The sequence below is a fragment of the Brevibacterium paucivorans genome (assembly GCF_016907735.1).
Taxonomy (GTDB): Bacteria; Actinomycetota; Actinomycetes; order Actinomycetales; family Brevibacteriaceae; genus Brevibacterium; species Brevibacterium paucivorans.
In genome coordinates, this window is the sequence record NZ_JAFBCP010000001.1 from 860466 (window position 1) to 975808 (window position 115343).

General features: G+C 57.1%; 115 protein-coding genes, 4 tRNA genes and 1 pseudogene (2 of these 120 cut by a window edge). 52 read left to right on the top strand and 68 right to left on the bottom strand.

The genetic code is table 11. From position 1 onward, the window contains the following. Together pepN and JOE56_RS04025 are read left to right on the top strand one after the other, a co-directional pair. Nucleotides 1–456, top strand: the final stretch of a protein-coding gene (pepN, locus tag JOE56_RS04020) for an aminopeptidase N (protein WP_204514940.1). The gene continues 2169 nt to the left of window position 1, outside the view; 456 of the gene's 2625 nt are visible here — the last part of the coding sequence; its start codon lies beyond the left edge, outside the window; it ends in the stop codon at nt 454–456. A 73-nt stretch (nt 457–529) separates the two neighbouring features. Next, entirely contained in the window at nt 530–1519 is a 990-nt protein-coding gene (locus JOE56_RS04025; protein WP_239530359.1) for a bile acid:sodium symporter family protein, read from the top strand. On the opposite strand, the pseudogene JOE56_RS04030 reads toward JOE56_RS04025, so the two are convergent. The 13 genes and pseudogenes from JOE56_RS04030 to JOE56_RS04090 form a co-directional block, all read right to left on the bottom strand. Next, a pseudogene (locus tag JOE56_RS04030) lies at nt 1516–2423 on the bottom strand (IS481 family transposase). The gene JOE56_RS04025 and the pseudogene JOE56_RS04030 sit on opposite strands and share 4 nt — an antisense overlap. Next, nucleotides 2420–3172 carry an ABC transporter permease gene (locus JOE56_RS04035; RefSeq protein ID WP_204514941.1) on the bottom strand — a complete coding sequence of 251 codons (753 nt, stop codon included), beginning with the start codon at nt 3170–3172 and terminating at the stop codon, nt 2420–2422. Before JOE56_RS04035 ends, JOE56_RS04030 begins: the two are co-directional and overlap by 4 nt. Then, nucleotides 3169–4086, bottom strand: coding sequence for an ABC transporter ATP-binding protein (locus JOE56_RS04040; RefSeq protein ID WP_338028618.1), 918 nt, complete (start codon nt 4084–4086; stop codon nt 3169–3171). Before JOE56_RS04040 ends, JOE56_RS04035 begins: the two co-directional genes overlap by 4 nt. 8 nt (nt 4087–4094) lie before the next feature. Next, on the bottom strand, nt 4095–4343 hold the full coding sequence (locus JOE56_RS04045) for an AbrB/MazE/SpoVT family DNA-binding domain-containing protein (RefSeq protein ID WP_094451986.1): 249 nt from the start codon (nt 4341–4343) through the stop codon (nt 4095–4097). A 96-nt stretch (nt 4344–4439) separates the two neighbouring features. Beyond that, nucleotides 4440–5330 carry a siderophore-interacting protein gene (locus tag JOE56_RS04050; RefSeq protein WP_204514943.1) on the bottom strand — a complete coding sequence of 297 codons (891 nt, stop codon included), beginning with the start codon at nt 5328–5330 and terminating at the stop codon, nt 4440–4442. Nucleotides 5331–5332: 2 nt separating this feature from the next. Continuing rightward, entirely contained in the window at nt 5333–7441 is a 2109-nt protein-coding gene (locus JOE56_RS04055) for an iron ABC transporter permease (protein WP_239530360.1), read from the bottom strand. A 28-nt stretch (nt 7442–7469) separates the two neighbouring features. After that, a complete protein-coding gene (locus JOE56_RS04060; RefSeq protein WP_204514944.1) occupies nt 7470–8444 on the bottom strand; it encodes an ABC transporter substrate-binding protein in 975 nt (324 codons plus the stop codon). Nucleotides 8445–8495: 51 nt separating this feature from the next. Then, nucleotides 8496–9251 carry an ATP-binding cassette domain-containing protein gene (locus tag JOE56_RS04065; protein ID WP_204514945.1) on the bottom strand — a complete coding sequence of 252 codons (756 nt, stop codon included), beginning with the start codon at nt 9249–9251 and terminating at the stop codon, nt 8496–8498. Nucleotides 9252–9461: 210 nt separating this feature from the next. Next, complete coding sequence (gene gabT / locus JOE56_RS04070; protein WP_204514946.1) at nt 9462–10826, bottom strand: 4-aminobutyrate--2-oxoglutarate transaminase; 1365 nt, start codon at nt 10824–10826, stop codon at nt 9462–9464. 43 nt (nt 10827–10869) lie between these two features. Next, complete coding sequence (gene ygfZ / locus JOE56_RS04075) at nt 10870–11904, bottom strand: CAF17-like 4Fe-4S cluster assembly/insertion protein YgfZ (protein ID WP_204514947.1); 1035 nt, start codon at nt 11902–11904, stop codon at nt 10870–10872. Nucleotides 11905–11909: 5 nt separating this feature from the next. Next, nucleotides 11910–12626 (bottom strand): hypothetical protein, encoded by a 717-nt coding sequence (locus JOE56_RS04080; protein ID WP_204514948.1) that lies wholly within the window; start codon nt 12624–12626, stop codon nt 11910–11912. Between the two features lie 5 nt (nt 12627–12631). Next, entirely contained in the window at nt 12632–13234 is a 603-nt protein-coding gene (locus JOE56_RS04085; protein ID WP_102239026.1) for a heme-binding beta-barrel domain-containing protein, read from the bottom strand. A gap of 193 nt (nt 13235–13427) precedes the next feature. Continuing rightward, nucleotides 13428–14234 (bottom strand): ammonia permease, encoded by an 807-nt coding sequence (locus JOE56_RS04090; protein WP_204514949.1) that lies wholly within the window; start codon nt 14232–14234, stop codon nt 13428–13430. A gap of 104 nt (nt 14235–14338) precedes the next feature. On the opposite strand from JOE56_RS04090, the gene JOE56_RS04095 reads away from it, so the two are divergent. The 7 genes from JOE56_RS04095 (at nt 14339) to pstB (ending at nt 21377) form a co-directional block, all read left to right on the top strand. After that, on the top strand, nt 14339–15064 hold the full coding sequence (locus tag JOE56_RS04095) for a response regulator transcription factor (protein ID WP_338028619.1): 726 nt from the start codon (nt 14339–14341) through the stop codon (nt 15062–15064). 12 nt (nt 15065–15076) lie between these two features. Continuing rightward, nucleotides 15077–15994, top strand: coding sequence for a mycothiol synthase (mshD, locus tag JOE56_RS04100; protein ID WP_204514950.1), 918 nt, complete (start codon nt 15077–15079; stop codon nt 15992–15994). Continuing rightward, on the top strand, nt 15991–16965 hold the full coding sequence (locus JOE56_RS04105) for an NUDIX hydrolase (protein WP_102239022.1): 975 nt from the start codon (nt 15991–15993) through the stop codon (nt 16963–16965). Before mshD ends, JOE56_RS04105 begins: the two co-directional genes overlap by 4 nt. 203 nt (nt 16966–17168) lie before the next feature. Beyond that, complete coding sequence (locus JOE56_RS04110) at nt 17169–18260, top strand: substrate-binding domain-containing protein (protein ID WP_204514951.1); 1092 nt, start codon at nt 17169–17171, stop codon at nt 18258–18260. Between the two features lie 141 nt (nt 18261–18401). Then, the gene (gene pstC, locus JOE56_RS04115; RefSeq protein ID WP_204514952.1) at nt 18402–19379 is read left to right on the top strand and encodes a phosphate ABC transporter permease subunit PstC; all 978 of its coding nucleotides are present in this window, start codon (nt 18402–18404) and stop codon (nt 19377–19379) included. Continuing rightward, nucleotides 19379–20572 carry a phosphate ABC transporter permease PstA gene (gene pstA / locus JOE56_RS04120; RefSeq protein ID WP_204514953.1) on the top strand — a complete coding sequence of 398 codons (1194 nt, stop codon included), beginning with the start codon at nt 19379–19381 and terminating at the stop codon, nt 20570–20572. Before pstC ends, pstA begins: the two co-directional genes overlap by 1 nt. A 25-nt stretch (nt 20573–20597) precedes the next feature. Continuing rightward, a complete protein-coding gene (gene pstB, locus JOE56_RS04125) occupies nt 20598–21377 on the top strand; it encodes a phosphate ABC transporter ATP-binding protein PstB (RefSeq protein ID WP_102239019.1) in 780 nt (259 codons plus the stop codon). Between the two features lie 108 nt (nt 21378–21485). On the opposite strand, the gene JOE56_RS04130 is transcribed toward pstB, so the two are convergent. The 7 genes from JOE56_RS04130 to JOE56_RS04160 form a co-directional block, all read right to left on the bottom strand. Then, nucleotides 21486–22106: a DNA-3-methyladenine glycosylase I gene (locus JOE56_RS04130; RefSeq protein ID WP_204514954.1), complete on the bottom strand. Its 621-nt coding sequence runs from the start codon at nt 22104–22106 to the stop codon at nt 21486–21488. Then, nucleotides 22103–22597 (bottom strand): methylated-DNA--[protein]-cysteine S-methyltransferase, encoded by a 495-nt coding sequence (locus JOE56_RS04135; RefSeq protein ID WP_204514955.1) that lies wholly within the window; start codon nt 22595–22597, stop codon nt 22103–22105. The genes JOE56_RS04130 and JOE56_RS04135 overlap by 4 nt, the downstream gene beginning before the upstream one ends. A gap of 95 nt (nt 22598–22692) precedes the next feature. Beyond that, nucleotides 22693–24858: an HNH endonuclease signature motif containing protein gene (locus JOE56_RS04140; protein ID WP_204514956.1), complete on the bottom strand. Its 2166-nt coding sequence runs from the start codon at nt 24856–24858 to the stop codon at nt 22693–22695. An 868-nt stretch (nt 24859–25726) separates the two neighbouring features. Next, on the bottom strand, nt 25727–26467 hold the full coding sequence (locus tag JOE56_RS04145; protein WP_204514957.1) for a 3-hydroxyacyl-CoA dehydrogenase: 741 nt from the start codon (nt 26465–26467) through the stop codon (nt 25727–25729). Nucleotides 26468–26534: 67 nt separating this feature from the next. After that, the gene (locus JOE56_RS04150; protein ID WP_204514958.1) at nt 26535–27689 is read right to left on the bottom strand and encodes an acyl-CoA dehydrogenase family protein; all 1155 of its coding nucleotides are present in this window, start codon (nt 27687–27689) and stop codon (nt 26535–26537) included. A 155-nt stretch (nt 27690–27844) separates the two neighbouring features. Continuing rightward, complete coding sequence (locus tag JOE56_RS04155; protein ID WP_204514959.1) at nt 27845–29374, bottom strand: class I adenylate-forming enzyme family protein; 1530 nt, start codon at nt 29372–29374, stop codon at nt 27845–27847. A gap of 44 nt (nt 29375–29418) precedes the next feature. Next, nucleotides 29419–30249 carry a CoA transferase gene (locus tag JOE56_RS04160; protein WP_204514960.1) on the bottom strand — a complete coding sequence of 277 codons (831 nt, stop codon included), beginning with the start codon at nt 30247–30249 and terminating at the stop codon, nt 29419–29421. A 100-nt stretch (nt 30250–30349) separates the two neighbouring features. On the opposite strand from JOE56_RS04160, the gene JOE56_RS04165 reads away from it, so the two are divergent. Continuing rightward, on the top strand, nt 30350–30955 hold the full coding sequence (locus JOE56_RS04165; protein WP_204514961.1) for a TetR/AcrR family transcriptional regulator: 606 nt from the start codon (nt 30350–30352) through the stop codon (nt 30953–30955). Nucleotides 30956–31037: 82 nt separating this feature from the next. Here JOE56_RS04165 and JOE56_RS04170 read toward each other — a convergent pair. The 4 genes from JOE56_RS04170 to JOE56_RS04185 all read right to left on the bottom strand — a co-directional run bounded on the left by JOE56_RS04170 (nt 31038) and on the right by JOE56_RS04185 (nt 33942). Next, nucleotides 31038–31110 (bottom strand) — tRNA-Lys (locus JOE56_RS04170). Nucleotides 31111–31271: 161 nt separating this feature from the next. Then, nucleotides 31272–31694, bottom strand: coding sequence for a DUF2871 domain-containing protein (locus JOE56_RS04175; protein WP_204514962.1), 423 nt, complete (start codon nt 31692–31694; stop codon nt 31272–31274). A 107-nt stretch (nt 31695–31801) separates the two neighbouring features. Further along, nucleotides 31802–32947 carry a winged helix DNA-binding domain-containing protein gene (locus JOE56_RS04180; RefSeq protein ID WP_204514963.1) on the bottom strand — a complete coding sequence of 382 codons (1146 nt, stop codon included), beginning with the start codon at nt 32945–32947 and terminating at the stop codon, nt 31802–31804. Nucleotides 32948–32982: 35 nt separating this feature from the next. Further along, a complete protein-coding gene (locus JOE56_RS04185; RefSeq protein ID WP_204514964.1) occupies nt 32983–33942 on the bottom strand; it encodes a hypothetical protein in 960 nt (319 codons plus the stop codon). 237 nt (nt 33943–34179) lie between these two features. On the opposite strand from JOE56_RS04185, the gene JOE56_RS04190 reads away from it, so the two are divergent. The 3 genes from JOE56_RS04190 to JOE56_RS04200 all read left to right on the top strand — a co-directional run bounded on the left by JOE56_RS04190 (nt 34180) and on the right by JOE56_RS04200 (nt 36637). Beyond that, a complete protein-coding gene (locus JOE56_RS04190; protein ID WP_204514965.1) occupies nt 34180–34752 on the top strand; it encodes a hypothetical protein in 573 nt (190 codons plus the stop codon). A gap of 190 nt (nt 34753–34942) precedes the next feature. After that, complete coding sequence (locus JOE56_RS04195) at nt 34943–35563, top strand: DUF47 domain-containing protein (RefSeq protein WP_102239005.1); 621 nt, start codon at nt 34943–34945, stop codon at nt 35561–35563. Between the two features lie 75 nt (nt 35564–35638). Further along, nucleotides 35639–36637, top strand: coding sequence for an inorganic phosphate transporter (locus tag JOE56_RS04200; protein ID WP_204514966.1), 999 nt, complete (start codon nt 35639–35641; stop codon nt 36635–36637). A gap of 1 nt (nt 36638) precedes the next feature. Here the strand turns inward: JOE56_RS04200 and JOE56_RS04205 are convergent, their stop codons facing one another. Then, entirely contained in the window at nt 36639–37295 is a 657-nt protein-coding gene (locus tag JOE56_RS04205; RefSeq protein WP_204514967.1) for a YitT family protein, read from the bottom strand. Nucleotides 37296–37377: 82 nt separating this feature from the next. On the opposite strand from JOE56_RS04205, the gene JOE56_RS04210 reads away from it, so the two are divergent. The 10 genes from JOE56_RS04210 to JOE56_RS04255 all read left to right on the top strand — a co-directional run bounded on the left by JOE56_RS04210 (nt 37378) and on the right by JOE56_RS04255 (nt 48307). Then, nucleotides 37378–38181: a (Fe-S)-binding protein gene (locus JOE56_RS04210; protein ID WP_204514968.1), complete on the top strand. Its 804-nt coding sequence runs from the start codon at nt 37378–37380 to the stop codon at nt 38179–38181. Further along, on the top strand, nt 38178–39683 hold the full coding sequence (locus JOE56_RS04215; protein ID WP_204514969.1) for a LutB/LldF family L-lactate oxidation iron-sulfur protein: 1506 nt from the start codon (nt 38178–38180) through the stop codon (nt 39681–39683). The genes JOE56_RS04210 and JOE56_RS04215 overlap by 4 nt, the downstream gene beginning before the upstream one ends. Continuing rightward, a complete protein-coding gene (locus tag JOE56_RS04220; protein WP_204514970.1) occupies nt 39680–40330 on the top strand; it encodes a LutC/YkgG family protein in 651 nt (216 codons plus the stop codon). The genes JOE56_RS04215 and JOE56_RS04220 overlap by 4 nt, the downstream gene beginning before the upstream one ends. Nucleotides 40331–40465: 135 nt before the next feature. Then, a complete protein-coding gene (locus tag JOE56_RS04225) occupies nt 40466–41284 on the top strand; it encodes an ABC transporter substrate-binding protein (protein WP_204514971.1) in 819 nt (272 codons plus the stop codon). A 95-nt stretch (nt 41285–41379) separates the two neighbouring features. Then, the gene (locus tag JOE56_RS04230; RefSeq protein WP_102238999.1) at nt 41380–42174 is read left to right on the top strand and encodes an amino acid ABC transporter permease; all 795 of its coding nucleotides are present in this window, start codon (nt 41380–41382) and stop codon (nt 42172–42174) included. Beyond that, nucleotides 42171–43001: an amino acid ABC transporter ATP-binding protein gene (locus JOE56_RS04235; RefSeq protein ID WP_239270906.1), complete on the top strand. Its 831-nt coding sequence runs from the start codon at nt 42171–42173 to the stop codon at nt 42999–43001. Before JOE56_RS04230 ends, JOE56_RS04235 begins: the two co-directional genes overlap by 4 nt. 110 nt (nt 43002–43111) lie before the next feature. Beyond that, nucleotides 43112–43912 (top strand): sulfite exporter TauE/SafE family protein, encoded by an 801-nt coding sequence (locus tag JOE56_RS04240; RefSeq protein ID WP_204514972.1) that lies wholly within the window; start codon nt 43112–43114, stop codon nt 43910–43912. Between the two features lie 82 nt (nt 43913–43994). Beyond that, on the top strand, nt 43995–45305 hold the full coding sequence (locus tag JOE56_RS04245; protein WP_204514973.1) for an MFS transporter: 1311 nt from the start codon (nt 43995–43997) through the stop codon (nt 45303–45305). A 41-nt stretch (nt 45306–45346) separates the two neighbouring features. Then, complete coding sequence (locus JOE56_RS04250; protein WP_204514974.1) at nt 45347–46981, top strand: amidohydrolase; 1635 nt, start codon at nt 45347–45349, stop codon at nt 46979–46981. A 93-nt stretch (nt 46982–47074) separates the two neighbouring features. Then, nucleotides 47075–48307 carry an allantoate amidohydrolase gene (locus JOE56_RS04255; RefSeq protein ID WP_204516062.1) on the top strand — a complete coding sequence of 411 codons (1233 nt, stop codon included), beginning with the start codon at nt 47075–47077 and terminating at the stop codon, nt 48305–48307. Here the strand turns inward: JOE56_RS04255 and JOE56_RS04260 are convergent. Beyond that, entirely contained in the window at nt 48304–49656 is a 1353-nt protein-coding gene (locus JOE56_RS04260; RefSeq protein ID WP_239530362.1) for an aspartate aminotransferase family protein, read from the bottom strand. The genes JOE56_RS04255 and JOE56_RS04260 overlap by 4 nt on opposite strands. 115 nt (nt 49657–49771) lie before the next feature. Here JOE56_RS04260 and JOE56_RS04265 point away from each other — a divergent pair, with 115 nt between their 5' ends. Continuing rightward, on the top strand, nt 49772–50425 hold the full coding sequence (locus JOE56_RS04265) for a YigZ family protein (protein WP_204514976.1): 654 nt from the start codon (nt 49772–49774) through the stop codon (nt 50423–50425). Between the two features lie 26 nt (nt 50426–50451). Here JOE56_RS04265 and ybaK read toward each other — a convergent pair whose 3' ends face one another. Both ybaK and JOE56_RS04275 read right to left on the bottom strand, forming a co-directional pair. Beyond that, nucleotides 50452–50952 carry a Cys-tRNA(Pro) deacylase gene (ybaK, locus tag JOE56_RS04270; protein ID WP_102238992.1) on the bottom strand — a complete coding sequence of 167 codons (501 nt, stop codon included), beginning with the start codon at nt 50950–50952 and terminating at the stop codon, nt 50452–50454. Between the two features lie 172 nt (nt 50953–51124). Continuing rightward, on the bottom strand, nt 51125–51475 hold the full coding sequence (locus JOE56_RS04275; RefSeq protein ID WP_102238991.1) for a metallopeptidase family protein: 351 nt from the start codon (nt 51473–51475) through the stop codon (nt 51125–51127). Between the two features lie 185 nt (nt 51476–51660). Here JOE56_RS04275 and JOE56_RS04280 point away from each other — a divergent pair. The 6 genes from JOE56_RS04280 to JOE56_RS04305 all read left to right on the top strand — a co-directional run bounded on the left by JOE56_RS04280 (nt 51661) and on the right by JOE56_RS04305 (nt 55892). After that, nucleotides 51661–51733 (top strand) — tRNA-Glu (locus tag JOE56_RS04280). Between the two features lie 27 nt (nt 51734–51760). Further along, nucleotides 51761–51834: transfer RNA gene (locus JOE56_RS04285), tRNA-Asp, on the top strand. Nucleotides 51835–51895: 61 nt separating this feature from the next. Beyond that, nucleotides 51896–51971, top strand: a tRNA-Phe gene (locus JOE56_RS04290). A gap of 151 nt (nt 51972–52122) precedes the next feature. Then, nucleotides 52123–52545: a cupin domain-containing protein gene (locus tag JOE56_RS04295; protein ID WP_204514977.1), complete on the top strand. Its 423-nt coding sequence runs from the start codon at nt 52123–52125 to the stop codon at nt 52543–52545. Between the two features lie 127 nt (nt 52546–52672). Continuing rightward, on the top strand, nt 52673–54010 hold the full coding sequence (locus JOE56_RS04300) for an MFS transporter (protein ID WP_338028621.1): 1338 nt from the start codon (nt 52673–52675) through the stop codon (nt 54008–54010). A 154-nt stretch (nt 54011–54164) separates the two neighbouring features. Next, nucleotides 54165–55892 (top strand): AMP-binding protein, encoded by a 1728-nt coding sequence (locus JOE56_RS04305; protein ID WP_204514979.1) that lies wholly within the window; start codon nt 54165–54167, stop codon nt 55890–55892. A gap of 43 nt (nt 55893–55935) precedes the next feature. Here the strand turns inward: JOE56_RS04305 and JOE56_RS04310 are convergent, their stop codons facing one another. From JOE56_RS04310 to JOE56_RS04385, 16 genes are all read right to left on the bottom strand, one after another. After that, complete coding sequence (locus JOE56_RS04310; RefSeq protein ID WP_204514980.1) at nt 55936–56775, bottom strand: lytic transglycosylase domain-containing protein; 840 nt, start codon at nt 56773–56775, stop codon at nt 55936–55938. Next, the gene (locus tag JOE56_RS04315; RefSeq protein ID WP_204514981.1) at nt 56775–59360 is read right to left on the bottom strand and encodes a hypothetical protein; all 2586 of its coding nucleotides are present in this window, start codon (nt 59358–59360) and stop codon (nt 56775–56777) included. Before JOE56_RS04315 ends, JOE56_RS04310 begins: the two co-directional genes overlap by 1 nt. Nucleotides 59361–59545: 185 nt before the next feature. Further along, nucleotides 59546–59962: a DUF779 domain-containing protein gene (locus tag JOE56_RS04320; protein WP_204514982.1), complete on the bottom strand. Its 417-nt coding sequence runs from the start codon at nt 59960–59962 to the stop codon at nt 59546–59548. Beyond that, entirely contained in the window at nt 59962–61485 is a 1524-nt protein-coding gene (exaC, locus tag JOE56_RS04325; RefSeq protein WP_204514983.1) for an acetaldehyde dehydrogenase ExaC, read from the bottom strand. The genes JOE56_RS04320 and exaC overlap by 1 nt, the downstream gene beginning before the upstream one ends. A gap of 133 nt (nt 61486–61618) precedes the next feature. After that, the gene (locus JOE56_RS04330) at nt 61619–62140 is read right to left on the bottom strand and encodes a hypothetical protein (RefSeq protein WP_204514984.1); all 522 of its coding nucleotides are present in this window, start codon (nt 62138–62140) and stop codon (nt 61619–61621) included. An 88-nt stretch (nt 62141–62228) separates the two neighbouring features. After that, on the bottom strand, nt 62229–62876 hold the full coding sequence (locus tag JOE56_RS11220; protein WP_204514985.1) for a prepilin peptidase: 648 nt from the start codon (nt 62874–62876) through the stop codon (nt 62229–62231). Beyond that, on the bottom strand, nt 62873–63283 hold the full coding sequence (locus JOE56_RS04340; protein WP_204514986.1) for a hypothetical protein: 411 nt from the start codon (nt 63281–63283) through the stop codon (nt 62873–62875). Before JOE56_RS04340 ends, JOE56_RS11220 begins: the two co-directional genes overlap by 4 nt. Then, on the bottom strand, nt 63283–64515 hold the full coding sequence (locus JOE56_RS04345) for a hypothetical protein (RefSeq protein WP_204514987.1): 1233 nt from the start codon (nt 64513–64515) through the stop codon (nt 63283–63285). Before JOE56_RS04345 ends, JOE56_RS04340 begins: the two co-directional genes overlap by 1 nt. Nucleotides 64516–64554: 39 nt before the next feature. Continuing rightward, entirely contained in the window at nt 64555–64911 is a 357-nt protein-coding gene (locus JOE56_RS04350) for a DUF192 domain-containing protein (RefSeq protein ID WP_204514988.1), read from the bottom strand. A gap of 7 nt (nt 64912–64918) precedes the next feature. After that, on the bottom strand, nt 64919–66727 hold the full coding sequence (locus tag JOE56_RS04355; protein ID WP_204514989.1) for an OmpA family protein: 1809 nt from the start codon (nt 66725–66727) through the stop codon (nt 64919–64921). 100 nt (nt 66728–66827) lie between these two features. After that, nucleotides 66828–67373, bottom strand: coding sequence for a hypothetical protein (locus JOE56_RS04360; protein ID WP_204514990.1), 546 nt, complete (start codon nt 67371–67373; stop codon nt 66828–66830). 4 nt (nt 67374–67377) lie between these two features. Beyond that, nucleotides 67378–69156, bottom strand: coding sequence for an OmpA family protein (locus JOE56_RS04365; protein ID WP_239530363.1), 1779 nt, complete (start codon nt 69154–69156; stop codon nt 67378–67380). Nucleotides 69157–69219: 63 nt separating this feature from the next. Then, the gene (locus JOE56_RS04370; RefSeq protein WP_204514992.1) at nt 69220–69765 is read right to left on the bottom strand and encodes a hypothetical protein; all 546 of its coding nucleotides are present in this window, start codon (nt 69763–69765) and stop codon (nt 69220–69222) included. Between the two features lie 94 nt (nt 69766–69859). Then, nucleotides 69860–70243, bottom strand: coding sequence for a hypothetical protein (locus tag JOE56_RS04375; RefSeq protein WP_204514993.1), 384 nt, complete (start codon nt 70241–70243; stop codon nt 69860–69862). A 66-nt stretch (nt 70244–70309) separates the two neighbouring features. Beyond that, complete coding sequence (locus tag JOE56_RS04380; RefSeq protein ID WP_204514994.1) at nt 70310–71740, bottom strand: hypothetical protein; 1431 nt, start codon at nt 71738–71740, stop codon at nt 70310–70312. A gap of 121 nt (nt 71741–71861) precedes the next feature. Further along, complete coding sequence (locus tag JOE56_RS04385) at nt 71862–73691, bottom strand: OmpA family protein (RefSeq protein WP_239530364.1); 1830 nt, start codon at nt 73689–73691, stop codon at nt 71862–71864. Between the two features lie 204 nt (nt 73692–73895). Here JOE56_RS04385 and JOE56_RS04390 point away from each other — a divergent pair, with 204 nt between their 5' ends. The 11 genes from JOE56_RS04390 (at nt 73896) to JOE56_RS04440 (ending at nt 83475) form a co-directional block, all read left to right on the top strand. Continuing rightward, a complete protein-coding gene (locus JOE56_RS04390; protein WP_204514995.1) occupies nt 73896–74630 on the top strand; it encodes a hypothetical protein in 735 nt (244 codons plus the stop codon). Next, nucleotides 74627–75406 carry a Flp pilus assembly protein CpaB gene (gene cpaB / locus JOE56_RS04395; protein WP_204514996.1) on the top strand — a complete coding sequence of 260 codons (780 nt, stop codon included), beginning with the start codon at nt 74627–74629 and terminating at the stop codon, nt 75404–75406. Before JOE56_RS04390 ends, cpaB begins: the two co-directional genes overlap by 4 nt. Beyond that, nucleotides 75406–76953 (top strand): CpaE/TadZ family protein, encoded by a 1548-nt coding sequence (locus JOE56_RS04400; protein WP_204514997.1) that lies wholly within the window; start codon nt 75406–75408, stop codon nt 76951–76953. The genes cpaB and JOE56_RS04400 overlap by 1 nt, the downstream gene beginning before the upstream one ends. A gap of 1 nt (nt 76954) precedes the next feature. Then, complete coding sequence (locus JOE56_RS04405) at nt 76955–77347, top strand: TadE/TadG family type IV pilus assembly protein (protein WP_204514998.1); 393 nt, start codon at nt 76955–76957, stop codon at nt 77345–77347. Between the two features lie 5 nt (nt 77348–77352). Beyond that, on the top strand, nt 77353–78717 hold the full coding sequence (locus JOE56_RS04410) for a TadA family conjugal transfer-associated ATPase (RefSeq protein WP_204514999.1): 1365 nt from the start codon (nt 77353–77355) through the stop codon (nt 78715–78717). Next, nucleotides 78714–79643, top strand: a complete 930-nt coding sequence (locus JOE56_RS04415; protein WP_239530365.1) for a type II secretion system F family protein — start codon at nt 78714–78716, stop codon at nt 79641–79643. The genes JOE56_RS04410 and JOE56_RS04415 overlap by 4 nt, the downstream gene beginning before the upstream one ends. Continuing rightward, a complete protein-coding gene (locus tag JOE56_RS04420) occupies nt 79640–80551 on the top strand; it encodes a type II secretion system F family protein (protein ID WP_239530366.1) in 912 nt (303 codons plus the stop codon). The genes JOE56_RS04415 and JOE56_RS04420 overlap by 4 nt, the downstream gene beginning before the upstream one ends. Then, a complete protein-coding gene (locus JOE56_RS04425) occupies nt 80538–81758 on the top strand; it encodes a sensor histidine kinase (protein WP_204515000.1) in 1221 nt (406 codons plus the stop codon). The genes JOE56_RS04420 and JOE56_RS04425 overlap by 14 nt, the downstream gene beginning before the upstream one ends. After that, on the top strand, nt 81736–82389 hold the full coding sequence (locus JOE56_RS04430) for a LuxR C-terminal-related transcriptional regulator (protein ID WP_204515001.1): 654 nt from the start codon (nt 81736–81738) through the stop codon (nt 82387–82389). Before JOE56_RS04425 ends, JOE56_RS04430 begins: the two co-directional genes overlap by 23 nt. A gap of 140 nt (nt 82390–82529) precedes the next feature. Next, a complete protein-coding gene (locus JOE56_RS04435) occupies nt 82530–82766 on the top strand; it encodes a hypothetical protein (protein ID WP_204515002.1) in 237 nt (78 codons plus the stop codon). Nucleotides 82767–82785: 19 nt separating this feature from the next. Next, nucleotides 82786–83475, top strand: coding sequence for a Tad domain-containing protein (locus JOE56_RS04440; protein ID WP_204515003.1), 690 nt, complete (start codon nt 82786–82788; stop codon nt 83473–83475). 65 nt (nt 83476–83540) lie between these two features. On the opposite strand, the gene JOE56_RS04445 is transcribed toward JOE56_RS04440, so the two are convergent. After that, nucleotides 83541–83882 carry a hypothetical protein gene (locus JOE56_RS04445; RefSeq protein WP_204515004.1) on the bottom strand — a complete coding sequence of 114 codons (342 nt, stop codon included), beginning with the start codon at nt 83880–83882 and terminating at the stop codon, nt 83541–83543. A gap of 21 nt (nt 83883–83903) precedes the next feature. Continuing rightward, on the bottom strand, nt 83904–84719 hold the full coding sequence (locus JOE56_RS04450) for a DUF8083 family protein (RefSeq protein ID WP_239530367.1): 816 nt from the start codon (nt 84717–84719) through the stop codon (nt 83904–83906). A gap of 198 nt (nt 84720–84917) precedes the next feature. Between JOE56_RS04450 and JOE56_RS04455 the strand changes: the two genes are divergently transcribed. After that, nucleotides 84918–85154 (top strand): DUF3073 family protein, encoded by a 237-nt coding sequence (locus tag JOE56_RS04455; protein WP_204515005.1) that lies wholly within the window; start codon nt 84918–84920, stop codon nt 85152–85154. Nucleotides 85155–85222: 68 nt separating this feature from the next. On the opposite strand, the gene purM is transcribed toward JOE56_RS04455, so the two are convergent. The 6 genes from purM to JOE56_RS04485 all read right to left on the bottom strand — a co-directional run bounded on the left by purM (nt 85223) and on the right by JOE56_RS04485 (nt 91191). Beyond that, the gene (gene purM / locus JOE56_RS04460) at nt 85223–86311 is read right to left on the bottom strand and encodes a phosphoribosylformylglycinamidine cyclo-ligase (protein WP_204515006.1); all 1089 of its coding nucleotides are present in this window, start codon (nt 86309–86311) and stop codon (nt 85223–85225) included. A 13-nt stretch (nt 86312–86324) separates the two neighbouring features. Beyond that, nucleotides 86325–87788 (bottom strand): amidophosphoribosyltransferase, encoded by a 1464-nt coding sequence (gene purF, locus JOE56_RS04465; protein WP_204515007.1) that lies wholly within the window; start codon nt 87786–87788, stop codon nt 86325–86327. Nucleotides 87789–87792: 4 nt separating this feature from the next. Beyond that, nucleotides 87793–88203 carry a hypothetical protein gene (locus JOE56_RS04470; RefSeq protein WP_204515008.1) on the bottom strand — a complete coding sequence of 137 codons (411 nt, stop codon included), beginning with the start codon at nt 88201–88203 and terminating at the stop codon, nt 87793–87795. A gap of 90 nt (nt 88204–88293) precedes the next feature. Beyond that, nucleotides 88294–89727, bottom strand: a complete 1434-nt coding sequence (locus tag JOE56_RS04475; protein ID WP_204515009.1) for an aldehyde dehydrogenase family protein — start codon at nt 89725–89727, stop codon at nt 88294–88296. Nucleotides 89728–89791: 64 nt separating this feature from the next. After that, on the bottom strand, nt 89792–90154 hold the full coding sequence (locus tag JOE56_RS04480) for a sterol carrier family protein (RefSeq protein WP_204515010.1): 363 nt from the start codon (nt 90152–90154) through the stop codon (nt 89792–89794). Continuing rightward, on the bottom strand, nt 90151–91191 hold the full coding sequence (locus JOE56_RS04485) for an asparaginase (RefSeq protein WP_204515011.1): 1041 nt from the start codon (nt 91189–91191) through the stop codon (nt 90151–90153). The genes JOE56_RS04480 and JOE56_RS04485 overlap by 4 nt, the downstream gene beginning before the upstream one ends. Before the next feature lie 63 nt (nt 91192–91254). Between JOE56_RS04485 and purD the strand changes: the two genes are divergently transcribed. After that, nucleotides 91255–93516, top strand: a complete 2262-nt coding sequence (gene purD / locus JOE56_RS04490) for a phosphoribosylamine--glycine ligase (RefSeq protein ID WP_239530368.1) — start codon at nt 91255–91257, stop codon at nt 93514–93516. An 80-nt stretch (nt 93517–93596) separates the two neighbouring features. Here purD and JOE56_RS04495 read toward each other — a convergent pair whose 3' ends face one another. Both JOE56_RS04495 and JOE56_RS04500 read right to left on the bottom strand, forming a co-directional pair. Beyond that, entirely contained in the window at nt 93597–94199 is a 603-nt protein-coding gene (locus JOE56_RS04495; RefSeq protein ID WP_204515013.1) for a hypothetical protein, read from the bottom strand. An 89-nt stretch (nt 94200–94288) separates the two neighbouring features. After that, entirely contained in the window at nt 94289–94759 is a 471-nt protein-coding gene (locus tag JOE56_RS04500; protein ID WP_102238953.1) for a hypothetical protein, read from the bottom strand. 145 nt (nt 94760–94904) lie between these two features. Between JOE56_RS04500 and JOE56_RS04505 the strand changes: the two genes are divergently transcribed. Together JOE56_RS04505 and JOE56_RS04510 are read left to right on the top strand one after the other, a co-directional pair. Next, on the top strand, nt 94905–95612 hold the full coding sequence (locus JOE56_RS04505) for an NlpC/P60 family protein (RefSeq protein ID WP_204515014.1): 708 nt from the start codon (nt 94905–94907) through the stop codon (nt 95610–95612). Between the two features lie 70 nt (nt 95613–95682). Further along, entirely contained in the window at nt 95683–96669 is a 987-nt protein-coding gene (locus tag JOE56_RS04510; protein ID WP_204515015.1) for an HNH/ENDO VII family nuclease, read from the top strand. Nucleotides 96670–96750: 81 nt separating this feature from the next. Here JOE56_RS04510 and JOE56_RS04515 read toward each other — a convergent pair whose 3' ends face one another. Next, on the bottom strand, nt 96751–97278 hold the full coding sequence (locus JOE56_RS04515) for a hypothetical protein (protein ID WP_204515016.1): 528 nt from the start codon (nt 97276–97278) through the stop codon (nt 96751–96753). A gap of 144 nt (nt 97279–97422) precedes the next feature. Between JOE56_RS04515 and purS the strand changes: the two genes are divergently transcribed. From purS to JOE56_RS04530, 3 genes are all read left to right on the top strand, one after another. Further along, nucleotides 97423–97680 (top strand): phosphoribosylformylglycinamidine synthase subunit PurS, encoded by a 258-nt coding sequence (purS, locus tag JOE56_RS04520; protein WP_204515017.1) that lies wholly within the window; start codon nt 97423–97425, stop codon nt 97678–97680. After that, nucleotides 97677–98435 (top strand): phosphoribosylformylglycinamidine synthase subunit PurQ, encoded by a 759-nt coding sequence (gene purQ, locus JOE56_RS04525; RefSeq protein WP_204515018.1) that lies wholly within the window; start codon nt 97677–97679, stop codon nt 98433–98435. Before purS ends, purQ begins: the two co-directional genes overlap by 4 nt. Nucleotides 98436–98499: 64 nt before the next feature. Beyond that, entirely contained in the window at nt 98500–99600 is a 1101-nt protein-coding gene (locus tag JOE56_RS04530) for a DUF6882 domain-containing protein (RefSeq protein WP_204515019.1), read from the top strand. 69 nt (nt 99601–99669) lie between these two features. On the opposite strand, the gene JOE56_RS04535 is transcribed toward JOE56_RS04530, so the two are convergent. The 3 genes from JOE56_RS04535 to trhO all read right to left on the bottom strand — a co-directional run bounded on the left by JOE56_RS04535 (nt 99670) and on the right by trhO (nt 101251). Then, nucleotides 99670–99981, bottom strand: a complete 312-nt coding sequence (locus JOE56_RS04535; protein ID WP_204515020.1) for a hypothetical protein — start codon at nt 99979–99981, stop codon at nt 99670–99672. 182 nt (nt 99982–100163) lie between these two features. Then, complete coding sequence (locus JOE56_RS11435; RefSeq protein ID WP_275577205.1) at nt 100164–100292, bottom strand: hypothetical protein; 129 nt, start codon at nt 100290–100292, stop codon at nt 100164–100166. A gap of 50 nt (nt 100293–100342) precedes the next feature. Next, a complete protein-coding gene (trhO, locus tag JOE56_RS04540) occupies nt 100343–101251 on the bottom strand; it encodes an oxygen-dependent tRNA uridine(34) hydroxylase TrhO (protein WP_204515021.1) in 909 nt (302 codons plus the stop codon). 135 nt (nt 101252–101386) lie between these two features. Between trhO and JOE56_RS04545 the strand changes: the two genes are divergently transcribed. From JOE56_RS04545 to purL, 4 genes are all read left to right on the top strand, one after another. Then, on the top strand, nt 101387–101962 hold the full coding sequence (locus JOE56_RS04545; RefSeq protein WP_204515022.1) for a hypothetical protein: 576 nt from the start codon (nt 101387–101389) through the stop codon (nt 101960–101962). Nucleotides 101963–102062: 100 nt separating this feature from the next. Next, nucleotides 102063–102629 (top strand): hypothetical protein, encoded by a 567-nt coding sequence (locus tag JOE56_RS04550; protein WP_239530369.1) that lies wholly within the window; start codon nt 102063–102065, stop codon nt 102627–102629. 2 nt (nt 102630–102631) lie between these two features. Beyond that, nucleotides 102632–103423, top strand: a complete 792-nt coding sequence (locus tag JOE56_RS04555) for a thioesterase family protein (RefSeq protein ID WP_338028622.1) — start codon at nt 102632–102634, stop codon at nt 103421–103423. Nucleotides 103424–103570: 147 nt separating this feature from the next. After that, nucleotides 103571–105883, top strand: coding sequence for a phosphoribosylformylglycinamidine synthase subunit PurL (gene purL / locus JOE56_RS04560; RefSeq protein WP_204515025.1), 2313 nt, complete (start codon nt 103571–103573; stop codon nt 105881–105883). A 41-nt stretch (nt 105884–105924) separates the two neighbouring features. Here purL and JOE56_RS04565 read toward each other — a convergent pair whose 3' ends face one another. The 10 genes from JOE56_RS04565 to JOE56_RS04610 all read right to left on the bottom strand — a co-directional run. Then, the gene (locus tag JOE56_RS04565; RefSeq protein WP_204515026.1) at nt 105925–106584 is read right to left on the bottom strand and encodes a hypothetical protein; all 660 of its coding nucleotides are present in this window, start codon (nt 106582–106584) and stop codon (nt 105925–105927) included. Further along, nucleotides 106584–108788 carry a S9 family peptidase gene (locus JOE56_RS04570; RefSeq protein WP_204515027.1) on the bottom strand — a complete coding sequence of 735 codons (2205 nt, stop codon included), beginning with the start codon at nt 108786–108788 and terminating at the stop codon, nt 106584–106586. Before JOE56_RS04570 ends, JOE56_RS04565 begins: the two co-directional genes overlap by 1 nt. A 63-nt stretch (nt 108789–108851) precedes the next feature. Then, complete coding sequence (locus tag JOE56_RS04575; protein ID WP_204515028.1) at nt 108852–109481, bottom strand: PaaI family thioesterase; 630 nt, start codon at nt 109479–109481, stop codon at nt 108852–108854. An 87-nt stretch (nt 109482–109568) separates the two neighbouring features. Beyond that, on the bottom strand, nt 109569–110855 hold the full coding sequence (locus JOE56_RS04580) for an adenylosuccinate synthase (RefSeq protein WP_204515029.1): 1287 nt from the start codon (nt 110853–110855) through the stop codon (nt 109569–109571). 59 nt (nt 110856–110914) lie between these two features. Continuing rightward, nucleotides 110915–111376, bottom strand: a complete 462-nt coding sequence (locus tag JOE56_RS04585; RefSeq protein ID WP_204515030.1) for a DUF3151 domain-containing protein — start codon at nt 111374–111376, stop codon at nt 110915–110917. A 9-nt stretch (nt 111377–111385) separates the two neighbouring features. After that, complete coding sequence (locus JOE56_RS04590; RefSeq protein ID WP_204515031.1) at nt 111386–112207, bottom strand: PI-PLC domain-containing protein; 822 nt, start codon at nt 112205–112207, stop codon at nt 111386–111388. A gap of 57 nt (nt 112208–112264) precedes the next feature. Further along, complete coding sequence (locus JOE56_RS04595; RefSeq protein WP_204515032.1) at nt 112265–113341, bottom strand: glycosyltransferase; 1077 nt, start codon at nt 113339–113341, stop codon at nt 112265–112267. A gap of 19 nt (nt 113342–113360) precedes the next feature. Continuing rightward, nucleotides 113361–114164 carry an ABC transporter ATP-binding protein gene (locus JOE56_RS04600; RefSeq protein WP_204515033.1) on the bottom strand — a complete coding sequence of 268 codons (804 nt, stop codon included), beginning with the start codon at nt 114162–114164 and terminating at the stop codon, nt 113361–113363. Further along, a complete protein-coding gene (locus tag JOE56_RS04605) occupies nt 114148–114996 on the bottom strand; it encodes an ABC transporter permease (protein WP_204515034.1) in 849 nt (282 codons plus the stop codon). Before JOE56_RS04605 ends, JOE56_RS04600 begins: the two co-directional genes overlap by 17 nt. Nucleotides 114997–115054: 58 nt before the next feature. Next, nucleotides 115055–115343 carry the end of an FAD-dependent oxidoreductase gene (locus JOE56_RS04610; RefSeq protein WP_204515035.1) on the bottom strand. Its footprint extends 977 nt past the window's final position, so the window shows 289 of its 1266 coding nt (coding positions 978–1266); its start codon lies off the right edge, out of view; the stop codon is at nt 115055–115057.

The window sequence follows — 115343 nt, forward strand, 5'->3', positions numbered from 1 at the left end:
GATGAAGAAGATATTGCCGCCCAGGAGTCCCGCGACCGCACTGATTCCGGTGTGATGCAGGCTCGGACAGCGCGTGCGGCCCGGTCGCTCCCGGTGGCAAAAATGCGTGCCTTTGAGGCGGTCACGTCTGACACGTCGCTGTCAAACAGTTCGCTTTCGGCCACGGTCGCTGGGTTCACGTCCCCTGTGGCCACCCCGATTCTTGAACCGTTTGTGGACCAGTACTTTGAGCAGCTTGAGTCGTTCTGGACTACCCGGTCGAACGAAATCGCCAAGCGATTGGTGCTGGGACTGTACCCGTCGTGGTCGACGCGGCGTGAGCACGTAGCGCAGTGTACTGATGCGTGGCTGAGCGAGCACGGCACTGCTCCGGCTGCTCTGCGCAGGCTCGTCACTGAACTGGGTGATGACACGCACCGAGCGATCCGCGTGCAGGGAGCCCAAGCGTCGCTCTGACGTGTTGAACCTAGAGCGCCCACAGTGCGGACGCTTCTGTGACATACGCGACACTACGCTTTACTAAGCATTCATGAGCACCTCAAGCATGAATCCTCAGGAGCAGCGTAGTGCCCGCGTTGCCGTCACGGTTTTTCCGGCCCTGGTTGTAGTGGCTGGCGTCTTCGGGTTTTTGTTGCCCGAGGTCGTTACTCCGCTGGCCCCTTCCGTCACCTGGCTCCTGGGTGGGGTCATGTTCTTCATGGGGCTGACGCTCACCGTTCCGGACTTCACCCAGATCGTGAAGAAGCCATGGATTGCGATTGTGGGTGTCGTAGCTCAGTACCTGTTCATGCCACTGGCTGGCTGGCTCGTTGCGGTGCTTTTGGGGTTGCCTCCTGAGCTTGCTGCGGGTGTCATCTTGGTGGGGTGTGCTCCGGGTGGTACGGCGTCGAATGTGGTCACGTATTTGGCTCGCGGTGACGTCGCACTTTCGGTGTCGGTCACCACTTTGTCCACGTTGATTGCGCCTTTGGCAACACCTGCTCTTACGCTCATGTTTGCGGGTCAGTACATGGACGTGAGTTTTGCGACCATGATGATGTCGATCGTCAAGACCGTGCTTGTTCCTGTCATCGCAGGTGTTGTCATCCGTGTCCTTGCGGACAAGTTCATTCAGAAGATCAGCCCTGTTCTGCCGTGGCTTTCGGCCTTGACAATTGCACTCATCGTGGCAGTTGTTGTGGGCGGTTCGGCCGACAAACTGGTAAGCGCAGGAGCGACCGTTTTGCTGGCTGTTGTGTTGCACAACTCGATTGGACTGGCCGTTGGTTTCGCCACGGGTGTGGCAGTTGGCTTGTCGTCGACTCAGCGTCGCGCGCTCACCTTTGAGGTGGGGCTCCAGAACTCTGGGTTGGCAGCGACCTTGGCGACGACGTACATTTCGCCTTTGGCCGCTCTGCCTGGCGCGGTGTTCAGCGTGTGGCACAACGTATCTGGTGCGATACTGGCTGCGATCTTCGCCCGCCAGCCCGTCGAAGTCACCCCACGCGAAACGAAGTCAGAAATTACGTCTGAGGCCTAGATGTACTGACCGGGGACGTTGGTCAATCGGGAGATGGGCGGCTGGTAGTCGCAGGCCGTGTGCGGCCGGTGGTGGTTGTAGTGGTGGAGCCAGTCAGTGAGTGCGTCGCGACGCTCCTGCTCACTGGTGTAGCAGCGAGCGTAAGCCCATCCGTCGGCCATTGTGCGATGGAAGCGTTCGACCTTGCCGTTGGTTTGCGGCCGGTAGGGGCGGGTCCACTTCGGGGTGATGGACAGCGCCTCGCAGGTGTCGCGCCACAGGTGCGAGCGGTAGGCACCGCCATTGTCTGATAAGACTCGTTCGACAGTGACGCCACGATCGGTGAACCACTCGACCGCACGGTGTGGATGAAGGCGTACCCGAGCTTGGGATCGCGCCACTTGTTCTTCGGCTTGTCGGGGGTGGCGGAACGGTTCTTCTCTCCTTGGCGGCAGCCCACGTAGCGCCAGCCACCGCCATCGGGGATGTTCCCGAACTTCTTCACGTCTACATGGACGAGGGAGCCAGGGTAGCGGTGTTCGTACCGGCGAACTAGCTAGCCAGTGGCGCGGTCGAGGTAAGCAAGTCGGTTCAATCGAGCCGAGCGCAGGATGCGGTGCACGGTCGATGGAGCGACACCGACGCGCACGGCGAGCTGAACCGGTCCTTCTCGCAGTCTCATTCGCAGGCTGATACAGCGCTTCGTGACCGCGAGCGATGTCTTGGTCGGTGAGTTCTTCGGGCGCGAGGACCTGTCCTGCATGGACTCGCCGGACACATAGCGGTCGCCCCAACGCTTCACGGTGGGCCACGACACCTGGAACCGGGCTGCGATCTCGCTGATCGGCCATCCTTCGTCGACGACGAGGCGGGCGACCTTGAGTCGGTGGCGAGGTGTGAGAGCGGCGTTCGCGTGCGTCGTCATCGGACCGGCTCCCACTGGAAGCGCCACCGGCCAACGAGAGCAGCGACGGCGAGTACAACGCACAGAAGAAACACCGGCATGATCATGGCGGCTAGTGGGTCGCCGTCCCACGCCTGTTGAGCGGCTTCGACGAACCAACGGACGGGTGAATACTTAACGATCTGCTGAATCGCCGACGGCATCGCCGCCAATGGCGTAAAGGCTCCGGATGTGAGCATGAGCAGGATCATGAGCACGTTCCCTATGCCCGTAGCGGCAGTGGCGGACGGATAGAGCGCAGCAAGCGCGCAACCCACTGCGAGGAAGGTGCTGAGCCCGATGAGGCACACAGCCAGGACACCTGGAACGTGGCTAGGCATGGGCACCCCGAAAACCCCGATCCCAATCGCCAAAGCGGTGAGCATGCCCGCAATACCTACGACGAAGTGCACGGTGAGGCTCGCTACGATGAAGGTGGAACGACGCAGCGGCGTAAGACTCAGGCGTCGGAGTGCGCCCGTGTCACGAAGGGTCAGCATCGCCACGGGCACCTGGAGGACCCCGGTCATGGCGAGAACAAGAGAGGCGAAGGCGGGCAGGGTCGCATCGAGGAATCCCCGTCCACCGAACTCCGGTCGCGGATCGTTACCGAAGATCATACCCAGGGCCAGCACCAAAACCGGCGCGAAACCGAAAGAGAAGAACAGGCCTACAGGGTCGCGGCGCTGGGAGCGCCATAGGGCTTTGAGAAGGGCTCGATATGCGTTCATGCCGCCTGCTCCTCGGTGGTGATGTGTCGACCGGTGAGGGCCAGGAAGACGTCTTCAAGGCCGGGGGTCGTCGTGCTCATGCTCGTTACGGTGATGCGGTGTGCCGCCAGTGCAGCAAGGACGCCCTGCAGCCCGTCCGCAGTGCCGCGGATGGTCAGTTCCCGTCCCTCTGTTCGAGCGCTGGTCACGCCAGGAACTCCGTTGAGGTCGAACTCTGCGCTAGGCGACGCCGACAGGATGAGCTTCGCCGTGGTTTCGCCGGCGTGTTGCTGGATGAGGGAAGCCACTGTGTCCAAAGCAACCAACCGGCCGTGGTCGATGATGGCTACACGGTCGCATAGCCGTTCGGCCTCCTCCATGTAGTGGGTTGTGAGAACGACCGTTGCACCGCTATCGCGGACGTGCTCGACGGTGTCCCACATGTTTCGACGTGACTGAGGATCGAGAGCGGTGGTGAGCTCGTCCAAGAAAGCGAGCTGGGGACGGTTGATCAAGGCGAGGGCGACGAACACTCGTTGACGCTCCCCACCCGAGAGCCTGTCAACGCGGGCGTTGGCCTTGTCCTTGATCCCCAGATCCGTCAACAGTTCGCGCCAAGGCCGCGGACGCTCGTAAAAGGCGGAGTAGAGCTCGAGGGCGTCCTGCACAGTGAGGCGAGGTGGCAGGGCCGCGCTTTGCAGCTGGACCCCAATTTGCTGAGCCAACGAGTGCTGGTCCTTGATGGGGTCGCAGCCGAGCACCTCGACGCGCCCAGACGAGGGGCGGTCCAGTCCTTCCAGGCAGTTCAACAGGGTCGTCTTACCAGCACCATTCGGGCCCACGACCCCGAAGATCTCTCCTTCGCGGACCTTGAAGGAGACGTCTTCGAGGGCAGTGAAGCTGCCGAAGTTGCGGCTGACAGCCGCACAGCTCACGACATTCTTCATCCCTCATCACCCTCTGAGTCCACGGGGGTCTGATGGCCAGGCATCGCCTGCATGACGATCTGATCGAGCGTCTCCTGGCGCATCAAAGCGATCCCTTGGTTCGCGTCAGCGAGCAGGAGCAGGGTGTCGCCCGGGTGAATATCGAAGAGCTCCCGCGCGCCCTTGGGGATGACGATCTGTCCCTTGGGGCCGACCTTGACCGTCGCGGCGTACTTGCCCGGTGGGGGCGTTTGATCCATGTCCATGCTGACCTCCTGGTTGGTGCCACAAGTATAACAAGTGGCACCAACCAGGAGGTGACCTCACGGCATGTAGTCAATCAACGTGTCCGGTCAGTACACCTAGAGACTCACGCCCATTCGCCAATACCCCATAAACGAGGAGCTGTCTTTGGGTAGCCCCCGCTTCTTGCGCATCTCGTGGCGAAGTCGTGCAACGGTGTCGGCGTCGGCAGCAACCCACGCATATAGCGCGTCCGTGTTGCCGCGCCTAGCTTCGTCCCACAAAAGCACGGAGCTGTCATATGAGTCGTCAGGATCAACCTGTTTTTCGGAAGAGGCGATACCGTTTTGATCGCACCACTCTTGAACGGCGCGGTAGAGCAAATCACCGCGCGCCGTACCGGCGTGCGACTCCCGTGGAAGCCAGTTCACGGTGACTCCGTGTGGCGCTGTGAAGTCCTGAATGTCTCCAGACGAAGGCACTTCCAGGAAAACGGCTCCACGCATCTCAGGGTCTAGGCTTTCAACGATGTTGCTAATAGCGGGAACCGCGGTTTCATCTCCGGCGATGAGTACCTGTGACGCACTGCCCGGCGCCCATGCGACCCCTTCTGAGGAAGAACCAGGAGCGCCTTCGACAGGCCCCACAACTGCAATGTGCGTTCCTATAGGAGCTTCTACTGCGAATGCACTCGCAGGCCCTTCAGTTCCGTGAACCACGAAGTCAACGTCAATTTCTTTGGACATCGGGCGTACAGCCTTCACAGTGTACGTGCGCAAACGAGGCCGCACGTCTTCCGGTAGCGAACGTGCCCAGGCGAGCCAATCATCGCGTTCCACCAGCTCTTCAACACATTCACGCGAACCAAGAACAAGCTTGATGCGTTGGTCCAGGCACGTTGTTCCGAACTGGTCAAGTTCAGGTCCGGTGAATGTCAGCCGTACAAGATTTTCTGACACCTGAGTACGAGCGATCAGATGAACGAGAAACGGCTTATAGGACTGAGGCATAGTTAAGCGTCCTTTCGCATTCGAATGAGAAGCCACAAGAAATATGGGCACCCGATCATCGCTGTGGCCAGACCCGCGGGGATCTGGCCGGGAGCCACAATTGTTCGACCTAGGGCATCGGCACACACGACGAGGATGGCCCCGGTCAGTGATGCAAGCGGAAGTAGCAAGACATGACGTGTACCGATAATGAGACGAGCAACATGTGGGGCTACCAGACCAACAAACGCGATCACTCCGATCGTTACGGTGGTCACGGTGACGAGTATCAACGCGATGAGTACAAGAATGACGCGATGTCGAACGACGTTTACTCCCAGGATGCGAGGTGTATTGTCGTCGATCTGAATGACGTCTAAATCGCGAACCACATACACACACGCAGCGCTTCCAAGCACCAGGCACACCACCATAGGCACAATTTGCGCCAGAGTCACCCCTGACGTGGATCCGGCCAGCCATGTCATCGCCATTGTGCGGTTCCACGGATCGGAGACGACGATCAGACAGGTGGTGAGCGCCTGAGTCGCTGTAGCGATTCCAATACCTGTAACAACCATGCGCGCCTGGTCGAAACCACCTCGGCCCGCTAGACCGAACAGCAGTAACCCCACTACCAGCGCGCTGAGCCCCGCGCAGACTACTAAGGTCGCAAAGTCGCTTCTATGGAACACCGTCAGTGCGAATACAGCCCCCACACCTGCTCCACCGGAAACGCCCAACACGCCCGGATCGGCAAGCGGATTACGTGTCGTCCCTTGCAAGAAAGCACCCGCAAGCGCAAGGCATGCACCGGCAAGACATGCGACGAACACGCGTGGAACGCGTGATTCCAGCACGATCTCCACCTGTGGAGGGGCGATGTTGTTCAGGTAGTTCACCACGTCGCCGGTGAACAGAACGGTGTCACCCACGAGGATCGCACCACCCACACACAGAACTAACAGAACGGCAGTAGCGCCGATAATGACACGCGGTCGCTCAAACCCCAGTTTTGTGCCGTTCTTCATTGTCACCAGGGAGTCGGAATCAAACCCAGATTTGACGCCTTGTGCCAACACGATGAGGAAAATCGCTCCAATAATCGATGTCACAATGCCAGTGGGAACCGATACAGAGTCGCTTCCGGGGATCACCGCTCTGAGTATCACGTCGGAGCCCACCACCAGGATGACTCCAACAATCATGGACATGAGGAACATACTGCGAGCGTGGCTCAGCTCCGCGACCCAGCGCGCAGCAATACGAGTGAGCGCGGGAGCACACAGCCCAACAAAGGCAATCGGCCCGGCCACTGTGACAGCGCTTGCCGCAAGGAGTACTGACAGGAGCACGAAGGTTGTTCGCCAAACTGCGACGTTGATACCTAGGCTCGACGCTGCATCATCACCTAGATGCATCACGTCGAGTTTGTGGCCAGTCAAAAAGACCGCAACAAGCACCGCACCAACGACTACGGCAAGCTGAAGGACACCTCCCATACCAATCTGCCCCAACGAACCAGACCCCCACGCCACCAGGCTCTGTGTCTCGAACGAATAGAACAACAGGAACACCGTTGTGAGCGCCGACAAGCCCATTGCCATCACACTGCCCGCCAGCACCAAACGAACGGGCGAAGAACCTCGCGCAAGCGTGACTACTACACCTGCAGCGATGAGCCCACCTAAAAACGCGACTGCTGTTCCTGAAACAAAAGACAGCGTCACGCCACTAACAGCGACCACGGTCAAAGACAAGTACGCTCCAGCATTGACCGCGAGAGTGTCAGGTGATGCCAAAGCATTTCGGGTGAGTAACTGCATAAGCGCGCCAGCTCCACCCAGGGCAACTCCCACCACGATGCCTGCAAGCAACCTCGGGAGTCGAGAATTCAAAATGACAGTTGTGTCAAAGTCTGATCCGCGACCCGTTGCCCACTGAAGGACAGCACCGGGAGTAACGTTTGATGTCCCCTGCGTAAGGTGTATCACCGACAGAACCAGCACCAAGCCCAATACTGCAACGAGCCGGGTCGCAAAGGACAGCAGTTTGCGGGTCCTGTGTCTAGCCTCGTGTGAGTCGGCAGGCACGTCGTTACGCGGGTGAGTTTCTTTGAGTGAATGTGTCATGGGTTATGCGACGTAATGGTTGGAAGAATCAACCAGTCACTGTGTCAACGTAAAGCTCGGCCATTTGTTCGAGCGATTTGGTGCCACCGTAAAGCCATACGCTGTCAGAAATCTTGTGAACTCGATTGTTTTTGACGAAGCCAAGGCCCTTCCAGATGCCATTGGAGTTCAACGCGGCGATCGGGTCCTCTCCGCCCTTTTCCGCGTAGTAGAACACATGGGCGTCCTCAGACAGAGACGTCAGCCCTTCCACATCGCTATTGCTAATGCCGTAGTCCTTGTCACCACTGTCACTCCACGCGTGAGACAATCCCACGTCCTTGGCTACAACTCCCGGACCAGATCCGGGCCCATGCATGCGGAAGTCAATCGTGTTGGCCGTTTTTGTGGGGTATGTGTAGACGACGGGGGTACCTTCTTTATTGGCGTCAGCGATTTTGCGCTTACACTCCTCAACGGTGGCATCGTAGTCCTCCGACATCTTCTCTGCTTCAGCATCTTTTCCAGTAAGCGTCCCGACTTTCTTCTGGTTCTCTTTAAGAAGGTCGATGAGTCCGTCGGTAGTTGCACTGTTAAATACGGCGACCGGCGCGATCTTTTCAATCGTCGCCATCTGCTTATCGGGTATCGAAGATTTGTCAGCCAGAATGAGATCGGGTTCTAACGCGGCGATAGCGTCAACGCTCGGCTCAGTTCGGATGCCCACGTCCTTGGGGTCATTCTGCAGTGGAACGGCTGTGTCCCATTCGGCATACCCCTTAGGGTCGGCGACACCAACCGGATTGACACCAAGCGCCACAGCATACTCGGTGACCGACCATTCCAAGGTCACAACCTTTTCGGCGGGACCGTCAAGAGTTACGGTCTTTCCGCGGCTGTCTGTAATTGAGATTGACGCACCGCCCTGATCAGCCGTTGTGTCTTGCGCTTCATATCTTGCGCCACAACCACTAAGCGTGAGAAGACCAGCCACGGCGATCGCGAGCATGTTACGTAGACCCATAGGGTTCCTTTCGACTGAGATGACGCCCCTTAGTACTAGGCGTCGATGAGATTAATCCGTACCGCGAAAAGCGCGAATCCGGGGGCTTCGAGTAGTCACTCGGACTCCGTCACTGTCGTGTTCACACGTGATCTCCGTCCCATACACTTCGCTGAGGAGATCTGAGCGCAACACGTTATGCGGCGTTCCAATACCAACAACGCGGCCCTTTGACAGCACTGCGACCGTGTCAGCGATCGCTGCGGCATGGTTGAGGTCATGTAGAACTACTCCCACGCACACACCGTGCTTGTGGGCTAGATCGAAGAGAAGTTCGAGCAATTCGACCTGGTACTTCAGGTCAAGGTGGTTGGTGGGCTCGTCAAGCAGAAGAACTTCGGTATCTTGGGCCAAGCAACTGGCCAACCACACACGTTGTAACTGTCCGCCTGAAAGCTGTTCGAGCGGTGTATCTGCGAGGTCTTCAACGTCCGCGAGCCTCATGGCTTCTTGAACCTTATGGGCGCCTACTGCATCTCCTTTGCCCCACAACCCAGTGAACGGGTGGCGGCCTAACGCTACAGCAGAGCGGACACGCATCCCGTGTGGAGTTGCTCGCATCTGCGTGAGCATTGTCAACCGTCGTGCTAATTGCTTGCGCGACAAACCGCCTACTGTTGCGCCGTCATCAAAGCGAACCTGTCCAGAACTCGCTGGTAGCAGGCCCGAAAGGGTCCGCAACAAAGTAGACTTCCCCGACCCGTTGGGCCCTACGAGCGTAGTCACCTCACCGGCGTTCAAGCGCATATTAACGCCATGAACGACCATGTCTTTCGAGTAGCCAGCGCATATACCTTGCGCCGTAAGCCCCGATACCCTCGTTTTGTTCAGCGTCTTCAACACAACAGATAGATTAAGGCATGCCTAACCTTATTACAACACGAATCTGTATTGTTAATAGCTGGAGATCTGCGCTAGCCACAGCAAAGGCCCTGCGGTATCACTACCGCAGGGCCTTCCTGTGAGATCAGAAAACGCTTAGCTCAGCGCCTTTTCGAACCCTTCTTCCAGAACGTCAAATGCTTCGTTGAGCAGTTCGTCTGACATGGTCAGCGGTGGCAGGAAGCGTAGAACGTTTCCGAACGTACCGGTCACCAAGACCAGAACAGCGTTGTCGGCACAGTGCTTTGCAACTGCTTTAGCCAGGTCAGCGTTTGGCTCGATTGAGTCACGCTGTACCAGTTCGCACGCCTGCATTGCACCGCGTCCACGAACGTCGGCAACTTCAGGGAATTTGGACTGCAGTGCTTCCATGCGGGAACGCATGATGTCACCAAGTGCGCTGGCACGTTCCAGCAGACCCTCGTTTTCGTACGACTCGATCGCGCCCAGTGCCGCCGCTACAGCTGATGGGTTACCGCCGTAGGTTCCACCCAGTCCACCAGCACCTACCGCGTCCATGATTTCTGCACGCCCGGTCACTGCGGACAGTGGCAGACCACCGGCAATTCCTTTTGCGGTTGTGACCAGGTCGGGCTCAATGCCCTCCCACTCAGAGGCGAACATCTTTCCAGTGCGTCCAAACCCTGCCTGCACTTCGTCTGCCACAAAAACGATGCCGTTTTCGCGTGCGTAGTCCACCAAGGTTGGCAAGAAGCCTTCTGCCGGAACGATGAAACCGCCTTCACCCTGAATAGGTTCAATCACGATCGCGGCAACCTGGTCGGCACCCACCTGCTTTTCGATCATGGTGATGACACGCTTTGCTGCGTCTTCACCTGAAATCTTGGTGCCGGCAGCGTCGTTGTCGCGGAATGGGTACGACATGGGCGCGCGGTAGACCTCGCCAGCGAACGGCCCAAAGCCGTGCTTGTATGGCGCAACTTTGGCGGTCATGGCCATGGTCAGGTTGGTGCGCCCGTGGTACGCGTGGTCGAACACAACCACGGCGTTGCGCTTGGTGTACGTGCGAGCAATCTTCACCGCGTTCTCAACAGCTTCGGCACCCGAGTTCAAAAGCACCGTGCGCTTGTCAAAGGACCCAGGGGTCAGCTGGTTGAGCTTTTCAGCGAGTTCAACGTAGTTTTCATACGGGTTGACCATGAAGCATGTGTGGGTGAAAGCTTCCACCTGTTCGGTCACGCGCTTCACGACGTTTTCGTTCGCGTTACCCACGTTGGTAACTGCGATTCCTGCACCCAGGTCGATGATCTGGTTGCCGTCGATGTCCTTGAGGATTCCGCCACCCGCAGCAACGATGTATGCGGGGTACCCAGAAGCGACACCCTGCGCAACGGCCTTGTTACGCCTGGCTTCGATCTCTTGTGATTTTGGTCCGGGGATTTCGGTGACAATCTTGCGTTCTTGCGACAGCGATGGGCCGCCCTTTTCCAATGAAGTCATACGTCAAAGATAACGCACGAACACGCCTTGTGTTGAGGAAAATTTAACGCCTGAGCTGAGGATTCCTCTGAACCGTAACTGTTTCCTTCTGGGTGCCCACAATCTGCTCTTGCGCAGCGCTCACCCTCGTGTTCCCGTCGTCCGTGACAACGGTCAGTTGCGCCTGTGGGTCGACCGTCCGCTTGACCAGTCCCAGCGCAATGGGCCCTAGTTCGTAGTGGATTGCCGCCGAGGTGACAGTCCCCACCTGCCGTTCGGCACCTCGGGCGGGCCCCAGGATAGGGTCCCCGGGGGACACAACAGCGTGGTCCGAACCGTCCAGGTGCAGGAAAACTACGCGTCGCGGGACTTGCCCCAGGTTGTGTACTCGCGCCACGGCTTCTTGTCCGCGGTAGCAGCCCTTGGCTAGGTGGACTCCTGTGCGCAGAATGTCGATTTCGCCTACGAGTGTTTTGTGATCACAGTCTGACAGCGCTGGGCGCCACGCCTCGATGCGCAGAGCTTCCCACGCGTCGCGCCCCACTAGGGTGAGGCCTTCGCGATCACGGCACACGTTTATGCGAAAGTCGTAGGCGCTACCAGGGTGATCGGTGACGGCCGAATAGCTAGCGCCACCAGGGGTGATTTCCGGCCATGGGTCGACCCATTCGACCACAGGTTCCGCACTGTCCGCCGGACCGTTTGAGCCAACAACCGTGTAATCGTCGCTGACGTCGGCAATCTCGACCCGCATCATGAACTTCATGGATTCGAGGAACTCACGCAGAGGTTGGCCGTCCCCGTCGATGAGTAGCCACACGCGGTCGTCTGCCACGTACACGTACGCCCAGTGTTCAATGTGGCCGGTGGGTGAAAGAACCAGTGTCTCCGTGGACGTTCCAGGCTGAGCCGAGTCGAGTTTTTGCGTGGTCAGTGAGTTGAGCCAGGTCAAAGAGTCCGGGCCCGTGAGAGTCAGGATCGACATGGACGACAGGTCCGCGACCGCTTTGCCGTCAGCGAGCGCACGCTGTTCACGCAGCGGTGAACCTAGGTGAGCAATTTCAGACGATCGGTGGCCGGTGCCGTATACCGCGCTCATTGAGCTTATCCCCCAAGTAGATTGCCAAGTTCTTCCAGCCGCTTGGCAATTCCAGGCGGCAGATACTTCTTGATATCCTCCGCGATTGATTCGAGCGGAGCAATTTTGCGATACACCGCATCAAGCATTTCGCGTGCGTCGTGGACCGCGTTATGCACATCCGGCAGCAGGCCTGCCGTGTCAATTCCATGGATGGCTTCCCGTGCTTCTTTAATCACCTTTGCGGCTTCCCGCGCGTCGTCCCACATCGACGGGTTCAAACTGGACAGGTCTGGGTTGCTTTTGAGTGACCCAGAATTGAAGTCGACCACGCCTGACAGTGAAATCATCACGGGGCCTGCCTGGTTGAGCACGTTTTCCATGTGCGTGATGAGTGTGTCGGACGCGTCCACGTTGCGTTTGACCCACGGAATCATGTGCATTTGTTCGATGGGGATGCTGTGCAGGTTGTCTTTTGCCTGCCCCAATTCGTCGCGCGCCTTGTCCAAGTGCCCTTGTGCATTGCCTGGGTCATTGGACAGCGCCTCAATGAATGCGTTCCCCGCTTCCGAGGCGGCCTCCGCATGGCGCGTGACCGCGTTGACGCGCGCTGTCAGTAAGACAACGAACGCGATGATCGCCACCAGAATGACGACGATGACGAATGCGAAACCCCGCAGACCCGATCTCTTACGGGGGCCTGGTTTCTTGCGAGGTTTGTATACCTTGGTTGGGGCTGTCACGCGGTTCAGGCGACTTTTTTCAACCGTGCTGATGCGTGCGATGCGAGTTCGTGGCCGTTAGCTGCCATGTCCCATGCCCACAAAAGGTCGCCTTCGACCAGGCCGTACATGCGGGTTGAGGCCTTGTAGTCCTTCGACGTGCGGGTGCGGGCCACCACGTCGGTGGACAAGTCGATGCGTGGACCGTTGATGCGGCCCGCGTACAGCTCGGTCAGTCCGTGCGGGTGGACCAGCGAAACTTCAAGATCAAAGTCGCCGTCGCTGTTTCGCAGAGCGTCAACAGCTTCCGCGTTGGTGTACTTCGAGTCTTCGCTGGGCGGGATGAGGCCGGGGCCCACATCAGAGTTGTCGCGGTCGCGCACCAGCTGCCAGATCCCGGTTTCTACGCTGAGTGTGTCAGCGATTTTGCCGTCGTCACCCAGAAGCCACGACTGCGCCGTGTACAGCAGGTACGGCGCCGAGGTGGGGGCAACAAAGTCGATACGTTGCCCGAACTGCGTGTCTGGGGTGTCACCGTAACCGACGACACCCACGCCTTCCCACGAGCCGATAAGCCACGCGAGTGGGACAAGTTCGGGTTTGAGGTCAGTTGGAATTTCGACTGGCATACGGAGGCTTAGCGACGCGACTTGAACAGGTTCGCGATGACCTTAACGGCAATGCCCAAAGTGCCGAGTCCGGCCAGAGCGACCAGAACAGTAAAGACAGTTTCAAGAACCACAAAGTTATCCATGCTCATAGTGTACCGCTTTGCCTCTGCCAGCTCCCATCGGAGCTATGTGCCGGGTCATGTACCGGCTCTCACCCGAACCAGATGACGGCCCACGCGGGCAGACGGTGCACGGCATAAACCGCGACACCGGAAAGCGCGATCGGAGCCGCCCCCAGTGCCAACTGGACGCCCCACGTACGCGCCTTTGTGACACCTCGGGCTTCATTGAGCGAGGTCGCCTGGAAGCGAGCGCGCGCAATCAACCCCAAAATACGGTCCGTTGCCGAAACAATCACGCCCAGCACCATTCCGAATACCAAAGAGACCACCACGCTCACTGTGGGCAGCGGGTGGAACACGTGCGCGATCCCTGCACCCGCAACACCGGAGGCCACGGCCAGGGGCGAGGTGTATCGGGCTGGCCACGGAAGTGCAGTCGCGCACTGGGCTAAGAAGATCGCGGCGAGTCCGATGTAAATGGCCGAATGGTTACCTGGCAGACGCAGGCTTGCGATCCACGTACAGGCGGACAACGTGATGACGATCCCGGCCACTTGCGCCGAGACGTTCGCAACCGCGTGTGATGCCTCGATCCCCCGCGCGAGGTGCTGAACAAAAGACCACAGCAGTCCCAGGCCAGCCAGCACCGGGAGCCACTCCAGGTACGGGGGCGCGACCGCGAGCCAGGTGGCAAGCATGCCGGCGAAGCCAAACCCGCCCAAAGTGAAGCTTGTGGTCCACGGCTGAGGTGAGTCGGTGAGCCGCGGCCACCCAAATGCGAAAACAAACACCAACATTCCGGAGGCAAAAGCGATAGGGCCGTACCCTAATGACGACGTCACCGCCAGGGTCACACCTAGACCCAGGGCAACGAGCACGCTAATCCACCGTTCCATACGCCCCATGTTGCCACGTCAGCGGTACCACGTCACAGACGGCACGATCAGAACCCGCAGACCACACATATAATTTCCATCAACCAAACGAGCAAAGGGGAAAAGTGCGAATCCTCGTGATAGAGGCCACAGGTGAGACGGCTCTTCCAGCCCTGCACCTCCTGCCACACACCATCACGACGAGCTCACCCGCAATGTCTGATCTCATCACCATAGACCCCGGCTCGTTCGAGATCGCCGTCGTCGACGCGACTAGCGACCTCACCATCGCCCCCATCATTTCCACACGGTTGAAAACGGCGGGTTTTGACGGCCCCACGATCGTCGTTCTCACCGACGGCGGCTTTTCTGTCGCACAGGAGTCATGGAACGTGACTGACGTTGTGAGCGCGAACGCGCAACCGGCAGAAATCGATGCGCGCCTCCGTTTGGCCTACGCGCGAGCACCTCAACCTCGCCAACCGGACGTGGCTGATCCGGTGAGGGATACCTCGGCGAGAGAACCCATCACGCGGCACGGCAAGCTGACAGTCAACCACGACAACTTCACCGTGACGGTGGGGAACCGCAACGTGAGCCTCACCTACCGCGAGTTCGAACTGCTGTATCACCTGGTCACCCACCCCAACCGCGCATTCACGCGCGCCCAGTTGGTCACGCATGTGTGGGGCGAAGCGTATTTGGGCGGAACCCGGACCGTCGACGTGCATGTGCGGAGGTTGCGGGCAAAGCTCGGGCCGGAGTTTGCGCACGCGATTAGTACAGTAAGAAGCGTGGGCTATATGTTTAGCTCAGACGAGCCAGTAGCTCAACTGTCAGATCGCGACTGAGAAAGGACCCGCGTGTCACACACACGTGAGATGAAAGTGGACGACAGCGTCCGCGAACTCCTGCGCGAAGTGACCGCTCATGACCACGTGGCGCCGCTGTCTGACGGTGTCCTCGGTGCGCTTGATCAGGTTGGCGACTCTGGGACGCACGCGCCTGTCTCCCTTGGGCTTGTCTTTGAGGGCCGGTTGGCAGGGTTTGGCGCGGTTGTTGACCAGGGCGAACGTAGTGCCGTGGAAATGTGTGTGGCGCAGGAGTTCCGCGGCCGAGGTGGCGGCCGGCTTCTTGCTGAAGATCTCCGCGCGCGTGCCCGTGAGGCGGGTGTTTTGGCGCGCACGTGGGCGTGGTCCCACGGCGACCACCCAGCCGCCCAGACGCTAGCCGATTCGTTTGGATACTCACGTGAACGAGTCCTGTTGCAGCTGTCGACGAAGACGGTGGCAGAGGGGCTTGCTGTTCCGGACGTGCGCGTGCCCGAGGGCGTTGAAATCCGTACCTACCAACCTGGTGATGAAGTGCGGTGGCGCGAAATCAACAACGCTGCGTTTAGTTGGCACCCCGAACAGGGCAACCAGAGCGCGCAGGACTACGCGAAGATTGTGGAAGACCCTGGTTTTGATCCAGCTTCCGTTTTCTTTGCGGTTCAGAATGGTGAGGTTGTGGGTTTCCATCACACGAAGATTCACACTACCCACCCCAGTGGGCTCACCATGGGTGAGGTTTACGTCATTGGAGTGGACCCGCAGGTCCACTCGCGTGGCCTGGGTACGGCCTTGATGATTGCGGGCATGCGACACCTTATAGATAGTGGAGTGGACGCGATTGAGTTGTACGTCGAGTCTGACAACGACTCAGCACTCCATGTGTATAGGAAGCTGGGGTTTGTGAACGAAATCCGCCACATAAGCTACGCACCTCAGGAACACACGTGAGCCCCACCCCCGTTTCCAACGCAGGCGAATCCGCACGGCTGAACGCCGATGTGCTGGCAGCTGGTGCCGTGCTGTGGCGCAAAGCCGGTGGTCGTCTTGAAGTGCTTCTGGTACACCGGCCCAAATACGACGACTGGGCGTGGCCAAAAGGCAAAGTCGAAAAAGGCGAAACGCTACCCGAATGCGCGATCCGAGAAATTGAAGAAGAAACCGGATACCGAGTGACGCTTGGACTCCCCTTGCCGCCAGCCCGGTACACGGTGGGAAAGAAACTTTCCAAGCACGTCGAATACTGGGCGGCGCACGTCGAAACGGAAGCACCACCTCGGCCTGCTAATCCAAAAGAAATTGACAAGGCTGTGTGGTTGCCCATCGAAGATGCACGGAACAAGCTCACTCGCTTTTCTGACCGCGAGCAGCTTGACCGGCTGGAGCAGGCGCACCAGACGGGTAGCTTGTACGGGTTTCCAGTGATCATCGTGCGTCATGGGAAGGCGTTTCCCCGTTCCAAGTGGCACGAGACAGAACAGTTGCGGCCGTTGTTGGGTCTGGGAACGCGCCAGTCTTTAGCGCTGACTGGACTTTTAGACGCGTGGGAGCCCAGGCGTTTGATCTCCAGTCCGTGGAAACGGTGCGTGGCCACACTCAAACCGTATTCCGCGTCTACGGGGCGGAATATCAAAACCATTAAATGGCTCAGCGAAAAGAACAATTCAAATAAGCCTGAAAAGACAAAGCAGGCGCTAGAAAAGATCATTGCGAAAGAACAGGCGGTTGCGATTTGCACCCACCGGCCTGTTTTGCCGACGGTTTTCCGCACGCTCGCATCCTTTGCGCCTACGGGGCTTGCCGAAAAGCTCCCAAGTGAAGACCCGTACATGAACCCCGGCGAGATTCTGATTGCTTATTTCCGCCCGGGGCCCGTGCCACGGATTGTTGAGGTGGAGAGGTACCGGCCCATTGACACTTAGGGGCACACCCAGGACCCTCACCAGCACCCCTACCAGATTCGCCTAATACCTCGTTGTGATGAAAAAGTAACCAAGATCTCAACTTTTTCTAAGCGAATTAACCCCCCGTTAACCTGAACTGATACTTGCGTAAACCATGGACTTTTAACGTTGAGTTGCACGTGGGGAACTTCCCCAACTCGAACAGACCGAAAGGTATCCTCGTGAAGCTCAAGCGTTTCGCACCTGCCGCAGCAATTCTGGCTGCTGGCGCACTGACCCTGTCCGCTTGCGGTGGCTCCTCTGACAACGGAGACAAGGGCGGCGACAACGGTGGCGACAAGGCCGTATCCGGCACCCTGATCGGTGGTGGCGCTTCCTCGCAGGAAGCTGCTATGACCGCTTGGGCCGAAGGCGTTAAGGCTGACAACCCTGAACTCTCCGTCAACTACGACCCAGTTGGTTCCGGTTCCGGACGTAAAGGTTTCCTGGGTAGCCAGTACTCCTTCGCTGGTTCCGACGCAGCTCTGAAGGACGAAGAGCTCGAAGAAGCAAAGAAGGTTTGCGGCGACGGTGGTGCTTTCCACGTTCCTGCATACATCTCCCCAATTGCAGTTGCTTACAACCTTCCTGACGTTGACGAAGTTAAGCTCGACGCAGAAACCATCGCTAAGATCTTCGCTGGCGAAATCAAGAAGTGGAACGACGACGCAATCGCAAAGCAGAACGAAGGCGTTGAACTTCCTGACATGGACATCGTTCCTGTCCACCGTGCAGACGACTCCGGTACCACCGAAAACTTCACCGCTTACCTCACCGAAGCTGCTGGTGACGCTTGGAAGCCAGGCGAAATCGAAACCTGGCCAAAGGAACTCGGTGGCGAATCTGCACAGCAGACCTCCGGTGTTGTTTCGCTGACCCAGCAGAAGGAAGGTGCGATCACCTACGCTGACGCTTCACAGGTTGGTGAACTCGGAACCGTTTCCGTCAAGGTCGGTGAAGAATACGTTCCTTACTCAGCAGAAGCTGCTGCGAAGATGGTTGACGCTTCCAAGCCTGGCGAAGCTGGCGCTATCGAACTCGACCGTAAGAGCGAAGAATCGGGCGTTTACCCAATCGTTCTGGTTTCCTACCACATCTACTGCAAGCAGTACCAGGACCAGGAAACCGCTGACCTTGCAAAGGCATTCGCTTCCTACGTAGTGTCCGAAAAGGGCCAGAAGGACGCAGAAGCTGCTGCAGGTAACGCTCCTATCTCGCAGACCACTCGCGACGCTGCGATGAAGGAAATCGACGCTATCACTGCTCAGGGCTAATTGCTTGAGCCTTAAGAGCATGAGCTGAAAGGACAGCCACCGGACCCGTTGTCTGGGTCTGGTGGCTGTTCTATGCACACACCTTTTCACACATATCCACTAGCGGGACTTACCCGCTTTCGTTTAATTTAGGGATTTATTGTGAGCCATACTACTGCGGAGCCACAGGACAAGAAGGCTCCCTCGGTCACCAAGTCTGCGCGTGGTGGCGCGGCTGGAGACAAGGTCTTCTCTGGCCTTGCGCTGGTTGCCGGTGCCATCATTCTTCTGGTCCTCGCGTTCGTTGCAATCTTCCTGGTAGTCGAGTCCCTTCCAGCACTGTGGCCAAAGATCTTTTCGAGCCAAGACAGCATCGTCAGTGCGGACAACTTCTTCCAGTACGTCTGGCCGCTTATGGCTGGAACGCTCATCGCATCGGCAATTGCACTTCTTATTGCTACCCCGATCGCGGTGGGAGTCGCTCTCTTCATTTCGCACTACGCACCTCGTAAAATCGCAACTCCGGTTGGGTACGTCATCGACTTGCTCGCTGCGATTCCTTCTGTTGTCTACGGTGCGTGGGGTATGACATTCCTCGCTTCTTCGCTGGTCCCTGCGTATGCGTGGCTCAACAAGTACTTGGGCTGGATCCCACTGTTCGGCGGTGAAGCCTCGAACACCGGTCGTACGATCCTGACATCCGGAATCGTGCTTTCAGTCATGATTCTGCCCATCATTACGTCGCTGTGTCGTGAAATCTTCGTCCAGACTCCTAAACTGCACGAAGAAGCCGCGCTGGCACTTGGCGCAACGCGCTGGGAAATGATTCGCATGACGGTGTTCCCATTCGCGCGCGCCGGTATCATTTCGTCCATCATGCTTGGGCTTGGGCGTGCGCTCGGTGAAACCATGGCTGTGACCCTGGTGCTTTCGCCCGGTATCTTCTCGCTCAGCCTCATTTCGTCCGGACACAACGCAACTATCCCGTCAGAAATTGCTCTGAACTTCCCAGAAGCGTTCGGAATGCGCCAGAACGAACTGATTGCAGCTGGTTTGATGCTGTTCATCATCACCCTGGTCGTCAACATGCTTGCGCGCTGGATCGTCAGCCGCCACAAAGAATTCTCGGGGGCTAACTAATGTCGAAAAACATTGAGACAAACACTGACACCAAGACCGAGGCGCCTAAGACTCTTGCGCGCAAGGGTAAGCAGAAGAACTCTTTGACCGCTGGTCAGAAGCCGTCGTGGATCTGGCTTGCTGTTCTGGCTGGCGCTGCGGTTGTGGGGCTCGCATGGACGTTCTTGGTTCAGCACACGTTCTCCCTTGTGGGCTTTGCGATCATCACTGCGATTGCGTACATCATCGGAATGTACATCGTGACGTTCGCGATGGAGAATCGTCGTCGCGCAGCAGACGGGCTCTGGAAGAACCTCGTGTGGGCGACCTTCATCATTGCGCTCCTCCCGCTGGTTTCTGTTATTTGGACTGTGGTTGCGAACGGTCTGCCAAGCCTGATCCGCAACCCTGCGATGCTCTTCCAAGACATGGATGGGGTCACCGGTGCGACTGACCAGCAGACCGCGCAAGGCGGACCGCTCATGGGTGGTTTCGCACACGGTCTGGTGGGTACGCTCATGATCACGCTGCTTGCCACCATCATTTCGGTGCCTGTGGGACTCATGACCTCGATCTACCTGGTTGAGTACGGTAAAGGAAAGCTGTTCTCGCGTGCGATCACGTTCTTCGTGGACGTTATGACCGGTATTCCGTCGATTGTTGCGGGTCTGTTCGCGTTCGCCGTGTTCCAGTTGTTCATCACGACGTTCATTGGAACGAGCCCGGCTAAACTGCAGCTGGTCAAGATGGGCTTCACGGCGGCGATCGCGCTGTCGATCCTGATGATCCCGGTTGTGGTGCGCTCGACGGAAGAAATGTTGCGCGTTGTTCCGAACGAACTGCGCGAGGCGTCCTATGCGCTGGGTGTTCGTAAGTGGCGCACCATTGTGAAGGTTGTTCTTCCTACCTCGATCTCGGGTATCGCTTCTGGTGTGACGCTGGCAATCGCCCGTGTTACCGGTGAAACCGCACCGATCCTGGTGACCGCAGGTTACATCGCAACGACCAACTGGAATGTGTTCAACGGATGGATGACTGCCCTTCCGGTGTACATCTACCGTCAGCTCGTCAACCCAACTGCACCGGCAGCACCGGACCCATCGATCGCACGTGCATGGGCAGCGGCTCTGGTTCTGATCGTCATCGTGATGCTCCTGAACCTGGTTGCTCGTGTTATCGCCAAGGCGTTCGCCCCTAAGAAGACCGGTCGCTAAGGCCGCAAAGAAGAAGGAAACACTTATGTCAAAGCGCATCCAAGCCATTGACCTAGACGTCTACTACGGCAACTTCCTTGCGGTAGAGAAGGTCAACATCGACATTGCACCTCGTAGCGTCACCGCATTCATCGGTCCTTCCGGTTGCGGTAAGACCACGTTCCTCCGCACCATCAACCGTATGCACGAAGTGCTTCCTGGTGCTCGCGCCGAGGGTCAGATTCTGCTGGACAACGAAGACATTTACGGACCTGGCGTGGACCCTGTTGTGGTTCGCACCCAGGTGGGCATGGTTTTCCAGCGCCCAAACCCGTTCCCCACGATGTCGATTCGTGAAAACGTTCTGGCGGGTTACAAGCTCAACGGAACTCGTCTGAGCTCGCAGCGTGCGAACGAAATCGTTGAGCGTTCGCTCACAGGTGCAAACCTGTGGAACGAGGTGAAGGACCGTCTGGACCGCCCAGGCTCCGGCCTTTCCGGTGGTCAGCAGCAGCGTCTGTGCATTGCTCGCACGATTGCTGTTGAACCAGATGTGATCCTCATGGACGAACCTTGTTCAGCTCTTGACCCGATTTCGACCTTGGCTGTTGAGGATCTGATTAACGACCTCAAGGAACAGTTCACGGTTGTGATCGTGACCCACAACATGCAGCAGGCTGCACGTGTGGCTGACAAGACCGCGTTCTTCAACATTGCGGGAACCGGTAAGCCAGGTCACCTCATTGAATACGATGACACTTCGGTCATCTTCTCGAACCCCTCGCACGAGGAGACCCAGAACTACATTTCTGGTCGCTTCGGATAATCCCGGATGCACGAACGAGGGCCGCACCTGTGACGGGTGCGGCCCTTCGTGTTTCTGGGTGCTGTGTGTTGTTGTTCCAGAGTGTTGCTGCTCTTAACTGCTGTTGGTTTATGAGCAGTCCGGTTTGTATGCTCCTGGCACGTGTGTGTCCACAATTCCGACGGCTTCCATGAGAGCGAACATGGTGGTGGGGCCAACGAATCGGAAGCCTCGTTTGCGCAGTTCTTTCGCGAGTGCGTGGGACTCAGGTGAGGTGGTCGGGATTTCACTCACAGTCTGCGGGGGTGTCCACGAGTCCGGCCGGAACGACCACACAAGGTCAGCCAGTCCCCCGCTGTCGCGAAGTTGCAGAGTTGCGTGAGCGTTGTTGATTGTGGCGTCGATTTTTGCCCGGTTGCGCACGATTCGAGTATCTGCCATTAGGCGAGCTCGGTCGGTGTCGTCGAAACTGGCAACGACCTCGGGGTTGAAACCGGCGAACGCCTCCCGGAACGCCGGCCGCTTCTTCAGGATCGTCACCCACGAGAGTCCCGACTGGAAAGCTTCAAGGGACAGCCGTTCGAAGATGCCGGTTTCATCGGTGACGGGCACGCCCCATTCGTGGTCGTAGTAGTCGCGAAGAAGCGGGTCATGCACGGCCCATGGCGGGCGGGCAAGTCCGTCGGCCGCTACGATGAGGCCACGTGCGGTAGCGGCGGCGTGGCTGAGTGAGGTGGGGCGGTCGGTCACTGTTCGAGCTCCAATAGCGTTCGTTTCATGTCCAGGCCACCCGCGTAGCCGCCGAGTGACCCGTCAGACCGGAGTACCCGGTGGCACGGAATGACGATGGGCACCGGGTTTGTGGCACACGCCGAGCCCACGGCGCGCACCGCGCGAGGCCGGCCCACCGCCTCGGCGACTTGAGTGTACGTGCGCGTTTCCCCGTACGGGATTGTCACGAGGTGTTCCAGCACGGCCCGCCTGAAATCGGTGGTTTCGCTGAGGTCTATGTTCATGTCGAACGTGGTTCGCTGGCCGCTGAAGTATTCGTCGAGTTGCTGGGTGATGGTGCCGAGGTGTTCCCCTGTGTCGTGCGTCCCGGTGTCGTGGGTTGCGACGGTTGCGGGGCGGGGCGGTTCGATGTTTTGCCCCGGCAGCCCGACGTTGACGAGCGCACCGTTGCGCGTGACAAGTAGTAGCTCGCCCAGAGGTGTTGGGTGGGTGCAGTAGTTAAGTGTCATTGCTCTCCGGCCGTAAGTACGGGCTTGGTGGATGGTTTCAACAGTACGTCAGTACAGCTAGCTGACACTGCTCGCATCAGAACGGTGGTAGTAAATCAGAATGGTGGTGGTTCGTTGTTGGGTTCCCATGGGCGGGTGTCACCGTTGAACACCTCCCCTGCGATTGCGTACTCGTCAGCGACCGCGGGGTCGTGTTGCGAACTATGAGCACTTGCTTGTTCTGTTGCTAGGTAGTTGTTGATGGTGTCGCTGATGTCTTGGTCACCGGTGTCGAAGTACTCGATTAACCGTTCGTACTGGTATTGGTTGATCCTGGATTCTGGTGGGTAGACCAGCATGGCACCAATCCTGGGGAACACGCACGCCAGGGAACCGTCATCCATCCTGTCGACGCGGAGTCGTTTCTGGGTTTTCAATTGATGATGCCGCTTACACAACGGGTGCAAATTCTCCATCACAGTGAGCCCACCATTTTCGGGGTCCTGATGGTTGAACGGTTCGATATGGTCTTTTTCACACACCCTGGCAGGGACCGCACACCATGGGACACTGCAATACGGGTGCCTGGCCTCCACCATGCGTTTCAAAGCCGCGGGAATGTAATACTTCGTCGGCGCAGACTCCAAGACCACACCGGTCTTAGGGTCGGTGAACATCCTGTATAACCACTTCGCCCGCGCAATCACCTCATCAGCAGTCCGAGCATCCAACGGCACCCGACCATTCATCATCACCGGCGCACGCGCACCCGGGTCCACCTTGATCGGCAACCCAAAATCAAACTCACTACCCGAACCATCACCCTGCGGCGCACCAGTCCCTGGTGGCGCACCACTCCCCTGGTACTCTGGTCTGCGTTTCTCAGGTTTATCTTCTTCGGGATTTTGTTCTTCGTTTCCGCTGGGCCTTCGTTCCGCCCCCGGTGGCGGGTTGTTCATGAGGAAGTGCAGTACCGGGACTGTGAGGTTAATGCTGGCTTGGGATTTCAACCATTCTTCCTTTTCAGGCATGGACACGCACAACTCAAGCTCATACACGTCCTCAGCCTGACGGGCTTCGCGCCTGTCAGCCCACACCGAACCATCCGCATCACCCGGCCCAGCTTCATCCGTACTCGGACCTTCTGGTGTGGTGTAGGTGACTCTGATGGGTGCTTGTTTACCTGTCCGGGTCACTCGGGCACGTAGCGTGGTTGAGGGTTTAGCCCCGGTGATCAAATCCAGGGTCAGTTGGTCCATCAGCCGGTCATCATCAACCTCAACCCGACCCAGATCGCCCACACGTACTTCAGAAACATCCCCGTTGCCTTCGGTAATAAACAAGGCCTGTTGCTCATCGGTCAACGTGGCAGTAAACGGTTCTATATGGTTCGCCATGATCGCTCTGGCAGTCCCGCGTACACGCTGATAAAACGCTTCCATCTCCAACACCGGCCCCGTCAACGACAATGTCGCTGTCCCGTCATCGTTGACCCAATAGGACACTGACCGGTTACGCTTCGCATTCGCAGCCTGGGTTTCAGGAGTCGTAAGCATCGCAAGCACTTCAGCCACGTGCCGTTTAAAGGTTTTCCATGACACGTCCACACGCTTACTGGTGAGCATTTCATCAAACACCGGGATACACACCCCAGCACGACCAACCCTGCCAGCCGTATACACCACCCGGTCAAACCCAATCACACCCTGCTTCACCAACGACCAGAGTTTGGGCATGAGCACCACAGCCGTCATGATCTTCCGCACCTGGGTCACCACCTGGGCGCGCGTACAATCCAAAACCTTCGCTAACACCCCTTCAGTCGGGGCAGGCAACTCATCCGGCACACGCTCCACACTGGCAACCGTACACACTTCACCCGAAGGCAGGGCCACACACGCCACCACATCATCCACACCAACAGTGGCGCGCGGACCATCCGCAGGAACAACCCGAGCACCCGCATGAGAAGCAGTCACCGGTCTGAAAGCAGAAGAGGAACCCGAAGCTGAGTGTGAAGCCTTACCCGCGTTGGAGTTTTGTCCTGCTTTCCCGTTAGTAACCAGTGGGCCGGTTCCTGGGTTGGAGGTGAACACTGCGTGCATGCCGTCAGTGAAATCATCCAACGGCGTCACGTGGGCGCTAATCAACGCAGCGACTGCTTCTGCTTGTTTCACCCGGGCTTCGTCCATGATGCGTGTGGTGGTTGTGACTGTTTCGAATAGTTCAACAGCCGGCCCGTCATACATGTCATCGCGTACATGGTGATCTGTTGTGGTCATGCGGTTTCACCTCCTTGCGTGCTTCTATTCTATTTGTGTTCGAATGCAAGAGTCAAGGGTTTTGTTCGTTTTGTTTCGATTTATTTTCGAACGAGTGTTCAGTCAAAGAAGCCACACGCGTTCAGTCGGGTACCCAAAAGCATCCCGCTTAAGACACCACAAACGCTCTGCGGTGGCGACGAACGGCGCTGAGTTGTAGTGACGACAAGCGAGCAGACATGAGCACGACGAACGCCCACTTGCGGGCGCGACAAGCGCTCAGTGAAACGCATTCTGCTGTGGACACCGCAGACGACGCTCGCTAGTGGAAGTGATGGTGACGATAGACCAGCGTTGCAAGACATATGCCAGCGCGCGTAGGACACTCGACTCTTACAGCCGATCGCGCTTCACCAGCAACACCCTCATGTAAGCCAAAGGATGTGCACAGTCGTGAGCCGAGTTTAATGCTCAAAAAGTGTGTACAGCAGGGACCTATTGCCCAGGAATCCGTAAGGCAACAGGCGGTTATACATGCTCCACCAACTATGCCGCGCACCATATCGCGATCAACTCCCCACAGACCCGGCACCTGCTACGGAAATCCCGGGAACACACGCGCATCACCCCAAGCATGACGGCGCAGAACGAGCAAAACTGCGCAATATAATGTGCTGCATCACTCACTTTGCGTTGTCTGGACATGAAATTCCTGGGCAGGTTTATCAGGCAGCAGGTGAAGAAAAACGGAAACCCAGGTGCCACCTCGGCGCACAAAAAAAGAGGGCAGGCAACCTCGCGGTCACCTGCCCCTTTACGCTGTGCGGCTTAACCCGACGTAATGAAACCTAGCGCAGTTACAAAAACACTTAGCGTCGCATCACGAAACTTAGCGTGGCGCCATGCGGATAGCACCGTCAAGGCGAATCACTTCACCGTTAAGCATGCGGTTCTCCACGATGTGCGTCACCAGGTTGGCATATTCGCTCGGCTGACCCAGACGCTGCGGGAACGGCACCTGCTTGCCCAGCGACTCCTGTGCCGCTTCAGGCAATCCCGCCAACATTGGGGTGAGGAACAACCCAGGCGCGATCGTGACAACACGGATCCCCACGCTCGCCAAGTCACGCGCGATAGGCAGAGTGATCCCAGCAACCCCTCCCTTAGAAGCAGAGTACGCAGCCTGACCTATCTGGCCCTCGAACGCCGCAACCGACGCGGTGTTCACAATCACGCCACGCTCACCGTCTTCGCCCGGCTCATTCTGCGACATAGCCCAGGACGCCAAGCGAATCGCGTTGAACGTACCAATGAGGTTGACGTTCACGACCTTAGCGAACGACTCAAGATCGTGCGGCCCCTTAGAACTCACGGTTTTCTGCGCGGTTCCGATCCCAGCACAGTTGACCAGCCCTGCCAGGGTTCCGTCAGCGTTGGCTTTGTCTACCAGGGCTGACACACTGTCGGGGCTCGTCACGTCGGTTTCGACAAACTCGGCGCCCGATGGGGCTTCGCCCTTGAGGTCGGCGATGAACACGCGAGCGCCTCGCTCGATCAGCGCCTGAGTCGTGGCAGCACCCAGCCCGGAGCCGCCTCCTGTCACAATGAAAGTTTTGTTAGCAAACTGCATGGTGTTTTCCTTTCATAAACTTCTTGGCTGCTGAGATCTGCTGGCCTGCTGACGTATTCGCTACGCCCTACAGCCCACGCGAAATGAGGTCCTTCATAATTTCGTTGGTACCGCCGTAAATCTTCTGGACGCGCGCATCGGCGTACATCCGCGCAATCGGGTATTCGAGCATGTACCCGTATCCACCGAAAATCTGTACACACCGGTCGATCACGCTGTTCTGAATGTCGGTCGCCCAGTACTTACCTGCGGACGCCTGCTCGGTGGTCAGCTTCCCGTCGATGTGCTGAGCAATGAGGTGGTCCACGAAGGTACGTGCCGCGAACGTGTCGGTGGCGCATTCCGCCAGAACAAATTTGGTGTTCTGGAACCCCAGAATCGGGCGCCCAAAAGCTTCACGTTCCTTGGCGTAGTCAATGGTCAAACGCACCGCATACTCAGCCGTGGTCACACCGGTGACGGCCAGCGCCAACCGCTCCTGCGGCAACTGCTGCATCAGGTGGATGAACCCCTTACCTTCAACACCACCCAACAGGTTCTCAGCCGGCACCCGCATGTCCTCAAAGAACAGCTCGCGAGTGTCCTGTCCGCGCTGCCCAACCTTGTCCAGAACGCGACCGCGCGAGAACCCGGGAAGGTCATTCACCTCGGCGACAATGAGCGACAGCCCCTTACCACCCGGCTGGTCGTTGGTACGCGCCACAATAATGACGATATCCGCATGCGTACCGTTCGAAATGAACGTCTTCGCACCGTTGATGACGTACTCGTCGCCGTCCAAAACAGCCTTGGTCTTAACCGCTTGGAGGTCAGAACCAGTGCCCGGCTCTGTCATGGCAATAGCACCAACCAGCTCACCGGACGCCAGGCCCGGTAGCCAGCGCTTCTTCTGCTCTTCCGTTCCAATCGCGTTGATGTAGTGCGCCACAATCGTGGAGTGAACGGCGTATCCCCACGCCGCGTCGCCAATGTACCCCTGCTCCTGCAGCACAACAGCTTCGTGGGCAAATGTTCCACCACCGCCGCCGTACTCTTCCGGAATGGACACACACAGAAGTCCCAGCTCACCGGCTTTGTTCCAGAACTCGCGGTCGATCTTGTGCTTTTCGGCCCAACGCGCCAAGTTGGGCTTCGCTTCCTTCTCCAAGAAGCTCCGCGTGAGGTCACGCAGGTCATCGGTTTCCTCGGTTTCCCACGCACCGCGGTATCCGTCAAGAATCACTGTTGTACTCCTTCATTTGTAAGGGCGAAAGTCGCCAGGTAAAAGTCGCCAGGCGATGGTTGCTCAGCGACCGTCTCAAAGGTGAAATTCTGGGGCCGGAAAGATGAGCTGAAACACGGGCCCGACCTCTCCCCCTCGCCGCCCCCGCGCGCCCCTTACTCACGGGCAATCTTCTCCCTCAGCTTGTGCTTCTGAATCTTCCCGGACGGGTTACGCGGAATGTCTTCAATAATGAGTTCCCGCGGAATCTTGTAGTGCGTCAGCAACGGTTCCGCAAACGCGCGCAACCCTTCAAGCGTGGGGTTCCCACCTTCAGCCGGGGTCACAACCGCCACGACCGTTTCACCGTAGTCCGGGTGTGGACGGGACACCACCGCAATGTCGGTAATCTCTGGGTACGCTGCCAACGCATTTTCCACCTCGGCGGAATACACATTGTGCCCACCGGTGATAATCATGTCTTTCAGGCGGTCAACCAGCGTGATGTAGCCTTCCTCATCAACGTGAGCCAGGTCGCCGGTGTGTACCCACCCGTCGATAACCGTCTGCGCGGTTGCGTCGGGCCTGCGCCAGTATTCCTTCATCATGGACTCACCGCGCATGATCATTTCGCCCACCTCACCAGGGCGAACGTCCTTACCTTCAGCGTCGACCACCCGGACTTCCGTGTTCAAAGTCGCATACCGACCAGACGCTGAAGGCTTAGCCTTGACCTCCTCATGCAGCAGGATGATGCCACCGGGGCCACCTTCGGTCTGGCCGCACAGCTGGATAATCTCGGTCTGTGGCATCACCTCAAACAGGCGCTCCGCCACACTTCCAGGCATAGGTGCCGCTCCGTAGAACGCCACCCGCAAGCTCGACAGATCGAACTTCGCAAGGTTGGGCGACCGCAACATGAACGCAAACATCGTGGGCACCCCGAAGAACACGTTGATCTTCGTTTTGTCGATCTCACTCAGCACCGCCTCGGGGTCGAACCCAGAATGAATTACCTGGTGAGCACCCATCATCAACGCCGGGAAGAACAACAGGTTCAGCGCCGCGGAGTGGTACAGCGGGGCCACGATCAGGTAGCGGTCACGAATCCGCAGCCCCACCCCACCAATGGTGTTCACGCCCACCCACAGCACCCGGTGGTGGTCAAAAAGCGCGCCTTTCGGCTTTCCCGTGGTTCCCGAGGTGTAAATGATGAGGCAGTCATCGTCCTCTTCCAGCCCAAGCTCCACCGGCGTGGCAGGGCGCTGTAACGCCGCCCCGAGGAGGTCGTCACCGAACTCAGTGGCCCCCAGCGACAGCGCGTTGACCTTGGTGGCGGTCTCCGGGTATGCCTCGGCCCAGGCTTTAACCGCAGGCGCGCAGAGCGCGTCGAAGATAATCGAGTGTACGTCCGCGTCGGTGACGAAGTGCTCGATCTCTGCGCCCGCGGACTTAGGGTTGACCGGGGCTACAATAGCGCCCGCCCGCAACCCACCTAGAACCGCGTACGCGAAGACGTCTGAGTTGCCAGCCACAATGACCAGCCGGTCTCCTTTGTTCACGCCTCGCTCAATGAGCTCAGCCGCGAACTGGTCCACACGTTCGTCGAGCTCTTTGTACGTCAACGTGGTGGATTCAAACGTGATGGCCGGCTGGTCCGGGTACGTGTTTGCTGTCCTACGAAGTGCCAGTGGAAGTGTTGCCATGTCGACTCCTTTGTCGGGTTGAATCCTTGTCGGATCAGATATGTTTAGACGGCGATTGGTTCAATAGGCAGGTCGTGGGTGTGCGCGAACTCGACCCAGTGCGCGGTTGGCTGGGACGCAAACGCGGCTTCGAGTTCTTCATGCTCCGACCCCAACTGTTCTGCCAGGGCTTTAGCGAAGTGGGGTTCCAAGCATGCAACCGCAATGTGTCCGTCCTGGGTGGCGTACGTGCGGTATTCCGGCGCGGCACCGCCCAGTCGCGTCCCTGGCCCGGTCAGACCGTGACGGGCTGGCCCGGCCGCCCACTGAGCGGCTTCGTCCAGAACCACTCGCTTGACGACTCCACCCGGCGCATCAGCTCCCCGGTTTTCTTTTTCGCGCAGTCCGGCAAGAGCCTGGAGGGCTGCGTGTTCTCCTCCCAAAACATCGGCGACCGGCACGGTGGGCATAGTGCCTGGAACCAAGGTTTTGTGGGCTGCTTGGTACGTCAGGTCGTGTCCGGGCACGTCAGCGCGGTCGCCTGCGAATCCCACGATTTCAACATGAACCAGCCCGTACTTGTCGACTGTGTCTGGGATGCCCAGCGCATGTGCGGCTTTCGGGCGCATGGCTGTGAGCAGAATATCGGCCTCTTTGGCGAGCTGGTCGAACTGTCGCACACCTCCTGGCGACTTCAAGTTAATGGTCACAACTTCCTGGCCGGCCACAAGCTCCTTGTAGTAATCGCTGACGTACAGGCTCAGGGGGTCGCCAATGGGTGGTTCGACTTTGACGACCCGCGCGCCCAGGCTTGCCAGTCGCGCCGCTGCGAGTGGGCCAGGCAAGTTCACGGCCAAGGTAATGACGGTGACGCCGGAGAGTGGCTGCTGATTCATCCGAGCTCCTCAACAATGTAGAGAACTTTGATTCAATGTATAACTGACTGAACAACTATTCAATAGGTATAGTGGCTGGATTGCACGGAAGGACAGCACAATGGAAACAGCGCCAGACTCACACGGCCACAACAGCGATCTCACTAGCCGGGCACGGATCCGCAACGCTGGCCTTCACCAGTTCGCCACCTCGGGCTTTGCGGGCACGCCCATGCGTGCCATTGCCGCCGAGGCGGGAGTCACCATTGGTCTGATCCCTCACCACTTCGGCTCCAAAGAGGGGCTCAAAGAGGCTGTAGAAAGCTGGATTGTGGAGCAGTTTGCGAACGCGATCGCCAGGGCGGACTCGCAAGCGGGAGGCTCAGTGGCGAGCGCTACGAGCCGTGACGAGTCGGTTGCGGCGATGATGCAGGAGAACCCACTCATCGTTGCGTACTTACGACGTGACCTGCTGGAAGAAGGTGGTGCCCACGCGCTGATCACTCGGCTTGCGCACTTGTCGGGTGAAAGTATCGACTCCTTGCGCGACCATGGGAAGGCTTCGCAGGACCGCAACCGGGTGGAGCAGGTTGTCAACGTGATGGTGAGGCAACTGGGGCAGCTGTTCTTGCAGCCTCTTATTGATCAGATCGTGTTGTCTTTTCCAGAAAAAGATCAGCCAGAAGAGATGCCGGAACTTCACGTCACGGTGACGTCTCACGATTAGTTTGGGCGGTCGATCCGCAGTCACACGTGTGTGGTGCGGAATGGTGGACCGATACAACCAGGAGTTTTAGGGCATAAAAAAGTGGGCCCCGTGGGGATCGAACCCACGACCCACGGATTAAAAGTCCGTTGCTCTACCAACTGAGCTAGAGGCCCACGCGTTTTAAACGCTCCTATAGTGTACGGGTTTTGCCTCTCCTTGCCAAAAGCTCTTGCCAAAGCTCGTGCCACACCCGCACCAAAACGTTCGCCCGGCGACACTAAACCAGCACCACCGGGCAAACAACAGCGTGACTTCCCATCACGCAAAAGCCAACTTATTTACGCGCTGCGACTTCCTTCACACGTCCGCCCAGCGACATCATCAAGCTCACCAGGCCGAACGTCAACAAGATGTGACCCAGCCCAGCTATTCCAGCCGTCATGCCATTGCTGCTTGAACCACCCAAAGCCATGATGCCGTGTACCACCATCATGGTGATGGTCACCGCCATGCCCGCGTTGTACGTCCAGAAGAAGGTAGAAAACGTCGTCGATGACGACAGGTCAAACACCTTGTCCAATACCAGAACAATCAGCATGAAAAGGAAACCAAGCGCCAACAAGTGAGTGTGCAGAGTACTCAACTGGGTGTACTGCCCCTGCTCAAACCCAACAATCTTGGTGTACTCGCGATAAAACACACCGGAAGCCAGTCCAAGAATCAAGTACGTCAGAGCCGCGTAATACAACTTCCTCATTTTGTTCCCCACTCTCTAAAGATAATTTCCGTTATCTCTATTCAGCCAGAAACCGGCCCCACATACAGCACCCAACTGGTTGAACATGGCATCAACCTTTCGGTTGATTACGCATTCGCGTGCGGGTACTGCTCAAACACTGCGCGCACCTTGTTCTCTCGCGCTTCAGACATGACTCCAAAAGGCTCAAGCACCAACGACCGCTTGCCCTTCTGCCCCTTGCGACGCCAATAACCAACCACCTGGCTTCCAGCCACAACAGCTGATCGGAAAACACCGTTATTTCCAGGCACTAATGTTGCGTGATGTTTAGCAGGAACGATGTACGTGCGGTCGGGATACCCCAAGATCATCTCGTCAAACGGCGGTAACAACTGCGGGCGGTCCGTCACACGCCCCACCTGGGCAACCACCTCGGGAAGGTCCGGGGCACACAGAAGCGCATCCCCTGACTCATCAGTCCCCCACTCCTCCACAGAAGACTCAATATCGCGCGCGGCCGCACGAATCAGCGTCAACGGAAGCTTGGTCCACCACTGAAAATCACGCAATGTGACCGGCCCGCGCGACAACACATAACGACGCAAAAGCTCAGCCGTGGCAGCCTGCCGGTCGTCATTAAACGCAACAGCCAAGCGGCTACCATCCGGCAACCACTCACTCGACAAAACCACACGGTTCTCCACCGGACCGTCCTCGGTTAACGGCCCATACGTCACGAACATCGTTGACAGAAAATGCTTGAGCAAGTGATACGAACACCCGCCTTCCGTAGGCACGCCCGCAGCCGCCCACGCCTCAAACACCTGCGCACGCGTCGCGCCTTCCGGTCCCGCGCACTCACGTTCAAGAACGCCTCGCGCCACAGAAAAGTGTTCGTCCTCAATTCCCAACCGCGGACTGTTCTTGCGCGCCTGCTTCACCGCTGGGCCCGCGCACAGCTCAGTCATCCACCACAGGTCCTCAGCAGAGGTCACGAATACCGTCCCCCTCATGGGGTACCCACGCACCAACCGGCCACGTGAAAACGCTTCGCGGGTCCTCTCAAGTGCCACACTCGCCTCAACGCCGGACCCCGCATGCATCACACGCAACGCCACCGACGACAAAGCCCCCGGCAAATCCTGCCCCTGGAGGGCCCCGAGCCCGGTCGCTACCGCCTCGGGAGTCTCAAATGACGAACGACGCCCGCCCGGCGCAGGGCACATACCCTGCGCCACCAGGCGGGCGCGCACCAACGGCTTATCGACCATGGCGACTACAACCGATCCAACGACAACGGCACAGACTACAACCGAGCGTCCGGGCGGTACGTGCGCGGAGTGTCATCGCGCACCTGCGGTTCATCGTCAGACGCGGACGAACCAGACGACGAAGCAGCCCCGTCTACGACCTCGCCCTCAATAACGTCGCCCTGGCCGTCCTTCTTCTTTTTGGTGACCTTCAGCAGTTGCTTCAACCCACCCATGATGTCCGTGTCGCGCTTTGGGCTACTCACTTTTGGCTCCAATTCAGGTTCAAACACTGCAGGTGCAGGCCCAAACGCGTGCTGAGCGTTTTCAATCACAATGCCCGCCATCTTCCGGTTAACCGCGGCCCCAACCACGGCACCGATCCCAAACGGCAAAATCCGCCCAATCAGCGACCCAGCAGACCTCCGCGCGTAACGCTTAAACATGGCCTTCCGCATCTGCTTGGTGAGCATGTCCACCATCTGCGTAGGGATCTGCTTGGTGATCATGGCGCCCCACGCGGCGTCCCGGCGCGGAACGTCCTCGCCCTGCGCTTGCGCAGCGACCTTCTTGACCATGTCCTTACCGTCGTTCCCCAGCATGAGGCCCATAATCAGCGCATTCGCACGAGCTGGATCTTCGACCGGCAGGTTGTGAAGCTCTGCAATCGACTGGGCGTACAGCGCGGAACCTTCCAAGAACGCACCTGTTTCAATGGCCGCGACACCTAGTGCCGCGCCTGTTCCCAGCCCTGGGATCACGGCAGTTGCACCTGTGGCGGCACCCCCACCTGTCACCAGGTTCTTGTAGTGGTCAGCCAAAATGTCGGCCATCTGAGCCGGAGTCGCGTGGGGGTGACGGCGACGGACGCTACGGACGTAGGCCAAAACAATGGGACGCTGAACGCTCAACAGTTTGCTAATGGCCTTGGCAGCCATGGGGTTGACCGTTCCGTCCTTTTGAACGAGTTTGTCGGCAAGTTTGCCTGCACCGTGAGTGACGCGTGAGTTTGCCATTCCATTCCTTCCCGCGAATGCGTGTTCGTTAAGAAGCTTACGGATCGTTGGTGAATGTGTCCTGAACATCCAGGTCACCACTTGAGGCAACCATGACAAAACACGCACGCATGCACATTTATTCCACGGGTGGCGAAACTGCCTTCCCTGCCGTCCGTCACTGATCGCACCAAGCACCCACCCCACCGGCCACACACCCACCCAAACCTGCTCCCCACCACGTCCTACACTGGGCGCGTGGGAGATTTTCATAAGCCAGTCATGCGCCCGGACCTTGACGGGTACTCAGAGGCCCCGGGCCCTGCCCAGAAGGCCGAAGCCGCGCACAACCTCGCGCACCTTCTCATCCACGACCCATCCGTCCCCCGCGATCAGGCCGCCACCGACCGCTTCGTTGCTTTAGAGCAGGAGTTCGGGCTCGAAACGCTCGCCGAACTGTGGAGCAGCGCCCCTGCCGTGTCTCTCCCCGGCGCGCTGTATCGCCTGTACGCGCTGCACAGTTGGATCACGCGCCGGCCGGACGAGGCATCCGGCTGGTTTTCTGCTGGTCGGTCAACGTCCCCCGCCGAGGTCGTCGCCGGTGTCGCTGACCCGCCGGGTCCGCGTGAGGTTGCGACGATGGCTAGGGAGATCCTCTCCGGTGCATTCCACGGTGACTTTGCCCACGCATGCGACCGGGCCGCCGCGTTTGTGTTTGTCGCTGCCCGAGGTCGTGCCACCGAAGACGGCCCCGGCCTTGCCGAGTTCCACCGCATGGGTGAGGACCTGCGTGCGTCCGCTCGCCTGTATCGCGAGGGCAACCTGGCATAGCGGGCGCCGCCTGTCCGGCCAGAGCCGCCCCACCCCACCAAAGCCAGCCCCCGCCTCGGGTTCGTTACAATGGTCGCGGGTGCCGGTCCGCTGAAGCCCCGGGCTCCAACTTTTGCCGCTACGAGCGGCCTTTCGCCGAGAGGCGCTCTCGGATCGGCACCCGTCGTATCGATATAAGCCAGAGGTCGCCATGAGTCTTCGTCGTTTATCAAATGATGATGCTATTTACGAGCTGCTACACAAGATAGCGGTCACTGTACGCGACGGAAATCTAGCGCTGGCTGAACTGTCCGGCATTCCCGCGGGCAAGCGGCGTGAGGCTCTGAGCCGCATGAACGAACTCACCCAGGCGGCAGACGACCACGCCGGCGCCGTCAAGCGTCAGCTCCGCGAAAACTACCTGACACGGTTCGACCGCCGGCTCATTTACCGGTTATCTGAAGCGTTGCGCGACGTTGTTCACCGGCAGGACGCGGTCGGCTTCGCCATGACTTCTTCTGCCTTCGACGAACTCCCCGTGGGCGTCCTCGAAATGCTGGCCCTACTGTCCAACCAGGCTGACAACACGTTACGCATGACCCAGCGCCTACGCGCCAAACCCGATCAGTGGGAGTACGTCGACACCATCGAAACGCTTCACTTGCGGGCCGTCACGTTGCAACAGCAGGTGACCGACGTCGTTCCTGGCGCGCGCGTGGGCCTGACGTTCTTGGCAGCCGCCACCTCTTTAGGTGCCGCGTTCATTCGTGCCTCCGACGGGTATAAGTCGGTCGCTGCGGTGGTCGCGGAAATCGCTTTGGACGAGTCCTAGGGGCGCACAAGCTTTGACCTTCGCACCACTCTCGTCGGCACCACTCTTGTCAGCACCACCCATCAGCGAGGCCCCATGGATCTAGCAACTCTGTGCGTCCTGCTCTTGGGCATTTCGTTCGCGTTTTTTAACGGTTTCCATGACGCCGGTATCACCGTGGGAAACATCGTGGCCACGCACGGTTTAAATCCACGTGTTGCACTGGCCATGGCAACGGGCTTCAACTTTGTTGGCGCGCTTTTGGGCCAAGGAATCGCCACCGTAATTGCCACCGAGGTCGCAAACTTCCACCACTCCAGCACCCAGCTGTTAGCAGTTTTGGGCGGGGGTCTGGCAGGAGCCCTGTTAGTGAACGTCGCCACGTATTTCATGGCCGTTCCGATCGCTTCGACTCACGTTCTCATGGGTGGTTTGGTTGGCGCGTGGCTGGTTGTCGGGTGGGACGACCGCCCGTCCATCATGTTCGACGAAACCATCGCTTCAATCTTCATCATGCCAATCGCGGCTCTTTTCGCCTCGATCGTCCTCACCCGCATTGCCCTGCGCGTGGTGGCCAGTTATCCGCCCAAGCCGTTGTTCAAGCGTTGCCGCCAAATGAACAGTGTCATGGTGGCTGGGCTGTCGTTGGCTCACGGGTCCCAGGATGCGCAAAAGGTTGGCGCTGTCATGGGGCTTGTGTGGGTTTCGGGTGTGCATCCCGGCGCCGAGGTCGTTATGGACGACCGTCCATGGGTCCTCATCGTGTTGACGGCTGCGGCTTTGGCCTCAGGCACGTGGTTTTCTGGCTGGCGGGTAGCTCGCACGGTGTCAGTGTCGATGGTGCGGTTGGATCCGGTGACGTCGGTTATTTCGAACGCGACGTCCGCTATTTTCCTTGGTTTGGCAGCTTTCGTTTTCCGTATTCCTGCGTCGATGAGTTTTGTGGTCGTCGCTTCAAACTTAGGAACCGCGCGGAGACGTCAGGACATTCGCGTGCGCCCGTTACTGAAGGTGTTAGCGGCCTGGATTTTGGGCATTCCAGCGGCTTCGTGTGTGGCTGCGTTGTTCACGCTGCCTCTCCTCATGCTGACGTAGCTCAGAAACCCATGTAGCGCCCTGGTCGGTGGTTAAACGCCAGGACCAGGTTGAGGATGACCGCGCCACCAGCTGACAGCAAAACGATGTACCACGGGGTCACGAAGAGCGACGCCAACACAATGAGTACGTCAAAGGACATTTGGAAATACCCTGCACTGATGCCGGCGCGTTCTTGCACAATGAGCGCCAGGATGTTGACGCCGCCCAGGCTGGCTTTGTGCCTAAACAGAATGAGCAGCCCCACACCTGCTAGCAGGTTTCCGCAGATTACGCCGTAAACGGGGTGAACGTGTACGTTCATCACCAGCAGGTGGAAGTCGGTGAGGACACCTACGGCAACCACGCACAAGATGGTGCGGATCGTGAAGTTCCACCCCTTTTTCCAAATCGCCAAGATGAAGAAGGGAACGTTGACCAACGGGAACAGCCAGGCGACAGGAAGGGGCACCAGGTAGCTGACCAACAGCGATAACCCTGCGGTCCCACCTGTTACAGCTCCCGCGGTTTTCAGGAAGAAGAGCCCCATGGATGCGACAAAACATCCCGTGATGAGCCCCATGAGGTCTTCGGCCCACGAGTGCTTGAGCTTAAGTTTTTCTGCTTCGTTCTGTGCCACTGATTCTGCCACCGCTACCTCCGCGATCGATCTTCTCACAGAGTGAGCACACGTGCGCAACACTCCAAGAAAGGTTCCTGATCCATACGGGAACTGACCCGTGTACATATAAAGTGGAGGCATGCGCATTGCACTGTTTGCCACGTGTATTGTCGACGCGATGTACCCCGAAGTCGCGCGCGACACCGTCGAGATCCTGGAGCGTTTGGGCCACACGGTCACGTTCCCGCAGGGGCAGGTGTGTTGCGGTCAGATGCACATCAACTCTGGAAAATTTGACCAAGCAGCACCGGTTGTACGCAATCACGTCAACGCTTTTGAAGACGCGAGTTTTGACTACGCCGTAGCTCCGTCAGGTTCGTGTGTGGCTTCGCTGTCGCACCAGCACGGCATGATCGCTCAGCACGTTGGAGACCACGATCTAGAAGAGCGCGCCGCCCAGGTTGCTTCGCGCACCTTTGAGCTGGCTCAGTTCTTAACGGACATTGCCAAGATCGACAACGCGGCCGAACAACTGGGGAGCTACTTCCCGCACACCGTTGCGTACCACCCGTCGTGCCACGGAATGCGTCTTTTGCGGCTGGGCGACCGCCAGAAAAAACTGCTGGAGACTGTAGAAGGCACCACAGTCGTTTCGCCTTCTAACTGGGATACATGCTGCGGGTTTGGCGGAACCTTCTCAGTAAAGAACCCGCAGGTCAGCTCAGCAATGTTGGGCGACAAGGTCGATGCGCTCATCAACACGGGCGCCGACGTGTGTACCGGTGGTGACGCCAGTTGCCTCATGCACATCGGTGGTGGATTGTCCCGCACACGCGAACTTAAACCGCAAGATGCGCACATCCCGCCTACTGTTCACTTGGCTCGTATTTTGGCATCGACAAAAGAACGACCCCTCACGCTGACGGGAGGATCAGTCCGATGAGCACGTTTCTAGGAATTCCACGCCGTCGAACCACTAACCCGCGTCTATCGCGCGCTGTTCCCGGAACGGGAAACATTGTGGAGAAAACCCCGTTCCCCACACTGGCTGAACACGAAATGAGTAACGTTCAGCTTCGGTCGAACCTGTCTAAAGCCACCACGACGATCCGCACCAAGCGTGCGGAACGCGTTGCAGAGATGCCTCACTGGGAGGACCTGCGAACCCAGGGCCACGACGTCAAGACGTATGTCATGGAGCACCTGCCGGAACTGCTCGTTCAGTTCGAAGAAGCGGTGAAGCAGCGTGGTGGCCACGTCCACTGGGCCGCTGATGCTGGCGAAGCCAATGCGATCGTTGAGAAACTCGCCCGCGAACACGCCCCCGTTCTTCCGTCCGGTAGGCGTGAGGTCATCAAGGTGAAGTCCATGGCCACTCAGGAAATCGGGCTGAATGAGCACCTGGAATCGCGCGGAATCGACGCGCTGGAAACTGACTTGGCAGAACTGATTGTGCAGTTGGGTAATGACCGCCCAAGCCACATTCTTGTTCCCGCTATCCACCGCAACCGCAACGAGATCCGCGACATTTTCATTCGCGGCATGGAATCGGCAGACGAAAGCCTCACCAACGATCCTAAAGACCTGACACGTGCAGCACGCGTTCACTTGCGTGAAAAATTCCTCAGCACCAAGGTCGCCATTTCTGGCGCAAACTTCGGTATCGCTGAAACGGGAACGCTGTCGATCATCGAATCTGAAGGTAACGGTCGCATGTGCGTGACCTTGCCCGAAACTCTCATTTCCGTCATGGGAATCGAGAAAATTCTGCCTCGTTTCTCTGACTTGGGTACGTTCATGCAGCTTCTCCCGCGCTCATCGTCGGGCGAGCGCATGAACCCGTACTCGTCGTTCTGGACCGGTGTCACAGAAGGTGACGGGCCACAAAACTTCCACGTGGTACTCCTGGACAACGGCCGTACCCGAGCACTTGCCGACGAACACGGCAAGCAGGCGCTTCACTGCATTCGCTGTTCTGCGTGCATGAACGTGTGCCCAGTGTATGAACGTACTGGTGGGCACGCTTATGGTTCGGTGTACCCCGGCCCAATTGGCGCGATCTTGTCCCCACTCCTGACCGGCGTGGAAGAAGGCGAAAACGGCTCCCTTCCATACGCTTCCAGTTTGTGTGGCGCGTGCTATGACGCCTGCCCCGTCAAGATCAACATCCCTGAAATGCTTGTGCGTTTGCGCGCGCAGGATTCTGAGAAGAACGCCTCGTTGTCCCAGCTCGACGCGGCGCTTAAAGTGGCGTCCTGGGTCATGTCTGACGGTCGTCGCATGAGCGCCGCCGAATCAGCCCTTCCACTGGCCGCGCTCGTGGGGCGTGACGGCTTTAAGTCGCTCCCTGGAATTGCAGGGGCCTGGACAAACACCCGCACTATTCCCGCTCCCCCACGCGAATCGTTCCGTTCGTGGTGGCGCAAGAACCGAGGTGACGCATGAGTCGCGAACTAATTCTCAACCGGATCTACGACGCCTTGGGTCGCTCACCTCAGACGGCACCCCCGGCCTCTCCTACGTTGCCTCCAGCGAAGCCGGCGGATCCGCTGAAGGCGGAGACGACCTCGGCGTTGGTAGACCTCCTCACCGACCGCCTGGTGGACTACGACGCCACCGTCACACACGCAAACGCGGACACGGTTGGCAAGGTTGTGGCGGAGCTGTTGGGCGACGCGCAAACAGTGGTCATCCCGCACGACCTCCCAGAAGACTGGACGGCTGCCTCGACGGCACAGTTCCACGCGGACTCGGTGGAAGAACCACTAAGCGTGAATCAGCTGGACTCCGTTGATGCGGTGGTCACTGGGTCGACCGTTTCGATCGCGGAAACCGGCACCATCTGCCTGGCAGGCGCTGCCACAGGGCGCCGGGCTATCACGCTCGTTCCGGACCACCACGTGGTTGTCGTCAAGATTTCGGACATTGTCGAAAGTGTGCCGCAGGCTGTTGAAGTTCTGGTTGAACGTGACCTCGACACGGCTGTGCAGACGTGGGTTTCGGGGCCGTCGGCCACGGTGGATATTGAGCTTGAACGCGTCAAGGGTGTCCACGGACCGCGCACACTGAACGTGGTATTCCTCGAAGACTAGCGAGCACGTTCTTCATAAAAAATCTATAACGACCACAAAAATGTGACACAGAGCACTGTATGCTTTTCAGCAATGTGATTGCGATCACATTGCTGAAAAGCGCAGTGTACGTGCGCCTCACCCCCAGGAGGATCTGTGAAACGTTTCTTTAGTACGGTCGCTCTTATTGCGTCATCAGTACTCGCACTTTCCGCTTGTTCAGGTGGCGGAGGCGGTACCACCGAAAGCGGAGTCGAACTCGTGAAGGACGGCAAGCTCACGCTGTGTTCGGACATCCCCTACGAACCTTTTGAGTACGTCAAAGACGGCGAAACTGTTGGTTTTGACATCGACTTGTCAAAGAAGCTCGCGGAACGCCTTGACGTTGAACTTGACGTGATTACCTCGCAATTCGAGGGCATCCAGACGGGTACCGCACTTGATACAGGACAGTGCGACATCGTCCTCTCTGGTCTTTCGATCACAGAAGAGCGCAAGACCAAGATGGACTTCTCCATGATGTACCTCAAAGACAATCTCGCACTCTTGGCAGCCAAGGACTCCGGCATCAAGTCGCTCGATGACGTGAAAGACAAGAAGGTCGGTGCACAGGCAGCAACCACTGGAGAGTCCTACGCAAAGGAGCACGGGCTTTCCACCGTTCAGTTTGAGACTGGCGGAATGCTCACCCAAGCCATGCAGGCTCGTAAGATCGATGCCGCTGTTGCAAACGTCTCCATCATTTACGCGGCAACCAAAGCCGATGACTCGCTAGCAATGGTTGAGGAGTACGAAACTGGCGAAGTTCTCGGTGCAGCGGTCAAGAAGGGCAACACCAAGATGCTTGATGAGTTCAACGGCATGCTTGAAGAGATGTTCGAGGATGGCTCATACGACAAGCTGGTTGATGAGTGGTTCGGAACTGTCGCCGACGCAGCACGCGTTGATCCAGAAAAAGCCAAATCAAGCAAGTAAATACTAAAGCGCGACCGCGTCACAGCAATGTGACGCGGTCGCCTTGAGTTCGGTGTCACCTACACACACAACAACCAACGCTCAGGAGCTCTTTCATGGCCCTCACTATGCAACAGCGCGCCAAGATGTCACTGGGGATCCAGTACGCAATACTCGTTGTAGCAGTCATCATTCTGGCAATCGCAATCGACTGGGCAAATATCGCGGATAAATTCTTCAACCCCAAGATCATCGCGCAGCAGTTTCCCCTCGTTATCACCACGGCACTGAAAAACACCATCATCTATACGGCGCTAGGGTTCGTCTTTGCGATGTTCCTGGGTAACATCCTGGCGCTCATGAAGATTTCGTCCGTGGCACCGTACCGGTGGATTGCCACCGCTTACATTGAGTTCTTCCGAGGTGTCCCCGCACTTCTGGTTTTTGTCGCCTTCGGTTTTGGAATCCCCGCCGCGTTCTCAATCAACCTCAACACGTACGTCACGGTGATGCTGGCGTTAGGAATCGTGGAGTCGGCCTACATTGCCGAAACCTTGCGTGCGGGCCTGCAGGCAGTTCCAAAGGGCCAGTACGAGGCTGCTCGGTCACTGGGCATGAGCCATTCACGGGCCATGTTCACAATCGTGGTTCCGCAGGCCATGCGCATCATCTTGCCCCCGCTGACCAACGAAATCATCATCATGACCAAGGACTCGTCCCTGATTTACCTGTTGGGCTTGTCCGCGTCTCAATACGAACTCGCACTGTTCGGAAAGAACGCAATTACTGCACCCGAAGCTGGTCTCACGCCACTTGTTGTGGCCGGTGCTTGTTACCTAGTGATCACCCTGCCACTGGGATGGCTCGCGCGCCGGTTTGAATCGCGCCAGGCAAAGGAGAGGAAAGCATGACTGACGCAGACTCCACAGCCCCCAGCACCTCTGGCAGCACGGCCGCGACTGACGTCGCTGACACTGCCAGTAACGTCAAGGGCGTGAAGATCACTGACCTTCACAAGAGCTACGGAAACGTGGAGGTGCTCAAAGGAATCAACTTCGAGGTCAAACCCGGCGAAGTTGTGTGCCTGATCGGCCCGTCTGGATCCGGTAAGTCCACCCTGTTGCGTTGCATCAACGTGCTAGAGACATCTAATTCAGGGACCATCGAAGTGGCCGGATTCGTCGCCACTGACCCCGAAACTGACCTCAACAAGATGCGTCGCCACGTGGGCATGGTGTTCCAAGGGTTTAACCTGTTCCCGCAGATGACAGCGCTTGAAAACTGCGTAGTTGGGCAGGTGAAAGTCCTCAAACGCGACCCGGCACGGGCCAAGGAAGTCGCAATGCGCAACCTCAAACACGTGCGCCTCGACCACCTTGCCGACCGCCACCCTGACCAACTGTCGGGCGGTCAGCAACAGCGCGTGGCCATTGCCCGGTCGCTCTCCATGGATCCGGACCTGATCCTGTTTGACGAGCCCACCTCGGCGCTGGACCCGGAAACCGTGGGTGGCGTTTTGCGAGTGATGCGCGAACTGGCCGCGGCAGGCATGACCATGGTTGTGGTCACACACGAAATGGAGTTTGCGCGCGAGGTCGCTGACAAGGTGGTCTTCATGGACGGTGGGGTTGTGGTTGAGCAAGGGCCCCCGTCCGAGGTGTTGGCCAACCCCCAGCACGAACGCACCAAGTCGTTCTTGGCTCGCGTTTCCGACCACGGGGAAATCGACAACGACTGAGCAGGTTACCGGTGTGACTGTTGTGGCCCTCGCCCGTATGGGAGGGGGCCGCTTTGCGTCGCGTGTGGGAGTAAGGTTGTTTTGTCCGAGTGATGACTGGAAGGACCCTCATGGCTGATGCGACCGTTCCCCGCTTGTCCCCCATGTCTCTCCTGCTCATTGGCGCTTTCACCGGCTTGATGTCTGGCCTCTTTGGCGTCGGTGGCGGTTTCATCATCGTCCCTCTTCTGCTGTTACTGGGCATGAAGCAGAAACTGGCGGCAGGGACCTCGGTCATTGCGATTCTTCCTACGGCCATCGTGGGAGCTATCGGGTATTTGACGCTGGGGCAGGTCGACTGGGTGGTAGCGATCTTGCTGGCCGTGGGCATGATTGTGGGGACGCAGATCGGTGGGCGACTCCTACAGATTCTGCCTGAGTCTGTCCTGTTCTGGATGTTCTTGGTAGCCCTCCTGCTCATTATTCCGAGCTTGTTCCTGATCGTTCCTTCACGTGACGCGCACATTGACATCACGGTTATTGTGGGGATTCTTCTGGTGATCACTGGTGTGATTGTAGGAATTCTTTCGGCCCTTTTGGGCGTGGGCGGCGGGATCGTCATGGTGCCAGTACTCGTGCTGCTGTTTGGGGCGAATGACCTGGTGGCGAAAGGAACCTCCCTACTCATGATGATTCCGGGGTCAATTTCTGCCACGATCGTGAACTACCAGAACAAGAATGTGGATCTGAGGGCGGCTGCGATTCTGGGAATCACAGCGTCAGTCGTGTCACCGCTGGGCATTTGGATCGCAGAGTTCATCACGCCCAAACAGTCAAACTACGCCTTCTCACTGCTGCTGATCTTCACTGCGATCCAGCTCGTTGCACGGAGGTATCCACACTGGGTGAGGTTCGGTAAAAAAGAAAAGTGAACTCACTTGCAGGATGATGTTCACGCATGGAGCTCAATACTTTAGAGTGTCCAGAGTCACAACCGAACGATAAGGAGTTTCCATGTCGATTCCTGCAAAGATTCCCGACTCAGCTAACGAAGAAACCGCTAGGATTGCTGCCCGGGCCGCTTTGGTTGGGACCGCTATGGAGTGGTACGACTTCTTTCTTTTCACGACTGCAGCCGCGATCGTGTTCAATGTCCAGTTTTTCCATTCCGACGACAAAGCGGTCGCACTTCTCGCGTCTTTTGCCACGATGGCAGTCGGGTTCGTTGCCAGGCCAGTAGGTGGCCTTATCTTTGGTCACTTGGGAGACAAACTTGGACGCAAGACTGTTCTCATGATGACGATCGTGGGAATCGGTGTCACTACCGGCATGATCGGCATGCTCCCCACATACTTCCAGATCGGAATCTGGGCCCCAATCTTGTTGGTGGTTCTTCGCATTTGTCAGGGTTTGGCCGTAGGCGGTGAATGGGGTTCAGCGGTAACAGCTGCAGTAGAATCAGCTCCTGCACATCGACGTGCTCGCTACGCTTCATATCCACAGATCGGTTCTCCTATTGGAACTCTCTTGTCATCTGGTGGTTTCTTTATCGTGGGCGTACTGGTTCCAAAAGAAGCTTTCGAAGCTTGGGGTTGGCGTATTCCATTCCTCTTAGCTATCCCACTTTTGGTGGTTGCTCTTTACATTCGGAAACAGTTAGACGAAACACCTGTTTTCCGTGAACTGGAAGAAAACGCACAAAAGCAAGAAGCTCCCATTTTGCAGGTATTCAAGAGCTCCCTGCCGCAAGTGCTCGTAGGATTCGGAACCAACTTTCTTGGTGTTGCGGGCTTCTTTCTTGTCACGACATTTGTTGTTTCGTACGGAAAGAACTTCCTGAACTTGTCATCCAATCTGATGCTGGGAGCGACTCTCCTGGCGGCTGCATTTGAGATTGTCGTGATCGTTCTATTTGGGCGCTTAGGTGAACGCTGGGGTGCGGCCCGGGTTTCTGCGTTCGGCGGTATTCTCACGGTCATTGTGGCGTTCCCCGTTTTCTTTATGGTGGAAACGAAAGCCCCGCTTCTTGTTATTGCGGGGATGACACTTGGCGTAGGGGCCCTCAGCATTCCTTACGCTGTCAATGGCGCGCTTCTCACTGCGCTCTTTCCACCCCAGTTTCGACTGTCTGGAGTGAGCCTATGTGCCAACATTTCGGCGATTTTCGCCGGTTTTATTCCGACGCTTGCAACTGCTCTTCTCAAGTTCTCCGGAAATGCATGGTGGCCAGCACCGTGCATGCTTATGGTGATTGCGGGAGTAACGACGTTGGCATCACTGCTAGCCCCGCGTCTGTCGATCGCAGTCGAAGGCTACAAAGCGTAGGCTAGGTTTTGACCAACTTGCAATGACGCCAGAGGTGAAAAATGAAACTTGACGCCCTGATCACGAACGCATCCGTGAAGACCCTGGACCCCAGTCGCCCGCAGGCTTCGACCATTGGGATTTACGACGGAAAAATCGTGGGTCTTGACGACGAGATTGCGGGGCTCACCGCCCATGAAAACGTCGATGCGCAGGGCGCATGCGTCACCCCCGGTTTCAACGACGCCCACTGTCACACCACGTGGTTTGGTCTGACTCTGGCCAGCGTGAACGTCGAGAAACTGGGCAGCATGGAAGAACTCTATGCAAAGGTCGAGCAGGCCGCGAAGAACACTCCCGAAGACGAATGGATTAACGCAACCGGGTTCGCCCAACAGGACTACAACGACGAGTACCCCAGCCTTGAGGTACTCGACCGCATCACCCACGGCCGCCCCCTCTTCATGCGCAAGGTATCCGGCCACGCAGCGATCGCCAACACGCGCGCTCTTGAGCTGGCCGGGATTCTTGACCCAGACTTTCAAGTGCCTGCCGGCGGAAAGGTGGTTCGTGACGACAACGGCAACCCCACTGGTTTGGTGGAGGAAACAGCTCAGTCGCTCATCCAGGACCTCATCCGCCCGTACAGCCAAGACGCGATCGTTGAAGCCTTGGACCTGGCCACCGCACAGTACGCAAAAGAAGGCATCACCAGTTTCGGCGAAGCTGGCATTGCCGCCGGGTGGATTGGCCACTCCCCCGTCGAAGTCACCGCGTACATGCGCGCCCGCCGTGAAGGAAAGCTACGGGCCCGCGCCCAGCTCATGCCCATGATCGAGGCACTTCACACCATCAACGCGCACCCATCAGACGACTACGGTGTTGGACTCGATCTTGGCGTGGTCACTGGCTTTGGTGACGACTGGGTCAACATTGGCCCCACCAAAGTGTTCATGGACGGTGCCATGAGCGGTGAGACCGCGGCACTGACCAAGAACTACCACGGCAAGGACCACCCTGGTTACCTGCAAGAAGATCCCGAGGTGTTACGGCAACAGATCCTCACCGCATACCAATCCGGGTGGTCGCTGGCAGTCCACGCGATTGGCGACCTGGCGTGCAATGAAGCCACCCGCTTCATCACCGAGGCCGTCGACAAGTTTGGGGCACCCGCCTCGGGCGTTCCTAACAGGATCGAACACGCCGGCATGGTTGCCGACGAACTCATCCCCACCCTTGCGAAATACAACATCGCGGTCACCCCGCAGGCGGCGTTCGCAGATGCCATCGGAGACTCGATGAACACGTCCCTGGGAGATGAACGCGTGCGCTTGCTCTACCGCGCCAAATCCTTCATCGAAGCCGGCGTTCTTGTGCCGGGGACCTCCGACCGGCCGTGCGCAGACGGAAACGTGATGCGCGGAATCCAGTCGTTCGTTGACCGTCGCACCAGATCAGGTGACGTGTTCGGATCTGAAGCCGAATGCATCACGCCACAGCAAGCGCTTGAGGCGTACACCTCGGTCGCGGCGGAAGCCTCTGGACACGGGGACATCAAGGGCACGGTCACACCTGGCAAACTCGCCGACCTGGTGTTCCTCGACACGGACCCCACAGCCGTTGACCCCACGACCATCGCGCAGATTCCGGTGCGGGCCACCATGGTGGGCGGAGAGTTCACCCACCGGGAGCTGTAAGCCGTGACCGGCCAATACCGCCCGCTACCTTCACCGTTCGTCCCCGACCCACTTGCCCGCATTACCCGCACTACCAACGCAAAGGAGCCCACTGTGGACCAGCAGTTTCTTGATGACTTCGACACCATGTCGTCGTTCGGCCAGACCCCTGCCGGAGGTGTGGACCGTGAAGCGATGACCGGCCCCGATGTTGAGCAACGCAACTGGTTGGGCACGTGGATGCGTGAGCGTGGTTTCACGGTGACCACCGACCGAATTGGCAACCAGTTTGGACTGGTCGAATGGACGCCGGGCGCACCTTATGTCCTGGTGGGTTCGCACATGGACTCACAGCCCCTTGGCGGGAAGTTCGACGGGGCGTACGGGGTTCTGGCAGGTGCTCACGCCGTGTGGCGGATCCAGCAGCAGGTGGAGCAGAGTGGTCGCACCCCTAAGTTCAACCTGGGCGTCGTCAACTGGTTTAACGAAGAAGGTTCACGGTTCCAGCCCTCCATGATGGGTTCCTCGGTTTTCACCGGAAAGATGGATGCTGACACCGCGTTGAAGGTCACGGACGGTGAAGGCGTGTCCGTACATGAGGCTCTTGAAGCCGGCGGTTACCTGGGAAATGGTGAAGGGCCAGCCCCTGCCGCATACGCGGAAATCCACATTGAACAGGGTCGCATCCTCGACGAAGAAGGCATCAACATTGGTCTGGTCGATGCCACGTGGGCAGCGCAGAAATACCACTTCATTGTGCACGGCGAACAGGCTCACACTGGCTCAACCATCATTGCTGACCGGCAGGACGCGCTCTTGGGTGCAGCGCACCTCGTGGTGACCGCACGCGAAATCGCTGATGAGTTCGGCATCCACACGTCCGTGGGCCAGCTGAACGTGCTACCCAACTCCCCCGTTGTTGTGCCCCGTGAAGTCCGGTTGCACATGGACATGCGTTCCCCTGACTCCGATCTTGTGAAGCGTGCTGATGAAAAACTGCACCAGAAGATCGCCCATATCGAAGAACTTGCGCACGTCAAGATCGAGAAGGATACGGCGCACTCATGGGATCTGTTGCCGTATGACGAACGCGGTGTGGAATTGGCCCGAGGTGTCGCAGAGGAAATGGGGTTGAGTCACCGCAACATCATGACGGTTGCCGGCCACGACTCCACGAACATGAAAGACATGGTGCCCACCGTGATGCTGTTCGTGCCCAGTGTTGACGGGATCAGCCACAACGAAGGCGAGTACACAAAACCAGAGGACATGGTTGCCGGTGTCACCATGCTCACCGGGGTTCTGGACAAGCTGATTGAGGGCGCCTTGGACGCGCCCTCGCTTTAGAACCGCGCGTTCGTGATGACGTCCTCAAGAACGTCGAGCCCCTGGTTAAGTTCGTCCTCACTAATGTTGATCGGTGGAACAACGTGAATCCGGTTGAAGTTAACGAAAGGCAACACGCCTCCAGCCTTAATACCGCCCACGATCTGGTTCATTTCAGGTGATGACCCGCCATATGGCGCCAGTGGTTCGCGCGTCTCTTGGTCCTTGACCAACTCGATGGCCCAGAACATACCCGTTCCACGCACATCTCCTACGTGAGCGGAATTCGCCATGATCTTCTCCAGACGCGGACGCACAACCTCTTCACCCATGGCACGTGCGTGTTCCAGCATCTGCTCATCACGCATAGCGTTGATGGTGGCAACGGCGGCAGCACATGCGAGCGGGTGCCCGGAGTACGTGAGCCCACCTGGATATGCGCGTTGACTGAAGGTGTCGTAAATGTCGTCACTCATCGCAACCCCGCCCAATGGCACATACCCGGAGTTCACACCCTTAGCGAAGGTCACAAGGTCTGGCGTGATGTCGTAGCGGTTGAACGCGAACCATTCACCTGCACGTCCGAACCCGGCCATCACCTCGTCAGCGATGTACATGATGTCGAACTCATCGCACAGCGCACGCACACCCTGCATGTACTCCACAGATGGAACCATGATGCCCGCCGTTCCGGGAATGGATTCCAGAATGATCGCCGCGATTGTCGAGGGCCCTTCCAGCTCAATCGTGCGGCGCAAGTGCTGGAGCGCCCGGCTCGTTTCCTCTTCTTCGGTCTGAGCGTGGAACTCGGAGCGGTACAGGAACGGCCCAAAGAAGTGGATTGTGCCTTGGGCAGGCGCATCGTTCGGAACCCGCCTAGGGTCACCGGTGACGTTGATCGCAAGGTTTGTGCCACCGTGGTAGCTGCGATAACGGGAAAGCACCTTGTGCTTGCCAGTGTGCAGCCGGGCCATCCGAATCGCATGCTCATTTGCGTCCGCACCGCCGTTGGTGAAGAACACGTGATTGAGAGAATCCGGAAGTAGCTCAGCGATCAGTCGCGCCGCTTCTGAACGGGCCGCGTTGACGTGCGCGGGACTGATCGTGGTGAGCAGATCCGCTTGGTCTTTAATCGCCTGCACAACTGCAGGGTGTTGGTGGCCTATATTCGTGTTGACCAGCTGGGAAGAAAAGTCCAGGAAGCTGTTGCCTTCCCCGTCCCACACGCGCGAACCAGAAGCTCGCGAAATCACCATGGGCGTAAGGGTCTGTTGTGCTGACCAGCTGTGAAAAACATGCGCACGATCCAGCTCATACGCACGTGCCGACTCCGCTTGCAACGCCGTGAGATCTTCGCCGTTGAAGTTCATGGACTTTCCTTTCATCCGTTGCACCCTTTAACAGGTTTGGAGCCAGGCTACGGGACAGCTGGCGCGCACCTCGGCCGCGCCCACAGTTTGACCACACTGTGAGAAACTGGCACGTATGGACTTCGACGCTGACCTGTTAGACGGATTCCCCGTCACGTCATACACCACTGTGAAAGGTGATGCGACCGCGGAAATTGAAATCAAGAAGTCACGCTTCATTGGCCGCGTCGCCCACGTTGAAAGCGAACGCGCCGCCCGCGACATCATTGAGCAGGAAAAGTCGAAGCACCCGAAAGCTCGGCACTGGTGTACCGCGTTCGTCCTGGACCCGGATGCGCGCACGCAACGGTGCAACGACGACGGGGAGCCGTCTGGCACGGCGGGAACTCCTATGCTCGACGTGCTCACCGGGAACCAGCTCACCTTCGTGGTTGCGGTGGTGACCCGGTATTTTGGTGGCACCCTGCTGGGAGCGGGAGGTTTGGTGCGTGCGTACGGGGCGGCGACCTCGGCGGCGTTGGAAGGACTTACCCAGGTGACCCGCCAGTTGGTCGTGCCGGTCACGGTGACCTTGGATTATGCCCAGGCCGAGGTGGCAAAGGCAAAGTGCGAACAGCACGGCTGGGCGGTGATCGACGCGCAATATGCGCAAGGAGTGACGCTGACGCTGGGAGTGGCTCCCGCTAATCTCGATGAGATGGACGCAGTGTTTGCCGACATTTCTGCCGGTCAGGCACATGCGGTGGCCGGCGAACCGACGTACGCGTAAGCGGGGATTCGTAGCTGCGTGGGTGGTTAGTCGAGGGCTGCGATCCGGTCGACACGGGCGTCGGTGATCATGATGAGATCGGTGGGGCGAATTTCGATTTCCAAACCACGCTTGCCTGCGGACACGAAAATTGTTTCGTGGTCATGTGCCGAGTGGTCGATAACAACTGGGCACGAATTCCGTTGTCCAAATGGGCTGATACCGCCGGTAGGGTATCCGGTGCGACGCTCGCTAGTTGCGATTCCAGCGAGCTGAGCTTTTTTACCGCCGGTAGCCTGCGCTAGAAGTTTCAGATCCAGCTGGCCTGAGACTGGGACTAAGGCTGAAAACGGTTCGCCATCGACCATGATGATGAGGGTTTTGAAAACGCGCCCGGATTCCACGCCCAGTTTTTGTGCCGCTTCGGTTCCGTAGCGTCGCACATGTGGGTCGTGTTCAAATTCGTGCACTTGGTACTCAACTCCAGCGAGGTTGAGAACCCGAAGTGCCGGAGTGGCGGTCGTGTGCGATCGAGATGCAATCGACATGTGCGCTGGTACGCCTCCCTGCTCACCGGTTCGAACGCGAAGTTCGTGATTAAAGCTATCCAAGCAACCATAAACGAACGGGTCGGCAAGGAGCCAATTGTAAAGCCCGGATCACGTATTTTTGCAGACTAGTCGTATTTATCTTCAGGGAGCCTGGGAGCGCGTGATTGCGCTAACCCCACCCAAGTTCGTGCAGACGTTCGTCGTCGATTCCGTAGTGGTGCGCGATTTCGTGGACGATCGTGATGTAAATCTGTTCGCGCAGGTCTACTTCATTGAGCGCAAAGTCAACGAGTTGTTCCTTAAACAGGGTGACGGTATCCGGCGGGACAAACCCGTAGTCAGCGCCACGATCTGTGAGCGCGATTCCGTCGTAAACACCCAACATGGGCGGTTCCCCTTCTGGGGATGTGTCCTCAACAAAGATGACCACATTGTCCATGTGTGCCTTCAATTCTTGAGGCATGAGTTCAAGCGCTTCCTCTACGAGCGCGTCGAAGTCCTCATCACCGATCTGTTCCACGCTTGAATCTTACGGAGTTTCACGGTCGAAAAGGCCGGTTTTATCGCGCTCGCGTCGTTGTTTTACACAGGGTGTTTCAGATCACTCCCTGCTCGTTTTGCATTGTGCACCACTTTCAGGCTAAGCTATCCAAGGTCCGAAAGACACCAGGTCGCAATCACGGTTGCGCAAGGTCAATTCGGCAGGCCCCCATCGTCTAGCGGCCTAGGACACCGCCCTTTCACGGCGGCGGCACGGGTTCAAATCCCGTTGGGGGTACGCAGTGGAAAAACTCCATGCATATCAGGCCCTGTGGCGCAGTTGGTTAGCGCGCCGCCCTGTCACGGCGGAGGTCGCGGGTTCGAGTCCCGTCAGGGTCGCGGAGCAACTTGGCTCTTCTGAAAAGAAGAGCCTTTGTTCTATGGTTAGCTAAGCGACCATGGCTCTGTAGCTCAGTTGGTAGAGCGTTCGACTGAAAATCGAAAGGTCACCGGATCGACGCCGGTCGGAGCCACCACATGAAGAGGCCTTGTTACCCAGTCCCACCTGGGAAAACAGGGCCTCTTAACTTTCTCCATGACTCCCCGCTTTGACGGAAGCCACCCACAGAACATAGCCAAGCCTTTCCTCGCTAGAACACTGACACCTCGGGCGCCTAAAGTAAACATATGGCAGAGATCAAGGACAACGGGCCTAACCCGTACGCAGTCAACATTGAAGAAGTCACCCTAGAAAACGAAAACTTCCGCACTGCCCTGTGGACCGGCGAGGAATTCCAGGTCACTCTCATGGAAATCCCCGTCGGTGGCGACGTAGGACTTGAAGTCCACACCGAAAACGACCAGTTCCTGCGCCTCGAACAGGGCAAAGGACTCGCAAAGATGGGCCCGGCTAAGGACAACTTCACATTTGAACAGGAAGTGTCAGCCGACTGGGCCGTCATCGTGCCCAAGGGCGTATGGCACAACATCGTCAACATCGGCGACGAGCCCATGAAGCTGTACAGCATCTACGCTCCTGCCCACCACCCGCACGGCACGGTACACAAGACGCAGGCAGAAGCAGAAGAAGCTGAAGCCCACGAACACTGAGTTACGCCCGACACCCAGGTAACCGGTTTCTAACCCGCCGAGGTCGTTCCCACCTTGCACTGTCAAGAAGGGAACGACCTCGGGCATGTTTTCTGCCACCACTAACCTCCTCCAAAGGACAACCGCTGTGAGCACAACCGACAAACTGTATTCAGCACTCATGAAACGTGACGCTGAAGCGGACCTGCCTGCACTTGAACGCTCACAAGTCGCATCGAACGGGCTCAAGCTCATCACGGCCAACGCCCTGCAGTCCTCCGGCGACCAAACGGTCAACGCGTCGACCGTGTTGCCGTGGCTATTTTCAGCCTTGGGTGTGCCGCCGGCGCTGGCGGGGCTTCTGGTACCGATTCGCGAGTCCGGCTCGATGCTTCCGCAAGCAGCGCTCACTCCCCTGGTGGTGAAGGCGCGCTACCGCAAACACGTGTTCGTAGCCGGCGCACTCACGCAGGCGGCCTCGGTGGCGGTGATGACGGGTGTTGCCGTTTTCGCTTCCGGGCTTGTAGCCGGGCTCATCATCATTGCCGCACTGGCCGTATTCGCAAGTGGACGGTGCCTGTGCTCTATTGCATCTAAGGACGTGCAAGGTCGCACGATCCCCAAAGGCGAGCGCGGCCAGATCAATGGTTTGGCCACCACTGTCGCCGGGTTCGTGGCGATCACCTTGGGCCTTGCAATTCGTGTGTGGGGTGGCGACGACCTCACACCGCAAACACTTGCCTGGATTCTGGGCTTAGGGGCGGCCCTGTGGGTGGCGGTAGCCGCCGTGTACATCACCATCGATGAACCAAGCGATGCAGAGTCATCAAAGCCCGCTTCCGCAGTGTCCGCTCAGAACCCCAATAAACCAAACTGGTTCAAAGAAACGATCGACCTTTTACGAACCGACCGGCTGTTCCGCCATTTCGTCACGGTACGCTCACTGCTCCTAGTTTCCTCCCTGAGCCCACCGTTCGTCGTCATGCTTTCGGTGCAGTCGGGCGCATCCGGCCTCACTGGCCTGGGCGGGTTCGTCATCGCGTCTGGACTGGCTTCGCTCCTGGGTGGCCGGATCTTTGGCAGATTCGCAGACGCATCAAGCAAACGGCTCATGAACATAGGTGCAGGAATCGCGTCCGCGATCATTGTGGTTACTATCCTGGTCGCGTCCATCCCTGTCCTGAAAGATCAGCACACGCTCATCAGCGTGATGTTCGTGGTGGCGTATTTTCTCATCACCCTCATGCACACAGGTGTCCGCGTAGGACGTAAAACATATGTGGTGGATATGGCCGAAGGTGATAAGCGCACAACCTACGTGGCGGTGTCCAACTCGGCCATGGGATTCATGCTGCTGATCGTAGGTGGAATCAGCTCTGCATTGGCCACAATCCACGTGTTCTATGCGCTAGGTTTCCTCGCGATCATGGGGTTGGTGGGCGTCTTTACCGGTGCCAAACTGCCCGATGTTTCGCGCAAGCAATAGGCCCACAAGACGCCGCCCCACGCTCCCCGGCCCTAAGCGTTTCTCACTGCGACACACTATTGCATCACCTCAGCGTGTGACTTATATTACAAACAGGTCAGTAAACAGTGACTAACTGAAACAACACTCACGCGTTGCACGCAAAGGAGCGCCAATGACGTCGGCCCAACTCTCCTACTCCTCCGGACCTTCATCAGCACCCCTCTTAGGTGACACGATCGACGGGCACTTCCAAAAACTGGTCGCATCCGACCCACAAGCCATCGCCCTGATCGACCACCCCACTGGGCGCACATACACATACGAGCAGCTCAACGAACAAGCCAACTTCTTGGCATACGGGCTAATCGAGCGTGGCATCAAGAAGGGCGACCGCGTAGGAATTTGGGCCCAGAACCTCCCCGAATGGGTCATCGTCATGTACGCATGCGCCAAACTGGGCGCAATTCTGGTCAACATCAACCCTGCATACCGTGCCCACGAACTTGAATACGTGGTCAAACAGTCCGGCATGACCATGCTCATCAGCCAAATCTCGGCACCCCCACACTCCGACTTCGTGGCCATTGCCCGGGAAGTCAACACCCAGGTGCCCAGCCTCCAACTCGTCTACATCGACACGCCAAACCCCAACCAAAACCCGGAAGCCACCTCGGAACCCACCCCACACACCCACACCGAACACACCCTCAACCCAACAGAACTCCTCTCCACCCTGTTGACGCGAGGCAGTGAACTCGCGCAGACCTCGGGCGCCAAAATGGCCCAGCGCCTCGAAGCGATCTCCCACGAACTCAACGCCGACGACCCCATCAACCTGCAGTACACCTCGGGAACCACCGGATTCCCCAAAGGCGTGACCCTGACCCACCACAACCTGCTCAACAACGGGTACTTCATCGGTGAGTTGCTCAGCTACACGCCGGCCGACCGCGTGTGCCTCCCCGTGCCGTTCTTCCACTGCTTTGGCATGGTGATCGGGATCCTCGCCGCCTACTCGCACGGCTCCAGCGCCATCATCCCCAACCCCGGGTTCAACCCGCAGAAGACCCTGGAGGCCGTCACCGCCCACAAGGCCACCTCGCTGTACGGCGTGCCCACAATGTTCATCGCGGAACTGGAGTTAGAAGACTTTGGCGAGTACGACCTCGGCACCCTGCGCACGGGCGTGATGGCCGGCTCCACGTGCCCAGTGGAGGTCATGAACAAGGTCATTGATCGGATGAATATGGCCGAGGTGGCAATCTGTTACGGAATGACCGAAACTTCCCCTGTGTCCACCATGACGCGTGCAGACGATTCGATTGAGCGTCGCACGCAGACCGTTGGCCGCGTCATGCCGCACGTGGAGGTGAAGGTGGCTGACCCTGTCACCGGGCTGCCGTTGCCTCGTGGACAAAAAGGTGAGCTGTGTACGCGCGGGTACTCGGTGATGCGCGGGTACTGGAACGAACCAGACAAGACTGCTGAAGCGATCGACGACGCTGGGTGGATGCATACGGGCGACTTGGCGATCATGGACGAGGACGGCTACCTGGATATCTCCGGCCGCATTAAGGACATGGTCATTCGCGGTGGCGAAAACATTTACCCGCGTGAGATCGAAGAGTTCCTCTACACGCACCCCGCAATTCGCGATGTTCAGGTGGTGGGTGTGCCCGATTCCACGTACGGCGAAGAACTCCTGGCATGGGTGATCTTGCGCGACCCCAATGGCACGTTGACCGCCGAGGACGTCAAGGCTTTCGCTAAAGGGAAACTCGCGCACTACAAGATTCCGCGATATGTGGAAGTGCGGACAGATTTCCCCATGACGGTGTCCGGGAAGATCCGCAAGGTTGAGTTGCGCGCCGAGGGCGCACAACTCATTGAGGCTAAGTAGCGCTCGGTGGCGCCCCGGGATTGGCCAGGGCGCCCCGGTTGGGTTAGCGGCGCTGCCCGTTGTTAGCGGGCACAGTCGCTGGTGCAGGTGCCGGGGCGGGTGCTGCCACACGCGCAATGTTGTTCGCGGTGTTGAACACTTTTTGCACGTAGTCGTCTGAGTCGTTGTATGAGCGAATCGCCTTATCCCAACCGACCGACGATCCCACGTTCCCTGACTTGCACAGATATGCCACTGCGGTCACGGTAGCGTCGTCGATGTTGTTGGGGTCGGCGCGCTTGTCACCGTTCCCATCCTTGGCCATGCTTCGCCATGTCTGTGGCAAGAACTGCATGGGACCAACGGCGCGGTCGAATTCGGTGTCGCCGTCGAGACTCCCGTTGTCCGTGTCCTCGATCCGCTTGAATCCCTGACCGTTCAGCTGGGGACCCAGAATGTCCTTGTCAGCGTTGCCGTCATCTTTAATCTTGGCTCCGCCCAAGCGACCGTGGTTTGACTCAACCGCACCGATCGCGGCCAGCGTGTTCCAATTGAGGTTGCACGACGGGTGTTCGCGGCCGCCCCACAGCGTGGCCCCAACATAGGCCTGCAGAACGCGACGCGGGATGTTGGTTTTCTTCGATGTTTCGTCGAGCCAGTCCAGCGACAGGTTTGCTTTAGCAACAGCAGCGGGGTCCGCTGTTGGTGTCGAAGTTGGGTCATCACCCGATTCGCCCAGCGAATCTGCCGATGGCACAGGCGCAGGGTCTGGGGCTTGCGGTGACGCAGCCTGACTGCTCTCGGGCTGGAGGGACAGCTTGGTAATCACAACACCGGATCCCACCAGGAGGCCCAGAGCCAGGAGTCCCGCTAACGCAACGAACACTTTCGAGCCGGTGCCCATCAGTACCTCCTGCTGTTCAGTACGACCATGACGATGAAGCCAATCAGAATGGCGGCAAGAACGATTCCTGCGATGGAAATGGTCCACCACTCGTCGCCCAGTTGCCCTTTCACCTGGTCAATGTTCTTCTCGTGAGGCTTTGCCTCGGTCTGTTCAGGCTCATCGTCGGATGGCTGGAGCAGGTTCTGCTGCACAGCACTTCCGGCGCACGAGCTCAAGATGTTTGAAGTGACCAGCGACCGGGCAGTGTCTACCGTGTCACCCACGGCGAACTTCATTTTGTATCCCTTTGAGCCCACCTTGAGTTCAAGTTCGTATTCGCCCACCTTGTTGAAACCAAACGTGAGCGCACCGCTTTCGCGTGGGGCGAGTTTGCCGGTGTCGCCGTCACTGAGCCCAGGGCCGTCACTTTCGGGTCCGAACACAATCGCGTCACCAGGGCCACTGATCTGGTGCATGCTGATTTCGACTTCGTCCTTACTTGCCGAGGTGTTCCACTCGAAGGACGGGGCGCTGGCACCAGCCCCACCGGTTGCCCAGTATGTTCCCTGCGGGTCCACGAAGTCGGCGATTCCGGCCTGCGCAGTACGGGTTGCGGATTGGGAGACCACCGAGGTCGAATCAGCTGGGACCGACCGGTTACCCTTGCGGTTGCTCACCTTGATGTCATCTGCAACGTGGAAGATGAAGTTTCCAGAGCGGAGCTGCTGCTGGCCCTTGATATCAGCCGGGCACATTTTCACGCCGGATGGCGCGCGCACGATCTTGACGTTGGGGTCCGCTGTGGGTGTTGCCGAGGCCCCGTTTGTGGCGCCATCGGTTGCGCCGTCCGTGGCTCCATCCGTCGCTTCGTCTGTTGCTTCGTCTCCAGACTCGACCGTTGCGGACTCCGTTGGTTCTGGCGTTTCTTTCGCCTTGGTTGGCGTGGATGTCGCAGTTGGAGTCGCCGAGGTCGTTGGAGTTTCCGTTGCCTTAGGCGTGGGCTTCTCTTCCTTCACGAACGGTGCTGTGATGGGGAATCGAAGTCCCGAGTTATTAAACAGTGCGGACTGTTTGCAGTCGACCGATGCTGGGTCGGCTCCACCTACTACGAATTTGAGGATCGCATGGAAGTCTTTCCACTCATCTGGAGCGCCTTCCTGAGTGATGCCGCGGGTTCCGTAGCCTACGCAGTACACCCCTGGCTTGCTGAACTTCCAGGTGGCGAATAGGTCGCGCGAGGCGTTGGCGCGGTGGCGTACCTTGCTGACCGTGTTGCGTCGCAGTTCGAGCGATCCAGCCCATTCTTTGGGTTCAGTGGGCTTGCTACCGGGCTTATCGCCTGGCTTGGGCTCGTCTTTGACGGGCTTTTTGGTGTGGGGGTTGACCGTACCGTTGCGGTAGTGAGCCGTTGCACCTTCAGGCGCGTCGATGAGGTTGAACTGGAACTGTTGCATAGGTGCAGCTCCGCCAAAGGTGAATCCCAGGTCGCTCGTGTCCTTTTCGACCTTGTAGTACGGCTCGTTGGTAGTGGGGTCACTTGCATTTGGTGGATCAAGTTCCACCATGTCTGCGTCGTTGAAGTTTACCGATGGCTTATTCTTGGCGTCGCAGTCCACAGTGATGTCCTGGGCTGCCTTCTTCCAATCTTTCCCAACCACAACGGTCAAGTTGTTGGTTTTCTGGGTGAGTGTGGGGACAGTCGCGGGGAACGAGTTGCCCAACTGGAATGTTTCACGCATGTGGGAAACCGTCACAGCGACGCAGAACACGGAAACGTCCGGTTCCTCTGAACCTGGCACTTCAGGGGTAGGTTCCGTTCCGGGCGTCTCCGTATCACTCGGTGTTGTCTGGTCACCCGGTGTCGGGGTTTCGCTTGGCGTTGGGTCGTTGCCAGCCGGGCCGGTCGGGGTCTGGGTCGGCGTTGCCGTCGCCTCGTTGGCGGCGATTGTTCCGCCAGGCGTGGCGTTCTGTGAGGGGGCTGCGGACGCGTTCGCACTGGGTTGCGCACTCTGGGTGGGGGTGTGTTCAGGTGCCACCGAGGTCGTTGGAGTTGGCTTGGTTTCAGGCGTTTCCCTGAAATCTTCTACAGGTCTGAGTTCCCACGAGAGCGGGTACTTGTGGTCGACATCGAAGGCACGGGAGTTGCTTGCGCTGATAGACGAGTAGGTAGAAACTTTGTGCTTCGTTGCGCTCGAGGTGATGTCCACGCGCGCACCGGCTTTCTTCTCACCGTTAGGCTCCACGACTTTGGCGCCTGTGACGGACACGCTCACCGGTTGGTCTTGGGGTTTGAGGTCGTGGGGGCGAATAACCGAGTCGAAGGTTCCGTCCTCGGTTCCAATAATGACGTCACTTGTGGGCAAGACCTTGTCCTGGCCACGCGGGTCATCGATAGCAAGGCCGTCCTCGCCGACCCTCAATGAGGGCCGGTCGAGGAGCTTGCGGTCCTTTGCACTGGCCGCCGGTTGCGCGTCCGACCGTTCGTTAGAAACGATCGTGGGCGCCGCCTCGACAAAGTGTCCAGGCATGATGACTAGTGCAAGTACCGCGGCCGCTACTGTGGGGATTGCGCCGGGCACTCGCGGACTGCGTAACATCCGCACGAGTATTCTCCTGAGGGGGTATGTGCCGTTTAAATGGCCAAAACTGAGTAGACCATACAAAAGTTAACACACAGAAAACTCGCCGTTACGTCTAAACGTCCGTTAAGCTCCCCACCTGCGGTAATACGAAATCTGAAGTACCATCAATCTGCAAGCCAACTTGTTCTACATCACACCTCAGATACCTACGACTCCATGAGCCGAGAACGAATGAGGAAGCGCTTTCCAGTAGGCGACTCAACTGAAAAACCAGAACCGCGTCCTGTCACCACGTCCACGGTGATGTGAGTGTGCTTCCAATACTCGAACTGTGCTTTAGACATCCAGAATTCGCATTGCGCCACAGAATCCGCAACACCAGGCAAGATGAAAACACCCAACAGCACATCGCTGGTCCCGGTAATGAACTCCCCTGCCGGGTAGCACATGGGAGCCGAACCGTCACAACATCCGCCGGACTGGTGAAACATCAGTGGCCCGTGAACGCCCACCAGTTCGACCAACAGGTCCACAGCTTCCTGGGTGAGAGCCACCCTGGAGTGACTTTCACCCGGGGGCGCCGGCGCCTCTAGTACCGGCGCCCCCGCTTGCATGTCACTCATTAGAACAGACCAGTGGGCTGTTCGGAGTAGCTCACCAGCAAGTTCTTTGTCTGCTGGTAGTGGCTCAGCATCATGAGGTGGTTCTCACGGCCAATACCGGAATTCTTGTATCCACCGAACGCTGCATGCGCTGGATACGTGTGGTAGTTGTTCACCCACACGCGCCCAGCCTGGATTTCGCGGCCAGCTCGGTAAGCCGTGTTGGTGTTACGGCTCCACACACCTGACCCAAGACCATACAGCGTGTCATTCGCAATGCTCAGCGCTTCGTCGTAGTCCTTGAACGAAGTCAGCGCGAGCACAGGACCAAAGATCTCCTCTTGGAAGATGCGCATGGTGTTAGTCCCGCGGAACACGGTGGGCTGAACGTAGAAGCCACCGGCCAGATCGCCGTCAAGGTGAGCTTGCTCGCCACCGATGAGCACCTCGGCCCCTTCTTCCTTACCAATAGCCAGATACGACAGGATCTTTTCCAGCTGATCGTTGGACGCCTGCGCACCTACCATGGTGTTCGTATCCAGCGGGTTGCCTTGCACGAACTTCTTGACGCGCTCGATACCTGCTTCGACGAATTCGTCGAAAATGCTTTCCTGCACCAGGGCGCGCGAAGGGCACGTACACACTTCACCCTGGTTGAGCCCGAACATGGCAAGACCTTCCACCGCCTTGTTGTAGAAGTCGTCTTTTTGCTGGGCCACGTCTTCGAAGAAGATGTTGGGGCTCTTGCCACCCAGCTCCAGAGTGATAGGGATGAGGTTTTGCGAGGCGTACTGCATGATAAGGCGCCCAGTGGTGGTTTCGCCGGTGAAGGCTACCTTGGCGATGCGCGGGTTGGAGGCCAGCGGCTTACCGCATTCGACGCCGAAACCGTTGACCACGTTGACCACACCGGGTGGCAGAAGGTCGCCCACGATTTCCATGAGAACCATGATGGAGGCCGGGGTCTGCTCAGCCGGCTTGAGCACAACTGCGTTGCCGGCGGCCAACGCTGGGGCGAGTTTCCAGATGGCCATGAGGATCGGGAAGTTCCACGGGATGATCTGGCCTACAACGCCCAAGGGTTCGTGGAAGTGGTAGGCGACGGTGTCTTCGTCGAGCTGGGATAGGTGGCCTTCTTGCGTGCGGATCGCCGAGGCGAAGTAACGCAGGTGGTCAGCGGCCAGAGGGATGTCGGCGGCGAGGGTTTCGCGGATTGGCTTGCCGTTGTCCCAGGTTTCAGCAACGGCGATCTTTTCGAGGTTCTCGTCGATGCGGTCGGCCATTGCATGCAAGATTGCCGCGCGTTCTGCCGGGCTGGTTTTGCCCCACGCGGGCGCTGCTTTGTGAGCTGCGTCGAGGGCGAGCTCAACGTCGTCGGCGTTTGATTGGGCGGCTTCGCAAAAGACTTTTCCGGTGACGGGAGTGACGTTTTCGAAGTATTTTCCAGATTTGGGGGCGACCCATTCGCCACCAATGTAGTTGTCATAGCGAGAGCGGAACTCGACTTTCGCTCCCTCGGTTCCTGGCTGAGCGTAAACGGTCATGATACTCCTCGTTGAGTGTGCTTCCGCCTCCTTTTCTGGGGGCTTGTACGCACTCTAAAGGGAGACCAATGACTGATCAATCGTTAAGTTTAATGTGGACTGGGGTGTGGCGAGCGGTCTAGTCGCGACCGTTCTACGCCACTTGCCAATCAATCTGGCTGCCCTTTTTAAAGACGGTGATGGGAATGGGGTTTTCGAGCGTGAACTCATACGATCCGCCATTCGCGATCGTCTTTTCAGCCCGGTCTTTTTGCGTTGGGTCAGAAATCTTGAGGGGCGCTACACCGTTTTTGGGATTGTGGCCCAGATTGTAGCGACCGTGATCAACAAACTGCTTGCGCACTTTGTCTACCATCGTCAGGTTGTATGCCGGTGGTTGTGTAATTGAGTGCGTCCGCCCGTCCTCGAAGTACTCAATATGGAGTGCAAGGTAGGGTTCTTTCCCCATGGTGTCCGAGGTGGCAACACGCTTAGCTGTCACGGTTGCCCCGGTGATGCGGCCGGGGAGACCACCAGTGCGGAACACTCTCTTTGTGCCCTTGCGCATTCGGGTGATCATGAACATTCCCAGAAAGCCAACTGCCAGTATTGCCAGCATGACAAAGAAGAACCCATACGGAGGTCCGCCCGGTGGAAAGAAGTGTGAATCAAACATTGACGGCGCTCCTTTTAACAAAGGTCCTTCTAACAGGGGTCCTTCTTGCGGGGACCTTGCGATGACACCTCGCACGAACTGACTTTCGTCAGCCTAACGCCCCCAGCACAATGATCACCAGCGTTCCGATGATGAGGTATGGCCCCAGAGCGATCGCGGTTTTCATTGTTGCCTTGCGCATGATCATAAGCACGACTCCCACCGCAAAGCCTAAGAGCATGCCAATGAACGGGCCTAAGAGTAGTGCGAACCAACTGTAGGTTCCCAGCACCGCTCCCATCGACAGGCCTAGCTTCACATCACCAAATCCGAACGCTCCCCCAGCAATGATGAACATAACGAAGAACGCGGCGAACAGGATGAGCATGCCAGCGCCACCGCGCAGGGCTGGCCCCCAGTCACCAGAAACCAACGCTCCCACGACCAGCGCGACCACGCTCGCACCTGCGGCCGGTAGCGTCACTACGTCGGGCAACCTGCGTTCAGCAAAGTCAATCGCGGTCAGGATCGGCGCAACCGCCACAAACACGGATGCAGCATAAGCGCTCGGGTGGTTCCACCCGTATGCAACCAGGGTCACAACGGCCAGTACACCACCGGCGGCGAACAGCGTCACTAGCACCCACCTCGGCGGGTTCCACGTCTCTAACAGTCGGTAACCACGGTCGGTGGGTCCCACCTCGGCGGGGTTCTGGGGTAGGTCTTCATGCCCGAGGTCGTTCTGCGGCGCGCTCACGGTGTCACCGTCTCTTTCTTGGGTTTGCTGATCATGGAGGCGGCCGTGATGACGGCCCCCACGAAAATGGCGTCGATGAGTAGTTCAACGAGCGCGAGTGAGTCACTGGACAGCGTGGCCACCAGGGCAAACGGGATGAGCGGAACGACCGCTCCAAGCATGCCGGCGGGCACCAAGTTGAAGAGGATACGGCGAAGTGGTGCGTCGAGTTCCCACATCCGTTCGGCTGTCATTCTGGTGAGCGCGAAACGCAACAGCAACACCAGCGCAACGAACAGCAGGCGTGTGAATCCTGTTCCCAGGTTGAGCGCGAACATGGGGCCGAGGATCACGGCCGCGACGAACGCGATGATGCTCACCGCCGCGTTCATCAGCAGGGATGCGTAGAAACCTTTTGCGTAGAACATCAGGATTCCTTCTCGCAGCTGACGAATGGTTCAAACTTTGCGTGTGGGAGGTCCAGGTCCGCGGCGTTGACTTCGCGGGCTTCCAGGCCGGCCGTGGATTCTTGCATGAGGGCGTGCTTGGTGAACGCTTCGGCCAGGGTTTCTACGTCCAGGTCCGCCGAGGTGGCAAATGTAGTTTCTGTGACAACACCGGTGTCTCGAGCGCGTTCGCGCATGGCTGCGTACGGGTTGCGGTCGGTTTTGCCTTCCGCCACGTCTTTGTCGAACAGACCGGTTTTTAAGGTGTCGACTTTTGCGCCTTGAACGATTTTTTGGTCCACCAGATCTTGATAGGCCTCCCGGTTAGTGGTTTGTTTGAGATCCAATGTGTAGGACCGGACGACAAAACCGTCACCGTCGGTTTTCACCTCGGTATCAACCGTGGCTCGTTTGAATTCTGAGGCTTTGATGACGCTCAGGTTCCACGCCTCTGAGGCGGGACCAGAAAAGGTGAGTGAATACGGCGAACCGTCGGGGGCTTTCCGCACGTCCGTTCGCAATGCGCCGGTGATTCCCAGAGTGGCGGCTAAGCGGTTCAACGACGGGGTGTCGTCTGTGGGGAGTTCAGTTACTAACGTTTGGGTGGTGTGCTGGTCACGCACGTTTCGGCTGATGATACCTTCGGAGTTTTCGCCAGATGTGAACCTGGTGCCTTCTGCCCACGGTTCGGCAGCTTCTTTTGAGACCAGTCCGATCTTGGCCATGAGTTTGGTGAAGCCTTTGTAAGTCCCGTCAGTGGTGGGACCAACGCCGGCGTCGATCGCGCGGGGCAGGGACGTGGATTCGTCGTATACGAATCGTTTGGCTTGTTCTTGGTCTGAAAACGAGTAGATGTCTACTCCCCCGTGTTCTGTGGGAGTAGAAATTTTGACTGACCCGTTGACCACACCGGCCAGGTGCATGGGGTGTTTCGCAGGCGCCGTGGTGGAAAACGATGTGAGGCTCGATGAGATTGCTTTGTCACGCCCCACGCCTGAACACTGTGGCATTGAGCCCACGCTTGTCGAACAGCCCTCACCGGAACACAGGCCGTCAGCCAACGCGTATCCCAGGGGGCGGGCTACAGGTGTGGCAATAATGGCGACGCCGGTGAGGATCGACAGCATGATGGTGCGCTGTTTGCGCAGGCGACGCGGGTCACGCGCTTTAGCCTTGCGGTTCCGGTGGCGCGTTGAGGGCAGTTTCAGTTTCATGGCTTTCGCACTTTATGTGGGGATTTTGGGGTACGGGGGCTATGTTTCTTCTGCCAGGATAATACGAACACCCTGGTGGATGCCCCACTGGTCCAAAAGTCCGGGGTTGGCTTCGAGCACAGCATAAGCGTTACGGACGGGCATGTGCATGGTCCATGGTTTGAGGTTTTTCACTGTGAGCACCTGACCGTCCTTGTCGATGTACGCCACTTCGAGTGGGCGGTTGAACCCGATCGAGTGGACGGAGCTACACGGAACGATCATGAGCGCTGGGGCGTCGCTGAAGAACAAGCCACGCAGGCGACGGAGCGCGGTCCCGGCAAGTTTGACCGTGAATTCGGTGCCGTGGGGAGTCGTAAGGCAAACTTCGCGGGCTTTTTTGTTGAGGTTTTTCATACGTGTTCTAACCTTGTGCGGTAGGTGATGGCCGAGGTGTCGCGGAGTTGGGTGCGCCCGCGGACTGGGTGCGGTTAAATTCCAGTTGCGACTTGTCGCCTACGCGTAGCGTGAGTGTGTTAGAAGTGATTCCTTTTTTAGGGAAGTACGCATACATTTCTACGGCTTCGCCACGAGCTTTACTTTCATCTGTAGGGCGGACTGACTGCGAGCACAAGCAGTCAAATGATCCAGCCGTCACCGACCGAGCCAAAAGGTTGTTTGACTTGTCCCACAGTTGAGTGTCAGCAAACGATGGCGTATCACGAAGGGGATTCACTAGGTTCAAACCAAACGGAACGACTTCTTCATCAGAAGAGACATGCGAAAACGCGTTGTCGATGTCTTGACCGGATGCTGTTCTAACGGCAAATGTCAGTTTCAAGAACTCGCCTTGCTCCTGGATATCGTTAACGTCTAGTTGCATTTCTGGAGTGTTGCTACCCTTGGGCGTTGGAACGATACCGCTGGCTAGAGCATCAGTGGAGTCTCCCGGCTTCATCTTTTCCAAGTCAGAGATCTTCTTACCAGTATCTACGTTCGGATCGATGTCACCTTGGGGCTTATAACTGAACGACACCCTTCGGTTCTTCGCTTGGTTCTTCTTAATAGCGTCACCGCTGGCTGTCCGGTTCGGAAGAATGGGCTGTGATTCTCCAAAGCCCTTCGTCTCAAAGGTTATTCCCGAACCACCCACCTTTGGTTCTAGAACTTTCTTGACTGATTCGGCGCGTCTATTCGACAGGTCAACATTGTATTTTTCGTCGCCTTCATCGTCGGTGTGGCCCTCAATGGTAACTTTTTGCCCAGCAGCCGATTTCTTCAGCTCATTAGCGATACCGTTGATCAATTTTGAATCGGAATCTTTCACCTTGTCTGAGTCGAAATCAAACAAAACATCGGAACTCACATTCAAAGCCGAAGAGTCACCCCGGTCAGACACCGACGTGTCGGTAACTGACTCAGTAACGAGACTCATGGGAAGTCGCTGTTCAAGAATCGCTCCGCCACCGTATGGGTTAGATAGGTCTTGTTGATTGAACCAGCGAAAGTTCACTTTCGCTAGTTCAGGGACTTTGAAGTGCTTTCCTTGACTCATGGGAACGCTGTCAAGAAATGCCGCATTGTCGCCAAATGAGATGCCAACTGAATCAGACTTTGGAGCTGGAAAATCTGCATAAAATAGCGATACTTCTTCAGGCTTTTGGGTTACATCTTCGGTGACCGAGGGAATGTTTGAACATGCGCACTTTGCGGAATATTTTTGAAACTCATCGTCTCCCCCTTCTTTAGGGTTTGGATCATTTTTAAATTCATCTGAAAACAGGTCGTCACTAGTTTCGTAAGGAATAAGCACTTTCTCATCGCCAAAGTCCGCGAGTCGAATATGTGGCATCTCTAACCCGTTTCCATATGCGGTCTGCAACTCAGACCCTTTTAGGTGTTTGCCTTCTATGGGTGGTAGCCACGCCGCAACCATTCGCGCAGATTTTCCATCAGAGTCTAGCGACACCACTTCTAATCGCGCTTTCGCTAAACCGTCATCAGTTGGACGTTCGATCACTTTCTTTGCAAGGGGCTCACCCAGTGTGTTTGGGCGCCAAAAACCGTCACTTCCTACCACCTCGGGAGCCGGAGGCTGCTGACCACCACCGCCACCGTCACCATTTCTCCCTATGCCAGGGATGCAACCAGAAAGAACCACAGTGGCAAGGATCACTGTGGCTAGAACATTCAGGCGGGGACGATACAAAGAGGGGACTTTGAGGGGTTTCATACAGGCAAACTATAGCGACGAAGTTGCGACGAGTGCACAAACCGCACATGTCAACAAAGTTAAATCTGTGCCTAGTCCACCCTTACCGCGTTTCACAAAGTCAGGGCGTGTATTCGAGAGAATCACGAATACCATCAATCATTGCCGGTGTTACGCTCGTGCCAATAATTTCGACGCCTGCAACCTTCTCAGACTTACGATTCGACACAAACATCCACGTACCATTGACTGTCGCTTCCTCCTGCGTGGTTGTAAAGGAGGCTTCTACCCCAACATCGGCGTTCTTGACCTCAAGCTTTGACACCTTTTCAGAAGAAAAGTCTTCACCATACGGTCCACCAAACATCGCTTCAGTTTGGATAACGCCCAGTGTCGAGTCAGCTTCCGCAGTACGGCCAAGATCGTCGCTCACGCGAATAACAACCGTAGGGTCAGACGGGTTGTCCGTGAACGACTTCGTCCAACCATCAGTCGGTTCATAGTCAGTCACCTCACTCACCCCATCTGGGAGTTCAAACGTAATCGTGGACCCACCAGCACGATTAGCGTTGCTGTCCTCGGACTGGCTTCCACTTCCGCCCAGCCCGCAGGCTGCCACTAACAGCACTGTTGTCACAAGAAAAATGACTCGCTTAAAAACACTCATAGCTTCAAGGGGTAGAAGTTGGCTCGGAAGTGGAACGGGAAGGTTCACCACTTGGAGCGCCCGACTGTCCGGTCGAACCGTTGCGGTTGAATTCCAGTTGCGACATGCCGCCTACGCGAAGCGTCAGCGTATCGGACGTGATGCCCTTCTTAGGGAAAAACGCAAACATTTCTACAGCTTCGCCACGGGCTTTTTCTTCATCCGTGGGTCGAACTGACCGCGAGCACAGGCAGTCCAGCGGGCCGGCAGTCACCGAGTGAGCCAGCAGGTTGCTCGATTTGTCCCACAGCTGCATGTCGATCGTGGTGGGAATGTCTCGGTAGTGGGTCACAGGGTTGTTTCCAAAGGCCATGTTTCCGTCAATGTTGGCGCCCTGGGTAAAAGCTCGTTCAATGTCTTGCCCAGATGCCGTTCGCAGGTCGAAGGTCACTCTCAAGAGCTCGCCGTACTCCTCAATTTCTTTGATATCTAGTTGCATTTCAGGAGCATCGGTATCTTTCGGTGAAGGAACAATCCCACTAGCTAGGGCATCAGTAGAATCGCCTGGCTTCATCTTTTTCAGGTTGGAGATCCTCTTACCAGTGTCTACGTTGGGGTCGATGTCCTTTTGGGGCTTGTAGCTAAACGAAACCCTGCGGTTCTTCGCCTGGTTCTTCTTGATAGCGTCGCCACTGGCAGTACGGTTTGGAAGAATCGGTTGCGATTCTCCAAAGCCTTTCGTTTCAAACGAAATTCCTGAACCGTCTACCTTCGGTTCCAAGACCTTTTTGACGGATTCAGCTCGACGGTTCGACAGGTCGACGTTGTATTTCTCATCACCTTCATCATCAGTGTGACCTTCAATGGTCACTTTCTGACCAGCAGCTGATTTTTTCAGCTCATCAGCGATACCGTCGATCAGTTTCGAATCGGAGTCTTTAACTTTATCTGAGTCAAAATCAAACAAAACATCTGCGCTCACGTTCAAAGCCGATGAGTCACCCCGGTCAGACACCGAAGTGTCCATGACCGATTCGGTAACAAGACTCATGGGGAAGCGCCTCTCATAAATAGCGCCACCACCGTAAGGGTTAGATAGGTCTTCTTGGTGGGCCCATCGGTAGTCGATGTCCGTCAATTTTGGCACTTCATAGCGCTGGTTTTCGCTGAGCTTCACATCGGTAAGCACGGCAGCGTTATCGCCGAACGAAATTCCGACGGAATCAGAGCTCGGAGTTGGGAAATCGGCGTAGAAAAGCGGAACAGTTTCCGGTTTCTCACCTTGGTATTCCTCGGTATTGGGGATGTTTGAGCATGTGCAATTTGAGTACGCTCTTTGGACTTCGTCCGGTCCTGTTGGCTGGGGGTTGGGTTCGTTTTTGAAGTTGTCGGAGTACTGCAGCTTTTCGCCCTCATAGGACGTTAGAAGCTCCTGGCTATTAAAGTCGAGAAGGCGGATAAATGGCATGTCTGAAACGGTCGCAAGCTCAGTTTGTAGCTCAGATCCCTCAAGGTAGTTACCCTCAACGGGTGGTAGCCACGCCGCGACCATGCGCGCAGATTTACCATCAGAATCCAAAGACACCACTTCAAGCCGAGCCTTCGCCGGACCATCATCAGTAGGACGCTCAACCACCGTCTTAGCAAGAGGCTCACCTAACGTGTTTGGACGCCAAAAACCGTCACTTTCTACCACCTCGGGGGCGGGAGGTTGCTCACCGCCTCCGTCGCCACCCTTACTCTGACCAGGGATACACCCAGTAAGTGCCACCGCAACGATGGCCAAGATAGCCAAAGTTCGCATGCGCACCTGTGAGAAGGAGGGGGAAAGCAAAAGTTTCATACCGTCGAACTAGAACGGCGCCCGTCAGGGTGTGTATTCGAGTGATTCACGGATCCCGTCAATCATTGCGGGAGGTACGCTTGTACCGATTATTTCGACTCCCGCAACTTTCTCGGACTTTCGGTTTGACACGAACATCCACGTGCCATTGACATTCGACTCTTCCTGCTTGGTTTTAAAGGAGGCTTCTACACCAACGTCAGCGTTCTTGACCTCAAGTTTTGACACTTTTTCAGGAGAAAAGTCTTCACCGTACGTTTTGTTAAACATCGCTTCACCACGGATGACGCCCAGTGTCGAGTCAGCTTCAGCTGTACGGCCAAGGTCGTCGCTCACGCGGATAACGACTTTGGGGTCAGACGGGTTGTCCGAGAACGACTTTGTCCAACCATCAGTAGGTTCATAGTCCGGCACTTCGCTCACGCCGTCTGGGAGTTCGAACGAGATCGTGGACGCACCAGCTCGGTTTGAGCTGCTGTCGTCAGTATCATTCGCTTCTCCACCCATGCCACACGCTGACATGAGGAGTACTGCAGACGTTAAAACACTAATGCCAAAAAGCCGTTTCATCGTATTCCTTTTTCACTGGGGATTAAGGGGAGTAGACAACTTGCACTTTACTATCGATTTCCGACGCACCACTTGAATATTGAACCGGCGGCACCTAGTTCGCTAGTTCGCTCTCAACCGAACCGAACCACTCCTTGCGGAAAACGACGACCACTAGCGCCGCTCCAATCGCGCTATCAACGATTGCCTGAAGTGGTGAGAAAATGGCGAACCACCATCCGAAGTAACCGTCACGAACCGCAAGTAACACCACAAGATATACAGACAGCAAGAATGGTGCTAGACAACATGCGACTGCGAGCCTGACAAATCCTCCGTCGCTACGAAATGTTTGGTACAGCGCTGAGGCAACACCAGCGAGAACGGCACAGAGCGCGTACCACCAACTTACGAGCCCATGAGTGAAAACTGAAATCACAAAGTTGGTTGCAAGGAAAGTTGCTGCACCTAACAGCCACGAAACAATTAAGTCTTTCATTGCGAAATCTTTCACTAACGAACTAGTGGTGACCGGGCCTTTCAGCCCAGTTGCCACGCGACAGATTTACATGCTACATGTTTCGTCGGGCACCCAGCGCCCTTGGCCGTTTCCGTCTCGAACATATTTCTCACCGTTAGTGATGTTTGTCGATTCCGACTTTTGTTCATGGGCATACACGATGTAGTCTTCTCTGGACGTGTCAGATTTCACGTCGTAAGTGTTTCGGCGCACATATGAGTCTTCCCTCATAAGTTGCGCCATTGGGCTCAAATCTTCTCCCGCCATATCGCCAGCTTGTGGAAACGCTGACATCAAATACACCATAGGGTCAATTGGGTTGTTTCGGAACTGCTCGGCAATCTCACGTTTCTCTGGCGTATCGATATCAATCGACGTTGTAGTCACATTCATTGTAGAATCGGTTCCCTTACCAGATGGCCCATTACTCTTAGTGAGATCGTTGTTGTAATCGTCTTTCTGCTTCTTACCAATTTGAGTTTCAAGCTTGTTCTGCCCACCGTGTTCCGTAGCGGTGGTGAAAGTAATATTTGTGATGTTGCCGTCGGCGTCAGTCTTGTACGATACAAGACTCTCAGCACCCAAATTTCCACCTACCGACGCTTTAAGTTCCGCCACATCCTTAGCTTTGAGCTTGCCACCAGCTAAAAGCTCTCCATCGATACTTGCCCCATAAGTGTACTTGTGGGTGTCATCACTCGGGTCTTCTTTATTACTTCCACGGTCGTGTTCGTGTTGAGCTTTTCCGCCAAATTCAACACCACCTCCGGCTTCAAAGTCCGCCCCAGGTGTTCCAGTTTTGTCCTTTTTGGCCTTGTCGCCGGCTTTGCCTTCAGCGTGCTTCTCTAAACTAAACTTTCCCTCTGCGCCTAGTGTTAAATTGAACTCGTTGGAGGTCGCGTCTGGTTCACCAGATTTATCATGAAAGATTTGTCCGCCAGGCACGTACTGGTGGCCTGAATTTGCGCGATCCTCAGCCCGCGCAATCGCTGCATCAAGTTCTTTCATTTCGTCAGGTGAAAAGTGCGTCTTACTTCCGTTTGCATATCCACCCGACGCCGTTATCGCGGCATTAAGCCCTTTACCTTTAAGCTTGCCACTCTTAAAGCCGTACACACCCTCCAGCGAGAAGTCGTCCGTTTCGACTAGATCAGCGGAGCCGTCTGCATAATACGTGACTTTGTAACCCTGCCCACTCTTAAAGTTCACGATCTTAGGACCAGCTTCACTTCCATTGCGAGCGGAGTCAGTCGCCACGATGCACTTAGGGGGTTTTGGGGGCGAGCACACTGCCGGACCGTCAAATGGAGTGTTTTTCAATACACCACAAATGATTTTCTCAAGCCCGCTGGTCATATTTGGCGCCATGGGTGCCGCAACAATTCCCGCAATAATAATTGCGGCAATAACGGCTATACCGATGTATTCAATCGTTCCTTGACCAGACTGACGGGCGGGGAATCTTCTGCGATGCATGAGGGGCTCCGTGGGGATAGGGTTATTCGACGGGGGTAATCAAAATATATTCCACACCCCACCTCGCCACATAGGCTCGGGGGCCTATCTTCGGACCCAAAATCGCCCGCACACAAGAGGTCTATCCCTGAGGGGAGCTTGACCCTTGAGGCGTAGAGGTCTGTGATGTCGATGCTCCAGTCTGAGCGCGGTTCACTTTGATCTGCGCGGTGTCTGCCACGCGGATGATGAGTTCGTCTGACTCCATACTTGCTTTGGGAAAAAACGCGAACATTTCAATTGGTTCGCCTCGTGCAACCGTATAGTCCACCGGGCTCATTGTCTGCGAACACAGACAGTTACCTGGCCCCGCCGTCACTGTGGTCGCCATCATGTTTGTTGTCTTATCCCACAGAGCCACGTTGCCGAGCGATGGAGTGGCTGGGTATTGAGCAGTGAAGTTTTGCCCGAACGGCATTGTCTCTACTTTTGAGTCCTGCTGGCTGAACGCAGATTTATCGTCCTGACCAGATGCTGTGCTCACATCGACCGTCAGTTTAAGAAAGTCTCCCTGCTCTTCCAAGGCTTTGACATCAAAGTTGAGCTCAGGAGTGCTCCCGCCCTTGGGCGTCGGGAGAACACCTGCGGTTAAACCGCCGTTCGATGTGGCGGATTTCATTTCAGGAAGGTCGTTGACTTTCTTGCCAGTGTCAACGTTTGCATCAATCTGGCCTTGAGGTTTGAAATTAAACGAGACGCGTCGGTTTTTTGCTTGATTCTTTTTGATGGGGTTTCCCTTACCATCGCGATTTGGTGCAATCGGTTTTGTCTCACCGAATCCTTTTGTCTCTAACTGAATTCCAGCCCCAGAAAGCTTGGGTTCAACAGCTTTTTTAACCGATTCCGCGCGTCGCTCGGATAGGCCCTGGTTGTAGCCTTCGTTACCTTCGTCGTCAGTATGCCCTTCGACAACCACTTTCTGGCCTTGTGCAGATTTCTTGAGCTCTTCGGTAACTGAGTCAATTGCCTTCTGTGCGTCTTTGTTGAGTTTGTCGGAGTCGAACTCAAACAGCACGTCCGAGCTTACGTTCAAGGCTGAAGTCTCACCGCGGTCAGACACAGACGCATCCGTCACAGACTCGGTGTTCACATCCATAGGAATCCGTCGCTGCCCTATGGCCCCGGAGCCGTATTCGTCGGGCAACGCGTTCTGCCCATTTTTGATGAACGAGAAATCTACAAGTTCGGGAACGTCAAACTTTTTGTCCTGGCTTACTGAGACACCTTCGAGAACTGCCGCGTTGTCGCCAAAAAGAACCGAGACATCATCAGATTCGGGTGCGGGAAAATCAGCATAGAACAGTCGCAACGACTTTGGTGCGGTTGACGTTTTTTTGATTTCTTGAGGGCCGTATGAGCATACGCAGTCCGAGTTGCGACCAATTTCATCTGTGGCAGGTAAGTCCTTGGGCTGAGGAGGGTTCTTAAATGAGCCATCCGCTGATTCAGGGGTACCCTGGTACGGCTCAATGACTTGTTTGGCGTCAAAGTCCGCGAGACGCGTCCATGGAACACGGTTCGACCGCCCTTTTTGACTCCGCAGTTCATCTGGGGACAGGTGTTTACCTTCAACCGGTGGCAACCATGCCGCAACCATGCGCACGGATGTTCCGTCAGAGTCCAGTGACACTACTTCGAGCCGAGCTTTCGCAAGACCATCATCGGTGGGTCGCTCAACCACCGTCTTCGCTAGTGGTGCACCTAACGTGTTTGGGCGCCAGAAACCGTCATCCTCTACCACCTCGGGAGCAGGGGGCTGTTGCCCATCACCGCCATTACTGCCGGAGCCACCTTTGGGGGCGAACGGGTTGCAAGCAGCCAACATCACGCACAGTATGAGCGCGAAGGTCATGACCACGATCTTCTGTGCTGGGGATTTGCGCGAATGGGGAAAAAGAGGGGATGAAATCATGCCACCATACTATAGGCGCTGGTAAGAAGGGCCACCTCGAGAGTTTCACGGAACAGGTGTACGTTCGGTGAACTCTCGAAATGACGACCACCGCGTCTAGACACCTCAGCGAATAATTATTATTGTCGTTGTTAGCACTACTCCCCTGCACCCCCTCGAAGAACTGAAAATATGTCCCCATCCTCCTTATCCACCCATATTCATGTGGGTGTAGCAGACGTTGAATCGTCGATTCAGACGATCGAGTCCTGCGGCGACTCTTCACGATCGTTTTTCGTTGTGCCAAAAAACAACTGGGAACAATCAATTGCGCACATCAGCCAGGCGCGCGCAACGACCCTCCACAACGAGGTTCTTATACACGTTTCGGGTCTATCCCCTCTTGGCATAACCACTCTGCTTGAGATGCTGACAGCATTTAAAGATGTTTTGTCGACTGCTCAGTTACGTGAGTTGGCTGTGCAGCTTGACGATAAGATTCAATGCTTCGCGCTCCTTAAATCTGTCGCAAAATTGCAGGTAACGACTCCCAGCATGTTCCAACACATTTTGAGCTGGTTGCCTTCTTCGCGTTTTATTGCTGAGGCACATGGCGCAGTTCTTTCAACGAAAAAGGCATTTGAAGACGACGAGTTCCTTAGGGGCGAAGGAGAGTCGGTTCTTGTTTGCCGCGACAGCGAGCCACAGGCGGACCCAGACTTTTCGTCAAAGCTAACGGAGCACATTCAGCCCTCGACGATTATTCACCGCCGTTCTGAGGAAAGTAATTATTGGGGCGCAAAGCCTGTGCAGGAGTGGTGCTTAGCTCCCGCTGATCTGGGCGCACTGACTGACTCGATTCAGACACAGTCCACCACATGTACCTGGTGTAACGAGCCTTTTGTACCACCGCACTGCCCTGTTTGCAGCGCCACCTCCCCGACTGGAGACAAAAAATGAACCCAAAACAGAGACGCGGTCTCATCTTCATGATCGCAGCGACGCTCTTGGCAATCCTCGTGTTCATCGGCGTCATTGCTTACGTGCAAAAAGTGAACTCCCAGGTCGGCCCGACCACGGAGGTATACATTGCAAAAGAGGATATAGAAGCGTTTCAGCCTGTGGAGTTGGACAAACTCGAAACTCAGGAAGTACCCAACCGCTATATCACTCCTCAAATGGTCACTAGCCCTGACCAGGTAGCCGGTCAAAAAGCAGCCGCCAAGATTACAGCTGGGTCATTTATCCAAACAGACATGGTTGAGCCTGCATCATCGCTGACCGATGGGCAGCGCGAAATAGCGGTCATGTTTTCTGCTGCTGCAGGCGTGAGCGGTCGTGTAGCACCCGGAGACAAGGTTGATGTCGTGGCTTCGTTCGCCAAACAACGCGAAAATGACCAAGGCGAAACAGCTTACAAACGCGCAGACATTCCCTACAACATTTCCGGGATCATTGTTCACAACGCTCACGTGGTATCGGTTGGTCAGCCAGTTGACCCCAACGCCGTAGTAGGTGCCGCAGACCAGTCCGGAGCCGAAGCAGGCGACGTGCCCGTCACATTCGCAGTGACCGTTGAAGAAGCTGGCCGTCTGTCATATGCAGAATCGTTTGCCATCAGCATGCGCATCATGCGAATTGGTAACAACGAAACAGGTTCGAAGGTCGAAGACCAAGACAACTCCTTCGACGACCGTGATCTGCAAGATACGCTTTCGACAGAAAAGGATAATTAATGGGTGTCGCAATCCTCATTAGCGCAGCCGACAATCGCGCAGCAGAGATTCGAGCCTCTTTATCCGATGCTGGCGTAGAGACGTACCGTCAATACACTTCAACATCGGCTCTGCTCGCAGCACTTCCAACAGTGCAGTCAGAGATTGATCTGGTTGTCATTGACCAAGATCTCGAACCTATGAATGCTTGGGATTTAACACGTGAAATCACCAGCAGGTTCCCTGCGCTCGCAACTACAGTCGTCATTAACTCTCCCACTCCCGACGATTACGCCCGGGCCATGGACTCCAATGCCCGTAGCGTCATCAGCTACCCGCTGCAGTTCGAAGATGTGAATCAAAAGGTTCACTCTGCCCTGCAATGGACGAAGACGGTACGCTCAGCGGTCCAAGAACGGCAAAATGACAGCGGATCTTCATCTCTCAAAGGTCGCATGGTAACTCTGAGTGGCTCAAAAGGAGGCACCGGGGTCACCACACTTGCAACGCACCTTGCAATTCAAGCCAAAGCTGCGTCCCCGGAGAAATCCGTCGTTTTGGTTGATCTTGACTCACAGAAACCCGATGTCTCGATCGTGCTTAACGTTCCTCAGTACCGGACCATCTCCGACTTACTGGGAGTCATAGACGAACTCACATCACGCCAGTTGGAAGATGTCCTGTACACCGCCCCGCAAGGCTATTCCGTTCTTTTCGGGCCGCTGAACGGCGAAGAGTCCGAACTTGTCTCTGAAACTGCAGCGAAACGAATTTTGGGCATGCTCCGGTCCAGGTTCGACCTGGTCATCGTGGACACTGGGTCCACCATGAGCGAGTCCAACTCCGTTGCTATTGAAATGGCAGACGACGCTTACATCGTTGCCACAAGCGATGTATTGAGTCTGCGTGGCGCAAAGCGGATGTCTCAACTATGGAAGCGACTAGGTATCCGACCTACTGAAAACTCCCGCGTCATTCTGAACAAAGTTGATAAGAAGCAGGATCTTCAGCCTGAAGCATCCCGCAAGATCGTTGGTCTACCTGTCGTAGACCAATATGTCCCCGAATCAATTCGCACGATTGAACTCGCGATGAACCGACGTGACCCTTCACTTGTTCTAGGTGCCTGGTCGAGTCGGATCGCTCGCTTAGGAGTCGAAATGGGCATTGTCGAGCAACAGCTACTAACAGTCCCAGATAAACCAAAGAAAACACGAGCTTCGCGCCGGTCACGTAAATCAGAAAAGGGCTCAAGCGCCATCGAGTTTGTTGGCGTGTCGATCCTCATCGGCATGATTGCCCTCATAGGTTTTCAAACCATTCTGGTGGGAATGACCTGGATTTTCGCAACCGGCGCTGCAAACGAAGGCGCACGCGCCGCCGCAGTCGGGAAATCTGCCACCGCCGCCGCTACCTCTCACACCCCCGGGGCCTGGCGTAGTGGAATGTCAGTGGATGAGGGCATGGACACAGTACACGTGAAAATGGATGCCCCCACCATCACCAAGTTCAGCAAGGATTTCGCTTTCTCGATCAACACAAGCGCCGGAATCGTACGTGAGGAATGACATGATCAAACAACTTATGACAAAGAAGCGAGAAAAGGGCGTCCTCAGTCTCGAGTTTGTGGGAACGTTTGGGGTCTTTCTGTTCCTCTTGGCTATCGCTTTTCAGGCAATGCTTGCAATGTTCGCGCTTTCGCAAGCAAACTCCGCAGCACGCAACGCAGCACGAGCTGAAGCTATGATGCCGGGAACAGGGCCAGGTGCCGCGCAAAGTGCCGTATCCCCTGGTCTTCAAGCGCAAGGGGTGCAGACAACCTGTTCGGGTGGTCACAACCCGAAAGGCGACGTGACATGCAAAGTTTCGCTCGGCGTTCCGGTTTTCAACATGCCTGACGCCCCTCAATGGTTCCCAGAAATTAGGGTGACGCGCGCTTCGACCCAGCCCGTCACAGGATAAGTTAAATGTCACTACTTAAACGTGCAGAACAACAGAGGGTGATGCGGGGAACCCAGTCGGCAGACTCACCAACCTCGCAACGCCATCAGTCATTCAATGACCAAGTCAACACCTACCGACGAATTCTCCTCGACGAGGTTGATCTAGAAGAGCTTTCCAAACTGGACAGGCAGCAGAGGCGCGTTCGTCTTGAGCGGATTCTGAGCCATATTCTGTCGCAGCAAGGTCCCGTGCTTTCGGCACGCGAGCGCTCCAAACTGATTCAACGAGTCGTAGACGAAGCGCTGGGTCTTGGTATCCTCGAACCACTCCTCGCCGACGAATCGATCACTGAAATCATGGTGAACGGCCCCAAAACGATCTTCGTCGAACGTTCGGGGCGCCTTGAGCAACTTGATCTGCAGTTTGCGAATGATGAGCAACTGATGCAGGTCATCGACCGCATCGTTGCTGAAGTCAACCGACGCGTTGACGAATCATCACCCATGGTGGATGCACGTCTCCTCACCGGTGAACGTGTCAACGTCATTGTCCCCCCGCTGGCGATGGACGGGCCCACACTCACCATTCGCCGCTTCCCAAAACCGTTCACTCTTGAGGACTTGCAAAACAAAGGTAGCTTCGATGAGCTCACTCGCGAATTCCTCATGGCCTGTGTGAAAGCACGTTTCAATATCGTGGTTTCCGGCGGTACGGGTACAGGTAAGACGACCATGCTCAATGCGCTGTCCGGCATGATTCCTGACGGCGACCGTATCGTGACTATTGAAGACTCGGCAGAACTTCAGCTCCAGCAACCTCACGTCATTCGTCTCGAATCACGCCCACCAAACGTTGAAGGTAAGGGCCAGGTGACCATTCGTGACCTTGTCAAGAACTCTCTGCGTATGCGTCCCGACCGCATTATCGTTGGTGAGGTCCGTGGTGGTGAAACACTCGACATGCTCCAAGCGATGAACACGGGTCACGACGGATCACTGGTGACAGTTCACGCTAATAATCCACTCGACGCAGTGTCACGTCTAGAAACGCTGGCCAGCATGAGTGAAATCCGCATTCCGTTCGAAGCACTGCGCGACCAGATCAACAGTGCGGTCGACTTGATCGTGCAGCTCGGTCGTGGCGCCGACGGTTCACGTCGCATGACAGAAGTCGCAGTAGTGACTTCCGAAAGTCGCGAAGAGTTCGAACTTACAACCCTCATGAAGTTTGAGTCGGAACCACTCACCGCCGACCGTGTGGTTCGGGGTAGTCACATCATGCGCCAGATTCCTGCAAACATCGCCGACCGTCTCTGGATCAGCGGTAACGGGCTGTCTGACCGTTTTGACATTGACCCCCGCGCTATGTGCGTAAGGACTACACAATGATGATTCTCGGCATCATCATCGGGTCAGTATTTGTTCTGGCGATCGGTGTAATAGGCGCAGTCACATATGCAATGGGGTCCACTGAACAAGTCGACATCGTTCGCGCGGAGCGAGGTCGTATACATGGATCATTCCGTGAGGAGCGGATTCGCCCACTAGACCGATTTTTCCAGCGCACTCGGTTGGGACGCATTCTAACAACCAACCTCACGCAGGCGAACCTACGCTCCATTTACGCTGTGGAGTACTTTGGTGTCGCCGTAGTTGCATGCGTTGTCGTCGTGCTGGTGGCTGCGCAGTACGTCGCGTTATTTTACGCATTTGCACTGGGGGCGCTCGTTCTTTTCTTAGCGTGGAAGATCCTCGACGGGCTCAAGGAGCGGCAACGCGAGAAGTTCATCCTCCAATTGCCAGAATTTGCCCGAATCATGGCTAACTCGACTGGTGCGGGACTTTCCATTCAGACCGCTCTTGGAGTCGCTGCGTCTGAACTCCCCGACCCCGCGGGTCGGGAGTTCGCAGCACTCAAGCGCGAAATCGAGATTGGTACCCCGCTTGACCTTGCTCTCGAACGCATGTCGGACAGGATTTCCGGTCGTGACCTCGACGTTTTGGTCAGCACCTTGGTCATCGCGCAAAGATCAGGTGGATCTCTTATTTCGTCGCTCCGGGGAATGAGTGACACGCTTGAGTTTCGTAAAGAAACGAAGCGCGAAGTCAAAACCTTGGTATCGCAGTCCAGTTACACCGGCTACCTCGTGGCGGCCTTCGGAGTTGGCTTCGTTCTCTTACTGTCGAGTATGCATGACACGCTCCTACACGATCTAACAAGCACGTTGATTGGCCAAATCGCCATGGCCTTCGCCGCTGTCTGCTACACGATAGGAATTATCGCGATTCAACGACTGGTCAAGGTGAAGCTATGATCCTTTTTGCGATACTTTTTGCGGTCCTCGCAACATCCGCAGTCGTGCTCCTTAGCTTGGGTTACCGAAGTTTTAAGACGGATCCGTTGGAATCGCTTTCGTCAGAAGACCGCGCTCTGATTAAAGATGAATCGCGTCTCCGGCGGAAGAATAACGGCCTTATCCGACGAACAGGGCAGCGCTTAGCACCATCGCTCAGCCGGCTCTTCGGCGGAGGATATCGCAATTGGGTTGATAATCAGATCGTTCTCAACGGACGAAAACAGTTCAGCGACTTTACCTCGTTCATGGAGTACAAAGGCGCAATCGTACTTCTCTGTGGACTGGGAGGCGTAGCCACACTCATCGCGCTACGGACACCCGGCTTTCTTATCGCTCTCATCATCGTGGGGTTGTTTCTCCCTGATCTCATGCTCATGCAGTCGGCGCGCAAGCGCCAGGAACAAATCGATGACGCGCTTCCTGACTTCCTGGATATTCTGGCCATTACCGTAAGTGCCGGCCTTGCCTTCCGTTCCGCACTCGCAAAAGTCACCGAGCGCACGGAGGGCCCCCTGGCCGAAGAGATGCGCACAGTTCTTCACCAACTCGATATGGGTGAGACGGTGTACGACGCGTTTACCGCACTTCGTTCTCGGACCACGTCCGACTCGTTAGAGTCTTTTATCACCACACTCTTACAAGCCGAAGAGCTTGGCGCCCCTCTTGCCGACACTTTGGAGACCATCTCTCTCGACATGCGACAGACCACTGCGCAGAAGGCGCGTCAGTCTGCGTCTAAGGCGTCGCCAAAGATCGCGGCGGTTGTCACTATGATCATGGTTCCGGGGACAATGGCTCTCATTCTCGTGTCGATGATATTTGTCGCTGGCCTTGACAAGATCGAACTGGGCGATGTCAACTTTTAAATCCCTGAAACGTGGCGCCAAGCGTCACACAAAGGTGCTTGAGAACAAGAGCATTGCTACCCCACTTGTGAAAGTGATCGTCGCTATCCGAATGCTCTTTATCTACCCTGTCATTGCGTCATGGACAGAAACAAGCATCACCTCTGGCGAACCTTTGGTGCTGGCGCTTCTGGCGCTCGAGTCGCTTGTCGCATTCATCTTCTGGGATCGAATAAAAAACTTCGTTTCCCGCCATCCACTCATTCTGAGCATCGACATCCTCTTAGTCGTCATCGCAATCGGCCCAGGTCAAGGAATCTCACCGTATTTCCTCTATCTGGGAGCAACCGCTGTTCTCATTGGGCTTCTCTACGATCGACAAAACAGAACGATTCTTGCCACCCTGCTAATTGGTTCCTACGCACTGATTCCTCTGATCCTGCGTACCACCCCTGCCACATATTCGCTTTACGGGGCTGTGGAATCATGTGTTTCGGTTACTATCCTTGTCGTACTCGTACTGCTAGGTTCTCGCCTCCATTCTCTGCAACAACGTGTTGATACGGCGGTGGAAATAGCGAGTCGAAATGCACGCGAAGCCACGCTCGGCGAAGAGCGCTCACGCATTGCACGCGAGCTTCACGACTCCACAGTCAAATCGCTCGTGGGTATCAACCTGCTGAGCGCGACAATTCAGAAGCAACCACAGAATGCGGTGAAGACGGCAGAGCTCATCCAAGCCGCCGCAACCAGCGCAATCGCCGAATCGCGACAGCTTTTGAGTTCGCTTAGGCAAGGCGACGCGGCAAATTTCGACGAGACTCTCCAAGCGTCACTAGAAGAAATTGAGGTCGTTCATGGCGTCGAAGTGCGGCTGTCAAACGAAGGCGGCCAGTTCCCGTCCGACCTTCAGTACAACGTGCGAAAAATCATTGAAGAAGCGGTAACAAACTCCGCGGTTCACTCAGGGACAGATTACATCGATGTGGCAATCCACCGCGACGGTGATTCACTCACTGCGCGAGTTTCTGATTACGGCACTGGTTTCCGTTACGCCCACAAAAAGAGTGGTCACATCGGCATCGCAAGCATGAGGGAACGAGCTGCTGAGATCGGTGGCTTGCTCACTTTGACATCGGTTCCAGATAAAGGAACCACGGTGACACTTCACATATCCGACGTACAAAGGACAGAAGTTGAACAGCATGATTCGAGTTCTTATAGCTGACGACAACAGCATTGTGCGAATGGGGTTGGAGCATCTCTTGAGCACAGTCGACTTTGTCGAGATCGTCGGGTCCGTAGAGAACGGCGCCTTGGCTGTCGAAGTCGCACACACTGAGAAACCAGACCTGTGCCTGCTTGATGTACGCATGCCCGTCATGAATGGAATTGAAGCAGCTCGAGAGATTTCGCAAGTCTGCAAAGTTCTGATGCTCACTCATAGTGAAGATGCGGAAAACGTCACTGCGGCGATGGCCGGTGGCGCTAGTGGCTATGTTATTTATGACGAGCTTGAAACGAAGTACCTTCAGCACACACTTCGTTCCGTCATGGCCGGAGCGATGATCGTCTCTCCCTCAGCGTCGACTGCTCTTCTGTCCCACAACAATGAGCACGAGTCGGAGACTTCCCAACCGGGAACTTCAGCAACCACTGCAGACAACAACGACTTCGGTTTGAGTAAACGCGAGATCGAGGTCATGGGCTTAGTTGCTGACGGACTGAGCAATCGGCAAATTGCCGAAAGCTTCTTCTTGAGCGAGAAGACGGTGAAAAACCACATCAACAGGATCTTCGGCAAAATGAACGTTTCGTCCAGAGCCGAAGCAGTCAGCGTGTGGCTCAAGCGTGCGTAGACCCCAAGACCCAATCACAGTTTGGGCCCACGTTTGGGCCTCTGTGCCCTCGAACTAGGTCACCTCATGCGGAATAGTTAAACATGTCAGACAGAACGTCAGGCACACCCTCAACCCGGACATATCTCGAAAGGTACATCATGAACAAGCTCGAACTCATGGCTCACAAGGTAGACGTTAACGCTCGCGCATTCTTCGCAGAACTTCAGGACCGTCGCGAAGCTGGTCAGGGCTCCATCGAATACATTGGTATCGCAGTTATCGCAGCAATCATCGTTGCAGCTATCATCGCGTTCTTCAACGACACCGGTAACCAGAAAATCACTGACGGACTGCAGGGCCTCATCGAAGGAATCTTCGGTAACTCACCATTCTAAAGAGTCAAGAAATAGGCTTATGAATCTCACACGGTTCAAGCGAGAAGACGGTCAGGTTTCCCTGGCCGTCATCTTGCTTTCCATTGCAATTATCGCGGCGGCCGTCGGGGTGTTCATTTTTGGTGAAGCAAATGACGCGCGTACGCGCGCTCAAAAAGGTGCCGACGCATCTGCCTTGGGCGCAGCTCGTGATGCACGAGAGGCCTTCCTACCTGCTTTCGCGCGTAGCCACAAAGCACCACCAAAGATCACTCCGATAGGAACCATTCACACGGGTAAGGTCGTGCCTCCGACCACAACCTTTATGCAATTCACCAAGCACGGTAAATCTGCGGCGTTTCAGTTTGCACAGAAAAACGGTACTGGTCTTACTGACCACCGAGCCATCGTGAATCGTTTCACCTCGGAGGTACAGTCCAATGAGGAGAAGGTCGAATCACCTGTAGGTTCAAAAGCTCGCAGTTCGATGAGCGCGCCGGCTGAAGCTACCGCCAAGGTGAAGACTGACGAGGTTCATTGCATTGCGCCACCCGCGATCTATGTACCGATAAATGACAAAACCCAAATGCTAAAGACCTGGTCCATCAGGTGTACTGGCAACGGGCACACAGCAACGCTGAAGTACGTCGACCCCAACCCCATGGCGGTCAACTTCTACGGCAATGAAGAAAAGTGGCGAAAGATCTTTGACATTGATCTAGTCGATTAGTCACACCTCAAACACCAGCATGGGCCAGGTTTTCCTGGCCCATGTTTTGTTCCCGCGCGAGCCGTCTACCCCAAAGCCAGAGCCGCAAAAACAGCACCCAACATGGTCACGGCAAACAGGTACCACCCCAGTTTGGGTACGTTCACCGGCTTCCGCTGGCGCTCCTTCTTGCGCTTGCCCCGGCGCCTCTTTGCCTTTCTTGGTTTCGACGCTTTGTCAGCTTCACCGTCTTCAGACGAGCGACGCGGTTGCGGGTTTAGCCACGGGTTCTCTGAACCCTGAGCATCCCCGGTCTTCTGGGTCGTCTGCGCTTCAGCAGACCGGCATGCGTCGCCACTCTTGGCCACTGGTGGCTTTTGAGGTTTAGGCGGGGCAATGGGTTTTGGAGGAATATGAGGGGATTTCACGCCTCTGATTCTACCCACGGCCTAACTACTGTGCGCGTACAGGGTACGCCGTTCCCATTCGTCGGTGAACGTATCAAAGGCGATCCTCGCCGACTCCAAATCGTCAGAATCCAGCGCGTCCAACCAGTCAAGCACCAGTTGTGCCCCGGTTTCCGGCCACTGCACGTCGCTCATTCCGCCAAGGTCCAGTTCCAAAATAGATCCCATGTCAAAGCTGTCCAGCCATTCCAGAAAGTCGGACACTGATTCGGTAAAGAACTCCGCCTGGGACTTGTTACGCAGAATGTCCAGCGCCCATTCCGTCCTCGCCGAGGCGGTCAACAGTTCCGTTCGGATCCTCACCCTCACGGCACCGTCGGGTTGGTCTTCTTCAACTACCGTGTCGGTGTCCGGGTCCACGGCCAGCCACCAGATCGGTGGCACTTCCCACGCCGAGGTGCGGGTATACACCCGGTCGTCCACCTCGGAGTTCATCCAGTCGACCCGGCGGGCATGCGCCCGCCTCCGCGCCACCTTTGGCACCAACGCATCGAGTTCATCCCGAGGTGTTGTTTCAGTAAGAATGTCGAGCGACTGCCACCCACGGACGTCGTCCTGCACCGGGCACACCCGGTCACGGTTGTCCCCTACTTCCTCTCCAGTGAGAAACAGCGGGGCGTCTCGAAATCTGGAAGGCACGGGATCTGGTGGCATTGAAATCAGCCGACGATCTGCGTCAGCGCAGACCAGCTCTTCTAAACCTGCCCTGTGAGGAACGGCTCCGCGATGCGCGTGTGAGTAGACTTCAACGGGTTCAAACACGCGCAAATGAATAAGGTAGTCACGCTGATAGGGCATACGTGCATGCTATCGACAAGTCGTGTTTTTGCACATCGAGGGCCACGCTCCCGTGTCTCAGCTTTTCCTCGGAATGCTCTTGGCCAAATGGCCTTTATCGTTGCTTGACGCTAGACTTTTGTCGAATACTAACAAGAGATCTGCCAGGGTAAAGCCACCTCAAAGCCCTGGAACACAAAGATAAGGGGGTCGACGTCTGTGGGTCGCGGCCGCGCAAAGGCAAAACAGATCAAGGTAGCCCGGAAGCTCAAATACTACAGTCCGGAAACTGACTTGAACGCACTCCAGCGTGAACTCGGTGGAGGATCTGTAAGCTCAGACAACGACTACGACGAGTACGACGAGGACCCGGATTACGCCGAGTACGCAGACAAGTACGCGTACTACGACGAAGAAGAGGAAGAGGAAGATTCCGAGTTCAACGACCGGCGTTAAACATGACGCATCACGTGTGAGGGCCCAGCCAAAACGGCTGGGCCCTCACACGTTTATAGGCAACTATCTCAGTCAATGAGAACGGCTGCTCCGCCGTCTACTCCTTTAGCGCCCTGCACGTAGTCGGGGTTGTCACGGTAGTCACCAGTGTCGGTGAGCACCTCACCCAGGTGCCATGCTCCCGGGTAGACGGCAACGACCTCGGCGGCACGGGAGCTATCTACCACCAGAACTATGCCAACACCCAAGTTCCACGTGCGTTCACGGTCAGCGCGCGGCACGTTCCCCACATCACCCAGCACATTAAACACGGCAGGAATGTTCCAGCTGTCACGCTTCATGACCGCCACTGTTCCGGCCGGCAGAACACGCGCAACGTTGGCGGACAGCCCTCCCCCAGTCACGTGGGACACGGAATGGACCGCACCGGGCACGCGTTCGTACAAGCTCAAAAGCTCACCGGTGTATACCTTGGTCGGTTCCAGAAGCTCTTCGCCCAGAGTACGGCCAAAGTCGGCAACATCACGGTTCAGATCCCAACCGGCATCTGCGATGATGCGTCGCACCAGCGAATATCCGTTGGAGTGGATGCCAGACGATGGCAGACCAATAATGACATCGCCTGCCGAAACCTTGTGGGCACCCAGCAGGTCGTCTGCTTCAATTGCACCGGTGGCCGCACCTGCGACGTCGTACTCATCTGGCCCCAAGAGGCCCGGGTGTTCCGCAGTTTCGCCACCCACCAAAGCAACGTCTGCTTCCTTGCAGGCTTCGGCAATACCGCGCACGATCCCTGCAATGCGCTCCGGGATGACCTTTCCACACGCAATGTAGTCAGTCATAAACAGTGGCTTGGCACCGGATACCACGATGTCGTCAACGACCATGCCCACCAGGTCATAGCCAATCGTGTGGTGAATGTCCAAGGCTTGCGCAATCGCAACCTTCGTGCCTACGCCGTCGGTGGACGTGGCCAACAGTGGACGCGTGTAGTCCTTGAGGAAACTGACGTCAAACATGCCAGCGAAGCCACCCACTTGACCAAACACGTGCTCGTTGTGCGTTGCGGCAACCGCTGATTTCATGAGTTCAACGGCCCGGTCGCCGGCTTCGACGTCGACACCGGCTGTTGCGTAGGTGGTCTGCTTCTGAGTCATGTCAGCACTCCTTTTATGTGTTGTCTGGGAGCGGGATTGGGTAGGTGCCAGAGAAACACGCGGTACACAGTTCAGCTGGGTCCTGCTGGGTGGCTTTGATCATGCCGTCCAGGCTGATGTACCCCAGTGAGTCGGCCCCTAAAGACTGGCAAATTTCGTCGGTGTTGAGTCCGTTTGCAATGAGTTCGGCGCGCGATGCGAAGTCGATTCCGTAGAAACACGGCCACTTGACCGGCGGAGACGAAATGCGGATGTGGATCTCTTTGGCCCCAGCTTCGCGCAACATGCGCACCAGGGCGCGTTGGGTGTTTCCGCGCACAATCGAATCGTCCACAACCACCAGACGCTTACCTTCGATGTTTTCGCGCAACGGGTTGAGTTTGAGGCGGATACCCAACTGTCGAATGGTCTGCGTGGGCTGGATGAACGTACGTCCCACGTACGCATTCTTCATAAGACCCTGACCGTACGGGATTCCGGATTCTTCGGCGTACCCCACTGCGGCTGGGGTTCCCGATTCTGGAGTAGCGATCACCAGATCGGCGTCAACCGGGTATTCGCGGGCAAGCTCGCGTCCCATCTCGGTGCGTGCTGCGTGAACGGTTTTACCGTCCAACACGCTATCGGGACGTGAAAGGTACACGTGCTCAAACACGCAGCGGGCAGGTGTGGATTCTGCGAAACGGTGCGACCGTAAGCCTTCCTCGTCGATGACAATGAGTTCACCGGGTTCTACGTCGCGCACAAACGACGCACCCACAATGTCCAGCGCCGCGGTTTCCGAAGCGACGACCCAACCGTGTTCAAGTCGGCCCAAGGATAGTGGTCGCACTCCCCACGGGTCACGCGCCGCGTACAACCGGTCTTCTTCCATGAACACCAGGCTGAACGCCCCGGTCAGCTGAGGAAAGAGTTCAAGAGCGGCGTCGGTGAGGTTCTCACCTTCAGTCGATGCGAGGAGTTCGGTTACCAGCGAGGTGTCGTTCGACGAGTCGCGGAACTGGCGCGTGCGTTTTTCTTTGCGGGTTGCTTCGCGCACAGTTTCTTGGTGCATGTGGCGACGCTCGTCGGCCATGGCTTCCAGCTCGGCAAAGTTGGTGAGGTTTCCGTTGTGTGCCAGCGCCACGGTTCCAAACGGGGTTGGTCCCAGCGTTGGTTGCGCGTTCGCCCACGTGGATGAACCGGTTGTCGAGTAGCGAGTGTGCCCCACTGCCAGGTGCCCGGGCAGGGTTTCTAAGTCGCTTTCGCTGAATACCTGGGACACCAAACCCATGTCGCGGTACACCAGAATTTGCGATCCGTTGCTTGCCGCAATCCCGGCGGATTCTTGCCCGCGGTGTTGCAAGGCGTAGAGGCCAAAGTACACAAGTTTGGCGACTTCTTCACCGGGTGCAAACACTCCAAAGACGCCACATTCGTCTTGGGCTTTTTCGGACGGGTCTATCTGATCTGTGAGGAGTCCATCTGCGCGTGCCACGTGACTATTGTTCCACAGGTGGGGTACCGGGTTTGGCGCCCGAGGTGTCAGAGACTCCGTCTGTCGTGCCGACTTCGGTTTCAGCGGCGCCGGGGGCGTCCTGTTCGTCCGAGGTGCCCTTTTCCCCGGCGACCTTTTCGTACTTGGCGTTCACGGTATAGGTTTTTGCGTTCTTGACGGATGAGCGGTCGATGATGAGGGCGACGAAAGCGCCTAAGAATCCGCCTACGATGCCCAAGAACGCCATGAGGATTCCCAGCACTGCGGCCCGCGAGTATTCCTGCGTGAGCGAGCTAGTGTCGACGGGCAAGAACGCCAGGATTCCGGCGATGATGAAACCAACGATGACCCCCAACGCTACGAAAACTGAGTAGCGGGGGCTACGGCGAACGGTGACGTCTACTGTGTCCTTCATCCACTTCCTCACTGAGATGACCACACAAGTCTACCTGGAGTGAAAAACTCACGAATCGCCGGTGAGAACGCCCACGAACCGCCTGGCCAATTACACCTTCATCACAACAGTTTTTGTTTGGGTGTACTCGTCTAGTGCTTCGATGGACTTTTCGCGTCCGTAACCGGACTTCTTGAACCCGCCGAAAGGCAGTTCCACTCCCCCACCAGCACCGTAGGTGTTCACAAAAACCTGGCCTGCCTCAATGTTGTTAACCATGTGGTGTGCACGCGAAAGATTCTGTGTCCACACGGCACTCACTAGGCCGTACTCGGATCCGTTGGCGAGCGCCAGTGCTTCTTCGTCGCTGTCAAAGGACATGACCGCTACAACTGGACCGAAGACTTCTTCCTGCGCGATTTCACTTGCCGGGTCGACTCCGTCGACGATCGTGGGTGCGAAGAACGCGCCACCTTTCACATCGTCGCTGAGCCCTTCGGGCGCAGCCCCTCCGCAGACCACGCTTCCACCTTCGAGCCGGTTGAGGAACCCGTTGACGCGTTCAAACTGTTTGGCAGAAATCAGTGGCCCCAAGTCAGGGTCGTCGGTTCCGCGCCCAACGGTCAGGGTGTTCATGGTCTGGGTCATGGCGTCTACAACCTGGTCGTGTACGTCGCGGTGCACCAAGAGCCGTGACCCTGCTGAGCATGTCTGCCCCGCGTTCTGCACAATCGAGCGCACCAAGCTGGGAACTGCTGCGTCAATGTCAGCGTCTGGGAACACAATGTTGGCGCTCTTCCCACCCAGTTCCAAAACAGTGGGAATGACGCGATCGGCCGCCGCATGTGCAATCAACGACCCTGTCTGGGTGGAGCCAACAAACCCTAGGTGCGCAACACCGGGGTGGGCCGCCAAAGCCGCACCCGCCTCGGCACCTAAACCTGTCACCGCGTTAAAGGCACCCACCGGGAACCCCGCCTGGGCAACCAACTCAGCGAGCAACACGGTAGTACGCGGGGTCTCATCAGCAGGTTTAGCAACTGCGCAGTTCCCGGTCGCCAAGCTGGTGGCAACCGCACGGCCCACCAGCTGCAACGGGTAGTTCCACGCGACGATGTGCCCGGTTACCCCGTAAGGTTCGCGTCGGGTGTACGCGTGCATTCCGTCACCCAGCGGAATCGTGTGACCGTAATAGGATTCGATCGCGTGGGCGTAGAACTCGAAGTAGCGAGCGCACACATCGACGTCCGCATACGCCTGCGTGAGCGGCTTACCAGTGTCTTCACTTTCGATGCGCGCCAGTTTTTCGCGGTTTTCCTGGATTAACTGCCCAACTGCGACCAACAGCTTGGCGCGTTGTTCAGGTGAGCTGGTCTTCCATTCTTTCTGTGCCCGCGCGGCGGCTTCGACGGCCTGGTTAACCTCGTCCGCGGTACCGCGTCCGACTTCTCCGAGTTCCCGCCCCGTTGCGGGATCGATGTTGGCGTACGTATTGATTGAGGGGACGTGCCGACCAGCAATGAACGATGTTGTGTGATGGGTCATACTGCCATTTTGGCACCCGCGCACAGCGGGCGCTCGCGTGTTTCACACTGTGTTTACGGTCATGTTACGGCCACAAAGGTAGGTATTCGCCGAGGTCGGAGCGGGTGCCCGTAGCACTCACCCGAGCTTGGTCCACGGCTTGGGACCAGGTGAGCGAACCAGTCACAAGTGCAAGCCACGTGTCTGCGTCCGTTTCGACGACATTGGGTGGCGTGCCCCGCGTGTGGGTTGGGCCCGCGATGCACTGGGTGACACCAAACGGCGGGACGCGCACTTCGACGGTGTTGCCGGGCGCCCGGGTTGCGAGTTCCTCCAGGCTGTAGCGCACGGCCGTGGCGCGAGTGGTGCGGTCCGGGCTGTCAGTTTCACGCCAGTCGTGTAAGGCTTTGCGCCCGGCTTCCACCTTTATGCGCCTACGGATGCTCATGCGTGTCCTTGCAGGACCGCGTAGAGATCGGCACCAGCGCTGATGCTTCCCACGGTTCTTGTGGTGCCGTCGGGGTTTGTCCCACCCGTGATTGCTGGCGTGACGTGAGGTAATACCTTGAGAACTTCACGGGCGTCCAGTGCGCCAATGTGCGCCAGGAGTTCCAGTGCCACAAAGGTTGTCGCGCGGCCTGAACCGTCGAGTGCTTTGACTGCCACGCAGTAGCCTTCGCGAGTTCCCATGACCAGCACACCTTCGGCGCCGAACTTAGCGAACACGCCCAGCTGTTCAATCGCAACCGTGTTGGCCTTCCCCTGACCTTGTATAGCCCAGGGATTGTCCAAAACGGCTTGCACCAATTTTTTACCCGGAAGGGTGCGACCGGCAGTCACGTGTGAAACACCTCGGGCAAGGGCGGTCAGGGACACCGCGTGAACGGGAGCCCCGCACCCATCTATACCAGTGAAGGCGGGGGCTTCACCGCAGTATTCGGTGACCGTTTCGCGGACTCGCTGTTGGATGAAGGAGTCCGGGTCCAGGTACGCATCGGTTGGTTCGCCCGCGTGGACCTGTGCTGCCAAAAACGCGGCGTGTTTACCTGAGCAGTTAAAGAACACCGGCGACGGATTGTCCCCAACGCGACGTCGGTTGGTCGGATCGGCGGGGAGAACACTGGGGCACTGCAGGTCAGTAGCGGTGAGACCGGCCTCGCGAAGCATCCGCTCAACCACGTCGATGTGGCGCGATTCGGCCCGGTGGGAGGCGCTTGCCAACACAAGTTCAGGCCCGTTGAGGGCAACGCCTGTTTCCAACACTGCAATCGCCTGGAGCGGCTTGAGGCAACTGCGGGTAAGAACAGGGGCGGTGGGATCGCCCAAGCTCACAACTTCCGCCCCGTCTGGGTCCACGACCACGGCGACTCCCGCGTGACGCGACTCGATGAAGCCACTTCGCTCGACAATGGCGAGTTCGGCTGCGTGGTCCAGTGTCAGCGTCGCGCGTGCAGATGACGGTTGAGAATCAGAGTGTGTAGTCACGCTTCTACCCTAACGAACCCGCACCGCGTACTCGTTCTCACGTGTGGGGCCAGACGATAGGCTATGAGCGTGAAGGTTTTAGTTATAGGTTCTGGTGCCCGTGAACACGCTCTAGTGGCCGCTTTGTCGCGCGACCCCATGGTGCATACCGTGATCGCCGCCCCGGGTAACCCGGGAATCGACGTGATGTGCGAAACCCGCCCCGTTGACGCGGCCGACCCCCAAGCGGTGACCACTCTTGCTCAAGAATGCGATGCGTCGCTCGTGGTCATTGGGCCGGAAGCTCCGCTGGTTGCGGGAGTGTCCGATGCTTTGCGGAAAGCCGGAATCGCAGTGTTTGGCCCGTCTCAGGCAGCGGCCGCGCTAGAAGGCTCGAAAGCCTTCGCTAAAGAAGTCATGGACGCCGCCAAGGTGCCAACGGCAGCGTCGGTGGCGGCGACCTCGGCGCAGGAAGCCCGCGAAGCCCTCACCCGTTTTGGCGCCCCTCACGTGGTGAAAGCCGATGGCTTGGCTGCAGGGAAAGGCGTCGTTGTCACCCGGGATTTCGACGAGGCCCTCAACCACGCGGTTGCGTGTTTGGAGGAGTCTGACCGTGTGGTGATCGAAGACTTCCTTGACGGGCCCGAGGTGTCCCTCTTCGTGGTCTGCGACGGCACCACGGCCGTGCCGCTAGCTCCCGCACAGGACTTCAAGCGGGCACTGGACGGCGACCAGGGGCCCAACACGGGTGGCATGGGCGCGTATTCGCCACTGCCGTGGGCACCGGATCACCTGGTTGACGAGATTGTGGAGCAGGTAGCGCAGCCGGTTGTCGATGAGATGGCGCGGCGCGGGACTCCGTTCGTGGGGTTGCTGTACTGCGGGCTGGCGCTGACGAAGAACGGCATTGAGGTCGTCGAGTTCAATGTGCGATTTGGGGATCCGGAAACGCAGTCGGTGCTGTCGCGTTTAGAGACTCCCCTGGGCGCGCTTTTGCTTGCTGCGGCACAGGGACGGTTGAACGAGTACTCGCATCTGGAGTGGAGTACGGATGCGTCCGTCACCTTGGTTCTTGCTGCTGAAGGTTACCCCGCGTCGCCGCGTAAGGGTGACCCGATTGCCGGTTTGGAAGAGGCTGGCGCTGTTGACGGTGTCATGGTGTTGCACGCTGGAACTGCGGTGAATGATCAGGGCGAGGTAGTGACCAATGGGGGTCGTGTCCTGTCAGTCGTGGCTAACGCGCCTTCGTTGCAGGAAGCACGCGAATTGGCGTACCGCGCAGGCGACATGATCACGTGGGAAGGCAAAACGTACCGCAACGACATTGCATCAGCTGCCGTGCAGGGTGCTATTCGCGTGCCGGTGGCGGCAGGCTCCGGCGAGGTTGAAAGCGTGTCTGAGAACGCAGCGGAAGGTGCGCGCGCTCCCCGTAGCTCGGTTGCGTGGTGGGCCTCGCAAGCTCCGCAGGTTCCAGGGTGGACGCACGTGTATTCCGGCAAGGTGCGCGATCTGTACATTCCTGTTGAAGCTAAGGACATGGACGATGCGGACCGCTTGCTCATGGTTGCGTCTGACCGGATTTCTGCATACGACCACGTGATTCCCACGCCTATTCCGGACAAAGGAAAGGTGCTCACTGGCCTGACCGCGTGGTGGTTTGATCAGGTGTCTGATCTGGTTGGTAACCACGTGTTGACGGTTGATGTTCCGGCCGAGGTCGCAGGCCGTGGAATGATCGTCAAGCCGTTGCGTATGTTCCCGGTTGAGTGCGTGGCACGTGGCCACCTCACCGGTTCTGGCCTCAAGGACTACCAGAAGACTGGGGCCGTGTGTGGCAACGAGTTGCCAGAAGGCTTGGGCGAGGCGTCTAAGCTAGAGCCCGCGATCTTTACCCCGGCGACTAAAGCTGAATTGGGTGACCACGATGAAAACATCACGTTCGACCAAACGGTTGAACTTCTTGGTGACAGCGATGCGGAGGCGTTGAAGTCGCTTACGCTGGCTCTTTTTGAACGTGCCCGTTCGATTGCGGCGGAGCGCGGAATCATTTTGGCTGACACTAAGTTTGAGTTCGGCCGTGACTTCACGGGACAGATCGTGTTGGGTGACGAAGTTCTGACGCCTGACTCGTCACGTTTTTGGGATGCGGAAGGTTTCGTGGAGGGACAGTCGCAGCCCAGCTTTGACAAGCAGTTCGTACGTGACTGGCTGACCAGTGGAGAGTCCGGGTGGGATAAAGACTCTGGTGTGGCACCGCCTCAGCTTCCTACCCAGGTAGTCGAGGCTACTCGTGCCCGTTACATCGAGGCGTTTGAAAGGCTAACAGGACGAAAGTTCCCTGGGTAGTCCGGGGATCCTCGGGTAGCCCCAGCGAAAACCTGCCATAGAGACATTACACAGAGGCACGAGTTAGGTACCTCTAGGGTTTACTCTTTGCTCTTGTCGTATGTGGCGTTTGCGATGAGGTCTTTTGCATCATCCTGCGAAAAGCCTTCTCCACGGAAGCTGATCAGCTCCATCGTAGAAACGTTTCCAGTTTCACGGTTACCGGCGGACATGAAAAGTCCGTTCCAGTAGTCACCGTCAGCATCTTTAACTTCGAAATAAGCAACCTGAGCCTCATCCGCACCTTTGACGTCTACCTTGTCCACCCCTTTTGGACTAATATCGGCGGAATTTCCTAGCACATTGCCGTACAGCACAGCCTGATTTGTAGCGTCTACATGTGGACTCTCGCCTGTATTCTTGGTGAGACGGAGCTGGGTGGTCATCCCTGTTTCACTATCACGTGCACCCACAACCCAAGGGTCCTTGATGCTTTCAGGATCGCTAGTTTTGTCGAATTTCACCCAGTCTTTTGGCACCGTAACGGTGAGTGGCCCCGAGCTCACCTCTAAGACGTCTGTTTTGTCTTGTTTGTCTTGCGGGTTATCAACAGCGCCGGGGTCTTCACTCGAACATCCGGCGACACTCAAGGACATCAGAGCGGCAACCAAAACGGAAGCAACCAGCGTAGTAAACGTCTTCATCTTCTTCACGGTTCGTACCTCTTTAGCCGACTTACTGACATGTAGTCCCAGTACCAAAACAAGACATCATCGCGCCAAGGCTAACACTGTCACGTGGTGATTGAGCATCGCCCGCTCTTGCTCATACACACCGTTGCAGGTACTGGTTCACGTAACCAGTACCTGTAGTAGTTTTCCTTCATTTGCCGGATAGCATCCTGTTGTTCGCGGGGATCTGCGCTGTTGATTTTGGGTTCAAACTGATTGATCACACGGCCTCCGTTTGCGAAAACTTGCGCCCGAACTTCACGGGGCACCCAGCGGGTGTCTTCAGCCCAACCATCGACAATTATTTCGCCTGACTTCAACCGCGCAACTACGCGTGTGTTCAGAGGTGCGAAGTCTCCCTTGATCCGCGCGTGGTTGGTGACGCTGATATCGACGGCAACGATGTGTCCGTCTTCCTTCCACGCTTTCTTGTCCCACAGGTTGCGAATTCGGTGACCAAAGAATCTCCACCCAAAGTAGATTGCGGCCACGGCGGGCAGTGCAACTTTCCACCAGTCGAGTATGGAGTCCATGTCTTCTCCTGTTCATTCGTCTGCTGATTCTCACACGCTTTGGGCAATTCTTGGGCCCCTGTGCCCAAGACATTCATGTTGCCAATCACTACCATTAAAAACGGCTTCCCTCGCTATCCCCACGTTGACCACAGGTGAAAACACGATGCAGACTGTCACAACAGCATACAAGCGTCCAAACTCAGGTGAAGACGGCATTGGCACAATTGAGTACATCGGTGTCGCTGTCATTATTGCTGTCATTATCGCCGGCATTATGGCGTTTCCGTACGCCAAGCATCTTGTGCCTGGAACCCAAGCCTCTGTTTGCACCGTGACAACTGGAAACTCAGGTCACAGTTCAGACGGAACGTGCGACGATGACAACCGCACATTCGTCAACGCAAGTGACGCTCAGCCGATCCCAGAAGACACCTCCGGACCGGATGAAGCGGAATCCCCTGACCGCCAAGAGATCATTCGCCGAGCAAAATCCTGGGTAGAACGAGGCGTTCCATACTCGATGGAGGCCTACACAAATGACCCAAACGGAAAGCAGTACCGCACAGACTGCTCAGGTTTCGTCTCAATGGCATGGGGGCTGGATAACAGCTACAGCACGGTGACACTCCCGCAGGTAGCACACCCGATTCCTAAAGATGAGCTTCAGCCAGGAGATATTCTGCTCAAGGGTGGCCCAGGCTCTGAGGGCGCCAACGGACACGTCGTCATTTTCAACGGGTGGACTGACGACTCACACACGTCTTATTACGCACTCGAAGAAGCTGGTGGTGTAGGCGCTACCGCACGTACAATCTCGTACCCCTACGACGGCGACGGATCTTATGTCCCGTTCCGGAAAAACGGACTGTAAACTGCCCCATTCCCCCTCTAACTCTTCAACGCAATAGTTACCCATCCCCGAGTACTCAAGGATCCCCACCATGAGCACGCTACTTTCGCGCACTAAAAAACTGGCCCAAAAGGGTCAAGGAAGCATCGAATACATTGGCATCGCGGTTATTGCGGCCATTGTCATTGCCGGTATCATCGCAACACCTATCGGCTCAATGATGAGCAACGGACTGGGCCGTATCATCTGCCCAATTTTTCATGAAAGCCCATTCAAGGCATCTGCCACAGTAAACTCTGACCCGACACCGGCCCTAGCTGCCACGATTGCTTCCCCTGCACGCGAGGGAGCCGTTGATCTTCTTGCTAACGACTGTCCACTTTTGCCGGAAAACAGTAAATCCAAAGCAGAAGCCAAGAACGCAAAAGGCAAGAGCTCGGACTCCAAGAAGTCTGACAAGAGTTCAGGAAAGAAATCCGGCAATAGCTCGGGCAAGAGTAAGGACTCCGGCAAGAAGAGTGGCTCCAAGGGCGATTCGAAGAAGGACAGCTCCAAGTCAGGCAAGAAGGACGGCCCGGTCAAAGGTGAGGCTGTTGACGTGAGCCCGCAGGGCTTTGACGGTCCTTTTGTCAAAGGCAAGGACGGCTATGTCTACGACGGTGACGGAAACCGTGTCCCGTACTCGAACAAAAAGAGAAGGCCCAGCTACGCTGACGGCCAGGTCGAAGAAGTCTGGAAGCAGTCACGCGACAAGCAACTAGAAGACATCAAGAACGGCGACCTGGAGATGGATGACAACGGTTTCGTCCCTGAGAAGCTTGAAAAAGACGAAATCTATGTCAAAGACATCGATGACAACTGGCGCTCAGTCAAATGGAAACCTGGGCAAAACCGTGGCGGCAAGTGGGACATGGGCCACAAAACAGGGCACGAGTTCCGCAAGACGCACAGCGACTACATGAACGGCAATATCAGTAAAGACGAGTTCCTCAAGGAATACACGGATCCCAATAACTATAAAGTTGAGGACCCCAAACGCAACCAGTCCCACATTGACGAGGATAAGTCCGACCAATAATAACGAGCAGTAAGTGTGGGAGGGTGTGCACACGCAGTGCACACCCTCCCACTTTTCTAGATGCGTAATCGCTTACAACGCTCAGTAACCTTTAGTCTTCAGAAATTCGTCAAGAACGTCGAGCTTGCCAGGGCGACCATCGACATTCATCCGTAGCCACTTCCCGACGGTATTCACGGGGTTCCGTTCGTTGTTCGGCAGGTCCAAGTCCAAATCCGCTGAGCCGAATAGCGCTTCATATACGGGGCGACGCACTTCATCGTCGTCAGCACGGATCACGATCGCCAGACGAAGTACCAAAGCGCCTTGTCCGTTGCGGAAGTTGACGTCCGCGCCACCGTCCACCAGGCGCTTAACCAGTTCACAGTCACCTTCACTCAAGTGGTCATGTCCACCCAATAGCAGTGACAGAGTGTTCTGGCCTTCTTCTACCGCGCACGGGTCAGCACCTTTATCCAGCATGTCACTGCTGATTCGAAAACGTGCATCTGCGTCGCGGTTGATCAAACCGCCCAAAAGCATCGTGGTGGCATCGTTGTTTTCAGCGTCAAAGACTTCACAGAACTCTTCGTATGAACCGTTTCGAGCGACATACAACGGGCTCGCCATTGTGACTCCTTAGGGATGTAGGGGGTATGTACTCTTAACTATAGGGGTGCCCGCCCGCACCACTGCCACCGAGTACCGCCGGTTGATAGACTTCACATGAACTGTGGCGGGTCTTCCGCCTCCCACCTGCATCCAAGGAGCACCATGGGACGTGTAGTCGTCGAGGTCATGCCAAAGCCGGAAATTCTTGACCCCCAGGGCAAGGCAATTTCGCAGAGCCTGGAACGTTCAGGCGTGAGCGGTTTCGATGTTCGTCAGGGAAAGCGCTTCGAACTCACCATCGATGAAGAAATCACCCCACAGGTGTTGGAGCAGGTCAAGCAGGTCGCTCAAGACCTCCTTTCCAACCCAGTCATCGAAGACGTTGTAGGCGTTCACGAAGTCACCGGTGATGCCCAGTGACCACCGATCAGCTCATTGGCGCGCCGGTCTCAACGACCTCGGCACCTGAAGCCCAGGGCCTTCGCGTGGGTGTGGTGACGTTCCCAGGGTCCCTTGACGACCGTGACGCCGCCCGCGCTACCGCGCTTTCCGGCCCCGAGGTCGTCCCACTCTGGCACGCCGACACCTCCTTGGCAACGGTCGACGCGGTAGTCCTACCAGGCGGGTTTTCCTATGGCGACTATCTGCGTTGCGGGGCAATCGCTGCACGTTCGCCCATCATGGAAGCGATCGTCGACGCGGCTAAAGGCGGCCTGCCAGTTCTGGGTATTTGCAACGGTTTCCAGATCTTGTGCGAATCGGGTCTACTTCCCGGCGCGCTGGTGCGTAACGACCACCAGCAGTTCATTTGCCGCGACCAGAAACTGCGGGTAGAAAACGCGAACACCGCGTGGACTACATCCTATGAACAGGGCCAGATCATCACGGTCCCACTCAAGAACGGCGAAGGAAGCTACCAGGCCGACCAGCGTACGCTTGACGAACTTGAAGCTGAAGGTCGGGTTGTGTTCCGCTACGAGGGCTACAACCCCAACGGTTCCCAGCGCGACATCGCGGGTATCACGAACGCTGAAGGTAATGTCGTTGGCCTCATGCCGCACCCCGAACACGCTGTCGAAGCTGGGTTCGGTTCGGCCGTTGGAAGCGACATGGGCGCAGGTGTTGACGGGCAGGGGTTCTTCACCTCGGTCATCGCGCACTTGACGAAGTCGTAAACCGGCGCACCCCGCCCAGGCGTAAACCGGCGCGCTCACCCGGGCGTCAACCAGGAAGGACACCATGAAAGAAAGTCCCGCACTCACCGACCTTGTTGTCTCAGGCGTGTTCATCTCAACGGAAGCTCAATGGGTTTTTGAACGCACTACAGCCAATTCCGAATACGACTGGAACGTGGACTTTTCAGACTCTCCACTCATCGAGCTGTCTGGCGAAAACGGGTTTACCGGCCGTCCCCACATGATCGGGTCGACGGATTCCAACTACGGTACCTTCCGCTGGGGCTGGTCACCGGACAACGACTGGAAAGAACCCGCGGTTGCGCTTTCTCGCACGGTGCGCGAGTACGGTGCTGAACACCAGATTCCAGAACTCACCGACCCCGAGTTCGACACTGACGACGACCAAGCCCTACGCATGGTCATCGCATCGAAAGTCATCACCGGCCACCTGTTCCACGTCCCGCTGACCGTGGGACCGGCGACCGCGTGGCTCATTGTGGATGCCCCGCAGCTTCAGCTGGGTGAACCTGAAATCCGCCCAGTGGTGAAGGCTTTGGCAGCCGGCTTGTCTGTCACCGACATTCCCAACCACCGTACGGCCATCCAAGAGTACGGACGCCTGCGTGGCTTCCACGTCGTTGAGCACGGCGACGGTTTGCGCATGCTGTTGAAAGACGGTTCGGCAGACCTCACCTTCGACTCTCTCAACCGTCTTACGAACTGCCAAGTGGCCCAGCCACTCAGCGATGAGGCTGCGGAGCAACTCAGCGCCGCCGGTGTTGCTGAACCTCAGTTGGTCCGTGTTGAGGTTGAAGACGCACCTCCGGTTGAGCAGTCGCAGGCTCCCACCGCCGAGGTGGCTCCCCAGCCAGAGCCGAGTGTCACCTCGGGCGCGGAAGACTCCGCAGACCAGGTGCTCCCACAGACGGCTGCCGTGGAAGACGAAACCGTTGGGGACGTCCCCGTACAGGAGCCCGCCGCCGAGGTCGTCGAAGAACCGGCTGCGTCCGTGCCAGCAGAGCCCGAACCTGTCACTCAGCGCGAGGCCGAGCCCAAGGAAGAACCTGCGATTAAAGAAGAGCCTGCGCCGGAGCCTGCACCTGAAGCAGAGAAACCGAAGAAGAAAAAGAAGGGCTTCTTTGGCCGACTGTTTGGTCGCTAAAGTCGCGTGATGAAGGGCCGGGGATGCCACTGTGGTGGGCATGCCCGGCCCTCTTAATAGCGTTTGCTTTTATTGAGGGTTGTTACCTTGTCCGCCCTTGTTGAAGCTCGGGGGTTGGGTGTTGGTGCCGTTCACGTGCGGCTGATTCATCTGTGGCTGTGCGGGGTTTGACGGGTGGGCCTGTGGCTGGTTCGCCTGGTGCTGAGGAGCACTGCCGTGCTGTTGCACCTGCGGTGGGTGAACGTGCTGTTGTTGTGGAGGGTTAGCATTGCGTTTCTTGTTGGATGTCACAATCACCACAATGGCAACGACGATGATGACTGCTAGCCCAAAAACAATCCCGAGTGCCAGGATCAGGAATATAGGGAACGACATACTCACGGTGGACTCCTACATAAATTCCTACTGCGTGGTCGAGGTGGCTTGGCCGATCTGTTCGCATGAGTCACAGAACGGGCTCGTTTCAAGTTTCGTACAATTTTCGCACCGATGGAACTGTTTGCGACAACTTTGATTTGCGCAGTTAAGGAAGATGGGCTCGTTCGGCCGTTAGTCCTACAGTCCTACCCCAACTTTTCGACGAACCACACTCGGCTCGTGTCGTGTGGCAAATACTTCACCGGGTGGATCTGGCCTTCTGCGAACTCGTTTTGGTTCCACGTAGTGAAGTTGCGTTCAAGGATTGTGGCCATGCCTTGAGAGGCAGTCAGGAGTTGTTGGCGTAACTGTGGGTCCGGTTTGGTTACTGGGCGGCTACAGTATCCAATCCCGCTTCTACACAGTCATCGCAGAATCGGTGCTCATTACGTTCCGTGCAGTCTTCGCACCGCAAGAACTGCTTGCGGCAGCTTAAGTTTGCGCAGTTCACGAAAATAGGTGTGTGGGTGCCGCAAGCAACGCATGTGCCCAACGACTCAGCTCCGTCACCAAATTCCATGTGCATGCGCTTGTCGAACACATACAGCGATCCATCCCACAGGCCGGAGTTGCCGTAGGTCTCGCCGTAGCGCACGATACCGCCATCGAGTTGGTACACCTCTTCGAAGCCGCGGTTCTTCATAAGAACGCTGAGTACTTCGCAACGGATTCCGCCGGTGCAGTACGTGACGACTGGTTTCTTTTTCAGGTCGTCGTACTTGCCGGATTCGATTTCGGCAATGAAGTCACGCGTGGTTTCAGTGTCGGGCACAATCGCGTTCTTGAACTTTCCGATCTGCGCTTCCATCGCGTTACGCCCGTCGAAGAACACCACGTCGTCTCCGCGTTCTTCGACAAGTTTGTGGAGCTCGCCAGGCTTGAGATGCACTCCCCCACCTTCAACGCCTTTGTCTGTGACCTTGATTTCTTCAGGCCGGGTGAACGTCACCAGTTCTGGGCGCACTTTCACCGACAGACGAGGGAAGTCGTCACCCTGGCCGTTCGACCACTTGATGTCGGCCTTCTTAAATGGCGCGTAGCTTTTGGTGGTCCGCACGTACCGTTTGACGTCGTCGATGTCTCCGCCCAGAGTCGCGTTGATGCCGTCTGGTGAAATGATCACGCGACCTTTGAGGTTGCAGTTTTCAGCCAGGGCAAGTTGCCACAGTTTGACCGCTTCGGGGTCGGCTAGCGGAGTAAAAACATAAAACAGAACAATCTTCGTGACGGACATGCCCCCAATTTTATCGCCTGTGGGTGAAACGATGCGCTCGGCTTAGGCAACCGGGAGACATACCGATCCACGTCCCTAACACGTAGCATAGAAAAAGATCCCCATACTCCCACAGAACTTAGGAACCAGACCCACATGAGGACGCACGTATTCAAGCTCATAGCTCTATCCGCTATCGTCGCTCTACTCAGCTCACTCAGCTCATGCGGAATAGGTAATGCGGGTGAGACAAATGAACCCGACAACTCCAATGAACAGCGGATTTCCGAGGGACGTATTTCAGTTGTCGTCCCCAAAGAATGGTCCAAAAATCCAGACTTTAAACCGACCTTCACTGGTTTCACAACCTCTTGGGCAAATTCTCACGAAGATCCCACTGACATCGTCCGGATGAGTTCGGATCAGGGTCAGGGGCCCAATGCAGAGGCCAATATGGGGTACTTTGAAGCGAACGCAATGTTCAAATCTACACACGGACCAGATTTCAAATTGGGCAATTCAAAAGACCTAGACATCAAGAACGCCACCCAAGCGAAACTCACCACCTGGACAACCATTGACAAGTCTGGTCGCACTGTAAATGGCGCGTGGGTGTTTGTGTCCGCTGACGATGATCCGGCTGTGGGAGGCGTCGAAATCATGGCACTAACACTGACTAAAGACGAAATTAATAACATGGTTGATTCCATCCAGTTCGACCCAACGAAATGACCATGGCGAACTCTATGAGCAGGAACGCCAAATAAGGTCTGAAGAAGCCGAGCAGGAAATGGATTGGCAGACTCTCACCAGATTTAGGGAAGAAACCAGAATGAAAACTCAAGTGTTCAAGCTTTTAGCTTTATCCACGATCATCGCATTGCTGAGCTCGTGCGGGATTAGTGGTTCCAGCGACACTGACGAACCCGCGGAATCACATGGGCAGCGTGTGTCTGAGGGACGTATTTCAGTAGTCATCCCTAAACAATGGTCTAAGAATCCCGATTTCAAACCCACACTCACTGGCTTCACCAGCTCCTGGGCCAACTCACAAGAAGAACCAACAGACATTGTTCGGATGAGCTCCGATCATGAAAAAGGCCCAACAGCTGAAGCAACAATGGGATACTTCGAAACCAATGCGCAGTTCCGGTCGACGTATGGGCGCGAATTCAAACTAGACGAATCCAAAGATCTTGAAATCGCGAACGCCACTGAAGCGAAGCTCTCCACCTGGACAACTAACGAAAAAACAGGCCGTACTTTGCGTGGTGCTTGGGTGTTCGTTTCGACCGAGGGCGATAGCGCGGTGGCTGGCGTCGAAATTATGGCGCTGGAGCTATCGGATGAGGATATGAACGCTATTATTGACTCGATTCAGTTTGACCCAACGAAATGACTATGGACTCATACTTCAAGCGCACCGGCGCGCACCAGTACACGGCCACCCAGCTCACATCGGGCGCGTGGAATGTCGAAGAACAACACATCTCCCCCACCCTGGGTCTGGCCACCCACATCATCGAATCCGACCGCGACGCCAGGCGCGATGACGACCTGGTGATCGGCAGCCTCAAGTTCGACATCCTGGGTGTCGTGCCCATTGGCCCATACGACTTCGACGTACGCGTAATCCGCCCCGGACGCACAATCGAACTCGTCGAAGCCACCCTGAATCACGGCGAGCGCACCATCGTGATCGCCCGCGCCTGGCTCATGAAACCAAGCGACTCCTCCTCCGTAGCCGGGACAGCTCTCAGCCAGCTACCACCTCGGGAGCACATGGAACCCTACTCCCCGCAAATCGACTGGCAGGGCGACTACCTCAAAACCTTCGAAGGTTTCCGCACCCAGCAAGAGCCCGGCCGGGCACAGGTGTGGCAGCGCACCCACGCCGACCTCGTCGACGAACCTTACAGTGCCCTCGCCCGCTCAGCCGGGATGCTCGACGTCGCCAACGGGCTGTCCGTTCGCGAAGACCCAACCCAGGTCGCTTTCCCCAACGTGGACCTGGACATCCACTACTTCCGTGTCCCAGACTTCAGTCATCAGCCCGGTCAACCCTCAGACTGGCAAGGCTACGACGTGACAGTGAGCTTTGGCGACGGCGGGCTGGGACTCACCCACACGTGGGTCCACGACCAACACGGACCGTTCGCCGCCGTCACCCAGTGCCTGACCGTCCGGCCGTAGTCGCCTTACCCCGCCACACTCGCAAGGTGCCGTTACACAACCACACTCGGAACGACCTCGGCGGCGTCCCCAACAACGCCCCTCACCTCCTGCAACAGGTAGACTTCGCAGTAAGACGTATGGACGTGCCTTCAGAAAGGGATCCCTATGGCAAGCGCTGCCGACAAGCGTGTGAAAGAAACAGTTGAATACGCCGCTGCACACCCCGAGGTCGAGCAACCATACGCGGAACTTGGACTGAAAGAAAACGAGTACGAAGAGATCAAGAAGATCCTGGGCCGCCGCCCTACTAGCGCGGAGCTGGCCATGTACTCGGTCATGTGGTCGGAGCACTGCTCGTACAAGTCGTCGAAGGTGCACCTGCGCAAGTTCGGCGAGCAGGTCACTGACGAAATGAAGAAGAACTTGCTCGTGGGCATGGGTGAAAACGCCGGTGTCGTAGACATCGGTGAAGGCTGGGCCGTGACGTTCAAGGTCGAATCCCACAACCACCCGTCCTACGTGGAGCCATACCAGGGTGCCGCCACGGGTGTGGGCGGTATCGTGCGCGACATCATCTCGATGGGTGCTCGCCCGGTTGCCGTCATGGACCAGTTGCGTTTTGGTCAGATCGACCACCCGGACACGGCACGCATGGTGCACGGCGTAGTCAGCGGAATCGGCGGTTACGGTAACTGCTTGGGTCTGCCCAACATTGGTGGCGAAACCATCTTTGACCCGGTCTACCAAGGAAACCCCCTGGTCAACGCGCTCGCTGTGGGTGTCATGAAACACGAAGACATTCGCCTGGCCAACGCTTCCGGCACCGGCAACAAGGTCATACTGTTTGGTGCCCGTACGGGTGGCGACGGAATCGGTGGCGCTTCGATCCTGGCGTCTGAGTCCTTTGACGACACCAAACCGTCCAAGCGACCTGCCGTCCAGGTGGGTGACCCGTTTGCTGAAAAGGTCCTCATCGAATGCTGTCTCGAACTGTTCCAGGCCCAGGTAGTCGAAGGTATCCAGGACCTGGGTGCCGCCGGCATTTCGTGTGCCACGTCTGAGCTTGCGTCCAACGGTGACGGTGGAATGCACATCGCCCTGGACGACGTTCTGTTGCGCGACCCCACGCTCACCCCTGAAGAAATCCTCATGAGCGAATCGCAGGAACGCATGATGGCGGTTGTCACGCCAGAAAACCTGCAGCGCTTCGAAGAAATCGCGCAGAAGTGGGAAGTCGAGTATTCGATCCTGGGTGAGGTCACGGACACCGGTCGCCTGGTCATCGAGTGGCACGGCGACGTGATTGTGGATGTGCCACCGCGCTCTGTCGCCCACGACGGGCCGGTGTATGAGCGTCCGTATCAGGAGCCTTCATGGACCGCCGAGGTGCGCGCGGATTCCGTACGTTCCGCCGGCTTGTCGTACCCAACGGGTGGCTCCGAACTGGGCAACACAGTAATCGAGATGGCCAAGTCGCCTAACCTGTCCAGCCGCGATTGGATCACCAAGCAGTACGACAAGTACGTGCAGGGGAACACGGCCATGGCCTTCCCCGACGACGCTGGCGTGATTCGCGTGAACGAAGAAACCGGCTTGGGCATTGCCCTGGCAACGGATGCTAACGGCCGGTACTGCTACCTTGACCCCGCCCGAGGCGCCGCCCTGGCTCTCGCAGAAGCTCACCGTAACGTGGCAACGGCTGGCGCACAGCCTCTGGCCGTGACTGACTGTTTGAACTTCGGGTCACCTGAAGACCCTGAGATCATGTGGCAGTTTGTGCAGGCCGTCGAAGGGCTTGCAACTGCGTGTAAAGACCTGGGGATCCCCGTCACCGGCGGTAACGTCAGCTTGTACAACCAGACTGGCGCGGTAGCGATTCACCCGACGCCCGTTGTGGGTGTTTTGGGTGTGTTTGACGATGTTTCACGACGCACCCCGTCTGGGTTCCGCGAAGCTGGCCAGACTATCTACTTGCTGGGTACTACGTATGACGAACTTGACGGTTCCGCGTGGGCCGATGTCATGCACAACCACTTGGGTGGTGTCCCACCGGAGTACCGCCCAGAGCAAGAGAAAGAACTGGCTCAGATCCTCATCAATGCCTCACGCGACGGCATGATCGACACGGCTCACGACCTTTCGGAAGGTGGTCTGTCGCAGGCGCTTGTCGAAGCGTGTGTGCGCTTTGGCATGGGTGCTCGCGTGTGGCTTGACGAAGTGTGTGAACGTGACGGTATCGACCTGTTCACTGCGCTTTTCTCCGAGTCGACTGCGCGCGCTATCGTGGCAGTTCCACGCTCCGAAGAGGTCCGTTTCAAGGACATGTGTACTGCACGCGGTTTTGCGTTTGCACGCATCGGAATGACTGATGCGGGCGAAAACGACACCCCTTCATTGGAGCTGGTGGACCACTTCTCCTTGCCGCTGGATGAACTGGCCAGTGCGCACGGCGGGACTCTGCCACTCCTCTTCGACTAGAACAGAGTGAGCTAGCCACCGGGCTAGCTCACTTACCGTCACTACCATCCAATTCTGTCAGATATCGAAAATCCACGATCGCTGTCTGTGGTGGGCATTCCCACTGTCATATGGCGCCCAACCAGAACCACGCCGGTGAAAACCACGACGGTGAGAACGAGTTCTAGCACGGGACTCACAATCATACCGGCTGACGATCGAGTTACTAAGGCCACCAGAGCTCCCGCGAGCCCTGCCAGACCAGACAGCACTGGTTTGGCAATCGAGGCTACGAGTGCCACTGCGAACATCCACGGAGCATAGGACGCCGCAACGACCCACGCGCTCATCATCAAGAAGAAGGGCAGGACTAAGGACATGACTCCAGCAACGGGTAAGAGCATCATAAGCAGTGTGGAGTTAGTGTCAAGCGAATCATCAGTAAGAACAAAAGGAACTAACAACGAAACGGCCTGCGCAACAACAGCCAGAACTATAGATACGATTTGTCGCACTGGTTTGCCCCAGGCCAGAACGATGAGCGCCGCGACTCCAGGAATGAGCGATACTAGGGTGGCCACGACATTCACTGGCACGGAGGCTTCAAACGCGTTCTGACGTGGAACAACACCTACAACCGCAAGCGTCGACGCTACCGACTTCACCACGAAACTTGCGACAAATAGTAGGTACGGGACCGCGATTGGTACTGGCGAGCGCATCAACTCACATCCTTAACTCCTGCTAGCCCCAGCGTGTCTAGCACCCAGGCATATTCGAATGCCCGGTCTTTCCACGTGCTGTATCGGCCAGATGCGCCACCGTGACCGGCCACCATTTCGGTCTTCATGATGACGTCCGCCCCAACCTCACGCAGGCGTGCCACCCACTTGGCTGGTTCTACATAGAGCACACGCGTGTCGTTCAAGCTGGTGATGGCCAGGATCTTGGGGTACTGGTGCTCCCCCACATTTTCGTATGGCGCGTACGACTTCATGTACGCATACACTTCGGGGTCGTGCAGCGGGTCTCCCCATTCTTCCCACTCGATCACCGTCAGTGGCAGTTCCGGCATCAGAACCGAGGTGAGCGGGTCCACGAACGGCACCAGCGCACAGATCCCGGCGTACTGTTCCGGGGCATCGTTCGCAATGACTCCCATGAGCAGTCCTCCGGCAGAGCCACCCAGCGCCACGGTTGTTTCCGGTGCGCTCACACCTGTTGCGTGCAAATGTTTGGTTGCCGCGATGAAGTCGCTAAACGTATTTTTCTTGGCCAGCATTTTGCCGTTGTCGTACCAGTGGCGGCCCATTTCGCCGCCACCGCGCACGTGCGCAACTGCCCACACCACGCCGCGTTCCATCACGCTGAGGCGGCTGACAAAGAAGTTGGGGTCAGCGGATACTTCGTAGCTTCCGTATCCGTAGATGACCATGGGGGCCGAGGTCGTCCCCACCCCGTCTGTCCCCGGGGCCCATCCTGTGGGCACCTTCAGCGCGTTCCATGCGAGAGACACCGGGATCTTTTCGCCGTCTTCGGCCGTTGCCCACACGAGTGCCTGGCGGTACTGGCTGAAGTCGATACCGCCCAGCACTTCCTGTTGCTTAAGAACCGTTTTCTCGCCTGTTCGGGTGTCCAGCTGGAACAGGGTGGGTGGGGTGATGAACGATTCGTAGCTCAAGCGCAAGGTCGGTTGCGCGAATTCGGGGTTGGCCCCGGTTTCCATGGTCCCAATGGGTTCGTCGGCTTCGACCTCTTTCAGCTGACCTACGCCAGGGATGGGTCCCTGCCCGGTGTCTGGCACCTCGGCGATTTCCATGACCCCCACCCGCGCGAACCCGCCGGACCTGTACGTCACCGCCAGGAAGTCTTCGAACGCCTCCACGTGTTCGACCCGCATGCCGTCCGTGGGTGGGATGAGGGGTTCCGAGGCGGCGAGCACCGACTGCGTGTCAGACGCGTTCAGATCGACAGGCACCACAACGGCTTCCGAGTCCGGGGTGTTGCGATCGTGCACAATGACGAACCGGTCCTTGCCTGCGATCACCGCGTGGTCGACCGCGTAGGACACGCCGTCTTCGCGGTCCCACACAGAGCGTGGCTGGGCCTGAAGGTTGGACACGGGGATCACCCACGCACTGGACGTGAGTTTCGAGCCGGCCACGATCATCAGGTATTCGTGTGACCGAGTGAAGCCTGCGCCCACAAAGAATCGTTCGTCGGGTTCGTGGAAAATTTTCTGAGGCTCAGTTTCAGAACCGATCTCGTAACGCCACACGGTGTCTGGCCGCCACGCTTCGTCGACCGTGGTGTAGAAGATGTAGTTTCCAGTGGGGTCGATGAACGCGCCGGCGAACGTGTTTTCGATCGTGTCGTCCAGGTCTTCACCGGTGTGTACGTCGCGGACCTTCACGGTGTAGCGTTCGTCCCCGGTGTAGTCGGCGGACCACACCAGCAGTTTGCCCGCTTCGTCCAGGCTAAACGCGCCCAGGGAGAAGAATTCGTGGCCGTTGGCCTCAGCGTTGAGGTCCAGAACGACTTCTTCGTTTTCGCCCGGTTCGTCGTCAACCCGAGGTGGCACCCATGCGTCGGGGTGGTCCAGCGGCAGGGCGGGTACCCGGCTCATGACTGGGTAGTCTTTGCCTTCGAATGTGCGGGTGAGCATCCAGAAGTTGCCCCGGCGAACCGGCACCGACATGTCGGATTCCTTGGTGCGCGTTTTGATCTCGTTAAAGATGTCGTCTCGCAGGCTGTCCAGGTGCGCGGTGCGTGCTTGGGTGTACGCGTTTTCGGCTTCGATGTGGGTGATGACGTCTGGGTTGTCTTTGTCGCGCATCCATTCGTATGAGTCGACAAACGTGTCGCCGTGGTGGGTGCGTTCAGAGGGAACTTTTTTCGCTACAGGCGGTGTCATTTCCGAGGTCATGGAACCAGACTACCCGCGTCACCTCATCTGTGAAGTGAAACACGGTTTTAGCGGTGTCCGGGTTTAGCGGTGCCCGGGTTTGAGCGCGACCCACAAACCTTCGACGGTTGTACACACGGTGTTGTCCCATACGAGTTCGCCACGCACGAAAATTTTGCGACCGTCCACTTTTTCGATCCACCCGCGCATGGTGAGGTCCACATCGACGGGTGTTGGGGCACGGAACTCGGTTTTGATGTAGGCGGTGCGCGAATAGGGCTGGTCGCTGGCCATAATCATGTACCCCAGCCCTTCGTCGAATGCCAGAGCTTGCGCTCCTCCGTGAACCACACGGTTCGCACCCAGGTAGAACGCGCCAAACCTCAAGTGAACGGAAAACACCCCGTCGTCATCTTTGTGTGCCTGCGTGAACTTTGGGAGTAGCGCCTGGCCGCGCTGTTTGTCCGACCGGCTCACACGCCACAGGCGGTGCAGTTCATCGGCTTCGTATTGTTCTGCGCTCTGATTGATTGCGCGCAGGTGTTCGGTGATCTGGCGAATCTGGTCCACAGGCGGATTCGCACGCGCAATGAGATCCTGTGTGCGCACGAACTCGTGGATCATGTCCGACCACGCTGCCACTTGCTCAGGATCGCGTTTGACCTTTTTCAGTGCTTCAAGTGCTTCAAACGCGTCCATTTCAGACAGTGCCATCGTGTTCCCTTCACAGTCACGCCGGTGTGGAGCCACCGGCGAACACCCTCATGTGGGGTGCGTCACACCGATGGCGGTACGGCGATCCTAGTCGAGAAGTTCGTGTCGAACGATCGATTGTTCGCGATCCGGACCCACACCAATCACGCTGATACGGCAACCCGACATCTTTTCCAACGCAAGCACGTAGTTCTGCGCATTTTCGGGCAGGTCCTCGAAGTTGCGCACACCCGAAATGTCTTCCTTCCAGCCGGGGAAGGTTTCAAAAATGGGCTTCGCGTGGTGGAAGTCGGACTGGTTGTCTGGCATTTCGTCAAAGCGTTCGCCGTCCACGTCGTAGGCCACGCACACAGGGATTTCGTCCAACCCGTCGAGCACGTCCAGTTTGGTGAGTACGTAGTCGGTGAATCCGTTAACGCGCGCTGCGTAGCGGGCAATGACGGCGTCGTACCACCCACACCGCCGAGGTCGTCCCGTGTTGACGCCGAACTCGCCTCCCGTTTTTTGGAGGTAGATTCCCATGTCGTCGAAAAGTTCCGTGGGGAACGGCCCGGCACCCACGCGAGTGGTGTAGGCCTTCACGATTCCGATCACGCGAGAGATACGGGTGGGTCCTACACCGGCACCGACGACAGCACCTCCGGCACTGGGGTTGGAGGAGGTGACGAACGGGTAGGTTCCGTGGTCGACATCGAGCATGGTGGCTTGGCCACCTTCCATGACGACCACGTTACCTTCGTCGAGTGCCTGGTTGAGCAGAAGCGACGTGTCGCATACGTAGGGGCGTAGGCGTTCTGCGTAGCTGAGGAAGTATTCGACTGTTTCTTCAACTTCGACTGCTCGGCGGTTGTAAACCTTGACCAGGAGTTCGTTCTTCTGGTCCAGCGCGCCTTCGATCTTTTGGCGCAGAATCGATTCGTCGAAAATGTCTTGGACGCGAATACCCAAGCGCGCCACTTTGTCGGAGTACGTGGGCCCGATTCCGCGTCCCGTGGTCCCGATTGCGCGCTTGCCTAAGAAGCGTTCGGTGACCCGGTCGAGCACCTGGTGGTAGGGCGCTACAAGGTGGGCGTTGGACGAGATTTTCAGCTTCGACGTGTCCGCTCCACGGCTTTCGAGCATGTCGATTTCTTGGAACAGTGCTTCCAAGTTCACGACCACACCGTTACCAATCACGGGCACGACGTTTGGTGAGAGGATCCCTGCGGGCAAGAGCTTGAGTTCGTACTTTTCGCCCCCGACAACCACCGTGTGGCCCGCGTTGTTTCCTCCGTTTGGTTTCACCACGTAGTCAACGCGGGTTCCCAGAATGTCTGTGGTCTTTCCTTTTCCTTCGTCGCCCCATTGAGCGCCTACGACCACGAGTGCTGGCATGAGTGTTCCTCCACACGAGAAAATACGTCCAGATTAAGTGTATCGACCCGGGTGAGGGCCTAGTTTCCGGCCTCGATCTCAGCCAGAGCTTCAGAGTCTGATTCGCGCAGGAATTTCTCTACACGCTGTGCTTCTTCTGCCTCACCGATCCCAGCTGCCGCACGCCCCAGAGCGTAGAGCGAACGCAGGAATCCACGGTTGGTTTCGTGACTCCACGGGATGGGTCCCGCACCGCGCCAACCGGCTGCGCGGAGGGCGTCGAGTCCGCGGTGGTAGCCCACTCGAGCGTATGCGTAGGAGTCCACCAGGCGTCCCTCGTCGAAGGCTTCATTAGCCAAGAGCGCCCACGCAAGGCAGCTCGCCGGGTGGTCTTTAGCAATGTCCAGGGGTTCGTGCCCAGCTTCGACCAGCTGAGCGACTTCCGTGTCTGGGTGGTCCTCTGGGAGGTAGGTGGGCTGTGGACCCAGTTGTTGTGCGTCTAGGTTGCCAATGCGTACGGGTTTTCCAATGGGCTGGTTCATTGTGCCTCCTCAGTCGGTTTTGACCGACGACGGTTGGATACTGAATGGGTTGCCAGAGAATGCGCCGTAGAAACCTTTGGTAGCTAGATCGGATAGGTGGTTGGGGTCTTTCACCCCGTGCGCCCACACTTTCAGATCGGCGTCCACGTACGGTTGCGGGTCAGCGTCTGCGCCAACGTCCACCATGTCCACGCCGGCCTGTTTAAGTTCTTCGGGGGAACCTTGCGGATTGGGCACAATCGACGTGATGTTCTCATCTTGCGCCACCTTGAGGACTCCGGGGTCTTGTGAACGGAAGATCACGGATTCGACTTGTGAGTGTTCCTTGACCAGTTCGGCTACATCACGGGCGTCGTTTTCTGCCTCAATCGTGAAAACAAAAACGGTTGATTTTCCGTATTCGGTCAACGCCTTTTCAATGGTGAGCGGGGAGCTGGGTTTCCCGTTTTCAGTAGGTGGAGTGATCTGTGTGTTCAAGAACTCTTCTGATGTAACTTCGCTGACCGGCTTATTCATGCCCATGCGTTCAGACAGAACCGAATCGGTGGCAGCGACCAGAACTCCGTCGGATGTGCGAGCCACGGGCAGTTCAGGTAGGTACCCAAACTTTGCCATTTCTCCCACTGCAAAGTCCGAGGTGGGTGGATAGAGATCTCCCCCGGCGGCGTATCCGCCCACGACCGGGGACTTCAGCATGTCCACAGTGAGCTGCGGGGTGGGTTTGAGCCAGTTGAAAATCACAACGGCGAGAACTGCAACAACAACAATTGCACCGGCAATGAGCGGTGCGATTGTTCGTCGTTCAGATTTGCTTTCAGGTGAGCTTGGCACACTGGTCCTTTCTCTGCTCTACCCATGGTATTGGGTGGCACACGGAAGCCAAACACCCTACCGGCTACGGTCGACGTTGTCTTTGTTTGCTCCGGTGACAAGGCCCCGCAGGAATCCCGATCCCCACGCGATGTGCATGGTGGGCAAGACTACTGCGAACCATGCTTTTTCGCGTACACCTGCGTCCTTTTGGCGCAGAGTGTTCGCAACGATGGCGCTCACATACGCACAGCTGGGGATATGTACCAGGGACGTGAAACGGGCCAACCATTTGGGCCAGCGTTTAGTGGCCCCAGTCAGTTGCGCGATCGCCTCCAGCACAGCAGCGCTCAACCCAATGACCAGGACGGGTGGCACGAAGTATCGGATCCCGTTCTTGGAGCCGTGACGGCGCACAATCTCGGCCCGCCAAATACCCGTTGCGTAAAACTGTTGTGCCAGCTTCTTCCACGTGGTGCGTGGCCAGTACGTGACCTCCATGCGCGGGTTGAACCAGACTTTTCCGCCTGCTTCTCTAATCCGCAGGTTCAGCTCCCAGTCCTGCCCCCTGCGCAGAGTGGCATCAAAACCACCCAAGGTGTCGAACACCTCGGCCCGGAACGCCCCCAAATACGCCGACTCAGACTCCTGCGCCTCATCCCCCGAATGATATGCGGGACCGCCCAGACCCAAGCGGGACATGTAGGCGCGGGCCACCGCCTTTTGGAAGGCCGTCTTCCCCTGGGCGTGCATGAGTCCACCACAGTTCGCCGCCCCGGTCGTCCGCAGGGTTTCAACCGCTTCACGCGTGTACGTGGCGCTTAGCTGCGAGTGTGCATCGACGCGAATGATAACCGGGTACTGGGCCTTGGCGACCGCGAGGTTCAGCCCGGTTGGCGTGTCACCGAACGGGTTGTCCACCACGATCAGGCGAGGGTCACGAATGCTCGCGGCGACCTCGGCGGTGTTGTCCGTACACGGCCCCATGGCGACGATCAGCTCTTTGGGCCCCGGGTAGTCCTGTTCCAGGACCGCGGCGACAGCGCTACGCAGGCTGTCTTCCTCGTTGAGCACGGGCATGATGTACGTGATGCCCGGGGTCGGTTCCAGCGACGGGAGCGCTTCTGGGCTGAGCGAGTGTTTGTGCGACTTCACTGACCTCACTGGCGAGACCTCACTTGTGCGCTTCGTATTCGCGGACTACGGAGTCGGTGTCACCGTCGGCGCGCAAGTCGCCTTTTTCAATCCAGATGGTGCGGGTGCAGGTGTCGCGGATCGAGCGCATCGAGTGCGAAACGAGGAACACCGTACCGGCGTTTTCGCGAATGGCGCGGATCCGGTCTTCGGACTTCTTTTGGAACTTGCGGTCACCCACGGACAGCGCTTCGTCCACGATGAGGATTTCGTAGTCTTTTGCGGTGGCGATCGCGAACTTCAAGCGCGCGGACATACCGGATGAGTACGTGCGCATGGGCATATCCATGAAGTCGCGGATGCCGGTGAAGTCGACGATTTCGTCATACTTCTCTTCAATTTCTTCGCGCGTAAGCCCCATGGCCAGCCCACCCAGCATGATGTTCTGACCACCGGACAGGTCTGGAATGAGTGCCGCACCCACACCCAGCAGGTTGGGGCGGCTCTTGGCGTACACGGCACCTCGGGTGGGTGGGATCAGCCCGGTGATCGCACGCATGAGCGTGGACTTACCCGAACCGTTGGAGCCAATAATCCCAATCGATTCGTTGGCGTTGGCCACAAAGGACACACCCTTGAGCGCGTGAACGGTTTTGAACTTGCGGTTGCGTTGCAGGAAGCCCTTGGTTCCACCGCTGGTAATACGTTTACCAGTGGCCAGGGTTTTGAACTCGATGTGCAGATCGTCGACGATCACCACCGGGTTGTCAGCTTCGAGCGACCCCGTGTTGTTTTCTGCGAGGACGCTTTCCGGGGTAGTTTCCGGATTAGTCTTCTCGCCCATAACGCTCCTCCGCCTTCCAGAAGAACCACGTGGCAACCGACACCACGACAACCGCCCAGATGCTGAACCTCCACCAGTAGTCCCACGGGATGGAGTATTCCTCCATGATGATGCCGCGGGTAAGTGAAAGCACTTCGTACATGGGGTGCCAGTCGAACAGCGCGCTGAGTACGGGGCGTCCCTCGAGTAGTGGTTGCGGGTCAAAGAACACGCCCGAGGTGTAGAAGATCATGCGTGAAATGTATGGGGTGATCTGGCTTAAGTCCCGGAAGTGGACGGTCAGGCGCGCGAAAATGAACGCGACTCCTTGGTTGAACACCCAGAAGATCCCCACCATGGGGATCAGGAGTAACCACGTCACGTGTGGTCGGGCTCCTCCGAAGATCGCGATGATAATCATCAGCGCCAGTGTGGGGATGAAGTTGATGAGGTTCTGCATCACCGTGGCTATGGGCAAGACTGCGCGTGGGAACGGCAGCGATTGCACCAGTGGCATGTTTTGGATGATGGATTTTCCACCCACGTTCATCGAGGAGTTGAAGAACTCCATGATGAACACACCGATCACCAGGTATGGGACGAAGTTGTGGGGGCGTGACCCCGCCATGATGAATCCGAATACCAGACCGTAGATCAGGGCTGAAAATGTGGGGCGCAAAAGCACCCACAGCATGCCCAAACGGTTTCTCTGGTTCTCCGAGCGGATACGGTAGAACGCCAATGAAAATGTGAAATCGCGTCGGCGCCACACTTCCCGGAGATATTCCCACAGTGACGGCCGTGCTCCGACTCGTTCGAGCCCGTGAGCAGAGGCCAGCTCAGCAGCATTCATTGACGATTAACTTTCATATGCGAGTAACGACAAACCGATTCTAAAGGAACAGCCCAGTTTAACGGCTTGCCCAGGCCCGCATGTCAAAAGTCTGATCGACATCACTTCTGTGTGGCAGGTCGTGGCTGGCTAAAACGCGTTTGGCCGCATTGTGTGCGCCGGGGTTGTTGAGGGTTTCGACGCGCGCGAGCGTGCCGTCGGGGGTGAAGAACAGCCACTGGGCTTTGCGAGTTGGGTCGCCCAGCAGTACCGGTTCGCCGCTGGTTGCGCTCAAGTTGCGGCCCGCCGTGAAGATGCGTACGGACCCTTGGAACGACCAGTGCCATGGGACGTCGGTCCAGATGGGT

Coding starts and splice junctions, on each gene's coding strand:
- JOE56_RS04025 (WP_239530359.1), top strand. CDS start 530: ATGAGCACCTCAAGCATGAATCCTCAGGAGCAGCGTAGTGCCCGCGTT.
- JOE56_RS04035 (WP_204514941.1), bottom strand. CDS start 3,172: ATGAACGCATATCGAGCCCTTCTCAAAGCCCTATGGCGCTCCCAGCGC.
- JOE56_RS04045 (WP_094451986.1), bottom strand. CDS start 4,343: ATGGACATGGATCAAACGCCCCCACCGGGCAAGTACGCCGCGACGGTC.
- JOE56_RS04050 (WP_204514943.1), bottom strand. CDS start 5,330: ATGCCTCAGTCCTATAAGCCGTTTCTCGTTCATCTGATCGCTCGTACT.
- JOE56_RS04055 (WP_239530360.1), bottom strand. CDS start 7,441: ATGACACATTCACTCAAAGAAACTCACCCGCGTAACGACGTGCCTGCC.
- JOE56_RS04060 (WP_204514944.1), bottom strand. CDS start 8,444: ATGGGTCTACGTAACATGCTCGCGATCGCCGTGGCTGGTCTTCTCACG.
- JOE56_RS04065 (WP_204514945.1), bottom strand. CDS start 9,251: ATGGTCGTTCATGGCGTTAATATGCGCTTGAACGCCGGTGAGGTGACT.
- gabT (WP_204514946.1), bottom strand. CDS start 10,826: ATGACTTCATTGGAAAAGGGCGGCCCATCGCTGTCGCAAGAACGCAAG.
- ygfZ (WP_204514947.1), bottom strand. CDS start 11,904: ATGAGCGCGGTATACGGCACCGGCCACCGATCGTCTGAAATTGCTCAC.
- JOE56_RS04085 (WP_102239026.1), bottom strand. CDS start 13,234: ATGCCAGTCGAAATTCCAACTGACCTCAAACCCGAACTTGTCCCACTC.
- JOE56_RS04090 (WP_204514949.1), bottom strand. CDS start 14,234: ATGGAACGGTGGATTAGCGTGCTCGTTGCCCTGGGTCTAGGTGTGACC.
- pstA (WP_204514953.1), top strand. CDS start 19,379: ATGTCGAAAAACATTGAGACAAACACTGACACCAAGACCGAGGCGCCT.
- pstB (WP_102239019.1), top strand. CDS start 20,598: ATGTCAAAGCGCATCCAAGCCATTGACCTAGACGTCTACTACGGCAAC.
- JOE56_RS04135 (WP_204514955.1), bottom strand. CDS start 22,597: ATGACACTTAACTACTGCACCCACCCAACACCTCTGGGCGAGCTACTA.
- JOE56_RS04140 (WP_204514956.1), bottom strand. CDS start 24,858: ATGACCACAACAGATCACCATGTACGCGATGACATGTATGACGGGCCG.
- JOE56_RS04145 (WP_204514957.1), bottom strand. CDS start 26,467: ATGCAGTTTGCTAACAAAACTTTCATTGTGACAGGAGGCGGCTCCGGG.
- JOE56_RS04155 (WP_204514959.1), bottom strand. CDS start 29,374: ATGGCAACACTTCCACTGGCACTTCGTAGGACAGCAAACACGTACCCG.
- JOE56_RS04160 (WP_204514960.1), bottom strand. CDS start 30,249: ATGAATCAGCAGCCACTCTCCGGCGTCACCGTCATTACCTTGGCCGTG.
- JOE56_RS04165 (WP_204514961.1), top strand. CDS start 30,350: ATGGAAACAGCGCCAGACTCACACGGCCACAACAGCGATCTCACTAGC.
- JOE56_RS04175 (WP_204514962.1), bottom strand. CDS start 31,694: ATGAGGAAGTTGTATTACGCGGCTCTGACGTACTTGATTCTTGGACTG.
- JOE56_RS04180 (WP_204514963.1), bottom strand. CDS start 32,947: ATGGTCGATAAGCCGTTGGTGCGCGCCCGCCTGGTGGCGCAGGGTATG.
- JOE56_RS04185 (WP_204514964.1), bottom strand. CDS start 33,942: ATGGCAAACTCACGCGTCACTCACGGTGCAGGCAAACTTGCCGACAAA.
- JOE56_RS04195 (WP_102239005.1), top strand. CDS start 34,943: ATGAGTCTTCGTCGTTTATCAAATGATGATGCTATTTACGAGCTGCTA.
- JOE56_RS04200 (WP_204514966.1), top strand. CDS start 35,639: ATGGATCTAGCAACTCTGTGCGTCCTGCTCTTGGGCATTTCGTTCGCG.
- JOE56_RS04210 (WP_204514968.1), top strand. CDS start 37,378: ATGCGCATTGCACTGTTTGCCACGTGTATTGTCGACGCGATGTACCCC.
- JOE56_RS04215 (WP_204514969.1), top strand. CDS start 38,178: ATGAGCACGTTTCTAGGAATTCCACGCCGTCGAACCACTAACCCGCGT.
- JOE56_RS04220 (WP_204514970.1), top strand. CDS start 39,680: ATGAGTCGCGAACTAATTCTCAACCGGATCTACGACGCCTTGGGTCGC.
- JOE56_RS04230 (WP_102238999.1), top strand. CDS start 41,380: ATGGCCCTCACTATGCAACAGCGCGCCAAGATGTCACTGGGGATCCAG.
- JOE56_RS04235 (WP_239270906.1), top strand. CDS start 42,171: ATGACTGACGCAGACTCCACAGCCCCCAGCACCTCTGGCAGCACGGCC.
- JOE56_RS04240 (WP_204514972.1), top strand. CDS start 43,112: ATGGCTGATGCGACCGTTCCCCGCTTGTCCCCCATGTCTCTCCTGCTC.
- JOE56_RS04245 (WP_204514973.1), top strand. CDS start 43,995: ATGTCGATTCCTGCAAAGATTCCCGACTCAGCTAACGAAGAAACCGCT.
- JOE56_RS04250 (WP_204514974.1), top strand. CDS start 45,347: ATGAAACTTGACGCCCTGATCACGAACGCATCCGTGAAGACCCTGGAC.
- JOE56_RS04260 (WP_239530362.1), bottom strand. CDS start 49,656: ATGAACTTCAACGGCGAAGATCTCACGGCGTTGCAAGCGGAGTCGGCA.
- JOE56_RS04265 (WP_204514976.1), top strand. CDS start 49,772: ATGGACTTCGACGCTGACCTGTTAGACGGATTCCCCGTCACGTCATAC.
- ybaK (WP_102238992.1), bottom strand. CDS start 50,952: ATGTCGATTGCATCTCGATCGCACACGACCGCCACTCCGGCACTTCGG.
- JOE56_RS04295 (WP_204514977.1), top strand. CDS start 52,123: ATGGCAGAGATCAAGGACAACGGGCCTAACCCGTACGCAGTCAACATT.
- JOE56_RS04305 (WP_204514979.1), top strand. CDS start 54,165: ATGACGTCGGCCCAACTCTCCTACTCCTCCGGACCTTCATCAGCACCC.
- JOE56_RS04310 (WP_204514980.1), bottom strand. CDS start 56,775: ATGGGCACCGGCTCGAAAGTGTTCGTTGCGTTAGCGGGACTCCTGGCT.
- JOE56_RS04320 (WP_204514982.1), bottom strand. CDS start 59,962: ATGAGTGACATGCAAGCGGGGGCGCCGGTACTAGAGGCGCCGGCGCCC.
- exaC (WP_204514983.1), bottom strand. CDS start 61,485: ATGACCGTTTACGCTCAGCCAGGAACCGAGGGAGCGAAAGTCGAGTTC.
- JOE56_RS04330 (WP_204514984.1), bottom strand. CDS start 62,140: ATGTTTGATTCACACTTCTTTCCACCGGGCGGACCTCCGTATGGGTTC.
- JOE56_RS04340 (WP_204514986.1), bottom strand. CDS start 63,283: ATGTTCTACGCAAAAGGTTTCTACGCATCCCTGCTGATGAACGCGGCG.
- JOE56_RS04345 (WP_204514987.1), bottom strand. CDS start 64,515: ATGAAACTGAAACTGCCCTCAACGCGCCACCGGAACCGCAAGGCTAAA.
- JOE56_RS04350 (WP_204514988.1), bottom strand. CDS start 64,911: ATGAAAAACCTCAACAAAAAAGCCCGCGAAGTTTGCCTTACGACTCCC.
- JOE56_RS04355 (WP_204514989.1), bottom strand. CDS start 66,727: ATGAAACCCCTCAAAGTCCCCTCTTTGTATCGTCCCCGCCTGAATGTT.
- JOE56_RS04360 (WP_204514990.1), bottom strand. CDS start 67,373: ATGAGTGTTTTTAAGCGAGTCATTTTTCTTGTGACAACAGTGCTGTTA.
- JOE56_RS04365 (WP_239530363.1), bottom strand. CDS start 69,156: ATGCGAACTTTGGCTATCTTGGCCATCGTTGCGGTGGCACTTACTGGG.
- JOE56_RS04370 (WP_204514992.1), bottom strand. CDS start 69,765: ATGAAACGGCTTTTTGGCATTAGTGTTTTAACGTCTGCAGTACTCCTC.
- JOE56_RS04375 (WP_204514993.1), bottom strand. CDS start 70,243: ATGAAAGACTTAATTGTTTCGTGGCTGTTAGGTGCAGCAACTTTCCTT.
- JOE56_RS04380 (WP_204514994.1), bottom strand. CDS start 71,740: ATGCATCGCAGAAGATTCCCCGCCCGTCAGTCTGGTCAAGGAACGATT.
- JOE56_RS04385 (WP_239530364.1), bottom strand. CDS start 73,691: ATGATTTCATCCCCTCTTTTTCCCCATTCGCGCAAATCCCCAGCACAG.
- cpaB (WP_204514996.1), top strand. CDS start 74,627: ATGAACCCAAAACAGAGACGCGGTCTCATCTTCATGATCGCAGCGACG.
- JOE56_RS04400 (WP_204514997.1), top strand. CDS start 75,406: ATGGGTGTCGCAATCCTCATTAGCGCAGCCGACAATCGCGCAGCAGAG.
- JOE56_RS04405 (WP_204514998.1), top strand. CDS start 76,955: ATGATCAAACAACTTATGACAAAGAAGCGAGAAAAGGGCGTCCTCAGT.
- JOE56_RS04410 (WP_204514999.1), top strand. CDS start 77,353: ATGTCACTACTTAAACGTGCAGAACAACAGAGGGTGATGCGGGGAACC.
- JOE56_RS04415 (WP_239530365.1), top strand. CDS start 78,714: ATGATGATTCTCGGCATCATCATCGGGTCAGTATTTGTTCTGGCGATC.
- JOE56_RS04420 (WP_239530366.1), top strand. CDS start 79,640: ATGATCCTTTTTGCGATACTTTTTGCGGTCCTCGCAACATCCGCAGTC.
- JOE56_RS04425 (WP_204515000.1), top strand. CDS start 80,538: ATGTCAACTTTTAAATCCCTGAAACGTGGCGCCAAGCGTCACACAAAG.
- JOE56_RS04430 (WP_204515001.1), top strand. CDS start 81,736: ATGATTCGAGTTCTTATAGCTGACGACAACAGCATTGTGCGAATGGGG.
- JOE56_RS04435 (WP_204515002.1), top strand. CDS start 82,530: ATGAACAAGCTCGAACTCATGGCTCACAAGGTAGACGTTAACGCTCGC.
- JOE56_RS04440 (WP_204515003.1), top strand. CDS start 82,786: ATGAATCTCACACGGTTCAAGCGAGAAGACGGTCAGGTTTCCCTGGCC.
- JOE56_RS04450 (WP_239530367.1), bottom strand. CDS start 84,719: ATGCCCTATCAGCGTGACTACCTTATTCATTTGCGCGTGTTTGAACCC.
- purM (WP_204515006.1), bottom strand. CDS start 86,311: ATGACTCAGAAGCAGACCACCTACGCAACAGCCGGTGTCGACGTCGAA.
- JOE56_RS04470 (WP_204515008.1), bottom strand. CDS start 88,203: ATGAAGGACACAGTAGACGTCACCGTTCGCCGTAGCCCCCGCTACTCA.
- JOE56_RS04475 (WP_204515009.1), bottom strand. CDS start 89,727: ATGACCCATCACACAACATCGTTCATTGCTGGTCGGCACGTCCCCTCA.
- JOE56_RS04480 (WP_204515010.1), bottom strand. CDS start 90,154: ATGAGCATCCGTAGGCGCATAAAGGTGGAAGCCGGGCGCAAAGCCTTA.
- purD (WP_239530368.1), top strand. CDS start 91,255: ATGAGCGTGAAGGTTTTAGTTATAGGTTCTGGTGCCCGTGAACACGCT.
- JOE56_RS04495 (WP_204515013.1), bottom strand. CDS start 94,199: ATGAAGACGTTTACTACGCTGGTTGCTTCCGTTTTGGTTGCCGCTCTG.
- JOE56_RS04500 (WP_102238953.1), bottom strand. CDS start 94,759: ATGGACTCCATACTCGACTGGTGGAAAGTTGCACTGCCCGCCGTGGCC.
- JOE56_RS04505 (WP_204515014.1), top strand. CDS start 94,905: ATGCAGACTGTCACAACAGCATACAAGCGTCCAAACTCAGGTGAAGAC.
- JOE56_RS04510 (WP_204515015.1), top strand. CDS start 95,683: ATGAGCACGCTACTTTCGCGCACTAAAAAACTGGCCCAAAAGGGTCAA.
- JOE56_RS04515 (WP_204515016.1), bottom strand. CDS start 97,278: ATGGCGAGCCCGTTGTATGTCGCTCGAAACGGTTCATACGAAGAGTTC.
- purS (WP_204515017.1), top strand. CDS start 97,423: ATGGGACGTGTAGTCGTCGAGGTCATGCCAAAGCCGGAAATTCTTGAC.
- JOE56_RS04530 (WP_204515019.1), top strand. CDS start 98,500: ATGAAAGAAAGTCCCGCACTCACCGACCTTGTTGTCTCAGGCGTGTTC.
- JOE56_RS11435 (WP_275577205.1), bottom strand. CDS start 100,292: ATGGCCACAATCCTTGAACGCAACTTCACTACGTGGAACCAAAACGAG.
- trhO (WP_204515021.1), bottom strand. CDS start 101,251: ATGTCCGTCACGAAGATTGTTCTGTTTTATGTTTTTACTCCGCTAGCC.
- JOE56_RS04545 (WP_204515022.1), top strand. CDS start 101,387: ATGAGGACGCACGTATTCAAGCTCATAGCTCTATCCGCTATCGTCGCT.
- JOE56_RS04550 (WP_239530369.1), top strand. CDS start 102,063: ATGAAAACTCAAGTGTTCAAGCTTTTAGCTTTATCCACGATCATCGCA.
- JOE56_RS04555 (WP_338028622.1), top strand. CDS start 102,632: ATGGACTCATACTTCAAGCGCACCGGCGCGCACCAGTACACGGCCACC.
- purL (WP_204515025.1), top strand. CDS start 103,571: ATGGCAAGCGCTGCCGACAAGCGTGTGAAAGAAACAGTTGAATACGCC.
- JOE56_RS04565 (WP_204515026.1), bottom strand. CDS start 106,584: ATGCGCTCGCCAGTACCAATCGCGGTCCCGTACCTACTATTTGTCGCA.
- JOE56_RS04570 (WP_204515027.1), bottom strand. CDS start 108,788: ATGACCTCGGAAATGACACCGCCTGTAGCGAAAAAAGTTCCCTCTGAA.
- JOE56_RS04575 (WP_204515028.1), bottom strand. CDS start 109,481: ATGGCACTGTCTGAAATGGACGCGTTTGAAGCACTTGAAGCACTGAAA.
- JOE56_RS04580 (WP_204515029.1), bottom strand. CDS start 110,855: ATGCCAGCACTCGTGGTCGTAGGCGCTCAATGGGGCGACGAAGGAAAA.
- JOE56_RS04585 (WP_204515030.1), bottom strand. CDS start 111,376: ATGAACCAGCCCATTGGAAAACCCGTACGCATTGGCAACCTAGACGCA.
- JOE56_RS04600 (WP_204515033.1), bottom strand. CDS start 114,164: ATGGGCGAGAAGACTAATCCGGAAACTACCCCGGAAAGCGTCCTCGCA.
- JOE56_RS04605 (WP_204515034.1), bottom strand. CDS start 114,996: ATGAATGCTGCTGAGCTGGCCTCTGCTCACGGGCTCGAACGAGTCGGA.